The organism is Halomonas sp. TP35, assembly GCF_052375975.1.
In the GTDB taxonomy this organism is placed as follows: domain Bacteria; phylum Pseudomonadota; class Gammaproteobacteria; order Pseudomonadales; family Halomonadaceae; genus Vreelandella; species Vreelandella citrativorans.
The window spans coordinates 1-114,711 of sequence record NZ_JBQSUZ010000006.1 but is presented as its reverse complement, the minus strand read 5'-3'; the positions used below and the strand labels follow the sequence as shown (position 1 = coordinate 114,711).

Here is a 114,711-nt window from a genome sequence, read left to right as displayed (position 1 = left end):
CCCGTCAATTCACTCTAGACTAGCACGCTCGTCGGACAATTTAACGCTTTATAGCGGCATTACTCGATACGTCAGGCATAAAAAAACCGACCCAGCCGGGTCGGTTTTCATTCTGCTTTAAAGATGTAGCAACTAAAGATTTACTCTTCAGCAGCGGCTTCTTCAGCAACCGGACGGTCTACTAGCTCAACGTACGCCATAGGCGCGTTGTCGCCGGTGCGGAAACCGCACTTGAGAATACGGATGTAGCCACCCGGACGCTCGGCATAACGCGGACCCAGCTCATTGAACAGTTTGCCAACGGCTTCTTTGGAACGTGTGCGAGAGAACGCCAAACGACGGTTCGCAACGCTATCCTGCTTGGCTAAGGTGATCAGCGGCTCGATAACGCGACGCAGTTCCTTGGCCTTGGGCAGGGTTGTCTTGATGACTTCATGTTCGACCAGCGAGACAGACATGTTCTTGAACATGGCCTGACGATGCGAGCTGGTGCGATTCAGATGACGACCACTCTTACGATGACGCATGGTTGTAATTCCTTACCAAACTGGGACTCGAGTCGACACTCACGCGGAGGCCTTGTCGTCCTTCAGGCTAGCGGGCGGCCAATTTTCCAACCGCATGCCGAGGGACAAGCCGCGCGCCGCCAAAACGTCCTTGATTTCATTCAAGGATTTTTTACCGAGGTTCGGTGTCTTCAACAGCTCAACTTCTGTGCGCTGGATAAGATCACCGATATAGTAAATATTCTCGGCTTTTAGGCAGTTCGCGCTGCGAACGGTCAACTCAAGATCGTCTACGGGGCGCAATAGGATTGGATCAACGTGATCTTCTTCCTCTTCGACTTCCTGCTCTTTATCAGCTTCCAGGTCGACGAAGGCGGCCAGCTGCTCTTGCAGAATGGTCGCACTGCGACGGATAGCCTCTTCCGGATCCAAAGTACCGTCGGTTTCCAAATCGATAATCAGCTTATCGAGATCGGTGCGCTGCTCAACACGAGCGGCTTCAACCGAGTAGGAAACGCGGCGGACAGGGCTGAAGGTGGCATCCAGCTGCAGGCGGCCAATAGCACGGGTCTCTTCATCAGAGCCACGGGCGTCAGCCGGTTCGTAGCCACGACCCAGCGCTACCTTAAGCTGAATTTTCAGCTCGGCACCTTCATTGACGTGTGCAATGACGTGGTCCGGGTTGACGATTTCGACGCTATGATCAAGCGCAATGTCGCCAGCAGTGACGACGGCTGGGCCCTGCTTGTTCAGCGAGAGCACCGCCTCATCGCGGCTGTGCATCTTGATCGCAACATCTTTCAAGTTCAGGAGGATTTCGATGACATCTTCCTGCACCCCTTCGAGCGCACTGTACTCGTGCTCTACACCCGCAATTTCAGCCTCTACCACGGCAGCGCCGGGCATAGACGAAAGCAGAATGCGACGCAGTGCATTCCCCAGGGTGTGACCAAAACCACGCTCGAACGGTTCGAGAACGATCTTGGCATGATGTGCGCTGATTTCTTCGACCTTGATGTCGCGAGGACGAAGAAACTCTGTCACTGAACGCTGCATATGAACACCTTTCAGGCTGCCAAACGGATACTGAGTTCTTAAGAACCGTACTCAAGAGCATCTGGGCGGTTAGCTTTGCTATCCCGCCCAGGCTTCAAGAAGCAGATTAATTAACGCCGCTTACTTGGAGTACAGCTCGACGATCAGGTTTTCGTTGATGTCGGCAGTCAGGTCACCGCGTTCAGGCAGAGCCTTGAAAGTGCCTTCCATCTTCTTGGCGTCGATTTCAATCCAGAGGATATCGCCACGGTTGGCCGCAATGGTCAACGCGTTTTGAATACGTGCCTGGTTCTTCGCCTTTTCGCGAATAGCAACAACGTCACCCGGCTTCACTTGGTAGGAAGCAACGTTAACGGTGCGGCCGTTCACGGAAATCGCCTTGTGGCTAACGAGCTGACGCGCTTCAGAGCGAGTCGAGCCGAAACCCATACGGTAGACGACGTTATCCAGTCGGGACTCAAGCAACTGCAACAATACTTCACCGGTCGCACCTTTCAGGCGAGCAGCTTCTTTGTAGTAGTTACGGAACTGTTTTTCGAGTACGCCATACATGCGACGTACTTTTTGCTTCTCACGAAGCTGCAAGCCGTAGTCTGAAAGACGCTGACGACGCTGGCCGTGTACACCCGGGATTTGCTCGGATTTACACTTTTTCTCGAAGGGAGTCACGCCACTCTTCAAAAAGAGATCGGTGCCTTCACGACGAGACAGTTTGCACTTCGGTCCAATATAACGAGCCATGAATCTGTCTCCTTAAACGCGGCGTTTCTTAGGCGGACGGCAGCCATTATGGGGAATGGGCGTCGCGTCTACGATGCTTTGCACGCGGAAGCCTGCGGCATTGAGTGCGCGCACGGCGGATTCACGACCGGGACCTGGGCCTTTAACCAGTACGTCTACGTTTTTCACACCATACTCGGCTGCAGCAGTCGCTGCACGCTCGCTTGCTACTTGAGCAGCGAACGGGGTGCTCTTGCGAGAACCACGAAAACCCGAACCACCGGCAGTTGCCCAAGAAAGAGCATTGCCCTGGCGGTCTGTGATCGTCACGATCGTGTTGTTAAAAGAGGCATGGATATGCGCAACGGCGTCCACTACCTGCTTTTTAACCTTTTTACGGTTACTACGCGGGTTAGCCATGTTGATGTCTATTCCTGTCTTTACGCCAGAACGTGCGTGTTATTTGCGGATCGGCTTACGCGGGCCCTTACGGGTGCGCGCGTTAGTCTTAGTCCGCTGACCACGCAGCGGAAGACTACGACGATGACGCAGACCACGGTAGCAGCCTAAGTCCATGAGACGCTTAATGTTCAGCGTAACATCACGACGAAGGTCGCCTTCTACGGTGTACTTACCAACTTCAGAACGCAGGGTATCCAGCTCTTCGCCAGATAGTTCCTGGATCTTGGTAGTCAGCGCAATACCGGCAGCAGCACAGATATGCTGCGCGCGAGTACGGCCAATCCCGAAGATATAGGTCAGCGCGATCGCCGCATGCTTGTTGTCCGGGATATTGACGCCTGCAATACGGGCCATCAGCTTACTCCGAAATTTGAGCGGCTTGCTCGTTTATTCATCTACAAAAGGCGCAACAGCATACCCCTTTAAATGCCCTAAGGCAAGGGGTATGCCGAACACCCACTTAAAACAGCGTAGGAATTAACCCTGACGCTGCTTGTGCCGTGGTTCGATGCAGATGACGCGAACAGCGCCATTGCGACGAATGATCTTACAGTTACGGCACATTTTCTTTACGGAAGCTCGAACTTTCATCGTTCTTTCTCCAAAAACGGCTCGCGGCGCGCCAATCGTAAGGCGGCGCCTCAGCGCATGATGCCGCCGCTACCGTAGCCTTTCAGGTTGGACTTCTTCATCACCGAGTCATACTGATGCGACATGAGGTGTGACTGCACCTGAGCCATGAAGTCCATGATGACCACTACCACGATCAGGAGCGAGGTGCCGCCAAAAAAGAATGGCACATTCCAGGCAACGATCAGGAACTGGGGCATCAAGGAAACCGCAGTGATATACAGAGCACCGAACAAAGTCAGACGAGTCATGACTTTATCGATATAGCGAGCGGTCTGCTCGCCGGGGCGAATGCCCGGCAGGAACGCACCTGACTTTTTCAGATTGTCAGCTACATCCTTCGGATTGAAGACCAGCGCTGTGTAAAAGAAGCAGAAGAATACCACTGCCGCCGCGAAAAGCAAGATGTAAAGCGGTTGCCCAGGGGCTAATGCTTGTGATGCACGCTGCAACCACTCCATACCTTCACCTGCACCTACCCACTGACCAATAGAAGCCGGGAAGAGTAGAATACTGGACGCGAAGATCGCAGGAATAACACCCGCCATGTTCACTTTCAAAGGCAGGTAGCTGCTTTGGCCTGCATACATCTTGTTGCCAACCTGGCGACGTGGGTAGTTCACTTTCAAGCGGCGTTGGCCGCGCTCAATGAACACTACGAATGCCACGGTGGCAATACCTAGCACTGACAGCGCTAACAGCGGAAGGACATTCCAGGCCCCTTCGTTACGAGCAAGTTCAAACGCTTGCCCCACGGCACTGGGCAGCCCAGCGACGATACCAGCGAAGATCAGCAACGAAATACCGTTGCCAATGCCCTTCTCGGTAATCTGCTCACCTAGCCACATCATAAACACCGCGCCTGACACAAACGTAATCACGGCGGTGAAATAGAAGCTGAAGTCAGCGCTGTAAGCGATGCCTTGGCTAGCCAGACCGACCGACATGCCGGTAGCCTGGACAAGAGCCAGTATCACCGTGCCGTAGCGGGTGTACTGGCTAATCTTGCGGCGGCCGGACTCACCTTCCTTCTTGAGTTGTTCAAGATGGGGTGAGACCGCAGTCATCAGCTGCATGATAATCGACGCAGAAATATAAGGCATTATGCCCAAAGCGAGGACGCTCATGCGCTCCAGGGCGCCACCCGAGAACATGTTAAACATGCCCAGGATGGTGCCCTGTTGCTCCCTAAACAAGGCAGCAAGCTGGTCAGGATTGATACCGGGAACGGGAATGTGGGCACCGATACGGTACACCACGATGGCGAGGAGCACGAAGCGCAAACGCGCCCACAGTTCACTCAGACCGCTGCCCATCGCCGGCATATTTCCTGACTTGGCCATTTAGTCCTCTACCTTGCCGCCAGCAGCTTCGATCGCTTCACGGGCACCTTTGGTGACCTTGATACCACGAACGGTAACTGCCTTGTTCAGTTCGCCTGAAAGGATGATTTTCGCGTGTAGCGTTGCATCCTTCAGCACGTTGGCTTGCTTCAGCGTTTCCATAGTGACTTCGTCACCAGCAACCTTGGCAAGTTCAGCCAGGCGTACTTCTTCAGAGACCAATGATTTAGCAGACGTAAAACCGAATTTCGGCAAACGACGCTGCATGGGCATCTGACCGCCTTCGAAACCAGGCTTGACGCTGCCGCCACTGCGTGATTTCTGACCTTTGTGGCCACGGCCACCGGTCTTACCAAGACCGGAACCGATACCACGACCAACACGCTTTGCAGCGGGTTTGGAGCCCGGGGCCGGGCTTAAGGTATTAAGCTTCATGGATTACTCTCCCTCAACACGCACAAGGTAATTAACCTTGTGGATCATGCCGCGAACGGCAGGGGTGTCTTCCAGTTCAACCGAGTGACCGATGCGACGCAGGCCCAGGCCTTTCATAGTAGCCTTGTGCTTGGGCAAAACGCCGATGGTGCTGCGGATCTGGGTAACCTTGATCGTTGCTGCCATGGTGCCTTACCCCGTGATCGCGTCGACAGACAGACCGCGCTTGGCGGCGATGTCTTCCGGTGCTTGCATAGCAGAGAGACCTTTTACAGTCGCTCGTACCACGTTAACCGGGTTGGTGGAACCGTAGCACTTGGCCAGTACATCGTGGACGCCAGCAAGCTCTAATACAGAGCGCATAGCACCACCGGCGATGATACCGGTACCTTCGGAGGCTGGCTGCATGTAGACCTTGGAAGCACCGTGACGGGCTTTTACAGGGTACTGCAGCGTGCTGCCTGCAAGGTTAACCTTGACCATGTTGCGACGAGCCTGGTCCATTGCTTTCTGAATTGCGACCGGCACTTCACGCGCCTTGCCACGACCGAAACCAACACGACCTTTACCATCACCCACGACGGTCAGCGCGGTGAAGCCGAAAATACGACCACCCTTGACCACCTTGGCGACGCGGTTAACCTGCACTAACTTCTCTTGCAGATCACCGTTTTGCTGTTCGTTCTTCGCCATCGTAAAACCCTTTAGAATTCCAGGCCGCCTTCACGAGCGGCGTCGGCCAGAGCCTTCACGCGACCGTGATACTTAAAGCCAGCACGGTCGAAGGCCACCTGGGTGATGCCTGCTTCTTTAGCGCGTTCAGCAATCAGAGCACCGACCTTGGAGGCCGCATCTGAGTTACCGGTCGCACCCTCGCGCAGTGCTTTGTCCAGCGTTGAAGCGCTGGCCAACACTTTGCCACCATCCGGCGAGATAATCTGCGCGTAGATGTGACGCGGGGTACGGTTGACGCACAGGCGATACACGCCCAGCTCGCGGATCTTGGCGCGAGCACGGCGGGCACGACGGAGACGAGATTCTTTCTTCGCGTTCATAACCCTGCCTTACTTCTTCTTGGCTTCTTTGCGACGCACCTGCTCGTCGGCGTACCGAACACCCTTGCCTTTATACGGCTCAGGCGGACGGAAAGCGCGGATTTCTGCGGCGCACTGACCGAGCATCTGCTTATCCGCGCTTTTCAGCACGATCACGGTGTTTTTCGGCGTTTCCGCTGAGACACCTTTCGGCAGTTCGTAGTCGACCGGGTGCGAGAAGCCCAGTGAAAGATTGAGCGTCTGGCCCTTAGCTTGGGCACGATAACCGACGCCAACAATTTCGAGAGTTTTTGTGAAACCCTCGGATACGCCCGTTACCAGGTTCTGAACCAAGGCGCGGGTAGTACCGGCCATTGCCCAGCTCTTGGCAGATTCGCTCGGGGCGAAGGTCAGCTGGCCATCTTCTTGACCAATCACCACGTCCTGGTGAATGGGCAGTGACAGCGTGCCTTGGCCGCCTTTGGCGGTCAGCTGGCTAGCATCGATTTTGATCTCGACACCAGCAGGCACTTTAACCGGATATTTCGCTATGCGGGACATTCCAGCCTCCTAGAATACGGTGCAGATGACTTCGCCACCTACACCCGCCTGGCGTGCGGCACGATCGGTCATGACACCATTAGAGGTGGTGACAATCGCGATGCCCAGACCATCGGCAACCTTGGGCAGGTTGTCCTTGCCCTTGTACTGACGCAAAGACGGCTTGGAAACCCGCTGAATGTGCTCAATGACCGGCTTACCCTCAAAGTACTTGAGAGTTACGGTTAGTGCAGGCTTAACACCTTCAGCAACCGTAAAGTCGGTAATGTAGCCTTCTTCCTTTAGCACGCGGGCCACTTCCACTTTCAACTTGGAAGACGGCATGACTGCCGTCTCCTTGGTGGCCATCTGCGCATTGCGGATACGGGTAAACATATCCGCCAGAGTGTCTTGCATGCTCATTTAATGTGCGCTCCTGATGATTCTACGTGGCGTTACCAACTGGACTTTTTCAGACCAGGGACGTCGCCACGCATGGCGGCTTCACGCAGCTTGTTGCGGCCAAGGCCGAACTTGTTGTAAAAACCGTGCGGACGGCCCGTGATGCGGCAGCGGTTACGCTGGCGTACCGGGCTTGAGTCGCGCGGCAGTTGCTGCAGCTTCAGCGTCGCCTCGAAGCGCTCTTCCTCAGACGTATTCACGTTTGAGATGATTGCCTTGAGCTCAGTACGCTTGGCCGCATACTTCTCGACCAGCTGCGTACGCTTGAGCTCACGCTCTATCATACTTTTCTTAGCCATGATCCAACCCTTATTTCTTAAACGGGAAGTTCAGTGACGCTAGCAGCGCACGACCTTCCTCGTCGGTGTTGGCAGTAGTAGTGATAGTGACATCCAGCCCCCGAATGCGATCGATTTTATCATACTCGATCTCCGGGAAGATGATCTGCTCACGCACACCCATGGAGTAGTTGCCGCGACCGTCAAAAGACTTCGGGTTAAGACCACGGAAGTCACGCACGCGAGGAATCGCAATGTTAACCAGACGGTTCAAGAAGTCCCACATACGCTCACCGCGCAGTGTTACCTTGACACCAATCGGCCAACCTTCGCGCACCTTGAAGCCCGCGATGGACTTACGTGCTTTGGTCACCAGCGGCTTTTGACCGGACAATTTCTCCAGGTCACCGACGGCATTGTCGATCAGTTTTTTATCACTAACCGCTTCACCGATACCCATGTTCAGAGTCACTTTCGTGATCCGGGGTACCTGCATAACGTTGTTGTAGCTGAACTGCTCTTTGAGTTGAGCTACGACCTCGTTTTGATAACGTTCTTTCAAGTTCGCCATTTTGCTACCCGACTCGCGTTAGGCGTCGATCTGCGTCTGCGTCGACTTGTAGATACGTACCTTGGTACCGTCTTCCTTAACTTGGAAGCCGACGCGATCCGCCTTACCGGTCTCCGAATTGAAGATGGCTACGTTGGACGCGTGAATCGGAGCCTCACGCTCGACGATACCGCCCTGATTTCCCGCCATGGGATTCGGCTTGGTGTGACGTTTAATCATGTTCACACCAGATACCACGAAGCGGCTTTCTAATACCCGCTTAACGGTACCACGTTTGCCTTTATCCTTCCCGGCGATGACGATGACTTCATCGTCACGTTTGATCTTTTGCATATCCGCCTCGCTCCTTACAGCACTTCAGGCGCTAGGGAAATGATCTTCATGAACTTCTCATTACGAAGCTCACGAGTAACCGGCCCGAAGATGCGCGTGCCGATCGGCTGTTCGTTGGTGTTATTCAACAAAACCGCCGCATTTCCATCGAAACGGATCAGCGAACCGTCACTACGACGGACGCCACTACGGGTGCGAACGACTACCGCTTTTAAGACTTGGCCTTTTTTGACCTTGCCACGCGGAATAGCTTCTTTCACCGTTACCTTAATGACGTCACCAACGTGAGCGTAGCGACGGTGTGAACCGCCTAGCACCTTGATGCACTGCACCCGGCGCGCTCCGCTGTTGTCGGCGACATCCAGCATTGTCTGAGTCTGAATCATCGGTTTTCTCCAAACCTAATCTGACTGCACTGATCGGCAGGCTTTAGGTATTAACCCTTAGCCTGCTCAACCACCTCGACCAGCGTCCAGGCTTTCTTTTTGGAAAGCGGACGGCACTCCTGAATGGAAACCGTATCGCCTGCCTTAGCCTGGTTCGCCTCATCATGGGCGTGCAGCTTGGTGGAGCGCTTAACGTATTTTCCGTAGATCGGGTGACGTTCACGACGCTCGATCATAACGACGATGGATTTATCCATCTTGTCGCTCACCACCTTGCCGGTGAGCGTACGAGTTTTTTTCTCTTCGGCCATCTCAATCACCTGCCTTCTCGTTGAGCACAGTCTTAACGCGGGCGATATCCCGACGGACCTGCTTGAGCAGATGAGTCTGGCTCAGTTGGCCAGTGGCCTTCTGCATGCGCAGGTTAAACTGCTCGCGGAGTAGCTCGAGGAGCTGCTCTTTGAGCTCTCCTGCTGACTTTTCACGAATTTCCTGGGCTTTCATCACATCACCGTCCGTTTCGCAAAGGTGGTGGATAAGGGCATCTTCTGGGCGGCCAGTTCAAATGCTTCACGGGCCAGCTCTTCGGATACGCCTTCAATTTCGTACAGGACCCGACCCGGTTGGATCTGGGCTACCCAGTACTCAACAGAACCTTTACCTTTACCCATACGAACTTCGAGCGGCTTCTTGGAAATCGGCTTATCAGGGAAAACGCGGATCCAGATTTTACCGCCACGCTTAACGTGACGTGTGATCGCACGACGGCCGGCTTCGATCTGACGCGCAGTGATGCGGCCGCGACCAGTAGCTTTCAGACCGTACTCCCCGAAGCTGATCTTGCTTCCGCGATGCGCCAGGCCACGGTTGCGGCCTTTCATCATCTTGCGGAATTTCATACGCTTGGGCTGTAACATCGACTCGCTCTCCCCTTACCTGGAACCTTTCTTCTTGGGCGCGTTGCCGGCAGGCTGCTGTTGCTTAGCCTTGGCACGTACTTCCTCGATACCGCCGAGGATTTCGCCCTTGAAGATCCACACTTTAACGCCGATGACGCCATAGGTGGTGTGAGCTTCGTAAGTGGCGTAGTCGATGTCCGCACGCAGAGTGTGCAGCGGAACGCGACCTTCGCGGTACCATTCGGTACGTGCGATTTCGGCACCACCAAGACGACCTGACAGCTGAATCTTGATGCCGCCAGCGCCAAGACGCATTGCGTTCTGTACCGCGCGCTTCATGGCACGACGGAACATGACGCGACGCTCAAGCTGACCCGCTACGTTAGCAGCGACTAGCTTGGCATCCAGCTCTGGCTTGCGAACTTCTTCGATGTTCACATGAACCGGAACGCCCATCATTTCGGTAAGATCGCGACGCAGACGGTCGACATCTTCACCTTTTTTACCGATCACAATACCCGGACGGGCAGTGTGAATGGTGATGCGGGCGTTGTTAGCCGGACGCTCGATGTGAATGCGGCTTACGGAAGCGCTTTTAAGACGCTCTTCCAGGAAGCTGCGCACTTCGAGATCGTTATTGAGCTTATCGGCATAGGCGCCGCGCTCGGCATACCAGACAGAAGCATGGTCTTTGACGATGCCCAGTCGAATGCCTGTTGGATTGACTTTCTGACCCATCTGGTCGACTCCTACTTCTCGGCTACCTTGACGGTGATGTGGCAGGTGCGCTTCAAGATACGATCCGCACGCCCTTTGGCGCGCGGCTTGATACGCTTGAGCGTCATGCCCTCATCGACGCAGATGGTCGAGACACGCAGCTCATCGATATCCATGCCGTTATTTTCTTCCGCATTCGCGATGGCGGACTGAAGCACTTTCTTGACCAGCTTGGCAGCCTTCTTCGGTGAGAAGGTCAGCAGGTCAATAGCTTCGGCGACCGGTTTACCGCGCACCTGGTCAGCCACCAAACGGGCCTTCTGTGCGGATAAAGCAGCGCCACTCAGCTTAGCTGTGACTTCCATCTCTAAATCCTCTCTGGCTTACCGTTTGGCTTTCTTGTCCGCAGCATGCCCGCGATATGTGCGAGTAGCAGCGAATTCGCCAAGTTTATGACCCACCATTTCCTCGGAGACGTGCACCGGGACATGCTGGCGTCCGTTATGGACCGCAATAGTCAGACCTACCATGTTGGGCAGGATCATCGAACGACGCGACCAGGTCTTGATCGGTTTACGGTCGTTCTTCTCCACTGCAGCCTCTACCTTCTTCAAAAGATGAAGGTCAATGAAGGGACCTTTCTTTAGTGAACGTGGCACAGCCGTTACCTCTTAAGTTCTTGGCAATTTCGATTAACGCGTCTTGTTACGACGACGGATAATCAGCTTGTCGGTGCGCTTGTTCTTACGCGTCTTGTGACCCTTAGTCGGTATACCCCACGGGGATACCGGGTGACGACCACCACTGGTGCGGCCTTCACCACCACCATGCGGGTGATCTACCGGGTTCATCGCGACACCGCGAACAGTCGGACGCACGCCTCTCCAGCGCTTCGCACCGGCCTTGCCAAGTTGACGCAGGCTGTGCTCGGAGTTGCTCACTTCGCCCAGTGTTGCGCGGCACTCAGCCAGGATCTTACGCATTTCGCCAGAGCGAAGACGCAAGGTGGCGTAGTTACCTTCACGAGCAACCAGCTGAGCGCTAGTACCGGCACTGCGAGCAATCTGCGCGCCTTTACCCGGCTTCAGTTCGATACCGTGAACGGTAGAACCAAGCGGAATGTTGCGCAGCGGCAAGGCATTGCCTTTTTTGATGGGCGCGTTTACACCAGATTCCAGCACGTCACCCGCGCTGACACCTTTCGGTGCAATGATGTAACGACGCTCGCCATCTGCATATTTCAATAGTGCAATATGCGCGCTACGGTTCGGATCGTGCTCAAGACGCTCAACAGTGGCTGGAATGCCATCTTTGGTGCGCTTGAAGTCGATCAAACGATAGTGCTGACGGTGACCACCGCCCACGTGGCGGGTGGTGATGCGACCGTTATTATTACGGCCACCGGACTTGGACTGTTTTTCCAAAAGCGGTGCATAAGCACGGCCTTTGTACAGCTCCTCGCCAACGATCTTGACGACGTGGCGACGACCGGCGGATGTGGGTTTGGTCTTGACGATTGCCATTATCCGTACTCCTGCCCTTATTCGGCGCCAGAGAAGTCTTCGAGCGTTTCACCCGCAGCCAGGGTCACATACGCTTTGCGGTAACCCTTACGCAGACCAACGCCGTGTGCAGTACGCTTGGTTTTACCCTTAACGTTCAACACTTGAACGCTGCCGACCTGTTTGCCGAACAGTATTTCAACGGCTTTCTTGATCTCGGGCTTGGTAGCATCAGATGCCACCTTGAAAACGTACTGGTTGCGCTCTGCAGCCATCGCGGCCTTTTCGGTCACGTGCGGTCCAAGCAGAACCTTGAATACGCGTTCCTGGTTCATGCCAGCTTCTCCTCGAATTTACGCAGGGCGGAGACGGTGACCAGGACCTTATCAAAGGCAACCAGGCTCACCGGGTCAGCTGCCGCGACATCCACCACGTCAACGTGGGGAAGGTTGCGTGCGGCTAGATAGAGCGTTTCGTCCATTTCTTCAGTGACGATCAACACTTTCTCAAGGTTGAGCTCTTTCAGCTTGGCAGCTACCTGCTTGGTCTTGGGCGCATCCACGCTGAACTCTTCAATCGCGATCAGACGATCTTGACGTACTAGCTCAGAAAGGATGGAGCGCATCGCCGCGCGGTACATTTTGCGGTTAACCTTCTGGGTATAGTCTTGCGGACGTGCCGCGAAGGTTACGCCGCCACTGCGCCACAGCGGAGAACGGATGGTACCAGCACGTGCACGACCGGTACCTTTCTGACGCCACGGTTTTTTACCACCACCGCGAACATCGGAACGGCTCTTTTGAGCGCTAGTACCTTGACGGCCACCAGCCAAATAGGCGGTAACAACCTGGTGAACTAGCGCTTCGTTGAATTCTTTGCCAAAAGTGGCGTCGGCTACTTCAACGGTACCCGTGCCTGCAGCAAGATTCAGATTCATTGGTAATTATCCCCTTCAGCCAGCTTTCACGGCGCTGCGAACGATAACGTCGCTGCCGGGTGCTCCCGGTACGGCGCCCTTGATCAGCAGCAGGTTACGCTCGGCGTCAACACGGACGATCTCAAGGCTTTGTACGGTACAACGGGCATTACCCATTTGACCGGCCATTTTCTTGCCTTTAAATACGCGACCAGGTGTTTGACACATGCCGATAGAACCCGGCGCGCGGTGCGACAGGGAGTTACCGTGGCTGTTGTCTTGGGTACGGAAGTTCCAGCGCTTAACAGCACCCTGGAAGCCTTTACCCTTAGAGGTGCCGGTCACGTCGATCATTTGACCAGCTTCGAAGAGGGATACGGTGAGTTCGCCACCCACATCAGGAGCTTCCTCGCCTTCTGCAAGGCGGAATTCCATCAGTGAACGACCAGCCTCAACACCCGCCTTGGCAAACTGACCAGCCTGCGCTTTGGTGAGGTGTTTGGCTTTACGAGAACCTGTAGTGATCTGAATCGCTGCGTAGCCGTCAGACTCAATGGTCTTAACGCGCGTCACACGATTAGGATCAACTTCAATAACGGTCACGGGCACGGATGCGCCATCTTCGGTAAAGACACGGGTCATCCCGGCCTTTTTACCGACTAAACCGATAGTCATACTCAGTCTCCTATAGTGTACGGGGCTATCACCCGCTATGGCTGCCCTTTCCAGAGCATTCCACTAGCACATTGTGTGGCGCCTCACGGCGCGGCGGCTGCTGTTCATGCGATAAAAGTGATGAACGCTGGGCCGCAAGTGTCTAGTGTAATTAGTTGAGCTTGATTTGCACGTCTACGCCAGCGGCGAGATCAAGCTTCATCAACGCATCAACCGTCTTTTCAGTTGGCTCAACGATGTCGAGCACACGCTTGTGCGTACGAATCTCATACTGATCACGCGCATCCTTATTGACGTGCGGTGAAACCAGGATGGTATAACGCTCGCGGTTGGTCGGCAGCGGGATCGGCCCACGAACCTGAGCACCAGTACGCTTAGCGGTTTCAACAATCTCCGCTGTGGACTGATCGATCAGGCGATGGTCGAACGCTTTCAACCGAATGCGAATCTTTTGGTTCTGCATTTGCCCTAAACTCCAATGGATGTCGACGGCGCGAGCCGTCTACCCACGCATTCAAAGGATGCGCATTATAGGCACGCCAAAAGCCCATGTCAAACATTTGCTATTGGTGCGCAGAAAAGGGGGCTCGTGAGAGCCCCCTTCATCGTTCAAGTAAATAGCTTACTTAACGATTTTTGCCACAACGCCAGCACCAACGGTACGACCACCTTCGCGAATTGCGAAGCGCAGACCGTCGTCCATAGCGATCGGAGCGATCAGAGTAACAACCATTTGCACGTTGTCACCCGGCATTACCATCTCAACACCTTCCGGCAGTTCACAAGTACCCGTTACATCAGTGGTACGGAAGTAGAACTGAGGACGGTAGCCCTTGAAGAAAGGAGTGTGACGACCACCCTCTTCTTTGGACAGTACGTAAACTTCTGCTTCGAAGGTAGTGTGCGGGTGAATGGTGCCCGGCTTGGCCAGAACCTGACCACGCTCGACGTCATCACGCTTAGTACCACGCAGCAGGGCGCCAACGTTCTCACCTGCACGACCTTCGTCGAGCAGCTTACGGAACATTTCAACACCGGTAACGATGGTTTTAGTGGTGTCGCGAATACCTACGATTTCCACTTCTTCACCGGACTTAACGATACCGCGCTCTACACGACCAGTAACAACAGTACCACGGCCAGAGATAGAGAAGACGTCTTCGATCGGCATCAGGAACGGCTGATCAATAGCACGCTCCGGCTCAGGAATGTAAGCATCCAGAGCTTTGATCAGATTAGCAACGGCGGTAGTACCCATACCGTTCTCATCTTCACCGTTAAGAGCCATCAGCGCTGAACCAGTGATGATCGGCGTGTCATCGCCCGGGAAGTCGTACTCGTCGAGGAGCTCACGAACTTCCATCTCAACCAGCTCAAGCAGCTCTTCGTCATCGACCATGTCCGCTTTATTCAGGAACACAACGATGTACGGAACACCAACCTGGCGAGACAGCAGGATGTGCTCACGCGTCTGCGGCATCGGGCCGTCAGCAGCAGAACATACCAGGATCGCGCCGTCCATCTGCGCAGCACCGGTGATCATGTTCTTGACGTAGTCAGCGTGTCCTGGGCAGTCAACGTGCGCGTAGTGACGCTCTTCAGACTGATATTCCACGTGGGAAGTCGCGATAGTGATACCACGCTCGCGCTCTTCAGGAGCGTTATCGATAGTATCAAATTCACGCCAATCGCCGCCGAAAACCTCAGCAGACACGCGGGTCAGAGCCGCAGTCAGAGTCGTTTTACCGTGGTCGACGTGACCGATGGTGCCGACGTTGACGTGCGGTTTGGAACGTTCGAATTTTTCCTTAGCCACTGCTATAACCTCTTTACGTTAGCTAACGGTTAACCGTTTTGATTGATGACGGCTTCAACGACGCTGGAGGGCGCCTCGTCGTACTTCGAGAACTCCATAGAGTAGCTCGCACGGCCCTGGGTTTGTGAGCGCAGGTCGGTTGCGTAACCGAACATCTCACCCAGCGGCACCGTTGCACGAATGACTTTACCAGAAGAAGAGTCATCCATACCCTGCACCAGACCGCGACGACGGCTCAGGTCGCCCATGACGTCACCCATAAATTCTTCGGGAGTCACGATTTCGACCTTCATCACCGGCTCCAGCAGCACGGCCTTGGCCTTCCTGGCACCTTCCTTCACTGCCATAGAAGAAGCAATCTTGAACGCAGTCTCGTTAGAGTCTACGTCGTGGAAGGAGCCGTCGAACAGCGTCACTTTAACGTCGATCATCGGGTAACCCGCGATGACACCGTTTTTAAGCTGCTCGTAAGCGCCTTTCTCAACCGCGGGGACGTATTCCTTGGGAACCGTACCACCTACGATCTCAGAGTTGAACTTGAAGAAAATCTCATCTTCGCCTTCACCCTTGTCTTCAGCAGTCAGCGGCTCAATACGCAGCCAAACGTGGCCGTACTGACCACGACCACCGGACTGACGTACAAACTTACCTTCCTGCTCAATGCTGCCACGAATAGTTTCGCGGTACGCTACCTGCGGCTTACCGATGTTAGCTTCAACCTTGAACTCGCGACGCATACGGTCAACGAGGATATCCAGGTGCAGCTCGCCCATACCAGAGATGATGGTTTGGCCGGTTTCTTCGTCGGTTTTAACCTGGAAAGAAGGATCTTCCTGAGCCAGCTTGCCCAGTGCAATACCCATTTTCTCTTGGTCAGCCTTGGACTTCGGCTCAACGGCTACTGAGATAACCGGATCCGGGAACTCCATGCGCTCGAGAACAATCTTGTTATCGATATCGCACAGGGTGTCACCCGTGGTGACATCTTTCAGACCGATACACGCAGCGATATCGCCAGCGAGTACTTCCTTGATCTCTTCACGTGAATTGGCGTGCATCTGAACGATACGACCAACGCGCTCTTTCTTCTGCTTAACAGAGTTGTATACGCCGTCACCAGATTTCAGAATGCCCGAGTAGACGCGGATAAAGGTCAGCGTACCAACGAAGGGGTCGGTCGCGATCTTGAATGCCAACGCCGCAAACGGCGCGTTGTCATCGGCTTCACGCGTAGCGATGGTGCCGTCTTTATCGTCCAGCTCACCTTCGATCGCCTTAACTTCCGTTGGCGAAGGCATGTACTCGATAACACCGTCCAGCACCGCCTGAACACCCTTATTCTTAAAGGCAGAACCACAGGTAACCAGAACAATATCGTTGGCCAGCGTACGCGCGCGAAGACCAGCCTTGATCTCTTCGATCGTCAGCTCAACGCCTTCCAGGTACTTCTCCATTAGCTCGTCAGAGCCTTCGGCAGCCGCTTCAACCATCTGCTCGCGATATTTCTCGGCAGTCTCTTGCAGCTCAGCCGGAATATCCACGAGTTCGAAATTCATGCCCAGGCTAGCCTCATCCCACAGGATAGCCTTCATCTGAATCAGATCGATAACGCCCTTAAAGTCTTCTTCCGTACCCCAGTTAATCTGGATCGGCACAGCATTCGCACCCAAGCGCTCTTTCAACTGGTCAACAACCATGAAGAAATCAGCGCCGGTACGGTCCATCTTATTAACAAAGACCATACGTGGTACTTCGTACTTATCGGCCTGACGCCATACCGTTTCGGTCTGCGGCTGAACGCCGGAAGAACCACACAGTACGACAACCGCACCATCAAGAACGCGCAATGAACGCTCAACTTCGATGGTGAAGTCAACGTGCCCAGGCGTATCGATGATGTTGATACGGTGCTCATCAAACTGCTTGGCCATACCTTGCCAGAAGGTGGTGACAGCTGCAGAGGTGATCGTAATACCACGCTCCTGCTCCTGCTCCATCCAGTCAGTCGTTGAGGCACCCTCATGCGTTTCACCCAACTTGTGATTCAAGCCGGTATAGAACAGTACCCGCTCGGTCGTTGTGGTTTTACCCGCATCAACGTGCGCTACGATACCAATATTGCGATAACGATTAAGTGGTGTCTTTCGTGCCACGGTGAAACTCCCGTTAGTTGGCGATGCTCGTTAATTTAGCAGTGGCAAAAGTGAGCCTTACGCTACCGCCGCTATCACAGGATGATAACGGCGGGGTGTTGCAACAAAGCGACTCGACTTACCACTTTCAACGACGCCCTGCTGAAACAACGTGCATATATAAACGCGAACTCTACAAACACTGCGCTTACAAACGCCGTACTTAAAAACGCCATTCTTAGAAACGACGCTCTTAGAAACGATAGTGCGAGAAAGCCTTGTTGGCTTCGGCCATACGATGCACGTCTTCGCGCTTCTTAACAGCAGAACCTTTACCTTCTGCGGCATCCAGCATTTCGCCTGCCAGACGCTGAACCATCGTTTTCTCACCGCGACGACGCGCCGCGTCTACCAGCCAGCGCATAGCGAGCGCTTGGCGGCGAGACGGACGAACTTCAACCGGCACCTGATAGGTCGCACCACCAACGCGGCGCGACTTCACCTCGACCATCGGCTGGATGGTTTCCAGCGCTTTGTCGAAGATTTCCAGCGGCTCTTCACTACTACGCTCGGCAACCTTGTCCAACGCACCATAAACGATACGCTCAGCTATGGACTTCTTGCCGCTGACCATCAGGTGGTTCATGAACTTCGCCAGACGCTCACTTCCGAACTTGGGATCCGGCAGGATTTCGCGCTTAGCTACAACTCTTCTTCTAGGCATGATAAGCCCTCAATTAAGGATCCTTCAGGTAAACCCGGGACTCTCACTAGGTATTTTATACCCTGCATTGCCCGACCTTACTCTTATCAGACCGTCATATTCTATTGAACATTACGTTGCTTACGCTGCAAAACGCAGCGCGACGGTAAGCAGTCTTAAGACTTCGGACGCTTAGTACCGTACTTAGAACGACCCTGCTTACGGTTCTGTACGCCAGACGTATCAAGGGCGCCACGAACGGTGTGATAACGCACACCTGGCAAATCCTTTACACGGCCGCCGCGAATCAGAACAACAGAGTGCTCTTGCAGGTTGTGACCTTCACCACCAATGTAAGAAGAAACCTCGAAACCGTTGGTCAGGCGCACACGGCAAACCTTACGCAGGGCCGAGTTCGGCTTCTTAGGAGTAGTGGTGTATACGCGCGTACATACGCCGCGCTTTTGCGGACAAGCCTGAAGCGCGGGCACGTCACTTTTAGTAACGGGGCGCTTGCGCGGCTTACGCACTAGCTGATTAATCGTTGCCATGGTGTTTAGCTGACTCCAATGGTTGCCTAGCCTTCAACAAATACGGGCAGCGGATGCGGGCGCACCCACCCCACTGTTAAAGGCTGCGCATTCTAAAGGCTGACCCTAGTCGACGTCAAGTCTTGCCGGCGGTTTAACCGGCAAGATAGCGCTTCCAGGGTCAGATGCTCATTTTTCACTACTCGTTTTTTAGAGCTCGTCGTCAGAATCAAGTGCTGTCAACTGTGCTCCAAGCTCCTGCTCTACCTCAGTCGCTGAGGGATTGAACAGGCGCTCAACGTCTTCGCGTTTGCGGCGACGTTCAGCGTGGTGAGTCAGACCGGTACCTGCCGGAATCAGACGCCCAACTACCACGTTTTCTTTCAGACCGCGCAGATAATCGCGCTTGCCGGTAACGGCCGCTTCGGTCAGTACGCGGGTTGTCTCCTGGAAGGAGGCCGCGGAAATGAACGACTCGGTCGCAAGGCTGGCCTTGGTGATACCCAGCAACAAGCGCTGATACTTCGCCGGGAATTTACCTTCTTTTTCGAGACGAGCATTCTGCTCCAGCACGCGCACAAGCTCAGCCTGGTCGCCGGTGATGAAGTCAGAATCGCCTGAATCGGCAATTTCGACCTTACGCAGCATCTGACGCACAATGACTTCGATGTGCTTGTCGTTGATACCTACGCCCTGCAGACGGTAAACGTCTTGCACTTCGGCCGTAATGTACTTGGCAAGCTCCGCTACGCCGAGCAAACGCAGAATATCGTGCGGATTGCTCGGGCCATCGGAAATAACCTCTCCCTTCTCAACCGCTTCACCTTCGAAGACGGCGATTTGACGCCATTTCGGGATCAGCGCTTCAAACGGATCGCCAGATTCCGGAGTAATCGTCAGGCGACGCTTACCCTTGGTCTCTTTACCAAAGCTGATAACACCGCTGATTTCAGCCAGGATCGCCGACTCTTTCGGCTTACGCGCTTCGAACAGGTCGGCAACGCGTGGCAGACCACCGGTGATATCCTTGTTACCCGATGCTTCAACCGGAATACGGGCAACAACCTCACCCACACCGATAGTGGAACCATCATCTACAGAGATAATCGAATTGCCCGGCAGCAGATATTGCACTGGCGTGTTCGAGCCGGAAACCGATACGTACTCACCGGCTGCATCTTGCAGCATGACCATCGGACGCTTGTCGCGGCCAGCCATCGGGCGGGCGGCAGACTCAATGACTTCGATAGAGGAAAGGCCGGTCATCTCGTCGACGCTGCGGTGCATGGTGACACCTTCGTCGAGATCGATGAACTGCGCCTTACCCTCTACTTCAGCAATGATCGGGTGGGTGTGCGGATCCCACTTGGCGACCATCGCACCGGCGTCGACTACATCGCCGTCACGTACGGAAAGCTCAGCACCGTAGGGCAGCTTGTAGTACTCACGCTCACGACCGTGATCGTCAGCAACCGCCAGGGCGCTAGAACGCGAGACTACTACCAGTTTGCCGTCGGCACGCTCTACGTGCTTAATGTTGTGCAGACGAACCTTACCGCCGTGCTTGACCTGTACGCTATCGACGGCCGATGAACGCGATGCCGCGCCACCGATGTGGAACGTACGCATGGTCAGCTGGGTACCCGGCTCACCGATTGACTGAGCGGCGATAACACCGACAGATTCACCGATGTTGACCTGGTGACCGCGGGCAAGATCACGTCCATAACAGGACGAACATACGCCGTGCGGTGTGTCACAGGTAATGGTTGAGCGTACGATAATCTCATCCACACCCATGGTGTCGAGTTCAGCACACCACTTCTCGTCAAGCAGCGTGTTACGCGGGATCAGGACCTCTTCAGTACCCGGGTCAACCACATCCAGCGCAACCACACGACCCAATACGCGCTGTGATAGCGGTACGATGATGTCGCCACCCTCGATAATCGGGTGCAGGGTCAGACCGTTTTCAGTACCACAGTCAACCTCGGTGATCACCAGATCCTGGGCCACGTCCACCAGACGACGCGTCAAGTAACCGGAGTTAGCCGTTTTCAGAGCCGTATCCGCCAGACCTTTACGTGCACCGTGGGTCGAGATGAAGTACTGAAGTACGTTCAGGCCTTCACGGAAGTTGGCCACGATCGGCGTCTCGATGATCGAGCCATCCGGCTTGGCCATCAGGCCACGCATACCCGCCAACTGACGGATCTGAGCGGCACTACCCCGTGCACCGGAGTCGGCCATGATGAAGACGCTGTTGAACGATTCCTGCTCAACTTCGTTACCATCGCGGTCAATAACGGTCTCTTTGGAGATACCGGTCATCATCGCCTTGGCCACTTTATCGTTGGCCTTGGACCAGATATCGATAACCTTGTTGTACTTCTCGCCGGCGGTTACCAGGCCAGAAGAGAACTGGTCTTCGATCTCTTTAACTTCTGCTTCAGCTGCATCAACGATTTCGGTCTTGGCATCCGGGATAACGAAGTCGTTAACACCGATGGATGCACCCGACCAGGTTGCCAAGCGAAAACCGGTGTACATCAGTTGGTCAGCGAAGATGACCGTCGGCTTGAGGCCGGAGCGGCGATATACTTCGTTGATCAGGCCGGAAATCGCCTTCTTCTTCATCGGCTGGTCAATCAGCGCAAACGGCACGCCTTCCGGCAGAATGCGGAACAGCAGTGCACGGCCAACCGTGGTTTCGTACAGACGACGATGGAAGGACTTCTCGCCGGTCTCTTCTTCAATATCGATCTCGTCCAGGCGCACCTTGACGCGGGCATGCAGCGATACTGACTGGGTGCCGAACGCGCGCTCAACCTCATTGAGGTCAGAGAACACCATGCCTTCGCCCTTGGCGTTGATCTTCTCACGGGTCATGTAGTAAAGACCCAGAACAACGTCCTGCGACGGAACGATGATCGGCTCGCCGTTGGCGGGCGACAGCACGTTGTTGGTCGCCATCATCAGCGCACGGGCTTCGAGCTGGGCTTCCAGGGTCAGCGGTACGTGTACCGCCATCTGGTCACCGTCGAAGTCGGCGTTGTAGGCCGCACATACCAGCGGGTGCAGCTGGATAGCTTTACCTTCGATCAGCAGCGGCTCAAACGCCTGGATACCCAGACGGTGAAGCGTCGGTGCACGGTTAAGCAGTACCGGGTGTTCGCGGATAACATCAGCAAGGATGTCCCACACTTCTGGCAGCTCGCGCTCAACCATTTTCTTCGCCGCTTTAATCGTTGAGGCGAAGCCTAGCGACTGAAGCTTGGAGTAGATAAACGGCTTGAACAGCTCAAGCGCCATTTTCTTCGGCAGACCACACTGATGCAGGCGCAGGGTAGGACCCACGGTAATAACCGAACGGCCCGAGTAATCGACGCGCTTACCCAACAAGTTCTGACGGAAACGACCCTGCTTACCTTTGATCATGTCGGCGAGCGATTTCAGCGGGCGCTTGTTGGAGCCCGTGATCGCGCGGCCACGACGACCGTTATCCAACAATGCATCGACCGCTTCCTGAAGCATACGCTTCTCGTTGCGCACGATAATGTCCGGCGCATTAAGGTCGAGCAGACGCTTCAAGCGGTTGTTACGGTTGATCACACGACGGTAAAGGTCGTTGAGATCGGAGGTCGCGAAGCGGCCGCCGTCCAGCGGTACCAGCGGACGTAAATCCGGTGGCAGGACAGGCAGCACTTCCATGACCATCCACGCCGGCGCATTGCCGGAGTGGTAAAACGCTTCCAGCAGCTTCAAACGCTTGGAAAGCTTCTTGATCTTGGTTTCAGAGTTAGTCTGCGGAATCTCTTCACGCAGGGTGTTTATCTCTTCTTCAAGATCAATATCTTTGAGGAGTTCTTGCACCGCTTCGGCACCCATGCGGGCATCGAAGTCATCGCCGAACTCTTCAAGGGCTTCAAAGTACTGCTCATCGTTCATCAGCTGACCACGCTCAAGCGTGGTCATGCCTGGATCGATAACAACGAAGGACTCAAAGTACAGCACGCGCTCGATATCACGCAGTGTCATATCGAGGAACATGCCGATACGCGACGGCAATGATTTCAAAAACCAGATGTGAGCAACCGGCGAGGCCAGCTCAATGTGCCCCATACGCTCACGGCGCACGGCTGCCTTGGTGACTTCAACGCCACACTTTTCACAAATGATGCCGCGGTGCTTCATGCGCTTGTACTTACCGCACAAGCACTCGTAATCCTTTACCGGGCCAAAAATCTTGGCGCAGAACAGACCGTCCCGCTCCGGCTTAAAGGTACGGTAGTTAATGGTCTCAGGCTTCTTCACCTCGCCAAACGACCAGGAGCGAATCATGTCCGGCGACGCCAGAGTAATCTTGATCGCGTCAAACTCTTCGGACTGAGACTGCGATTTGAGTACTTTCACCAAATCTTTCATAGCACGGCTCCTAGCTCTCTAACTCAATATCGATGCCCAGCGAGCGGATTTCCTTCACGAGTACATTGAAGGATTCCGGCATGCCTGCCTGCATGGTGTGGTCGCCATCCACGATGTTTTTGTACATCTTGGTGCGGCCTTCGACGTCGTCCGATTTGACGGTGAGCATCTCTTGCAGGGTGTAGGCCGCGCCATAGGCTTCCAGCGCCCACACTTCCATCTCACCAAAGCGCTGACCACCGAACTGTGCTTTACCACCCAAGGGCTGCTGGGTAACCAGCGAGTAAGAGCCGGTAGAACGAGCGTGCATCTTGTCGTCTACCAAGTGGTTCAGCTTCAGCATGTACATGTAGCCGACGGTGACCGGGCGATCAAACGCATCACCGGTACGGCCATCGTGCAGCACCATCTGGCCAGACTCAGGAATGTCAGCAAGCTTCAGCAAGTGTTTGATTTCGTGCTCTTCGGCACCATCAAATACCGGCGTGGCCATGGGGACACCGCCTTTCAGGTTTTTCGCCAGCGCGATAACTTCGTCATCACTGAGCGAATCCAGATCTTCAAGGCGCGCACCCGGCGTGTTGTATACCTGGCCAAGGAAGTCACGGATCTCGGCAACCTGCTGGCCGCGCGCATCACGTAGCATAGCGTCGATTTTGACACCCAAACCACGCGCTGCCATTCCCAGGTGAGTTTCAAGAATCTGACCCACGTTCATACGCGACGGTACACCCAAGGGGTTAAGTACCACATCGACCGGCTCGCCCTTCTCATCGAACGGCATGTCTTCGATCGGCATAATCGCGGAGATAACACCCTTGTTACCGTGACGACCTGCCATCTTGTCGCCTGGCTGGATACGGCGCTTGACCGCCATGTAAACCTTGACGATTTTGAGCACGCCAGGCGCCAGGTCATCGCCCTGAGTCAGCTTGCGTTTCTTGTCTTCAAAACGCTCGTCCATCTCTTTACGACGGTTTTCCAACTGCTCGTCGGCCTGTGCCAGAAGCTCGTTGTAAGCCTCATCCTGCATGCGCAGCTTGAACCACTGCTGACGCGGCAGTTCGTCGAGGTAAGCCTCGTCCAGCACGTCGCCTTTCTTGAGGTTCGGACCGCCGTTAACGGCTTGGCCATCCAGCGTACGCTGCAGACGCTCAAACGTTGCGTCTTCAGCAATACGGTAGGTTTCCTGCAGGTCCTTACGCACTTCATCCAGCTGCATTTGCTCGATGGAGAGCGCACGTGAATCTTTTTCAACGCCGTCGCGAGTGAACACCTGAACGTCGATAACCGTACCTTTCATGCCCGTAGGAGCACGCAGGGAGGTATCTTTTACGTCAGACGCTTTCTCACCGAAGATCGCACGCAGCAGCTTCTCTTCTGGCGTCAGCTGGGTTTCACCCTTCGGCGTTACCTTACCGACCAGAATGTCGCCCGGGCCAACTTCAGCACCGATGTACACGACGCCCGCCTCGTCCAATTTACCCAGCGCGGACTCACCGACGTTGGGAATATCAGAGGTGATCTCTTCCGGCCCCAGCTTGGTGTCGCGAGACACACAGGTCAGTTCCTGAATGTGGATCGTGGTGAAACGGTCTTCTTGAACGACCCGCTCAGAGAGCAGAATGGAGTCCTCGAAGTTGTAGCCGTTCCAGGGCATGAACGCGATGCGCATATTCTGACCCAGTGCCAGGTCACCCATGTCAACAGACGGGCCGTCGGCGAGAATATCGCCACGTGCAACGCTGTCGCCAGGACGCACAATGGGGCGCTGGTTCATACAGGTGTTCTGGTTCGAGCGGGTGTACTTGGTCAGATTGTAGATATCAACGCCGGCTTCACCACCGATGATCTCATCTTCGCTAACCCGTACTACCACACGACGCGCATCTACCGAGTCGATAACGCCGCCACGACGCGCCACGGCACATACGCCGGAGTCACGCGCAACGAAACGCTCCATGCCGGTACCTACCAGCGGCTTGTCAGCACGCAGAGTAGGAACGGCCTGACGCTGCATGTTCGCACCCATCAAGGCGCGGTTAGCATCATCGTGCTCCAGGAACGGAATCAGGGCAGCCGCCACCGACACGACCTGGCGAGGAGAAACGTCCATCAGCGTCACTTGCTCAGGACGCATAAAGGTGGTTTCACCACGGTGACGCACCTGAACCAGGTCGTCAGAAAGCTTATTGGACTCATCTACCGCTGCAGAAGCCTGAGCGATGATGTAGTCGCCCTCTTCAATAGCAGAGAGGTGCACAATATCGTCAGTTACCTGACCCGCATTCACCTTACGGTACGGCGTTTCGAGGAAGCCGTAGCTGTTGGTGTGGCTGTAGGTGGCCAGCGAGTTGATCAGACCGATGTTCGGTCCTTCAGGTGTTTCGATCGGGCATAAACGGCCGTAGTGCGTGGCGTGTACGTCACGTACTTCAAAGCCAGCGCGCTCACGGGTCAAACCACCCGGGCCGAGTGCAGACACACGACGCTTGTGGGTAACTTCCGAAAGTGGGTTGTTCTGGTCCATGAACTGGGACAGCTGGCTTGAACCGAAGAACTCTTTCACCGCCGCTGCAACTGGCTTGGCGTTGATCAAGTCCTGGGGCATCAGGCCTTCGCTTTCCGCCATGGAAAGACGCTCTTTTACCGCACGCTCAACGCGTACCAGGCCGACACGGAACTGGTTCTCGGCCATTTCGCCCACACAGCGAATACGACGGTTACCCAGGTGATCGATATCATCAACGTCACCAAAGCCGTTACGGATATTGATCAGCTCGCGCAGCACATCGAGGATGTCCTTGCGATCCAGTACGCCGGAACCCGTGTCGGATTCACGACGCAGGCGACGGTTGAACTTCATGCGGCCAACGCCCGACAGGTCGTAGCGGTCCTCAGAGAAGAACAGGTTGTTAAACAACGTCTCGGCAGACTCTTTTGTGGGCGGCTCGCCGGGACGCATCATGCGATAAATTTCAACGAGCGCTTCAAGTGCTGAGCCAGTCGTATCCAACTTTAAGGTGTCGGAAATGAACGAGCCGCAGTCGAGGTCATTGGTGTAAAGCGTTTCAATGCGCTTGATGCTGCCTTGCGCCATGCGCTCAAGCACTTCAGGCGTAATTTCGGTGTTGCACGGGCAGATCAGCTCACCGGTTTTGGTGTCAATCTGATCCTTGGCCAGCGTTTTACCGAACAGGTATTCCATCGGCACTTCCAGACGCTCAAGGCCGGCTTTTTCAAGCTGACGAATGTGCTTCTGAGTAATCCGACGACCTTCTTCAACAATAATGTCGCCGTTGCCATCCTTGATATCAAAGGTGGCGGTCTCGCCGCGCAGACGCGAGGGCACCAGCTCCACGGAGAAGCCAGACTTCTCGATGTGGAAAACGCTGGTTTCGAAGAACTCACCGAGGATTTCTTCAGTACTCATGCCTAGCGCACGCATCAGCACCGAGGCCGGCAGTTTGCGGCGACGGTCAATACGTACAAACACGTTGTCTTTGGGGTCGAACTCGAAGTCCAACCAGGAACCACGGTAAGGAATTACGCGAGCAGAGTAGAGCAACTTACCAGAAGAGTGGCTCTTGCCCTTGTCGTGATCGAAGAACACACCGGGCGAGCGGTGGAGCTGGGAAACGATAACCCGCTCAGTACCATTGATAACAAAGGTACCGTTCTCAGTCATCAGGGGGATTTCCCCCATGTAGACTTCTTGCTCTTTAATATCCTTGATTGCCTTGTTCGAGGAATCGCGATCATAAATGATCAAGCGAACCTTGACGCGCAGCGGGGCGGAATAGGTCACGCCACGCAGCTGACACTCCTTAACATCGAACGCCGGCGTACCAAAGCGATAGCTAACGTACTCAAGTGCCGCGTTGCCCGAGAAACTCTCGATCGGGAAAACGGACTTGAACGCCGCATGCAGGCCAACTTCGTGACGCTCGTCAGGCGAACGATCTTGCTGGAGAAAGTCGTAATAGGAATCAAGCTGGATGGCCAGCAAGTAAGGCACATCCATCACTTGGGGCAGTTTGCCGAAATCCTTGCGGATGCGTTTTTTCTCAGTATATGAGTAAGCCATCTGTATTCCCCAGCTTGTTCACCATGGGTGACCGATGCGTGGTCATCGCTGCCCTGCGCGGGCGTGTCAGACGCAGACAGCAAGCTCCTAAACCGGTAGCTCGCCGTCGAAAATCTTGATCGATAACAGTATTACAACAACGGTATTACTGTGTTTCTGCTGCAACCTAAACGTTGCAACAGAAAAAGGCCGGCAGCGGGAAAACCCGCCGCCAGCCGTGGAAGCTTACGCAGCGCGTAAAGCCGTCAGCACAAGAATTACTTGAGCTCGACGCTTGCGCCCGCTTCTTCCAGCTTCGCTTTTGCTGCTTCTGCGTCGTCTTTGGACATGGCTTCTTTGATCGTTGCCGGAGCGCCGTCAACAGCGCCTTTAGCTTCTTTCAGGCCAAGACCAGTGATTTCGCGAACGGCTTTGATGACGTTAACTTTCTTGTCACCAGCAGCGGTCAGAACCAGGTCAAACTCGGTTTGCTCTTCTGCAGCAGCTTCGCCGCCAGCAGCCGGGCCAGCCATAACAGCTGCAGCAGCTGATACGCCGAATTTCTCTTCCATTGCTTCGATCAGCTCAACAACTTCCATTACGGACATGTCGGCTACAGCATTGATGATATCGTCTTTAGACAGTGCCATTTTTCATTCCTAACTTTGCGGGAGCCTCGGTCGGCCGAGGACTCAGGATTCATTGCTCGGTTCAGGCAACGTAATCGGCATAGCGTTCACGCCGCCTGCAAAAAGGTCTGCTTACGCAGCTTCTTCTTGCTTCTGATCGCGCAGAGCGGCCAGGGTACGAACCAGCTTGCCAGCGGAGGCTTCTTTCATTACCGACATCAACTTGGCAATTGCTTCGTTGTAAGTCGGTAGGGTTGCCAGACGGTCGATGTCAGCAGCCGGGATCAGTTCGCCTTCGTAGGCCAACGCCTTCACTTCGAAGTTCTGCTCAGTTTTAGCGAACTCTTTGAACAAACGAGCGGCAGCGCCCGGATGATCGGTAGAGAAAGCCAACAGAGTCGGACCAACAAAGCTCTCGTTCAGACACTCCCACTGAGTGCCCTCGAGGGCGCGGCGAGCCAGCGTGTTACGAACAACACGAAGCTCTACACCATTCTCACGTGCCTGCTTGCGCAGATCGGTCATTTTACCGACCGTTACACCGCGAGAATCGGCAACTACGACGGAGAGTGCGCCCTTGGCCGCTTCACTGACCTCGGCAACAATCGCTTTCTTGCCTTCAAGTGCTAGTGGCACAGTGATCACTCCTTCGTGCCGGAGCCTTTTTAAGGCGCCGGAGGTTACCATCTCTTCCAGGCCTACTCTAACCAGCACTGGAAGCCTTAGGGGATGGTGCTCACCAGAAAGCAATGTCGCTAAAAAGCTTCAACCAACTGGCGGCCACACCATCTGCGCAGGCGCTTTAGGCAATTAAGCCGCGTGAGATAAAAACATCCAGCGCGGCACCTGCGGTCTTTGACGGTGCTCCAGTAGGCTTACCTAACTAGAGGACCGCAAAGTTCTTGCTCGGTTCTTACTTAAACCTGTCGACGTCTGCTTATACAAACTCAGAGTGGTCGATAGTCAGACCTGGGCCCATGGTAGTGGACAGGGTGACTTTCTTAAAGTAAATACCTTTAGAGGAACTCGGCTTGAGCCTCTTAAGGTCAGCAACCAGCGCTTCCAGGTTGCCTTGAACAGACGCAGCATCAAACGTCACTTTACCCAGCGTCGTGTGGATAATACCGTTTTTGTCAGTACGGAAACGTACCTGACCGGCTTTGGCGTTCTTAACTGCGGTTGCAACGTCAGGCGTTACGGTGCCAACTTTCGGGTTCGGCATCAGGCCGCGCGGACCAAGAATCTGGCCCAGCTGACCAACAACACGCATAGCGTCCGGAGAAGCGATAACGACGTCAAAATCCATCACGCCTTTCTTCACTTGCTCAGCCAGCTCATCCATACCCACGATGTCAGCGCCTGCTTCTTTAGCAGCATCGGCGTTAGCACCTTGAGTGAAGACCGCTACGCGTACGTCTTTACCAGTACCGTTAGGCATGACGGTTGCGCCACGAACAACCTGGTCAGATTTACGCGGATCAACACCCAGGTTGATCGCGACATCAACAGACTCATTGAACTTAACAGTAGACAGCTCAGAAAGCAGTGCAACCGCTTCTTCCAGAGAGTACGCCTTGTTGGCATCTACTTTCTCGCGAATTACCTTCGCGCGCTTAGACAGTTTAGCCATGATCAGAGACCCTCCACGTTAAGGCCCATGCTACGAGCGCTGCCTGCAATAGTACGTACGGCGGCATCGAGATCAGAAGCCGTCAGATCCGGCTCTTTAGTCTTGGCGATCTCTTCAAGCTGCTCGCGAGTCACGGTGCCGACCTTCTTCTTGTTCGGCTCACCAGAACCCGACTTGATACCAGCGGCTTTTTTCAGCAGCACGGCAGCAGGCGGTGTTTTGGTAACGAACGTGAAGCTACGGTCAGAGTAGACAGTGATCACGACAGGCGTCGGCAGACCCGGCTCAATCTCTTGAGTCGCTGCGTTAAACGCCTTACAAAATTCCATGATGTTCACACCGTGCTGACCCAGTGCTGGGCCTACGGGCGGACTTGGATTGGCTTTACCTGCAGCTACCTGCAGTTTGATATAAGCCTGGACTTTCTTGGCCATGGTAAATACTCCAATTGGGTAATAGCGCCTTGCGGCTCCCCGGGACTAGCGAGACAGCCAACGGCTGCCTCTTACGAATTTACGACGTTTTCTTAACCTGCGCCCTACTCTTTCTCGACCTGAGAAAACTCAAGTTCGACAGGCGTGGCACGCCCAAAGATCAATACACTGACCTGCAAACGGCTCTTGTCGTAGTTGACTTCCTCAACCACACCGTTGAAGTCGGCGAAAGGACCATCGACAACACGCACCGACTGACCCGGCTCAAACATTGTCTTGGGCCGTGGCTTATCAGTTCCGTCTTTAACGCGACGCAAAATAGCGTCCGCTTCACGGGTCGTGATCGCAGCCGGTTTCTCTTTTGTTCCGCCAATGAAGCCCATTACACGCGGGGTTTCATTAACGAGATGCCATGTTTCGTCGGCCATTTCCATCTCGACCAGTACGTAGCCGGGATAGAATTTACGCTCACTCTTGCGGCGCTTACCGTCGCGCATCTCAACGACTTCTTCCGTCGGCACCAGAATCTCGCCAAAACGATCTTCCATACCGTGCATTTTTACGCGCTCAATCAGTGAGCGCATAACATGCTTCTCAAAACCGGAATAGGCGTGGACGACGTACCAACGTTTGGACATGAAAACTCCTAACCAATGACGCCGGACATTGCCCAGCCAAGAAGAGTGTCAATCAACCACAGCATCAACCCCACCACGAGAACCGCCACCAGAACAATCGCAGTGGTTTGAATAGTCTCGGGACGGGTCGGCCATACAACGCGCTGAATCTCTTTCTTGGCGCTTACGGCAAGCTCTGTTAAGTCGCGACCTTTAGTAGTGGTAAGTGCGATAAAACCTGCAAGCACACACAACACCACCACGCCCAATACGCGGTAGAGCAAGCCAATATTGGCGAAATAGGTATTACCAACGACAGCAACGACAAGCAGCGCTGTAACCACTGCCCACTTGAGCCCGTCATGGCGTGCCTGCTGCACCTCGTTACCGTGCTTTACAGAACCAGGCTTCATAAAACGAGACTCCTTGGGGTGCGGCTACAATAAAGGAATTCTGAAAAAAACATGCCAACCTGGGGAAGGTTGGCAGGCCAGGAGGGACTCGAACCCCCAACCTGCGGTTTTGGAGACCGCTGCTCTGCCAATTGAGCCACTGGCCTATCATCGCTGCATAGGCGCAGAAAAGCCTACACAACAGCGGGCGCCATGATAGCGGAGAAATAACCACCTGACAACCCCACTCTGCATCGAACACTCAAAACATGCAGCGCTCTACAAACAGAGACAAACTCAGAAACAAAAAAAGCGAGCTTCGCTCGCTGTTCTCGAAATATGGAGCTCATGGACGGAATTGAACCGTCGACCTCACCCTTACCAAGGGTGTGCTCTACCCCTGAGCTACATGAGCCAAATCACATCAACTGGAGCGGGCGGCGGGAATCGAACCCGCACCATCAGCTTGGAAGGCTGAGGTTCTACCGTTGAACTACGCCCGCGTAACTGCTGCATGGATTACAAGCCGCTGCACGCCGAACGATAGACAATGCCCTCTACCGGCTTTCATCCCACAACACCGACAAACGTCGCTGCTGCTTAAATCTGGTGGAGAGAGAAGGATTCGAACCTTCGAAGCTTTCGCGGCAGATTTACAGTCTGCTCCCTTTGGCCACTCGGGAATCTCTCCAGCGTTGGCGGCACATTATGCCAGCCTCCAAAACACTGTCAAGCTAGATATTTACTTAATTTATCGTAGCTTGCGATGCTAGCGCATCTGTTAGCTGCCTTGGAACGCGCTGCATTCTGTCAAAGCAGCATAGAGAATGCAAGCCCTGCGCGAATTTTTTCTAACGATACAGGCTCAGGCACACGCGGCGCACCGGCCATTTTTCCTGCTCGTTCAGTGAAGGTAAGCGGAAAACTGGCCTCAAGCCCCCCATACACCATATCAGGCCATACCGCGTGAGGCACCTGCACGCCTCGAGAAACCACGCGTGCATCGCCGCCTGTTAACAGCACGGGTAGCGCAATGCCCTGCTGATCGCACACTTCGCTATAAATACGGTTAATCGCGCTAACAGCCGCCATATAAATCCCGTGATTAACCGCATCGACGGTGCGACGCCCAGGCTCCAGCAAAGCGTCCGCCTCGCTTTCAGGATCAATCGCGACATTGCGGGTACCCAGCTTTAAGCTCTCTTTCATTAGCCGCAGTCCCGGGATAATAAAGCCCCCCAGGTGCATACCACCAGGCAGCACAAAATCAATAGTGATTGCACTACCACAGTCGACCGCACAGCAGCCTCCGGCCAGTTGGTACCCGGCAAGCGCTCCCATCCATCGGTCGACCCCCAACCGAGAGGGCTCCTCATAGCCGTTAACAACGCCCAACGCTTCAGGTGTTGAGTGCGCCACATAGACATGGCGCACCTTGTGGCGCAGCAGCGTCACCGTCTCCTCCAACACAGCGGCCCGGGCAACGCTTGAAATACGTACGGCCTCAACCACATCAAGGTCTGGAATATCCGCCCCTGGGCGCCACTCTTCGCGCGTCCAGACAGCACCGCGCGAGCGTATTTCACTACTTTCGGCATCCTTGAGCCGCCATTTCGACAAGGTATTACCGATATCCAAATCCAGAATCATAAGCGCCTGCGTACGCTGATCTCACCGCCTGCCAAGCGCCGCGAGTGACCGTTTTCAGTAACCCATAAGTTACCGCTGTTATCGACGTCGCCTGCGATCGCATCGCTGACGCGCTCCCCTTGAATGATGCGTACCGGCGCGCCTACATACGCATGGCGCGCATTCCACTCATCGCGCCATGCGGCAAAACCGACGTGCTCAAAATCTGCCAGCATGCTCAGAAGCCCCGCCACAACATCTGACGCCAACTGATTTCGCGTATGCCCGGCATGCACATCAAACAGCGCAGCTACCGGCTGGTCAATGGCGGCGCGCTGAGACTCGGTTAACGACAGGTTCATGCCCATGCCAATCACAACCTCGCAAGGCCCCGCCGCATCGCCCGTCACCTCAATCAATATGCCAGCCAGCTTGCTCAGCTCATCGCCTGCATCCACCATCAGAATATCATTGGGCCATTTTAGCTTAGGCGCAGCGCCCAGCTGCTCAAGCACCTGAGACACAACCACGCCTACCGCAAGGCTTAACCCTTCAAGCGAGGCTACCCCCGCGTCAAAGCGCCAGCCCAACGAGAGCATCAAACTTTGCCCCCACGGGGTTGTCCATACTCGCCCACGGCGACCACGACCGGCGGTTTGGAGTTCAACAAGGCACACTTCGCCATGCCCCGCACCCTGATTAAATCGCTGACGCAGATACTCGTTGCTTGAAGGCAACTGGTCTTCGACAAATAATCGCGTCAACAAATGGCGTGCCTGAGCGGGCAGGTGCTCAACAATCCTGGCGCCCTCCAATGGCTCAAGGCGGCGGGCTAGTCGATAACCTCTCCCCTTCACCGCCACCAATTCCACGCCCAAGGCCTCCAATTTTTTTAGCTGTTTCCATACAGCAGCCCGCGAAACGCCCAGCGTTTCGCCTAATTGTTCACCAGAGTGAACATTGCCATCGCTCAACAAACGCACCAGGTTACCGATGGTCATGTGCTTGCCCCAACTGGGAAAACGCCTATCTTAACGGATGCACGTAGGAGGCGAAAACTGCCGCGTTTGGGTTATTGACTTGGTGCTTTATTTGAGACAAGGCTGGTAGTCGACCATGCCGAGACCCTATAATGCCGCCCTATTTTCCCAGCAGGATCGCGTCGTGATCGAGAATCTTCGTAACATTGCCATCATCGCCCACGTTGACCACGGCAAAACTACCTTGGTAGACAAGCTGTTAAGTCAATCGGGCACACTAGACCGCAAGGCCGAAGGCCAAGAGCGGGTTATGGACTCCAATGACCAGGAGAAAGAGCGCGGCATTACGATCCTGGCCAAAAACACGGCCATTCAGTGGCAAGATGGCAATGGTACGGACTACCACATCAATATCGTTGACACCCCAGGGCACGCTGACTTCGGTGGTGAAGTAGAGCGCGTTATGTCCATGGTGGATTCAGTGCTACTGCTGGTTGACGCGGTTGATGGCCCAATGCCGCAAACCCGCTTTGTGACTCAAAAAGCGTTCTCTCAAGGCCTCCAGCCGATCGTCGTGGTGAACAAGATTGACCGCCCTGGCGCACGCCCTGATTGGGTTATCGACCAGATTTTCGATCTGTTTGACAACCTGGGGGCCACTGACGAGCAACTCGACTTCCCGATCATCTACTGCTCGGCGCTCAACGGTATTGCTGGCATGGACCCTGAAGCGCTTGCCGAGAACATGGACCCCATGTTCCAGGCGATTGTAGATATCGTTAAGCCGCCGCAAGTTGAAGTCGACGGTCCCTTCCAGATGCAGATTTCCGCACTGGATTACAACAGCTACGTGGGTGTTATCGGTCTTGGCCGCATCAAGCGCGGCAGTGTCAAGCCGGGCCAGCAGATCACCGTGATCACCAAGGAAGGCGCTACCCGCAAAGGTAAAGTCGGCCAGGTTATGACGCACATGGGGCTGGAGCGCGTACAAACGACCGAAGCGACCGCAGGTGACATCGTTTGTATCACCGGCATCGAAGATCTGGCGATTTCCGATACGCTGTGCGACAACAGTGCCATTGAAGCCCTGCCACCGCTTTCCGTTGATGAGCCGACCGTGTCCATGACCTTCCAGGTCAATGACTCGCCGTTCGCCGGTAAAGAAGGCAAGTACGTCACCAGCCGTAATATCAAGGATCGTCTTGATCAAGAGCTGATTCACAACGTGGCACTGCGCGTTGAACAGGGCGACACCCCTGAAAAATTCAAGGTTTCTGGTCGCGGCGAGCTTCACCTGTCGGTACTGATCGAAACCATGCGTCGTGAAGGCTTTGAGCTGGCCGTTGGCCGCCCCGAAGTTATCATCAAAGAGATCGACGGCGTTAAGCAGGAGCCCTACGAAGAAGTCATTATCGACTGTGAAGAGCAGCACCAAGGCTCAATCATGGAAGAACTTGGCTACCGTAAGGGTGAACTGACCAACATGAATCCGGATGGTAAAGGCCGTGTTCGTTTGGACTTCATCATTCCTGCACGTGGTTTGATCGGTTTCCGTGGTCAGTTCCTAACCCTGACGTCCGGCACCGGCATCCTGACCAGCCGCTTTGACCACTACGGCCCGCTGAAGCCCGATGCCTCTATTGAGCGTCGTAACGGCGTTCTGGTTTCCATGGTGGGCGGCAAGGCGCTGGCCTATGCCCTTTACGCGCTGCAAGAGCGCGGCAAGCTGATCATCGACCACGCCACCGAAGTCTACGAAGGCATGCTGATCGGTATTAACAACCGTGCCAACGACATGGTGGTTAACCCGACCAAGGGTAAAAAGCTCGATAACATGCGCTCCACCGGTAACGATGAAAACATCGTACTGACGCCGCCCATCAGGTTCACGCTTGAGCAGGCCATCGAGTTCCTGGATTCCGATGAGCTGGTGGAAGTAACGCCGAGCCACATCCGTCTGCGCAAGAAGCACCTGACCGAAAATGAGCGTAAGCGCGCTGGCAAGAAATAAGTCAGCAGAGCAAGCGCTCAACGCGCTCTAAAGCAAGACCGAAAGCCCGCCTCCGTGCGGGCTTTCTTGTATCTGGGGGCGCTCTTTTCAGGCGTTTGCGCCATCCATTGTCCCGCCGCTACTCTTTTTTAAAGCCCCGCCAAGTGCACCAGTAAACGCAGCCTAAACGCCTGGACGCTGGAAAGCGCACGCATTCTACCGCACAGTAGCTTGCAACTGGCGACGCCAGGGCTTTCTGCCAAACTACAATTCATACAGGCGTTTGGATACCAATCTTTGCCAATCACTTGCACAGGAACACTCTTTACATGAGTGGACACAACGTCTGGACGCACAAGGGTACTTTTCTACTGGCAGCGGTAGGCTCCGCCGTGGGCTTGGGCAATCTTTGGCGTTTCCCGTATTTAACCGGTGAAAACGGTGGCGGGGCGTTTATCCTGGTGTATGCCGTCACCATTTTGGCCGTCGGCATCCCTATCCTGATCGCAGAGACCATGCTGGGCCGCACCAGCCGTCAGAGCCCTATTATGGGCATGCGGCACTTAACCAAAACGCACAAAGCCTCGCGCGTCTGGGAGTTAATCGGCTGGCTGGGCGCGGCTTCGGCTTTTTTGATTTTAAGCTTTTACTCGGTCATCGCTGGCTGGGCACTGCACTACACCGGGCTCATGCTGACCGGCTCGCTTGTGGGTGCCGACGCGCAAACGATGGCGGCGAGTTTTGACGCACTGCTGGCGTCACCTTCCCTTATGACGCTGTACCACACGCTGTTCATTGCGGCGTCTGCACTAATTGTCAGCATGGGCGTTCATCGAGGAATTGAGACGGGCCTGCGCATTATGATGCCTGCGCTGTTCATTATTCTGACGGTAGTGCTTGCTTACAGCGTGATGAATGGCGATATACATGCGGCGGCGCGCTTTCTGTTGACCTTTAACATCGCTGACCTGAGCCTTGAGGGCTGGCTACAGGCCGTGGGGCAGTCCTTCTTTACGCTAAGCCTGGGGATGGGCGCTATTATGGCCTACGGCGCCTATATGCCCGGCGATGCCTCTCTTACGCGCACCGCCGTTGGCGTGGCCGTAGTGGATACGGCGATTGCCATGGTGGCAGGGCTGGCGATTTTCGCGCTGGTATTTGGGGCAGGGCTTGAAACCGGCCAGGGCCCAGGACTGATGTTTGTGACATTGCCACTTGCCTTCGCTGAAATGCCGCTGGGGGCGCTGATAGGCGGCATCTTCTTTATTTTAGTGCTGGGGGCTGCGATTAGTTCCTCCATCTCGCTTATCGAGCCCGTTGCCGCTTTTCTGGTCGAGCGATTCAACCTCACCCGGCCCCAAGCAGTCGTCATCGTGGTGGTGGCGGCTTGGGCAATGGGACTGCTCACCGTCGCAAGCTTTAACATCGGCGCAGAAGACAGCATTTTCTACCATCTATTTGGCCGCAGCGCCTTTGATGTTATCGAACTGTTGACCAATATCTTTATGCCGCTGGGTGGCCTGATGATTGCGCTATTCGCGGGCTGGGTGCTCACCCAAAGCGAAGTGATGAAAGAGCTGGATACTACCCATGCCTGGTTTATTAGCTGGCGGTTTCTAGTCCGTTTTGTTGCCCCTACCGCGGTGGCATTTGTCTTTTTACGCACTATTTCCCAGGTTGAGGGCTATATGATTCCTGCGCTTGGCGCACTGCTACTGGTCAGCCTCTTTGCGCTTAGCCAACGACGCCAAAAACCGCGCTGATCAGCGCCCTACAATAAGATAACAACACAGACGACCGAATGGTCGCCTACTACACGAGGGCACTATGCATCCTCTTATTGAAGTACAACAGGTGAACAAGGCGTTTGGTGGATTACAGGTGATTAACAACTGCTCCATTCGCGTCGAGAAAGGCTCAATCACCGGCATGATCGGCCCTAATGGGGCAGGTAAATCGACCCTGTTTAACCTGATCGCCGGCTCCCTGACGCCGGATAGCGGCCATGTGTTTCTCGACGGTGACGATATTACCGCGCTCAGCGCCAACCAACGCTTCCACAAGGGGCTTTTGCGCACCTTCCAGATTGCCCATGAATTTAGCCAAATGAGTGCGCTGGAAAATCTGATGATGGTGCCGCCTCATCAGGCGGGAGAAAGCTTATTCAACACGTGGTTTAAACCGGCACGGGTGCGCGAAGAGGAAGCGGCGGTCCAAAAACGTGCGCTTGAGGTCATCGAGTTTGTCGGCCTGCACCATGTACGCAATGAGCTGGCGGGCAACCTATCTGGCGGGCAAAAAAAGCTGTTGGAGCTTGGCCGCACCATGATGACGGATGCCAAGGTCGTGCTGCTTGATGAAATTGCCGCAGGCGTTAACCGTACCCTGCTGGGCGACTTGATCAGCAATATTGAGCGTTTGAATCGCGAGTTGGGTTACACCTTTTTAGTGATCGAACACGACATGGACATGATTGCCCGGCTATGCGACCCGGTGATTGTCTTGGCTCAGGGAAGCGTGATGGTCGAGGGGCATATTCAGGATATTCAAAATAACCCTGCGGTGATTGAAGCATATTTTGGCACCGACGCTGCCTGATCAAATGCTCCGTATAAACAACAACAAGCCGCTTAAAAGCGATGCAGCGAGACACTTTTATCATGTCATTAACAACATCAACGACGCCACTGCTTGAGGCACGCAATGTGCACGGTGGTTATGGCGCCATGAACATTCTTAATGGGGTGGACATGTCGCTTTATGCGCATGAAGTAGGCGTTATAGTCGGACCCAACGGCGCCGGCAAGTCGACCATGCTCAAAGCCATATTTGGACTGTTAAACGTTAATCAGGGCGACATTTTGCTTAACGGTGAGCCCATTCATAACCTGGCCTCCAATAAACTTGTTGAGCGCGGAATGGGCTTTGTTCCTCAGGAGAAAAACGTTTTCCCAAGCCTTACCGTTAAGGAAAACCTGGAGATGGGCGCCTATCTCAAGCCTCACAACGTCAAACGCATGCTGGAGCAGGTATACGCGTTTTTCCCGCCACTGGTAGAGAAACGCCACCAGCCAGCCGGAGAGCTATCGGGCGGCCAGCGTCAGATGGTCGCTATGGGCCGAGCCCTTATGGCAGAGCCGAGTCTGCTGCTACTCGATGAACCCACCGCTGGGCTTTCACCGCTCTATATGAACGAAATTTTCGACCGGGTTAAGCAGATCAACGCGGCGGGCGTAGGCATTTTAATGGTCGAGCAGAACGCCAGGCAGGCGCTTGCCATTGCCGACAAGGGCTTTGTCCTGGCAGCAGGCCAAAACCGCTTTACTGACACCGGGGCAGCCCTGTTTGCCGACCCAGACGTGGCCAAGAGCTTTTTGGGCGGCTAGCCCGAGGGACTACGATGAACGAACTGATCTTTTTTATTAATAACGTGGTGATCGCAGGTAGCGTTACCGGCTCGATTTACGCAATTGGCGCGATTGGCGTAACACTGATTTTTAGCATCATGCGCTTTGCCCACTTCGCGCATGCTGACATGATGACCTTTGGTGCCTTTATGGTGCTTTTGCTGACCACGCTATTTCCTGCCGCTGGCGCCAGCATGGGCATCCCTACCGCACTTTTGATGCTACCTGTTGCCATGCTGCTGACGGCGCTACTGGCGGTAGGTATCGATAAGGCATTTTACAAACCGCTACGCGCGCATGGCGTTAAACCCATCGTGTTGGTCATTGGCTCTCTTGGCGTCACGCTGATGCTCCAGGGGCTTATTCGCCTGTTTGCAGGCACCGGCGGCCAGAGTTTGTACGTGGATGATCGCAAGGAAATTTTCCGCATCGCTGTGCCGTTTGAAGGAGTGCGCGCGCCGATTGTGATCACCGAACCGCAAATTTACCTGTTTGTCATTACCCTGGTGGCCGTCGTTGCCCTGCATCTGTTTTTAAACCGCTCACGGCTGGGCAAAGCGATGCGCGCAATGTCGGATAACCCCGAGCTTGCCCAGGCCTCGGGTATCAATACCAATACGATTGTGGCCGTCACTTGGGTCATTGCAGGCAGCCTGGCGGCGATTGCCGGCACACTGCTTGCCCTGGATGTAACGTTCAAGCCCGATTTAAGCTTTTTCCTGCTGCTGCCTATCTTCGCTGCCGCCATTGTCGGCGGGGTCGGCCACCCCTACGGCGCGATTGCCGGCGGGTTTGTGGTCGGCTTTGCCGAAACCCTGGCCGTGTTTAACTGGAACGTGCTGCTGCGCCCCTTCCAGGACAGCTTCCCTGCATGGCTGGAACTTCCCTCTAACCTGGCGTTTGTGGGTACCGAGTACAAAATTGTGGTCCCGTTTTTCATTCTGGTGGCCATTCTGGTGTGGCGTCCTACCGGCCTCTTTAAAGGCAAGGTGATCTAATGAGCGATTCAACCAACACCCGCAACCCCGCTTATATACCTAAAGACGCGACACCTGAGCGGCGCTTTCCTGTCCGCGAAGTGGTGCTGTTTGGTACGCTCCTGGTCGCCATTTTGGCGGTTTATGGCTTAATGGGCGCCGCCTACAGTACGCGAATGCTGGTTGAGGCGGCCTGTTACGCCATTCTTGCCTTGGGCCTGACCATTCAGTGGGGCTATGCCGGGCAATTCAATGCCGGGGTGATGGGCTTTGTGGCGCTGGGCGGTTTCTGCGCCATGCTGTTTAGTGTTCCAGTCAACGATGCCTTTTGGGGCACCGAACTGCCAGGCGAGCTTGGCCGTGTGCTGCTCTATGGCCTGGCAGCCACACTGGTGGTGGTAGGCGCCACTCGGCTTGACCGGCTGGGCGTTCCCAAAAAGCTGCGTACCCTGATTGCTGTTGTGCTCGCGGTCGTGCTGTATCTGGTGGTGATTAGCCTACTGCGCGATGTGACCAGCCAAATTCAAGCGCAGGCCGGGTTTGTGGGCGGTTTTGGCCTGCCTGCCTGGACCGGCTGGATCGTAGGTGGCGCCTTGGCAGGCGGCGTAGGCTACCTGATTGGGCATGTCTGCTTAGGCCTGCGCAGCGACTACCTGGCGATTGCCACGCTGGGCATTGCGGAAATTATTAAAGCGTTTTTGAAAAACTCCGACTGGCTGACACGCGGCACCGCCACGGTATCACCGCTCCCCTGGCCAACGCCCGGGCCGGCAGAGCTTGGCTTTACGCTCTCAAGGGCGTTGTATCTGTCGATCACGGCCGTGGTGATTGCGGTGATTTTCTTTCTACTTCACCGGGCCTATCACGCGCCCTGGGGGCGCATGATTCGAGCGATACGCGATAACGAAGTCTCGGCGGCCGCCATGGGCAAGGACATCAACAAGCGCCGCCTGGAGATTTTTGTACTGGGATGCATTTTGATGGGTCTTGGTGGTGGCATACTGGGGACATTTAACAGCCTGTTTGACCCTCAAGGCTATCTGCCGCTTAACCACACATTTTTGGTGTTGGTGATGGTGATATTGGGCGGGCCGGGTAATAACCTGGGCACTATTTTCGGGGCCGTCGCGGTGTATATTATCTGGATTATGTCGGAGCCGCTGGCGCTCTTTTTGATGCAGTTGATCGTCAGCGCAGGTGAAAGCACGTTTGGCTGGGATGCACCGAACAATATGGATAGCCGCGCTCTGCAGGCACGGGTGTTGGTAATCGGCATGTTGATAACCCTGGTGCTGCGCTTTGCGCCTAAAGGGTTGCTGCCCGAAAAAATCACCCATCACGGTTGATGGCAAACTGTCCCAAGGACTGTCACAAGGGCTGCCCCAAGGACCTTCTTAAAAACCTGCCTAGGAAAAAGCCCCGGTGCAAAACACCGGGGCTTAAATGACGTATCGATCCTGATTAAACGGCCTCGCTAAAGCGCTTATAAATCTACCTGCCCTTTGCTGGTAAATTGGCCATCTTCAATCACCATTTCTACGACGACGCCAGGCACATCACCGTATTCATCAAAATCGTGGGCGCCCGAGGCACCTTCGTAATTGATCTCGGTGCCCGCTGCGATTAGCTCGACGGCCTTCTCCCACTCACCCGGTAGAATCACTTCGCCCGGCGCACTGGAAACGCTGCGCAGCGCATCGACCAGCCCTTCGCGCTCGGCGCTGCCGTTTTGCTCAATAGCCAGCGCCAGCAAGAAAGCGGCATCATACGCCTGAGCGGCAAACACCGCGCTGGGGTCAAAGCCTGCGGTTTCAGCGGCCTCGTTGAAAATAGGCGTACCGGGAAGGTCCGGGCTGCCTGGGCGCGTGGCTATCATGCCGTCCAGCACGTCTGCACCTATCGCCTCGACCAGGCTATCGCCGACCATGCCGTCAGCGCCCACATACTGGGTAAACATGCCACTTTCATACGCCTGGCGAAGCACGGTTTGCCCAGAAGTGTCGGCATAGGCCAGCACCACCAGCGTATCGGCGCCACCGGCAGAGAGCGAGCCCAATTCAGAACGGTAATCAGCGCGGTTATCTTCATGGGCAAGATTTTCGGCAATCTCGCCGCCACCGGCTTCAAACGCTACGCTGAACGCATCAGAAAGCCCGCGCCCGTAGTCGTTATTGACATAGGTCACCGCCACGTAGTCGATACCTTTATCAAGCAGCAGCTTGGCCAGGATCTCGCCCTGGAACGCGTCAGAAGGCACCGTACGGAAGACCAAATCGTTGTCATCCAGCTCGGAAACTGCAGGCGCCGTCGAGGCAGGTGAAATCATTACCACGCCACCCGGGATCGCCGCGTTATTGGCCGCCGCAATCGTCGCCCCGGTGCAAAGCGCCCCCACAATCGCGGTGACCTGCTCAGAGTTGACCATGCGGTCAGCCGCGTTCGAGGCCGCCGAGGCATCAGCGCAGGTGGTATCGCCCGAAGGCATTACCAGCGTTTGGCCATCCAGAATGCCGCCCTGTTCGTTAACCTGTTGGACGGCAAGCTTCGCCCCTTCAAAGATAGGCGGCGTAAGACTTTCTATTCCCCCGGTAAACCCGCCAAGGAAGCCAATTTTCACTTCTGCCTGGGCCATGCCCGTTATGGCAAGTGAAGAGGCCGCAACGGCAGTGGCTAATGCGCGCTTATTGATCATATTATTTGTCGCTCCCAGTGAGATAATCCGTCCTGCGCTAGCACGCAGAAACTCTCTTTAATCTGGAACCACAACGTTAAAAACACAAGCAACGCTTTCTAACGCTGCTTTGATGTTTATCGACTACGCGCTGTATCTATAACCAGCGTTACAGGCGTTAAAGTACCGCCATCTGTAAGAGCAGTACGCACAGCATTAGCCAACCCAGCCACCGCCTGTATCCTTTACTCATGGCGGCTATTACCAAGCCGCTGGTCTTGTTGTTTACGCTGTCGATTACGGCGGTACACGCGCACCAGCGCAATACTTAGTGCCGCTGCTAACATGAAGCCCAAGGTGAGCCCTTGCCAGGGCCGTGCCGCACTTTCCAATAGCGTCTCCAGCGTGATGATAACGATCAGGCCCAACGCCTGAGAACCAATAGCCAGCGCGCGCAGCACGTCAAAGGCGGGTTGTGACATAGTCAGACTCCGTAATTTTCAACTCACGTGGTATGGTCTCGTAGTGTACCTGCTTATCGGAAAGACCATGAATGCCATCGCCCTTGGGCCGCTATTGATTTCATTACCCAGGTTATACGCCATCGGCTGTGCGCTACTGGTGTTACTGTCGGCACGTTACTTACTGCGCCTACCACCGCCGCGTTTAAATCGCTGGTTCACCGGGCTAATCCTTGCCTGGTTAATCGGGGCGCGTATCGCGCACATTACGCTTCACCTGGAGAGCTATAGTGCCAATCCGCTTGATGCGCTTAAAGTCTGGCAACCGGGGTACCACGGCATCGGCGGATTATTGACCGGCTTGCTATGGACAGCCTGGACGCTTCGCAAGCGGCTTTCAGCGTTACTCGGGGGCACCGTCATTCTGCTCAGCGCCTCGGGCCTATGGCTTATGCTGGTATCCCTGTCGCCCTTGGGTAGCGCATCTGCCGTCAGCCAATTACCCGAGATCCGCCTGGAAAACGTAGACGGCGCCGAGGTGTACCTGCCCGACCTGGCAGACGGCAGCGACCGGGTAATTATTAACCTGTGGGCCACCTGGTGCCCACCCTGCCGACGCGAAATGCCATTACTCGAAGAGGCTGCCCAGCACGAAGGCGTGAGCGTCGCGGTAGTCAACCAGGGCGAAGATTTGTTGCCTATCGTGCGTTATTTGGACGCAGAAGGTTTGGATTTTACCCATGCACTGCGCGACCCAGGCCAAACGCTGATGGCCCTGTTTGAGGCGCCCGGGCTACCCACCACGGTGCTTTTTGATGGCCAAGGCAATACCTTAGACATTCACGTTGGCGAGCTTACCCGCGCCCATATTGAACGCTGGTTGGAAGATTGACGCCGATACACCTTAATCCCCCGGCGCCTTTGCGTTAGAATCCCCCGCCCTACCGCTGCTGATGGCGTGCCCTCGGCAGCGTATGACCCGTTTTTGTAGACTTCCCCGAGGCATCATGAGCGATTTTTCACCCGGCCAGCGCTGGATTAGCGACGGAGAAGCCGAGCTTGGGCTTGGCACCGTGCTTAACTGCGACTTCCGTAGCGTTACCATCTTGTTCAGTGCCAGCCAGGAAACCCGAACCTATAACACGCGCCAGGCGCCGTTGACCCGCGTGATGTTCGGCAGCGGCGATCGGGTGCTGTCGGCCGATGGCTGGCAGATGACCGTTGATGACAGCAAAGAGTCTCACGGCCTGATTACCTATATCGGTGAGGACAGCGAAGGCACGCTGCGCGAGCTCCCTGAAGCCAAGCTTGCCGACACCATGCAGTTTGATCAGGCGCGTGATCGCCTGTTGACAGGCCAGGTAGACCGCAACGACTGGTTTGATCTGCGCTTTCGGACGCTGCACCATCACCAGCGCATCGAGCAGCACAGCGCCCTGGGCTTTGCTGGGCCGCGCATCGATTTGATCCCGCACCAGCTGTATATCGCCGACGAAGTGGCTCGCCGTCATGCGCCGCGCGTGCTTCTGGCGGATGAAGTAGGTCTGGGAAAAACCATCGAAGCCGGGCTGATTCTGCACCGCCTGCTGCTGACCGGCCGCATTGAGCGGGCGCTTATATTGGTGCCTGACAGCCTGACCCACCAGTGGCTGGTGGAGCTCCTTCGCCGCTTCTCGCTGAATGTCAGCCTGCTTGATGAGCATCAAAGCCAGGCCCACGGCAGCGCTAACCCGTTTGAGAGCGCCCAACTGGTGCTGGCAAGCCAGGGCTGGCTGTTTGCCAATATTCATCGCCAGGACCAGGCACTGGCCAGCCGGTTTGATCTGCTGATTGTCGATGAAGCCCACCACCTGGACTGGAGCGCCGAGGGTAGCGGCCCAGGCTATCAATGTGTTGAGCAGCTCGCCGCAGAAATTCCCGGCCTACTGCTGCTTACAGCGACGCCTGAACAGATGGGCATTGAAAGTCACTTTGCCCGCCTGCGCTTGCTGGATGCCGAACGCTATCACGATCTACAGCGCTTCAAAGACGAAGAGCGCCACTACACCGCTGTAGCAAGCGCCATCGATGCCCTGGATGCGCTGCCTGCCACGCCGGACGCCCGTGCCCGGGTAGATACCGTCGCCGACGACCGCGACAGCCAGGCGCTGCTGGCAACGCTGTGCAACGCTGAAGCCAGCACAGAGCAGCAAGATGCGGCCCGCCATCAACTGCGCGACGCTTTGCTTGATCGCCACGGCACGGGGCGGGTGATGTTTCGCAATAGCCGCCGCCATGTCGGCGGCTTTCCCGAGCGTCGCCTGCACCTTTCCTCGCTTGAACTACCCTCCGCGTATCGCCGCGTGCTGCGCCGCCTGGAGCGTGATGACGACTACCTGGACGAGCTGCTGATTGAAACCGGCATGGATCACCCGGATGTATTGATCTACCCGGATGCCATGTACCGTGAACTCCGCAACGATCCGCTCAACGGTGAGGCCTGGTGGCATATCGACCCACGGGTTAACTGGCTGCTGGATAAACTCAGCGACGATAGCGAAACAGGCTTTGCCAACGACAAAGTATTGGTCATTGCCCACCACCGTGAAACCGCCGAAGGCTTGGCCGAAGGGCTACGCATATTGGGCGGCTATCAGGCGCCGGTCTTTCATGAAGGGCTATCGCTGGTTGAGCGTGACCGCGCCGCCGCCGCTTTTGCCGATGAAGAAGAGGGCGTGCAGGTACTCGTCTGCTCGGAGATTGGCTCAGAGGGGCGCAACTTCCAGTTCTGCCGCCACTTGGTCATGTTCGATATGCCCCAGCACCCTGACCAACTGGAGCAGCGCATTGGCCGTCTGGACCGTATCGGCCAGAAGCACGCCATTGAGCTACACGTGCCCAGCTTTATTGGCAGCCCCGGCGAGCGGCTGCTGCGCTGGTATAACGAAGGCATGGATGCGTTCAGTGCTCCCCATGGCATCGGCAGCGACCTCTACGAGGCCTTTGGCGACGCGCTTGCCGATGCGCTTCTCGACGATGAAACGCTGGATGAAATCATCGTTGAAACACGGGAAATGTTTACCGCCAAGCTGGCCGAACGTGATGCCGGGCGCAACCGCTTGCTGGAACTTAACGCCTGTAGGCCAGCACGCGCCCAAGAAGTGATTAGCGCTGTACGCGAGTTGGATGAAGATACCGCACTCCCACGTTATGTAGAGCGGGCGCTGGATGTATTTGGCGTGGACAGCCAGGAGATCGGCAAAGGGCTTCTTCACTTGCAGCCTAGCCAGCATATGCTGGACGGATTGCCTGGTCTGGTGAAAGGCGAAGAGGGCTTTACTGCGACCTATAGCCGTGCCCAAGCGCTTGCGCGGGATGATATTCAACGCCTTTCGTGGGAGCATCCGCTGCTGCGCGAAATGATGGAGCGCATTCTGGACGGCACCATGGGCAACACGGCCCTGGCACTGCTGCGTCACACGGCTATCCCTAGCGGGCGATTAATGGCGGAGCTTGTCTTCCGCACCCACTGCCCGGCGCCGAAGTCACTGCACCTTAACCGCTTCTTGCCGCCCACCGCCGTACGCGTTCTGCTGGATGAATCAGGTGCTAACCTGACCAGCAAAATCTCGTTCACGGGGCTTGGCAAAAACCTGCAAAAGGTCAATAAATCGCTAGCGCGGGATCTAATTAAAAGCCGCCACGACCAGTTACGTGAGCTGCTTATTCAGGGCGAAGGCGAGGCAGAACGTGAGCTGCCCAGCATTGTAGAGGCCGCTGAAACGCGCATGCGCGCCCAGCTGGATGCCGAGCTTGCCCGCCTAACAGCGCTAGCCGAGCATAACCCCTCGGTACGCGCTGAAGAGCTGGATGCCCTGAAGCAGGAGCGCCAGGCGCTGAGCGAGGCTATAGAAAATACTCGCCTGCGGCTGGACTCCGTTCGGGTCGTGATTACCGTTGACCCCAACGCCTAAGCGCTCAATCTCGCCTTAAGATCTCTGCCAGCGCCTTATCGAGTGTCGGGTACTGAAATTCAAACCCCGCCTCGATAAGGCGCGCCGGGCGCATGTCAGCCCCGGTTAGCAGCAGCCGAGACATTTCCCCCAAGCCTGCTTTTAAGACAAAGGCAGGCACGGGAAATATGGCCGGGCGGTTAAGCCGTTTGGCTAGCGTTTTGGAAAACTCGGCATTAGTGGCTGGGTGCGGCGCACTGCCGTTAAAGGCGCCATTAAGGTCCTCTTTTTCCAGCAGGAACACAATCGCATCCACCAGATCCTCGCGATGAATCCAGGGCATATACTGCTCGCCACTGCCAAAACGTCCACCTAGCCCTAGCTTAAACGGTGGCAGCATTTTCTGGAGTGCTCCACCTCCTGCATCCAGCACCAGCCCCGTTCGCAGAAGCGCCAAACGTACGCCGAGCGCTTCAACAGGCTTTGCGGCCGCCTCCCACTTAACGCATAGCCGGTGGGCAAATTCATCGTGCGCTGCGGTGTCTTCGGTAACGACACGCTTACCTTGATCACCGTAGTACCCCATGGCCGAGCCACTTACCATGACGTTGGGCACAGCCTGCCCATTGGCCTGAAGCTCTTCACATAGCGTAACGAGCTGGTGAGTCATATGGGTGCGTGACTGAATAAGCGTCTCTTTTTGCGCATCACTCCACCGTTTGGCAGCAATCGACTCACCGGCCAGGTTAACGATTGCCTCGGGCGGCGCCTCTAAAAAGTCAAGCACGCTGTCGCGAATATCGCACTCGCGAGGCAGCTGCTTACGCGCTTTCTGCGGGTCTCTTGATACCACTTGTACGGTATGTCCTTGGCCTTGCAACGTTTCACAAAGGCGTTTCCCGACAAAACCGCTGCCTCCGGTGACTAATATACGCATGGTGTTGCTCCTATTGTGACGCCGCGCAAATACGCGCTAGCCACGCGCTTGCTTCTTCATCAGGCATAGCAGGCCATTCCCAGCACGGCAAACATTCAGGCTGGTTTACTACTCACTAATGTAGCGTTAAGCACACTACCTATACACTAATCGCACTTAAACATTCTCAAGAATAGCTTTGGTAGTATCTATGTAGAAGTTGACAGCAATATAACCCTTGGTTATAGGAACATAATAAGTCAGCCAGCCCAGTAACATCACACACTTAGGCCCGACGTGACGTTTCACCAAGACCTCCTGTAAAGACAAAGGTTGTACCTGATAGCGACAAGTTGTACAAAGAGAGCTACGATAGCGCGTTATTTTTATGTTTATTCAAGCGACACAACATGGATTGTGAATCATTTTTGCCCCAGAGAATGCAAATAGCCTTTTGTATCCTGCGGCTTCAGACGACCAAGAGGCACAGGCGCCCATGAGTATCAAGGCGACCCACCCACCCGACACTCCGCTCTATCCGATCCGGGAAGTCTCCCGTTTAACGGGTGTGAATTCGGTCACCCTGCGCGCTTGGGAGCGTCGCTACGGTTTGATTCGCCCTAAACGTACTCCTAAAGGGCATCGCTTATACGCCCAGGATGATATCACCCGCATTGAACGTATTTTGCAGTGGCTCAACCGTGGCGTTCCCGTTAGCCAAGTCGTTGACCTGCTTGACCAGCCAGAAACGGTAGAAGCCCCCACGCCCAATGCTGGCGACTGGATTAGCCAGCGTCAGCAGCTGCAGTTGGCGATAGAAGCACTCGACTTACCCAGGCTTGAGGCGCTTTATTATCAGAGCCTGGCCCTGTACCCGCTAAGCACAGCAGTTAGCGAGCTCTGGCAGCCGGTCATCCTGGCACTGGAAGCCAAGTGGACGATTCAGCCAGACATTTTGGCACGGCGGACACTTGAAGCCTTTTTACGTAGTCAAGTGGGCACACGCCTTCATTACGCGAACCAGGCCACGCGTGGGCCTTTATTGCTGCTGACTGCCATGCCCGACGATCAAGGCCCTCTATGGGTATTAATGGTCGCCTTGATGGCCAGTGAACAGGGTTACCGTATACAGATGTTTGATCACACGCTGCCTCTTGAAGCATTGCCCCAAGCGGTGACACGGCTACATGCCTCAATGGTGCTGCTAACGAGCGGCCAGCGAGAAAGCGATAGTTATATTCATACGGCGCTACCCAATGCAGCCGAGGCGCTTAGCGTTCCACTGGGTATCTGCGGTGAAGTCGCTCGGCTGCGTGATAGCGAGCTGCGTGACAGCCCCGTGCATACGCTAGGTGACGAGCTCCCCCAAGCCATTGCACGACTGCGCCCATTGCTACGTGAGTCTGGCGTTTTATAGACCATTTAACACCTCGTGCCAGCGATGGACTTTAAATGTCGTTAGATGAATGGCCGCACGGAGATGGTTTTTGAGATGGGCTTTCACCGCGCCGGAGGCAACATGGACGTTCAATTAGTTTGGTTACGTAGCGATCTGCGCATTCATGACAACACAGCCTTGGCCGCTGCAGCGGCTAAAGGCCCGGTGATTGCCGTCTTTCTTCGCAGCGTGGCCCAGTGGCAATCCCACGATCATGGTGCTAACAAGATCGACTTTTGGGCGCGCGGTGTAGCGGCCATTAAAGATGCCCTTAACGGGCTTAACATTCCTCTCTTGCATCGCGACATCGACCACTATCGAGAGGCGCCCAAGGCGCTCCTCGACATTGCCCACGAGTACTCGGTTAAACAGCTGCACTTTAACTACCAATACCCGTTAAACGAACAACAGCGCGATAACGCGGTGTTGGGCGCCTTTAAAGAAGCCGGCATTACGGCTCATGGGTATCATGATAGCGTGGCGTTCGCACCCGGCACGCTGCTAACCGGAAAAGGCGACTATTACGGTGTTTTTACGCCTTTTTCCAAGGCGTGGCATAAGCAGATCCGTGCTGAACAGCTGGCTTTGCGCAATACGCCAGAACCTCAACAGCGTTTATCGATTAAAAGCGATACATTACCGGGCCTCCCTAGGCTCGATGACACACCGGTCGATCATCAAGAATGGCCTGCTGGAGCGGAGATAGCGGGTGACTACCTGGCACGGTTTTTACGTTTTCGTGGCCGCCACTACCGCCAGCAGCGCGACCTTCCAAGCGTACGCGGTACCAGCGAGCTTTCACCTTACCTCGCGCTGGGGATGATTTCGTACCGCCAGTGCATGCAAGCGGTGATGAGCGAGAACAGCGGACACTTGGCCGATGGCGATGCCGGGCTTACCACATGGGTCAACGAGCTTATCTGGCGTGAGTTTTATCAGCACGTTGCGGTAGGCTTTCCCGAGGTATGCCGCCATCAACCGTTCCAGGAGCATACCCTAAAGCTTGCCTGGCGCGATGATCGCGAAGGTTTTAACGCCTGGTGTGAAGGGCGCACAGGCTACCCGCTGGTGGATGCCGCGATGCGCCAGTTGGTCGCCACGGGATGGATGCATAACCGGCTACGCATGGTGGCAGCGATGTTCTTAAGTAAGCATTTGCTGATCGATTGGCGACGCGGCGAGGCGTTTTTTATGCGCCACCTGGTAGATGGTGAGTTTTGCGCTAATAACGGTGGCTGGCAATGGGCGGCGTCAACAGGCACCGACTCGGCGCCTTATTTTCGAATCTTTAACCCTACCACCCAATCCAAACGCTTTGACCCAGACGGGGAGTTTATTGCTCACTGGCTCCCTGAGCTTGGCAAATTGCCTGCCAAGGCGCGTCATGCGCCGCCGCACGATATGCTTACCCAGCTGGATTACCCTGAGCCCATCGTTGATCATAAGGCAGCCCGTCAGCGGGCGTTAGATGCCTTTAAAGCCCTTTCCAAATAGCTAGACGGCTAGACCGCTGCCGCTGCAAGGAGAGGCGGTGCCCAGCGCTGTTCCAGCTCAGCGGCAGGCAACGGCCTGGCGAAATAGAAGCCTTGTACGATAGTGCAGCCCGCATTCACCAGAAACAGGCACTGCTCTAAGGTTTCGACCCCTTCGGCGACGACTTCAAGCCCCATACCTGCGGCCATCGCGAGAACCGCTTTGACGATAGCGGCGTCCGCTTTGCTATTGGGCAGTTCGCGGATAAACGCACGATCCAGCTTGATTTTATCGACCGGCAGCCGCTTAAGATAACCAAGCGACGAGTAGCCGGTTCCGAAGTCATCGATGGCAATGGCGTAGCCCTGATCACTTAGAGCTTTTAATCGGGGCCCCATATCGCCTGCACGTTCATCCAGCAGCACCGATTCGGTTAGCTCCAAACCAATCTGTGAAGGCTTCAGTTGGTAGCGCTTTAAGCACGTGTTTAACTGCGTTTCCAAATCGCCCTGGAAAAGCTGCAGCGCGGAAATATTGATCCAGATGATCAATTTTGGCATGTCGCTGTGTTGCCAATGGGCCTGCTGGGCGCAAGCCTTTTCAATTACCCAGCTTCCCAGTTCTGCCATTAACCCATGGCGTTCGGCCAATGGGATAAAGTCGCCCGGTGAAATCATGCCATCCAAGGGATGCCGCCAGCGTAATAGCGCTTCCATACCCAACAACTCACCGGTGCCGGGGTGGTGCTGGGTTTGATAATGTAGCTCAAGTTGATCGCCAGATATCAGCGCGGCACGCAGGTCGCTGACCAGAGCAAGCTGCGGATTATCCTGCTTATCCAGCGCCGGCCGGAAACGCAGGCTATGGTTACGGCCTAATCGTTTGGCGCTATAAAGCGCCGACTCCAAACGCTGAAAAAGTACCCCCGAATCACGCCCATCTTCTGGAGCACGACAGCTTCCAATGGTAATGCCCAAACGCAGCAGGTGATCACTCACTTCAAAAGGCCGACACATATGCTCACGCAGTGATGCAATCCATGGGTCGTGATCATCAAACGTGGTGGTACGGATAACCATGAATTCATCGCCACCCAAACGCCCGACCACGCTACCCGCGACGTAGCCTGCAAGCCGCTGGGCAAAACGCGCCAGCAGGCGGTCGCCTTGCTCGACACCCAGGCTGTCGTTAACCGACTTCAAACCATCGATATCAATCAAGGCAATATCCAGACTCTCGCCTGCGCGTAAATGGCGCAAGCGAGATGTCATTAAGTCGTGAAGACGGCGACGGTTGGGCAAGCCCGTTAGCGGGTCTTCGTATCCGATACGCCGCAAATCATGTTCGCGGGCTTTTTGCACCGAGATATCGGTGAACAGGCTAATAAAGTGACTAATATTGCCCTGCTTATCGGTAATCGCGCGTACTTTTAACCATTCAGGATACTCATCACCGTGCTTGCGGCGATTCCACATTTCCCCCTCCCAGCACCCTGTCGCTTTTAGAGTACTCCAGAAGTTTTGATAAAACGCTTTATCGTGACGAGGAGCCGCCAGTGTTTCCAGCTTGCGGCCAACTATTTCCTGGCTGTTGTAGCCGGTAATTTCTGTAAAGGCTGGATTAACGGCCATGACCCGGTTATCGGCATCACAGACCGCTATTGCATCGCTTGCCAGGTTAATCGCACTTTGGGACAGTCGATAACGCTGGCGCTGCTGGCGCACCTGGCGCCATACATCCCACAACCCAAAAATAACCAGGCTCACAGCTACCATGCGTAACATCGCATCGGTCAACCAGATACAAGCTGGCAGCGCCGCTAATGCTACCCAAACCAACGGTCGATTAAGAGAAATTGGTAGCCACATGGCGATTCGCTATATCCTGTCACTGGAAACTAACACTAATTAAATAAATATAATTTTCTAGCAGCATACCCATTATGCCCCTGGGCCAAATGCTTGAATAACGCATATAACGTTAATAAGCCGTTTATCCAAGCCAACTCACTGATGCCGATGGGACGTAAAAGCTTACCTTAAAACCTCTATTACTTAATAAAAAAACGTTCGATGTACGTGATAAGTAGTGACTTACGTGCATTCGTCTGTTTCGGGAAGTAGACTAGCTAGGCCTTGCGGGCCGTGTCTCGACACTGCACTTCCGTGCTATGCTCCGGTGCTACGACTCGGCTATAGGTGCCGCACGCGGCCAACAATCATTTTGAAACTCGGAACGATTCAGTGACCAAGCAACATTCCTTTGATCGCGAAGAACTGCTGGCCTGCTCACGCGGCGAGCTATTTGGACCTGGTAATGCGCAGCTGCCAGCTCCCAACATGCTAATGCTCGACCGTATCGCACACATTCATGAAGAAGGCGGTGAGTACGGCAAAGGCGAGCTGATCGCCGAGCTGGATATCTCTCCTGACCTGTGGTTTTTTGACTGCCACTTTCCAGGTGATCCGGTGATGCCCGGCTGCCTGGGCCTGGATGCCATGTGGCAGTTAGTGGGTTTCTACCTGGGTTGGCTGGGTCACCCGGGGCGTGGGCGCGCGCTTGGCTGTGGCGAGGTAAAATTCAGTGGCCAGATCATGCCAAATGCGAAAAAAGTAACTTACCGTATTAATATAAAGCGTATTATTACCCGTCGACTTATTTTGGGCATTGCTGATGGCACCGTTTCGGTCGACGGACGCGATATATATCAGGCTAATGATTTACGCGTTGGCCTATTCACCTCTACTGCGAATTTCTAACAGGAGGCTCCCATGCGACGAGTGGTAGTCACCGGCCTTGGCATTGTGTCGTGCTTAGGCAACGACCAGCAACAGGTCCTGGACTCGCTCCAAAACGGGCGCAGCGGTATTCGTTTCAAGGATGAGTACGCTGAGCGTGGCTTTCGTAGCCATGTCGCGGGCAGTGTCGATATCGATCTTGACACCCTTATCGATCGTAAACTGCGCCGCTTTATGGGCGATGCTGCGGCGTATGCCTATGTGTCCATGGCCCAGGCCATTGAAGACTCAGGGCTTTCCGAAGAACAGGTCTCCAACGAGCGTACCGGCCTTATTGCAGGCTCTGGCGGCGCCTCTAGCGCTAATCAGGTCGAAGCTGCTGACGCCATGCGCGAGAAAGGCTTGCGCCGCGTTGGCCCTTATCGCGTTACCCGCACAATGGGCAGCACGGTCTCAGCCTGTTTAGCTACTCCGTTTAAAATAAAAGGCGTGAACTACTCAATCTCATCTGCCTGTGCCACCTCGGCACACTGTATCGGCAGCGCGATGGAGCAGATTCAGCTCGGTAAGCAAGACGTGGTTTTTGCCGGCGGCGGTGAAGAGGAGCACTGGACCCTCTCGTGCCTGTTTGATGCCATGGGAGCGCTCTCTACCCATTACAATGATACGCCTGAAAAAGCCTCACGCCCCTACGATCAGGCACGCGACGGCTTTGTTATCGCTGGCGGCGGCGGCATGCTGGTATTAGAAGAGCTGGAGCATGCCAAGGCCCGCGGCGCTAAAATATATGGTGAGTTGGTAGGCTATGGCGCCACCTCTGACGGCCATGACATGGTCGCTCCTTCCGGCGAAGGCGCGGTACGCTGCATGCATCAGGCAATGGCCACGGTCAGTGGGGATATTGACTATATCAACACTCACGGCACCTCAACGCCTGTTGGCGATGTAGCTGAGCTAAAAGCGGTACGTACCGTGTTTGGTAACTCCACGCCTGCGATGAGCTCAACCAAGTCGCTTACGGGCCACTCACTGGGCGCTACCGGTGTTCAGGAAGCCATCTATTCACTGCTGATGATGCAACACAACTTTGTTGCCGCCTCTGCCAATGTTGAACACCTCGACGAGCAGGCAGACGGCTTTGATATTGTGACAACACGGCGTGACGGTGTGGCGCTTGAACGCATCCTGTCGAATAGCTTTGGTTTTGGCGGCACTAACGCCTGCCTGGTATTTCAGCGCTATAACGGCTGAGTCGTTGTAGTAGTAATAAAAACGGCGCCTTATCAAGGCGCCGTTTTTGCTGTTAGCGTTTGCCGTTATTCATTGCGAGCTATCCGCCCTGTATCGGCTCAGGATCTTTGGCTAGTCGACGGGCGCGGCACCTCTGAAATCTCCTGCAACTGCGCCTCTATCCAGGCTTCAACGTCGGCCAGCACCTCATCGGGTGTACGCCCCTCGGTCTCAATTGGCGGGCCAATGCGTACCCGCAGCACCCCAGGCTGCTTCACCCAGTGGCGCCCTGGCCAGCGTTCGCCTGCATTATGTGCGATCGGTAGCACCGGCACGCCTGCGCGGCAAGCCACCACGCTGCCGCTCTTGTTATAGCGCTTACGCACACCGGGGTCGACTCGCGTTCCTTCCGGGAAAATCAGCACTGAAAGACCCGTTCCTAGCCGCTCCACACCTTGAGTTAGCACCTGTTTCAAGGCACGCGCGGGTTTGGAGCGGTCCAGGCTAATCGGTTTTAGCAGACGCAGCCCCCAGCCAAAAATCGGGATATGCAGAAGCTCTTGCTTAAGCACCGTGCATACCGGCGGTTTCATGACTTGAAGAAAAACCGTTTCCCACTCGCACTGATGGTTCGCCTGAATCACACAAGGCCCATCCGGAATACGCTCGCGCCCCTGAATATCGTAGCGAACCCCACAGGCTAGTTGAAACCAGGCCACTAAAAAGTGGTTATACAGGTTCAACAGCCGGTATCGGCCTGCCAACGGTAAAAAAGGGGCGATGGGTAGAAACAGCACGCCAATAATCAGCATGGCAAGAAAGTACCCGGCATAAAACACCAGGCTACGAACCACATTGGTCAAACGGACTCTCCTGTACTAGCGTCTTGCTGGCCATCACGCGTTAAACACCAAGCATCCAGCATACGCCCCACCTCTAACCGCCACGGCTTTTGATGCACACCAAAGACATCCAATACCCGGCGACAATTTAAAACACGCCGCAGTTTTGCATCGTGATGATGATTAAGGGCCGTGACTTCGCCAAGCTCAATTTGCTCACCGCGGCCTTCCAGATGCGTTGCCAACTGAGTACGCACCATGGAGCTAAACGTAAACACACTGACAGGTTCAGTGCCTGCCAAATGATAGGCCCCCCACGCGTTGGCGCCACACGCCTGCTGCTGAAGCATACCTACCAGTGCCATAGCGACCGCATCGACTGACGTTGGGCAGCACACGATATCTTCTGCGGCCCGCACACTTTGCCCTGTCACCAGGCTATCCAGCATTTCATTCAACCAGGCGTGGCTACCTTCAAGCGCAAACAAGGGGCCCAGACGAATGATCAGATGGCGATGGTGCGCTGCCCGAATACGGTCACCAGTGGCAACCAGGCGCCGCAAACACTCATCACGCGGAGTAGGTACTACGTGCTCGTCGATAGGCTCATCAAAGCCATCCTCATAGAGCTGGTCTGAAACACACCACACCAGCGGCACCGACTGCGCAAGACATGCCTCCAGGCAGCGGTCAACCGCATCGGCATGTGCGCCTACCTCGGCGGGTGTCATGTTCAGCGGCTGCGCCAGCGGTGGAATAACCACCGCATCCGGGGCAATCTCGTGTAACTGCGCCGCCGTTATGGTGGTGTCCTGCTCAATCACCAGCTCCATATCCGCACGACGGCTTACTTCCCGGGCCAGTGCCAAACTTAAGCAGTGTCCGGAATTCAGTATTAGCAGTTTCAAGACAGACCCCTTCTATCAACGAACATAGCGTAATGGGCTTGATCGGCCGCTTTAGAACGGGATTTCGTCGTCGAAATCGTCAAAGCTGCCCGGATCAGGCGCGCCATAGTTGCTGTTCTGTTGGCCTTGCTGAGGGGCAGCATTTCCCTGGTGGGCGGGCGGCTGGCCCTGCTGCGGCGCAGGTTGGGGGCGAGGAGCCGGCTGGCCGCCCTGCTGGGGGTTGCCCTGTCCCAGGTTGCCCGGGTTGTTATGGCCACTCCCTTGGCCACCAAAGTTATTGCCCTGTGGAGCACCGCCTTGCTGGGGGTATCCCCCTTGAGGCGCCGCGCCTTGAGCCATACCGCCCTGGTTGCCAGCGTAATTATTCTGCGGTGCGCTGCCGCCTTGGAAGTCGCCAGTACGCCCATCCAGCATCTGCATATCGTTGGCAACGATTTCAGTGCTGTAACGGTCCTGGCCGTTTTGATCCTGCCATTTACGGGTTTGCAAGCGCCCTTCGATATAGACCTTGGAGCCTTTTTTCAGATACTGCTGGGCAATTTCAGCCGTTTTATTAAACAGCACGATCCGGTGCCACTCCGTACGCTCTTGGCGCTGGCCGCTTTGGCGGTCCATCCACGTATCAGAGGTGGCCAGATTCAAGTTGGCCACTGCCGTACCGCTGGGCGTAAAGCGCATCTCAGGGTCTTGCCCGAGGTTACCGATCAGAATCACTTTGTTGATACCGCGAGCCATAAGGCGCTCCTTCCATTGTGTTACGTATAGATAAACATCGACGCGATCATGCCTACATTGCCGGTGTCACTGATTATTGCCTGCGGCTGGCAGCCAGCCGCACTAGGATTTGGGGGGAATCAGCCTGGCCAGTGCCGCCCTATCAAGCTGCTGACGATTCACTTTTAAATAGACCAGATGTTCTTCGGGCACCACCATGACATCTTCGACGCCCACAACATCTGCCAGCCGTTCCATCAATACATCCAGCGTATCTGGCGGCGCATCATTTAAGTCCACCACCTCGCTGGAGAGCGGCGGTGGTGAGGGCATTTTCCACATCGCAAGCCACCATAGCAGAGCCAGTGCCGCACAGCCGATAAAAACGGCATCAAGGCCCCACACATTCGCCAATAGTCCCCCCAGCGTACCGCCCAGAAAAGCCCCTAAAAACTGGCTTGTAGAGTACACGCCCATGGCGGTGCCTTTAGCGCCAGCGGGAGCAAGCTTACTGAGCATTGATGGCAGCGTCGCCTCCAGCAGATTAAAACCGGTAAAGAAAATAAATAGCCCAACAAACAGCCAGTGGCCATGGGAGAACGGCGACCCAAGCCCGCCCAGGCTTACCGTAATGGCGCCAATAGCCAACAGGCATACGACTTTAATCTGCTGCTTTTTCTCGGCCACTATCATGAGCGGCACCATGGCGACAAATGAAAGCCCCATAATGCCCAAATACGCCAAACCGTGGCGCGCCAGCGGTATGCCGGCTTCCTGCAACCGAAAGGGCACCGCGACAAAAATAGCCATCAGCACCAGATGTAGTGTAAAAATCGACAGATCCAGACGCCACAGATCAGGGCGCGTGATCACACTTTTAACCTGCTGACGATCCATCCCCACATCACGGTGGCGCAGCCGCCGAGGAGCGGGCGGCACCCAGCGCCACAGAACGACTAGCCCTAAAAGCGTTAGCAGCGCCGTAAACCAGAACACGCCGGAAAGCCCCGCCCAAGAAGCAAGCCAAGGCCCCACGACCATGGCAATTCCAAACGAGATGCCAATCGACAGCCCAATGGTTGCCATTGCCGCCGTACGAACCTGTTCGCGCGTTTGGTCGGCAAGCAGTGCCATGATGGCCGCCGCCACCGCGCCGCCGCCCTGCAAGGCTCGCCCAATAATAACCCCACCGATGGAGTCGGCCATCGCGGCCACCACACTGCCTATGGCGAAAACAAGCAGCCCAAAGGCGATAACCCGTTTACGCCCAATGCGGTCTGACAGCAAACCAAAGGGGATTTGCAGTACAGCTTGGGTAAGCCCGTAAACACCTAATGCAAAGCCCACCAGCAAGGGTGTCGACCCTTCAAGCGCATCGGCATAGAGTGCCAGTACCGGCAACACCATGAAAAGCCCCAACATACGAGACGCATAAAGCCCAGCCAAGCCGCTGATTGCACGACGCTCAGAGGCCATTAGCAGTGCAGAAACCTTGCGCATAATGCCCTTGTGTATGGTGGATAAGGTAATTTTCTCGGATAACCCCCCATTCTAGCGGTTTGCAACCACGCTGGAAACGCCGTCCTGCGTTAACGGATAACAAAGCGCTTTTGCCGAGAGGGGGGTGGCAAACGTATAATTACTTTTTTGCCGCGCGAGTCGAGGTGTTGATGGACAGCATTCTGGTCAGGGGTGCACGCACCCACAACCTCAAGCAGATCGATGTGGAACTGCCCCGCGACAAGCTGATTGTGATTACCGGCCTATCAGGTTCGGGAAAATCGTCGCTAGCGTTCGATACGCTTTATGCCGAAGGGCAGCGGCGCTATGTGGAGTCGCTCTCTACCTATGCGCGCCAGTTCCTGTCGATAATGGAAAAGCCTGATGTGGATCACATCGAGGGGCTTTCGCCTGCAATCTCCATTGAGCAGAAATCCACCTCTCACAACCCGCGCTCAACCGTGGGCACCATCACCGAAATTTACGACTACCTGCGCTTGCTGTTTGCCCGCGCGGGCACCCCACGCTGCCCGGAGCACGGCGAAGAGCTTGAAGCCCAAACCATTTCGCAGATGGTCGACCAGGTAATGAATCTGGCCGAGGGTACCAAGCTGATGCTGTTGGCGCCTGTGGTAAAAGGCCGCAAGGGAGAACACTTACAGCTGCTTGCCGAGCTACGTGCCCAAGGGTTTGTGCGTGCGTTAATCGACGGCCAAGTGCTGGAACTTGACGATATAGCACCGCTGGATAAACGTAAAAAACACGATATCAGCGTCGTGGTTGATCGTTTTAAAGTGCGCGACGATATCGCCCAACGCCTGGCAGAATCTTTTGAGACGGCCATCAATCTCGCCGATGGCACCGCCATGATTCATTTTATGGACGGCGAGCAGGAAGACATGACGTTCTCATCACGCTTTGCCTGCCCGGTCTGCGGCTATTCCTTGTCAGAACTTGAACCTCGCATGTTCTCGTTCAATAACCCCGCAGGTGCCTGTCCGACCTGTGATGGTTTAGGCATACAGCAGTATTTCGACCCTGAAAAGCTGATTAGCCATCCTGAGCTCTCGTTAGCAGAAGGCGTGATTAAAGGCTGGGATCGGCGCAATATTTATTATTTCACTCAGTTACAAGCGCTCGCCAAGCACTATCAGTTTGAGCTGGAAACGCCCTGGAAAGATTTGGCGCGTCACGAACGTGACATCATTCTTAGCGGCAGCGGTGATGAACAGATTCCCTTTGCCTATGTAGGCGACCGAGGGCGCAAGGTCACTCGCGAGCATGCCTTTGAGGGTGTTCTGCCCAATATGCAGCGCCGTTATCGGGAAACCGAGTCCAACATGGTGCGCGAAGACCTGGCCAAGTACATTGCCATGCAGCCCTGCGCCACGTGTAACGGTACGCGCCTGCGCAAAGAGTCGCGTCATGTGTTTGTGGATGACCGAAATATCGCCGACGTCGTGCGCACACCGATTGGCGAGGCGCAGCGCTACTTTGCAACGCTTAGCCTGCCTGGCCGCAAAGGCGAAATTGCCGACAAGATTGTTAACGAGATCCAGGTCCGCCTGGAGTTTCTGGTTAACGTGGGGCTTGATTACCTGAATCTTGAGCGTAGCGCCGACACCCTTTCCGGCGGCGAAGCCCAGCGGATTCGCTTGGCAAGCCAGATTGGCGCGGGGTTGGTGGGCGTCATGTACATTCTTGATGAACCCTCAATAGGCTTACACCAGCGCGACAACGACCGGCTATTGAAAACCCTGGAGCGCCTGCGCGACTTGGGCAATACCGTGATTGTGGTAGAGCATGACGAAGATGCCATTCGCGCCGCTGACCATGTACTGGACATTGGCCCAGGCGCCGGTGTGCACGGTGGAGAGATTGTCGCCCAAGGCACGCCTCAGGACGTTATGGACAACCCCAACTCGCTGACCGGCCAGTACCTGACGGGGACCCGCGAGATCAGCGTGCCGCCCTACCGCATTCCCGGCAATCCCGAAAAACAGCTGGTGCTACGCGGTGCCACTGGCAATAACCTGCAGGATGTAACGCTCAGCCTGCCACTGGGGCTGTTCATTGCAATTACCGGCGTGTCAGGGTCGGGTAAATCCACACTGATCAACGGCACGCTAATGCCGATTGCCGCGCGGGAGCTTAATCGCGCAACAACGTTGACGGCGGCGCCTTACGAGAAAATCGAAGGGCTCGACCAGCTTGATAAAGTGATCGATATTGATCAAAGCCCAATTGGCCGCACACCACGCTCCAACCCCGCCACCTATACCGGCATTTTCACACCTATCCGTGAGCTGTTTGCCGGCACCCAGGAAGCTCGCTCGCGTGGCTACAAGCCAGGCCGCTTTAGCTTCAACGTTAAGGGTGGCCGCTGTGAGGCGTGCCAGGGCGAAGGCATGATCAAGGTCGAGATGCACTTTTTGCCGGATATCTACGTCCCCTGCGACGTTTGTAAAGGCAAGCGCTATAACCGCGAGACGCTGGATATCCACTACAAGGGTAAAACGATCCACGAAGTGTTGGAGATGACGGTTGAGGATGCGCTTGAGTTCTTTAGCCCGGTACCGGCGATCGCGCGCCGCCTGCAAACGTTACTGGATGTAGGGCTTTCCTACATCCGCTTGGGCCAGAGCGCCACCACTCTTTCAGGTGGCGAGGCGCAGCGGGTCAAGCTTGCCCGTGAGCTTGCCAAACGTGACACCGGCAAGACGCTGTACATCCTGGATGAACCTACGACCGGGCTTCACTTTGAAGATATTCGTCAGCTATTGACCGTATTGCATCGTTTGCGCGACCACGGCAATACCATCGTGGTCATCGAGCACAACCTGGATGTGATCAAGACGGCTGACTGGATTGTCGACCTGGGCCCCGAAGGCGGTTCCGGCGGCGGGCAAATCATCGCCGAAGGCACGCCTGAACAGATCGTCAAGCAACACGCCTCACATACCGGACGCTTTCTCTCTCCGCTACTTGAACGCGGCAACCGCGCCGCTTCGTAATCTGGCGTTTCAGGGTGGGCATTCGCCCACCCTGGGCTTGCTTTTATGCCATAATTTAGCCGACTCGCCCCCTGTATCAAGGTCATCGGGCAGTGCAGTAAGCGATTAATTGCTTATCGTCATTCGCCAAATAACTTGATATTTGTTAGGCAATACTCATGGAGTTCAAGCTGTGAGCGAAGATCAAAGCTGCATTCTTCACCACTTCAGCCACTACTGCTCATTAAGCACGGCAGAGAAAGCCCTGTTAGTCTCCCTGGAAGAGAGCCCTACTGATATCAAAGCGGGTTCACTTCTGTGGGAACTCGGTGATCCGGCTGGCGAATTTTGTACCTTGAAAAGTGGCTGGGCCTATTCCTATCGCCACCTTGAAAACGGTGATCGACAGATTCTGGAAATTTATTTGCCTGGCGATATTATTGGCCTGCGTGAATTCGCGTTTTCGCAACGTCTGGAAAGTGTTCGCATGATTACAGATGGCGTAATATGCCATTTTCCTCACAAACGCCTGCTTGAAGTATTTCGTCAGTCAGTGCCACTAACCTCGGTGGTATTTGCGATCACCAGCCGTCACCAGGCACTGCTCACCGAGCGATTAGTAACGCTTGCCCGACGCAGCGCTCGGCAAAAAACAGCGCACTTCCTGTACGAAATGTATTTGAGACTGCGCCAGACCAATAGCCATACCGACGGGCAGTTTCGACTTCCCCTCTCTCAAGAGCAGCTTGCTGACATTCTGGGCTTAAGCCCTGTGCATGTTAGCCGCACCTTTAGCTTGCTGAGCGAAGAAGGTCTGGTATTTCGTGATCGTCACAACGTTACGATTCCTGATCTTCAAGCACTGGCGGCAGTCGGCGAGTTTGATGACTGTTATCTTAATGACGACGTTAGGCCATTATTCGAACTTTCTGCCTAGAGACCACTACCACGGCGGTAGTGATTTATAGAAAGCACCCGGCGCCTTTGCTGCGGGCAAACCCGTCATAAACGCTGGGCTTTTCTGACCCAACCTTGATGTGCTGACATGACACCCTATTCAACAGCCTTGGCAAGCGCCACCCTTCTACTTATTGCACCGTTAACACAGGCGGCGAACTTTAATATGGAGGACATACAGTCGCACGGCCAGTGGCAATCAATGACATTAACGCTGGGTAACGAGCACCACTTTCGCGCCGTTGAAACCCATAGCTATTCCGACGCGACACTCAGCCTGAATGCCACCCAAAACGTGTGTGATTTACCGTGGCTTGAAGTGCGTGTCACGCTGGAGGAGCAGCAAGGCGAAAGTAAAACCGTCAATCTGGTGCCGACCCGACTGCGTATCGATGAGCAGCCCGCGGTAGATACCATGGCAGAGTTCATCACCGAGCGAGGCGATAACGGCTTTTACGTACACTTTTATCTTGCTGATATGCAGACGCTAATGCGCCAGATGGAGCAAGGTGAGCAACTTTTCCTGGGGTTTGATCGAGGCGAACAGCCCCCCTGGTACATGACGTTTCAGCTTGAAGGCGCCCATCAAGCGATTGAGCGCATGCAAACGCTATGTGAAACCGCGTCGCCCTGAAAGCCGCTGGATTAAACGCTTCCCCAGCAGTTGGGTAAGCGTTACCGATTGGCGTGAGAGTCCCATCAGCGCGGCCAGGTTTAGACACAAACCCAGCCTTTAGTAATCCATTCACTCTTCTGGCTGTTGTCGTAACAACAGTTCAACGCGCCGGTTAGCAGCTCGCCCTTCAGGCGTTGCGTTGCTTTCCATAGGCTGAGTATCCGCATAACCAACGGCCCGCATGCGAGAAATAGCGATGCCCTGACCTTCCAGATGGCGCATAACGGCAATCGCACGTCCGGCGGAAAGCTCCCAGTTGGAAGGAAACCGAGTAGTCGCAATAGGAAGATTGTCAGTGTGTCCTTCAACGGAAACCTGACCATCAAAGGCCGCTAACACATTAATAAGGCTTTCTATCACATCCTGGCCTAGAGAGGTGAGCACTGCCTCACCACTGGGAAATAAAAGGCTATCATCAATGCGTAGCGTTACGCCCTCCTGGCCCTGCGATACGCTGACGCCAGGAATATCCAATGCCGCCATTTGGGGCTGTAACCCGCTATGACGTGGGTGAATGCCGGTGGCAAGCGTTGCCAAGGGCAGTGAGCTAATCACGCTGGCCATGGACGCCTTCTCGCCCTTAAGTGCTTCATTACCACCGGGGGGAGCCAAGGCTAGCAACAAGACAAACAGCGTAATCAGTAGGGTGAGCACGTCCAGGTAACTGGTCAGCCAGCTCTCATCGCTTTCACCCTGCCCGGCGGGAAGCTCCAGCGCATGGCGCGTATTGCTATCCAGCATCGTCTTAGCCCTTTGCAGTCGCGCTTGGTGTATCAGGCCGGGGCTTTATAGTGGCATCGCGAATCTCATCGTTATAGTTGGCGATAAATGAATTGAGCGTTTCCTCAATAAAAGAGGGCAGGCGGCGCTTGGTGATCAATGAAATACCTTCCAGCACCATGTTCATGGTAATCAGGCGCTCTTCAGTACGTCGTTCTAGCTTAACCGCGATGGGTTTAAACACCAGGTTCGCCAGCAAGATACCGTAGAAGGTGGTGAGCAGCGCCACCGCCATACGGGGGCCAATGACATCCAGGTCACCAGCATCCATGACTTCCAGCATATTAACCAATCCCACCAGCGTGCCAATCATGCCAAACGCTGGCGCGTAGGTCGCCATGGTGCGAAAAATCTGGGCTTCTGCGTGCTCGCGAGCCTTGAGCCGGGCAATCCGCCAACGCAGCATGTCGAAGATCTCATCTTCTTTGGTATTGGCAATGACTAACTGAATACCGGTACGTAAAAACGGATTGCGCGTATGCTCCAACTCGTTTTCGACTGCACGCACATCGCCTTTAAACCATAGCCGGGACATGGCGACCAGCTCGTTGATATCGTCGCGTATATAGGTGTTTTCACGCCGAAAGACAAGCCCTACCAGGCGTACAACGCGTAACACCTCTTTTAGCGGATAGCTTATAAAAGTAGCGGCCAGGGTACCGGTTATAACAATCGCCAGGCCCGGCAGATTGATAAAACTTTCGGGGGACTCCGCAGTAAAGAACAGCACGCTTACTAGCAGCAGCATACTGGCGAATATACCTATCAACGTGGACGGATTCATCAACGGCTCCTCGCCGGTTATTGTGAGTTAACGTATCGGTTGTTTAGGCTGAATCATGCAACCGGGCACGCAGACGGCTAATGGCTTGGCTATGCAGCTGAGACACGCGCGACTCCGTCACGCCCAGCACGGCGCCCACTTCTTTTAAATTCAGCTCTTCCTGGTAATAAAGTGCCATGAGCAGTTTCTCCCGCTCTGGCAACGCCTCAATGGCAGCAATCAATGTTTGTCGCTGCTGCTCATCCAGCAGCTTTTCAAACGGCAAGTTGCTCACATCAAAACTTACCGGCTCACCACCATCGGCAACCAACTCTTCAAACGGCAATAGCTGGCCACTATTGGTGTCGTTAAGCAGCTGTTGGTAATCACCCAGCGGCATCTCAAGCGCCAAGGCAATTTCACTCTCTTCCGGTGAGCGTCCGAGCTGCTGCTCTAGCCGCCGGACCGCGTCGTCCACAGCGCGCGCAGCGCGGCGCACGCTGCGTGGCAACCAATCCCGCGTACGCAGTTCATCGACCATCGCCCCACGGATACGCTGGCTGGCAAACGTCGCAAAGCTGGCACCATGAGCGGCATCAAAACGGCCCAGTGCTTCTAAAAGCCCTACCGTGCCCGCCTGAATAAGATCATCAAGTTCAATGCTTGCAGGCAACCTGACCTGCAGTGTTAAGGCGTGACGTCTTACCAGTGGCATGTATTGTGTGAATAGCTCGCCTTGCTTGATTCTGCCTTGTGCTGTGTACATCTTTTTGCCTCGCGGCTATACAACTTTTACTGATAGTTCACAATGACTTGCAGACCCTGAACGCGAACTGGCCGCTGTCCAGGCAGTAACTTAAAACGAAACTGCAAAGGAGCACTTACCTGCCTTCCCGCCAGCTCGGTGACCGTTCCGCGCCCTCCCGAGAGAGCCACACACTGCTCCGGGTGGCATAGCCATGCGTTGATAGCGCTGCCCGGCGGCGTCTCAAGCTGCCAGTGTATCCGATCAATCACCCGATTGTGCACCTGTACAGAATCGGGTGGCGTCATTGACTGGCTACGGGTTTCTCGATCACTCATGGCCACCATCACACCAGGCACCGAGGTACTCCAGCTGCCCGCCGCCTGAGCGCTACTGATGAGCCCTATCAACCCGCAAACACCCATCATCTTGAATAGCTTGCTTAACATGTCGAATATTTCCTTATCAGCGCGCCAACACCAGAAGATCGGTGGCCAAATAGTGGCTAGCGGCTTCACGCAGGTTTTCCAACAAGCCTTGGCGCGACAAAGAGGGCTCGTGCAGTGCCAGCAATCGGCGAGGCCCGCCATTGTCACGCGCCTGGCGAAGTAGCCGGTACATCTCAGCAAATGCGTCAGCATCGCTGTTAATCCAGAGCGCCCAACGCGCATGCTTTGTGCTTAGCTGAGCAAGGTCAGGCGCATTAACGCTAACAGCCTGTATATCCCAATCGTCAGGTGATCCTGCCCAGTGACGGCCCAGCGCAGACCATTGAGCCAGCCGGTGTTGAACCTGTTTGACAGACTGCGCGCCCTGCCCGGGCAAACCAATAATATACAAGGGCTTTTTAGGTAGCGAAGGGGCTTTCGCGACCGGCTGCTCGTCAATCGTAGTGATGGGCGAAACAGCACTTGGCGCGGGCGCAGGTGTTTCGCTCACCACCTCAGTATCACTTGCCAACGGCGCATCAAGCTGGCTGGGTGCCTGCTTCTGACGCTGACTGTCGGCCCATTGGCGCAAGCCCGCCGCCTGATCCTGGCTCATACACTCACCTCTCGGCTAACGCTGCCCAATTGGCGAATGGCGTCGCGCGCCATAAAGGCGTACATCAACGCATCCAGCATGGCCGTATCGCGGCGTTTTCGGCGCGCGCCCAATAGGCTGAGTAGATCGCTGCGCAGACTGGACGCTTCATCATCACCCGCGTTATCCAAATGCCCTACCACTGACGCGACGCCGCTGGCTAACAGTAGACGTACTTCTGGATCCGCCCCGCTATCGGCATCTTTAAACTGCTGCAACGCGCGTTTGGTGAGCGCTGCCAGACCCTCACTTTGCAGTTGAATGACCAGCTGGAAAAGTACATCGGCGCCTAAATGAGCCGGCGTCAACCAGTAGCGCCGGGCAACGACCTTGGCACTTTCGGGGTCACGAACCTCCCCATACCACGCAAGCAGTACACTGCCCGCCTCATTTTGCACTTCGGCATAGGCGGTCCATAACTGCATGGACTGGCCACGAAACCGCACACTGACATGATGGCTGAGCGTGCTTTCTTCAAATAGTCCACGTAGCGCATAACGCTCGCCATGAAAGTATACGCGCTGTGCGGATGTCACAAGGCTGACCCAAGTCAGCTGTTGCTCATTCAGCCACTGCACGGTTTCTGCCGGAGGCAACACGGGCAATAGATGCGCCGTGGCGCCCGCCGTTTCCGTTCGTGTCTCAAGCCTGGCCTGCCAACCCGCAGGTTGGCGATGTTGAAGCATGGGAACAGCATGCCAAGCGCCCCATTCGTCCATGCTGATATCCGGCATCGACCAATCACAGCCACGCTCGTTACGGCGTGCCGCCCACACCACACCGGGGGCGGGTAACGCGTGCGGCAACAGACGAGTAAGCTGCGCGCTCTGTAGCTCGCTCGGCAAAGCGCCAACATCCCACATGGCTTCCAGCGTGGTGAAGCCTGCCAATCGCTGGCGCAGCCGCGTCAGTAGTAGGGACAGCCTCCGCCCTTGACCAAGCACATCTCGCGACCAGCGAGGCATGCTAACCGGTGCCGTGAAGCCAGGCTGCGGCGCTGCCTTCGCCTGGCTTTCCAACGCCTGGTTGATCAGCGCATCCGGCAGCGCCACGCTCATATCTTCGGGCACTTGCTGCCCATGAGAGCTAAACAGCACGCGCATACCGTGGCGTATAACAATATCCAGCACGGGGGCCAGTCGGCCGGCTTCATCCTGCTTGGTAATAATACAGTCATCAAGCTCAGCGCCTGCCGCCCGCGCGGCCTGACGATAACGCAGCACGACTTCTTCCAGAGTTTCTGGCTGGCTAGCCGCGTTCAACAGCAGTACCAGCCTTACTGTGGAACTTCCGCCCTGCAAATGAGCAATTTGATCAATAACACGCTGGTCACGCTGGCTCATCCCAACCGTATCAATCATGACCCACTGCTTGCCATGAAGGCGGCCCAACAGATCATCGACCGGTTGCTCGGCATCAAGGGCGTACATGGGGGTATCCAACAGGCGTGCGTAAATCCTGAGCTGCTCATGGGCGCCGATACGAAAGCTATCCGTGGTGACCAGCGCGACAGGGCGTGTGCCATGTCGCATTACAAAGCGCGCCGCAAGCTTTGCGGTGGTGGTGGTTTTGCCAATTCCGGTAGGACCGACCAAGGCGACGATGCCCGTTTGGTCGAAAAAACTGGCCTCGTCATTTAACACATGAAGCCTGCTTGTCAGCTGCTGGCGCAACCAATCAAGCGGTTGCTCACTTTCAGGGCCAAGCGCTTTCAATGATGCTGGCAGACCCGCGAGTACTTCATCGCCAAGCTCGGCGCTAAAGCCAACTCGCGTCAACAACTGAGAAAGCCGCGCGCGCGTATCGGAGGCTTGTTGCACCGACTCGGCGGGCCGAGGCGCCTGCTGGCTAGTTACCTGTTGGTTAGTTAAAAGCGCGCGCATATCTTGCATTTCACGCAGTAGGCGCTCACTCATGGCCTGGAGAGGGTCCGTCGATGTAACGGGCTCTACCTTACTTGCGGTTACCTCTAACGCGGCTTCGACAGGCTCGACGGCCTCATCGGCCATCGCCATGATTTCAACGCCGTCATCGGTACGGCGGTTCGCCAAAATTAGCGCATCATCTCCCAGCGTTTCACGCACCTGGCGCATGACATCACGACTGTTTGCTCCCGTAAAACGCCTAACGCTCATGTCTTACCTTTTGTTTGTACACATAGCTGACACGTTCGCTGCTTGCGGTCATGGTTAGCGGCCACCCACTGTCGTGGTCACACGCAACGTGCGGTCATCCGGAATTTCTGCTTGTGACATGACCACAAGATGGCGCAAACGACGGCGCAAAAAGCGTGATAGCACGCCACGTAGCGAGTGCTGAACCACCAATACCGGCGCTTCCCCGCTACTTTCATGCTGCGCCAGAGCCTGCTGTGCCTGATCCATCAAGGTTTCAGCCAAGCCTGGTTCCATCGCACCATTCCCGTTCATCGCCTGTATCAGTACCTGCTCCAGCTGGGCATCCAGCCCCATCACATTGAGGGTTTCCTGTCCGGCAAACCACTGCTGCGTAATGGCCCGGCCTAATGCAATACGCACCAGCGCGGTAAGCTCATTAGGATCTTTTTGCTGACCGGCATACTCTGCCAGAGTGTCCAGAATCGTGCGCATGTCACGAATAGACACATCCTCTTCCAGCAGATTTTGCAAAATACGCTGCAGTATGGTCAGAGAAATTGCCTTGGGCACCACTTCTTCTACCAGTGATTTCTGCTCTTCGCCCAGCTTGTCGAGCAGCTTCTGGACCTCCTGGCGGCCCAGCATTTCGGGTGAATGTCGATGTAGCAAATGATTCAGGTGCGTCGCAATAACGGTACTGGCATCGACCACGGTATAGCCATACACCTGGGCGTGCTCACGTTGATTGGTGTCGATCCAAACCGCAGGTAGACCAAAGGCAGGGTCCTGGGTGGCAGTCCCTTGCAGCTCCCCGGAGACCTGCCCCGGGTCAATGGCGAGCCACTTGCCTGTCTGCGCTTCGGCGCGACCGATTTCAGCGCCTTTCATGGAAAGCACATAGGTATTAGGCGGCAGTTCCAGGTTGTCGCGGATATGCACCACCGGAGGCAGGAAACCGACCTCCTGAGCAAACTTTTTACGCACGCTTTTAATACGCCCCAGAAGCTCGCCTTTTTGGCGGGCATCGACCAGTGGGATTAAACGATGGCCCACTTCAAGCCCAAGGGTATCGACCAGTTGGACATCTTCCCAGCTGGCCTCAGGGGTTTCCTGGGTAATGGGTGCTTCTGTAGCGATCTCCTCTTTCACTTGGACTTTCTGATTGTGACGCATCAAGAGCCAAGCCAAACCACCCAGCAGTGCGGTAAAAAACAGAAAGACAAAGTTCGGCATGCCCGGCACCAGGCCCAGCAGCCCCATAACCGCGGCCGCCAGAATCATCACCTGAGGGTTCACGAACAGCTGGCTGATCATTTGCTGACCAACATCCTGCTCGGTATTAACGCGCGATACCGTCACACCGGCCGCGGTGGAAATGACCAGTGCAGGAATCTGAGCGACCAGGCCGTCGCCAATCGTTAGCAGCGTATAAGTACGGCCCGCATCGGCGAAGCTCATATCGTGCTGCATCATACCAATCAACAGGCCACCGATAATATTCACCACCATGATAACCAGGCCCGCCATGGCATCACCGCGTACAAACTTACTGGCACCGTCCATCGAGCCATAAAAGTCGGCTTCCTGGGCGACTTCTGAACGACGCTTTTTGGCTTCTTCTTCACCAATCAAGCCAGCATTTAAATCGGCATCAATGGCCATCTGTTTGCCAGGCATTGCATCCAGCGTAAAACGTGCGCCGACTTCGGCAATTCGCCCGGCGCCCTTGGTAATGACCATAAAATTGATAATGACCAATATCAAGAAGACCACTAAGCCAACGGCAAAATTACCCCCTACCAGAAAGGTACCAAACGCTTCGATGACCTTACCGGCCGATGCGCCGCCCGCGTAGCCATCCATCAATACTACCCGCGTTGAGGCGACGTTAAGCGAAAGACGCAGTAGCGTGGTAAATAGCAAAACAGCAGGAAACGCAGCAAAATCCAAAGGCTTTTCGGCAAACATGCTGACCAACAACACCATGATGGCCAAGGCGATGTTAAAGGTGAACAGCATATCCAGCGCAAAGGGCGGCAAGGGCAGGATCATCATGCCCAAAATCATTAAAATCAGCACCGGCCCGGCAAGCAGCTTCATGCGTACCTCGCCCATCCAGCCACGCTGAGAGACCAGTTGGTTTAAACCTTTCATGGCGGTGCCTCATTGCCACTGGCCTGACGGCCAGGGGTTTGCATTTCCGGGGGTACCGGCAGATTATCGAGAGTTGGGGGCACCTCGCCTCCTTGTTGTCCAACATGCTTTAAGCGGTAAGCCCACGCCATCACTTCTGCCACCGCTGTATAAAGCTCGGCAGGCACTTCGGCCTCTAGATCCACATGATGATAAAGGGCGCGCGCCAGCGGTGCAGCCTCCAAGCGAGGAATGCCTGCTTCTGCGCCCAGCTCGCGTATTTTTGCCGCAACGGCATCCGCCCCTTTGGCCACCAGGCGCGGCGCTCCCATGCTGCCCTCTTGATACATCAAGGCCACGGCATAATGCGTCGGGTTGGTAATAATAACGTCTGCCTCTGGCACCTTGCTCATCATTCTACCCCGAGCCATCGTCTGCTGCTGTTGACGAATGCGCCCTTTAACATGGGGGTCACCTTCTGACTCTTTATGCTCGCGCTTCACCTCTTCTTTACTCATGCGCAGCTTCTTGGCGTTACTCCACAGCTGAAAAGGCACATCGATAAGAATGACGACCACCAGCGACAGCACGACCAGACCGGCCGCCTGGGCCGCCATATTAAGCGCACTGACCAGTGCTTGCTGCACGGGCTGATCCATTAGCGCTAAAAACTTACCCAGGTTGATATACAAAAACGTCCCGGCCACGCTACCGACCAGCACCGACTTGGCAATCGCTTTCGCCAGCTCAATCAGCGCTTGGGTCGAAAAGATGCGCTTAACCCCTGCGATAGGGTTTAGCTTGGAGAGCTTGGGCTGCATGGACTTTGCGGATATCAGCCATCCCCCCAGTAGGGCTGGGGCCGTTAACGCAATGACGGCCAGCAGTAAAAATAGCGGCATCATGGTGAACAGCGTCCGCTGCCCCAGATTTAGCGCATTGACCAGCATGGGCATCTCTTCCATGGCCTGACGCCGGTCAAACATGAAAGCCTGCTCCATGACCATCCCCAACTGATCATAAAAAATCTGCCCCATGCCCCATAACCCACCAACACCGCCCAGCAGTAGCAAAAACGTGGTTAGCTCACGCGACCGAGGCACCTGCCCCTCTTCACGCGCTTTACTCCTACGCCTGGGCGTGGCCTCTTCGGTCTTTTCCTGATCGCTATCGTTATCTGCCATGCTACATCCGGCTTAGCGTGCGTGGCGCACCATAAAGTCAGCCGCCCCAAGGGACGGCTGAACAAAACGCTTATATTGCCAGATGCGGCTTTTTACAATGCTCTAATAACGCGGCATTAAAAGCCCAATTCGTCCAATAAGTCGTCCACCTGATCCTGACCCGTGACGATATCGGGCGCATTCTCCTTGATTTGCGGACCGTTCAACAAATCCTCTTTACGTCGCGCACTGTCGTTTTTCCACTGATCTTCGGCCTTGCGCTGCATCGATTCGCGTACCTGAGCACCCGGTACGTTGTCGATCAGCACCTGAACAAGCTGATGTTCGATCTCGCGGATCACGTCCATCATTTTCTTGATCACCTGACCGGTCAGATCCTGGAAGTCCTGAGCCATCATGATTTCAAGAAGCTCTTTACTGGTCGCCGCCGTCATCGTAGGTACATCGCTTAAGTAGCTGCGCGTATCCTTAACGAGCGCCTTGGCATCTTCCAGATCTTTGGGCGCTTCAAACCACTCAGCCCACTGCTTATCAAGCCCTTCGGCACGCTCAGAGAGTTCATCCTGAAGTGGCTGAGCACGATCAATAGCATTCAGTGCGCGGTCGGCTGCCTGCTCGGTCATCGTGGCAACATAGTGCAGCCGATCTCGCGCATCAGGAATGGCTTCAGCCGCTTTTTCGATCTCTTTATCCAATCCCAGCTCGCGCATATTATCGCGTAGCATCCGAGTAAGCTTGCCGATGCGATGAATTAGCTCTTCAGCGCCTTCCTCGGATAGCGGGCTAGAGTCGATCTGCTCATTCTGACTCATGGTATTATCTCCTCGCTCACCAGGCCCTTCGGCCCAGCCGCTTTATTTACCCATTTTTTCGAAGATTTTATTAAGCTTCTCTTCAAGGGTAGCCGCGGTAAATGGCTTAACGACGTAGCCGTTAGCACCCGCTTGAGCGGCCGCGATAATATTTTCTTTCTTGGCTTCTGCCGTTACCATCAATACCGGCAAATGCTTCAAGCCGTCATCCTGACGAATTTCCTTGAGCATTTCCAAACCGTCCAGGTTAGGCATATTCCAGTCAGAGACAACAAATTCAAAATTACCTGCACGCAGCTTATTAAGCGCGTCCTGGCCATCTTCTGCTTCATCGACATTGGTAAAACCCAGCTCTTTAAGCAGGCTACGTACAATCCGGCGCATGGTAGGAAAGTCGTCGACTACCAAAAAGCTCATGTTCTTGTCGGCCATTGTTCATCCTCTTATCAATTCACGTCTTGATGACGAGTTATATAGTCAGGGTTAAAAAGCTTCCCACTCTGCGTGGTCGCTGTGGTTTGGCGTTGATCGTGGCGCAGTGGCCGCCGGTAAACTTTTTTCCGCAGCACGAGGCGGCGTAGAATTCGTTTGCTTAGGCAATGAAGTACGCGGAGGCAATGAAGTGCGCTGAGGCGTCTGAGATCCTAGCAACTTAAATACGGCAACCGCCTGCTCTAACTGGTTGGCCTGCTCTTCCAATGAGGCGGCAGCCGAGGAAGCTTCCTGGACAAGGGCAGCGTTTTGCTGGGTGACCTGATCCATCTGCCCAACCGCATGGCTCACCTGCTCAATGCCATCGCTTTGCTCCTGTGAAGCAGCCGATATCTCATCCATGATGTCAGTAACACGGCGCACAGCAGTGACAACGTCAGACATGGTAGAACCCGCTTGCTCCACAAGCGTTGAGCCTTGCTTAATCTGGCTCACCGAGGCATCAATCAGCGTTCTGATTTCCTTGGCAGCATCGGCACTACGACTAGCAAGATTGCGCACTTCACCCGCCACCACCGCAAAGCCACGACCCTGTTCACCGGCGCGTGCAGCCTCCACCGAGGCATTCAGTGCGAGGATATTGGTTTGAAACGCAATGGAGTCAATAACACTGGTGATATCGGCCACTTTTTGCGAACTTGTCGATATACCATGCATCGTTTGAACCACTTGGCTGACCACTTGGCCACCGTGCTCAGCGGTTGTCGAGGCATCTGCCGCCAGCGTGCTGGCCTGACGAGAATTATCTGCGTTCTGCTTCACGGTGGCCGTCATCTCTTCCATGCTGGCTGCGGTTTCCTCAATGGCCGCCGCTTGCTGCTCCGTACGTGAGGAAAGGTCGGCATTGCCGCTAGCGATTTCCCGCGTGCCATAGTGGATTTCAGAACTGCCCTCTCGGACCCGAGCAACAATCCCCGTCAGGTTTTGCTGCATGGTGGCCATCGCCGAAAACAGGCGACCAATCTCGTTATTGCCCGCTTCAGGTAGCGGTTGGGTAAGATCCGCTTCAGCAATTTTATTTAACCGTTTAACCGCATCGTTTAAGGGCGTCGTCACGGTGCGGCGTAAGCCAATATAAATGGCAAGCGTAACCAGCAACGCTATACCCAATGCAAGGGCGCTAACCAGTTTAAACAAGCTGCCTTGGGCGTGCGCCTCTTGGCCAATACCATCAACCCGCTGAAAGCCATACTCAACAAACGCCGTCGTGCTAGCTGCAAGGCTAATTAGCGGTTCACTTAACGCATCGCGAAGGTCGTTATAGGTATTCATGTCCATCTGTGCAAAGCTTTCGTGCTGCTGTTTTACCAATGTCATAACGGCACGAAAGTTTTCGATTAACTCGCTTCCTAACACTTCCCCCTGCGGCGTACGCGGGGTCGCCACAAAGTTCTCAAAACGCATCTCGGAAAGCTCAATACGGTCGGCGGCAATCGCCAACTGCTCGTTGGTTCGGCCCATATGGCCGACCATTAAGTAATTTGAGGCAACCTCCATGGCCAGCATGGCCTGGTTGAGTAGCGAATCGGCCCGATTAATCTCATTCAACTGATCGCTACTAATAAGACCGTAAGTCGCCAGGTTTTCCTGTGATCGTTCCTCTGATAGAAAACTGATGCTCGCCAGCATGATAATCAGCATGGCAAAACACATTAATGCCGCCACAACGGCCGCATGGATACTCAGGTTACGCAGTAAACGTGTCATTCGATCATCCCCTTCGCCAAGCATTTTTATAGTAAAAAGTTTTATACCCGCTGAGAGCGACCGGAGGCAGCTACCATTGCCATCAACCGGGCGGGAATATCATCGAGTGCAGCAACTTCTACAGCGCCACCCATGGCTATCGCTTCACGCGGCATGCCAAAGACCACACACGTCGCCTCGTTTTGGGCAACAGTAGGCGCGCCTGCCTGACGCATTTCCAAAAGCCCCGCAGCCCCATCTTTGCCCATGCCGGTCAGAATCACCCCGATGGCGTTACGCCCAGCCTGTTCAGCGGCGGAGTGAAACAGCACATCGACGGATGGCCGATGCCGGTTGACCGGTGGCCCGCTGTCCAGACGTGCCACATAGTTTGCTCCGCTGCGTACGAGCTTTAAGTGTTGGTCGCCTGGGGCAATGTAGGCGTGGCCCGGCAGCACACGTTCACCATCGGTCGCCTCTTTGACGGTTATTCGACACAACCGATCCAGGCGCTCGGCAAACGAGCGCGTAAACCCTCCCGGCATATGCTGGGTGATCAAAATGGCAGGGGAGTTGGCAGGCAACGGCTCTAATACCGCACGGATGGCTTCCGTGCCGCCCGTGGATGCGCCGATGATAATCAGCTTTTCGCTTGAGACTAACGGCGCTTTTAACTGTGCAGGCGGTGGAGCATTTTTATGGCGCGCCTGACGCGGCCGTGAACGTGCGGCCGCACGCAGCTTTTCGGCGATTTCATTGGCGTACTCCATCATGCCATGCCGAATACCCAGGCTTGGTTTGGCCACAAAGTCCAGCGCGCCAAGCTCAAGTGCACGCAGCGTGATTTCCGAACCGCTTTGCGTGAGCGATGACACCATCAAGACCGGCATGGGCCGCAGGCGCATCAGGCGTTCCAGAAAATCGAGCCCATCCATGCGCGGCATTTCAACGTCAAGCGTGAGCACATCAGGGTTGTGTTGCTTAATTAAATCCCTGGCAACCAGTGGATCAGGCGCCACGGCAACCACTTCCATGTCCGGCTGAGAGTTGATAATTTCGGTTAACAAATCACGAATCAGCGCCGAGTCATCGACACACAATACTTTGATCTTGGCAGCGCTCAATGCACGCCTCCTTTGCAGTTAATGCCGGGTATGCTGCCTTGTTTGCACGGATAACCACGCATTAGGCGTATAAAAAATACGAAAATGGTTCCATTAAGCCCGCGTGTATACCGTCTGGCCCCGCAGCTTGAACGCATCACTAATATACGAAAAGTTTTCAGAGTGGCCGGCAAACAGCAGGCCATCCGGCTTCATAAGGGGCGCAAACCGCTTAAGAATCTTTGCCTGCGTCTCTTTATCGAAATAGATCATGATATTTCGACAAAAAATGGCATCAAACGGGCCTTTAACCGGCCACTGTGTCGACAGCAGATTAAGTGGCATAAACTCAACCAGCTCGGAAACTTCCGGGCGCACACGAGCGAGCCCCTGTTGCTGCCCGGTACCCTTCTGAAAAAAGCGTTTCACACGGGCTTCATCTAACTTGCGCACCTGCTCTTGTGGATAAATACCGGCGCGCGCGCGGCTTAGGGCATCGGTATCTATATCGGTGGCAACGATTTTCGCCTGCGCCGCTTTGGGCCCCAGGGTTTCCAAAAGCGTCATGGCCAGTGAATAGGGCTCTTCGCCCGTTGAAGCGGCCGAACACCAAATAGTGACTGGGCTCTGTTTATGGCGAAGATGCTCTGCCAACAGGGGAAAATGGTGCGCCTCACGAAAAAAAGCGGTCAGATTAGTGGTCAGCGCATTGGTAAATGCCTCCCACTCTTTTGCATCAGGCTGACGCTCCAGGCGCAATAAGTAATCGGTAAAACGTGTCAAACCATGGTGTCGTAGACGCTTGGCCAACCGACTATAAACCATCTCACGTTTATGCTCGGCCAACACAATGCCCGCACGCTGGTAAATAAGTTCTCGTATTCGTGAGAAATCCGTATCAGTGAGCACCAGATCTCGCTCAATCTGATGACTAGACGCCCACTGACTGGCGTCGACACCTGGTTCGCGTTGCTCGCTCAAAATTCTTCCCATTCCTCTACAGGTGTCGCTTGTCGCTGCACAGCAGGCGCGGCCACTTTGTTGCGCACTGCGGGGCTAGCAAGCGTTGTTGCTTGTTTAGCGGGTAACGTGTTCGCCAAGGAAAGAGGGCGCTCCTGGCTCTTCTGGTTAAGCCGCACTGCCTCAACCGATAACGCCAGCAGGCTTGCCTGTTGCTCTAGCGCGGCAGCCGCACGGGCGGTTTCCTGGACTCGAACAGCATTTTGCTGCGTTGCTTGATCCATTTCGGCGACCGCCTGGTTTACCTCCGCAATACCGCTGCTTTGCTCTTCAGACGCTGCCGAAATTTCGTGCATGATATTGGTGATACTGCGCGCCGCATCAGCGACCTCGTTGATCGCGGTTTCTGCTTTTTCAACCAGCCCAGCGCCCGCATTGACTTCCTTGTTAGAGCCGTCAATCAACCCTCGAATTTCCTGGGCAGCGCCGGCGCTTCGTCCGGCTAAATTACGCACTTCTTCGGCAACCACGGCAAAGCCACGCCCATGTTCGCCGGCGCGCGCCGCTTCCACCGAGGCATTCAGCGCCAGGATATTGGTTTGGAAAGCTATCGAGTCGATGGTGTTGATGATATCGGCCATCTTTTGAGAGCTTTGGGTAATGCGTTGCATATTGTCTACCAACTGCGTCATTAGCTCGCCCGTTTGAGAAACCCGAGTAGAGTTATTATCGGCGAGTCGGCGGGCTTCTTGAGCGTTGTCGCTATTCTGGCGTACGGTAGCCGTCATCTCCTCCATGCTGGAGGCCGTTTGCTGTAGCGAAGCAGCCTGTTGCTCGGTACGTGAAGAGAGTGCTTCATTACCTGTTGCAATATCTTGTGCGGCAGGCGTTACGATATCTATCCCGCCTTTTACGTCGCCAATAATGCTGCTTAAGCTTTTACGCATGGCATTAAGCCCATCAAGTAGCTGGCCCACTTCATCGTGCTGACGCTTGGGCGCGGAAGCCGCCAGGTTACCGCCCGCGATTTGCAGCGTAAAACGTGATGCGCCCTTTAGGGGACGTATAATTGCGCGGAAGGTTAACCAACCAATCACTATCAGCAGCGCCAACCCAACTCCCAACACCACCGCTTGCGTTGCGATAATAGTGTTCTGCGCTTGCTGGGCATCAGCCGCCATTTGTTCAGCCGCTTGCTGTTTTTGCCCAATGAGCTGACTCACACTTTCAGAAAGCGCCCGCCCCTCATCAGACATGACGCTGATGACGGCATCCAGCCCGGTAAACGCCTGATAGGTCTCTTCGGCTTGCAGCACGCGAGCCGCCTGACCCATTCCCTCCTCTAGAAAGGCCTGAAGTTGATCGCTAAACGCACTGGCGAGCGGCGTATTATTGATCGCACGGGTGTAATAGCCTTGCCATACGGTGGCTACTTCTTCAGCACGCTGCTCAATGGTTTCACCTATTTCAAAACGCTGATTAATCAACTCCATACGCTCTGGTTCAATCATTCCCTGGCGCGTATTGGCGATCATTTGGTCAATTTGTTGCAGCCTGACGACGTCGCGCAAACCATCGCTATTAAGCCTCTCAAGCCGCTCACTTGACGCGTTAAGACCGTAAAGACCCAAGCCCCCGCTAATCAACAGCAACGCCGCAGCGACCACAATCATGCCAACCAGTTTGGCGCGGATGGTATTCAACTGAATCCTTTTCAGCCACTGGCCGACACCACGCTGTCGCAGACGCCCTTTATCCAGGTAGAAATGCTTGTTACGTCCTTCCCGTATCTCAGCATAAGCCTGTTCAGCATGCTTTATGGCCTCACGTGAGGCTTGAACGCGCACCGAGGCGTAACCCACCACCTGCTCATTTTCAATGATTGGCGTTACGCTGGCGTCCACCCAGTAGTGATCACCATTTTTACAGCGATTTTTAACCAACCCACGCCAGGTATCCCCGTTCTGTACGGTTTTCCACAAATTATCAAACGCGGCAGGCGGCATATCCGGATGGCGAACCAGATTATGCGGAGCACCTATCAACTCGTCATGCGTGTAGCCACTTATCTCAATAAATGTCGGGTTCGTGTACGTAATACGACCTTTTAAATCCGTCCGTGTGACCAGAAAATCGTCTTCTTTTAGCTCGACTTCACGCTGCGAAATGGGTTGGTTATTGCGCATTTAGGGGCCTTATTGTTCAGTTCTTAAACTATCGTTGTTTATAGCGTTTGCTATTAAAATGCTTCCCAGGCTTCTGTTTCCACCTTTCTTGAAGCAGTGCCGATAGAAAGAGGCTTGGAAGTGACGGACTCGACAGGCCCCGCCGTGGATGAGGCGGATACAGGCGTTGGGTTATGAGCAACCTGAAAACGCTCAACGGTATTTCTTAACCGCGCCGCTTCATCTTCAAGCTCATTGGCGTTATGAGCGGCATGCTGAACAAGCTGGGCATTTTGCTGAACCACTTGGTCCATTTGTGCAACCGCTTGATTAACCTGAGCAATACCGTTGCTCTGCTCTTCGGAGGCTGCAGCAATTTCATCCATGATATCGTTGACCCGCTGCACTGCATCAACCAGCGCTTGCATGGTCTCACCTGCCTGATTGACCCGCTGCGTGCCGGTCTCTACTTTACCCAACGAGGTATCAATGAGCGTACGAATCTCCTTCGCCGCGTTAGCGCTGCGACTGGCCAGGCTACGCACTTCCTGAGCGACCACAGCAAACCCCTTGCCATGCTCACCCGCACGGGCAGCCTCTACCGATGCGTTAAGCGCCAGGATATTGGTTTGAAACGCAATATTATCAATCAACGTGATGATATCGGCCACTTGATGAGAGCTGGCATTGATATCCTGCATGGTTTCAACAATGCCGCTCACTTCTTCACCGCTTCGCCTCGCTGTTAACGTAGCATTTTGCGCAAGCTGGCTAGCCTGACGTGCGTTATCGGCATTGTGGCCCACCGTTGAGGCAAGCTGTTCCATACTGGAGGCGGTCTCTTCAAGCGAAGAGGCCTGCTGTTCAGTACGCGAGGAGAGGTCGTTATTACCGCTGGCAATCTGTTGAGAGCGCGCATAAATGGACGACCCACTGCCACGCACAACGCTCACTGTTTCTGATAAAGAAGCCTGCATATGCGCCATCGCAACGTATAGCCGACCTATTTCATTATTGCCCGGTGCCGAGATCTGCTGGCTTAAATCGCCCTGAGCCATGCGTTCGAAATAGCCAACCAAACGATCCAGTGGCTTAAGTACATTGACCGTCACGCCCCAAATCACCACCACGACGGTCGTCACTGTGATCACCACAATGGCGATAAGCGCCCAGCGAATGCGGCCGGTAAAGTCCGAGAATTCAGCCTGTTGAACGCTGCCATCACTGGCGGCCTGCATGATGGCTGCCCCATGCTGAAGAGCATAAAAACCGATGCCACAGGCCACAATCACCAGTAACGAAAAGGAAGCAAGTACCAGCCCCCAGCTGAGCCGCACGGTCATGTTTCCCAACATCTGCCGCATTAGCTGTGTCACAATGTTTTCTCCAAACACAACGTCACTCGCAGGCGCATTCCTTGGCGCTAGAGGGGCCGTTCAACTCGGGTAGACACGTTCCGTGTGGCCTTTTTAGTTGCAAAATAGCGGCAGTAGCCTTAACGATTGCTGGTGCTGTCCACCAATGCCATCTCTTCGCTGGTAAGCAGCTTATCGATATCGACCAGTACCAGCATGCGGTCATCCAGGCTACCAAGACCGCTCAGGAAATCAGAAGACAGGGTGACACCAAATTCAGGCGCCGGTTTAATTTGCTCAGGGGTTAACGTCATGACGTCAGAAACGCCATCGACCACTATACCCACGACGCGATCGGCGACGTTAACCACAATCACCACGGTCTGGCCACCGTACTCCACGTTTTCAAGATGGAATTTGATACGCAGATCCACAATCGGCACAATCACGCCGCGCAGATTGGTAACTCCTTTAATAAAGTCAGGCGCATTGGCAATACGCGTTACATTTTCGTAACCGCGAATCTCCTGCACCTTCAAAATATCAATGGCGTACTCTTCTTCGCCTAATGAAAATACTAAAAACTCACGGTTTTCCGCTTCATCAGCGGCGAGAACCGCCTCATTATTTACCTGACTCATGACGGCTCAGCCTCCTTATAAAAAGAGATAGGTTGATTATTAATCACTTTGCTCGCTTCTTTCTTGACCCTGCTCAAGCGATGCAGTCCTGTGATATCCAAAATTAGCGCTACGCTGCCATCCCCCAGGATGGTTGCCGCCGAAATCCCCGGCACCTTGCGGTAATTGTCTTCAAGGTTTTTCACCACTACCTGCTGCTGCCCAACCAGTTCATCAACCAGCATGGCATAACGACGTCCTTCGCCCTGCACGATGACCGCGATACTCTGGGTAGGATCCGTAATGGCGTTTTCCACATCCAGAACTTCATGAATCGCAATCACAGGCAGATATTCGTCGCGTACCTTTAAGACAACGTCGTCTCCGGCCATCGCGTACATCTCGCCTTGGGTTGGCTGTAACGATTCAAGCACAGTAGAAAGCGGCAGAATAAACGTCTCTCCACCGACCTTGATCGACATGCCATCCAGTATCGCAAGCGTTAACGGCAGCACGATCCGCGTGTTGGTGCCTTCGCCTTTTTTGGACTGGATCTCAACACGACCGCCCATTCCCTGAATATTACGTTTAACCACATCCATGCCCACACCACGTCCGGAGACGTCGGTCACGGCCTCAGCGGTTGAAAAGCCTGGCGCAAAAATAAGCTGGTAAACGTCTTCGTCGCTCATGGTGTCAGAGACGCTAAGCCCATTTTCACGTGCCTTGGCTAGCAGTCGCTCACGATCCATTCCGGCGCCATCATCGCGCACCTCAATCAGGATATTACCGCCCTGATGGCGAGCAGAAAGTACAAGCTTGCCAATACGGGGCTTGCCAAGCGCTTCGCGCTTATCCGGCATTTCAATGCCGTGATCAAGGCTATTACGCACCAAGTGAGTTAAGGGATCGGTAATCCGCTCAACCAGGCTCTTATCAAGCTCCGTGGACTTACCCTCGGTCACAAGCTCTATCTCTTTACCCAGCTTGCCCGCGGTATCGCGTACAACACGCGGAAAACGGCTAAACACGAATTCCATGGGAATCATGCGGATCGACATGACCGCTTCTTGCAAGTCTCGGGCATTACGCTGCAAAAGGCTCATGCCATTTTGAAGCGAGCTGTTGCCCACCGACTGATCGTCCAAATCGCTAACCGTTTGATCAAGCATCGATTGGGTAATAATGAGTTCGCCCACCAGATTGATAATCTGGTCGACTTTATCTACCGAAACGCGAATAGAAGAGGACTCGGCGGTCGCTTTTTTCGACTTAGCGCTGCTAGCGGGTGCTTTTTTGGCCTCTGCAGGTGGGCGCTCAGCTTCTGGTGTAGGCGGCGTCGATGTTGGGGCTACAGGAGCAGGCGGCGGCGTGCTTTTAGCCTCCTCTTGAGCAACTGCCGGGGCACCACTCGCTACACGAATCTCAATCTGCTCTGGTTCAATGATGAAACACATGACGGCTTCAATATCGTCAGCGCTGACATCGCCACTCAGTATGACTTCGTAACATTTCTCATCGCCAGACTGCGACTGAACATCGCCAAGCTGCTCAAGCTCTTCAACCAGCAACGTACGCTCTTTTTCAACCACATTAAGCAGGGCGACAATCAGTTGGTTTTGACCGGCTGAGGCTTTCGCTGGTTCTTCAGCCTGGACGACCGGTGCCGCTGCCTCCACCGGCGCATCCAATGTTTGACCAATTTCTTCCAAGGCTATCTGCTGTAATATCTGGCAAATTCTTTCGTACGCCTCTTGATTGGGCGCTTCCTCGTTGCGATAGGCATCGAGTTGCTCATGCATGATGTCTTTAGCCTCTAAAAAGGTATCCACGAGATCGGCACGCAGTACAAGCTCCCCTTTACGTGCATGATCCAGCAGATTTTCGAGTATATGCGTTGTCTTTTGTAGCACGCTAAAGCCGAAGGTACCTGCTCCACCTTTGATCGAGTGCGCCGCGCGGAAAATAGCGTTTAGCTGCTCAATGTCGGGATTATCGACATTAAGCTCCAGCAAGTGCTGCTCCATATCAGCAAGCAACTCTTCAGCCTCTTCAAAAAAGGTGTCAAAAAAATCCGCTATATCCATGCACCACTCCACTCCAACGTCATATTTTTGTCACAAGCCAACGCTAATCCGACGCATTTGTCGGCAGGGGCTCTTGCGTTAAGTCTTCGACCAGGTCATCCGCAGAAGCAGGCAGCGTGGCATCGGAACTCATCGTTCCCGGGTTACGAATCGCCTCTGCGATTTCGGGTAGCAGGACGACAAGTTCAATACGGCGATTAACCGGATCCCGAGGATCCGTATCGGGTAACACGACACGGTTAGCAAAGCCTGATACGCGCAGCAGTTGATCAGGATCAAGCCCTCCGGTTACCAGCTCGCGGCGTGAGGCATTGGCACGATCATTAGAGAGTTCCCAGTTGCTATAGCCCCGATATCCTCCGGCATAAGGCACATTATCGGTATGTCCACTAATACTAAGATCGTTAGGCAGTTCGTTAAGTAACGGCGCAATCGTACGCAGCAAATTGCGCATATACGGTGCTACCTGATCACTGCCCAGCTCAAACATTGGCCGCTGCTCGGTATCCAGCAGTTGGATACGAAGCCCTTCACGGGTTAAATCAAAGCGCATTTGCCTACGTAGCTGACGCAGCTCGGGGTCTGCCTCAATTGCGCGTTCGATGCGTTCCTGAAGATCGGTGAAGAAGCGTCGCTCCTGCGGGCTGGGCCGACTATGCTGCAGCATATCCATCCGGGCTCGCTCACCATCGCTATGGGCAGGGTCTGGTCCGCCGCCAGGAATGACTCTAGTGCTGCCCGCTTGGTCACTTCCCGTCACCGCCGTTATGAGAGGAGTACTAAAATAATCAGCCACGCCTCGGCGCGTTTCTTCACTGGACGCACTGAGGATCCACATCACTAAAAAAAGCGCCATCAGGGCGGTCATAAAGTCCGCAAACGCAATTTTCCAGGCGCCTCCATGATGCGCGTGCACCACTTTTTTGCGCCGAATAACAATTGGGCGCTTATCGCTCCCTTTACTCATGCATTACCGGCCTTCTTTGAATCGCGTACGTAGTCTTCCAGTTCCGTGAAACTCGGTCGTTCGCTAGAATGCAGCGCCTTACGCCCAAACTCGACGGCTAACTGAGGCGCATAACCATGCAGGCTCGCAAGCAATGTTACGCGGATACACTGAAGCATTTTTTCAGCCTCTTTTGCCTGGCGTGCAGCGTAGCTGGAGACAGGGCTAATGAAGCCGTACCCCAGGAGGATGCCTAAAAATGTACCCACCAGTGCAAGTGCAATCATTTCCCCCATTTGCGCAGGACTGGCATCTGCAAAGGTTAATGCCTTAATAACGCCCATAACGGCGGCGACGATGCCAAACGCAGGCATGGCATCGCCTACTTTGGCAATCGCATCCACCGGGATGTGTGCTTCTTGCTCAAACGCCTCTATTTCATGAAGCATTAACTCGTCGATTTCCATCGGCTCCATACCGCCACTTACCATCAAGCGCAAGTAGTCCGTGAGAAAGTCCATAATATGCGGGTCAGCAAGAACGGTGGGATGCTCTTGGAAAAGCGGACTCTCCGTAGGATTGTCGATATCGCGTTCAATACCCAACATCCCTTCACGACGAATTTTTGACAACAATTTGTACTGGAGCGCCATCAACTCCATATAGAGCGCTTTATTATATTTCTTGGTGCGCTTGAGCTTGGGCAATATTTTAAACGTGGCCTTAATGGCCTTACCGTTGTTCGACGCAATAAACGCGCCAATCCCTGCTCCACCTATCATCAACAGCTCTGTGGGCTGATAAAGCGGCCCAAGGCTGCCTCCTGCCAAGACATAGCCGCCAAACACAGACAGCAGTACGACCAAATAACCTATGGGAATCAGCACAAACGGTGTCCTTGCGATATCAGTTGATATATCCAGGGAACAAAACCTTCCCTCTCTATTCTGAGTTAGTGGGTAGGATTATTCCTCGTAAAGCCTTGCCGTATACTACCAGGACAGTTACGGCCTTTAATTGAAAAGAACCGCCGCCTTTTACCGCTATCTATACGTTAAAGGCACATTTGATAATTCTTTTGCCCTTCACGGATGCCGTGGCTATCTTCCTTGGCTATCTTCCTTGGCCTGCTGCAACTTACGGGTTTTACCTGCCCGCGATGGCGGCTGACAAATACCACAGATATAGTCGTGGGACGGGCTATGAGCATGAGCCACAAACTGCCCACCACAGCGGGTACAACGGCTAAACTCAAGCAGGTCGCTTTCAAAAAAGCGCACTAATGTCCAAGCACGCGTCAAACCCAATACAGGCTCGGCGCCCTCCAACATCATCTGCTCGTTGTAAAGTCGATAGGCTTTTACAAACGCTTCGATCCTCTCGCAGCAGGTGTCTCGCAGCAGGCTGGCGTAGATATTGTAAAAAAGCGATGAATGAACATTGGGCAGCCAGGTAATAAACCAATCGGTCGAAAACGGCAGCATGCCCTTGGGCGGCGACATTCCACAGACTTCTTTATAAAGCTTGATCAGTCGCGTACGGCTTAATTCGGTTTCCGTTTCCAGCACCTGCAAGCGTGCGCCTAGCTCAATCAGATCAATTGCCAGCTGCACTTGGTGCATTTCATCCACCAGGCTTTTCTGGGTCACCCCTTATCTCCTGATAATGACTCAAATGTATCGCCAGCTAACAGTAGCGAAGCGTGTAGACCAGCGAGCCCCTGATCACGCGGATTCTCAGTGATCTGACGTAGCCGCTGAGCACTCGACTGACTGAATCGACATATCAGCTGGTTAGTACGCGCCAATTTCGTCAATTGGCGAGCACTCAGCGAAGACAGCAGTTCAGCAACTTCATTATCTATTTTTAAACGAAATAGCGCTGTTTCGCGGTCTTCACTTAACAGGCGCTGCGCGAGAAGCAAATAGGCTAAATTAATTTCTTCAATTTCATCGAGATAGTTGGTGTGACTCATAGTGTTCCATCAAATGACACAGGCGCTATCTTGTAACCGTTATGCGGACGCCTTGATGACTTTTCTGCCCCTTCGCCATGGTTGCACACTATCTATATATTGGCTACTTGGCTCAATCATGGCGTTTTAGGCCCTCGTCTGACAGCTCAAATACCCACACCAGCAGCTCTGCTACTACTTGATAGAGGCGCGGAGGTATCTCTGCGTCTAAATCCAGCTGCATTAAAAGTGCTACGATCTCAGGTGCATCATGCACATAAATGCCTTGCCGGTGGGCTTCCGCCATAATGCGCTCGGCAAGCTCGCCGTATCCCTTTGCGACAACACGTGGTGCGCGTTCGTTTTCCTGGTAAGCAAGCGCAACCGCCTGGCGATGACGCTCATTCGGCATGGGCATCACTACTCTCCAGCGGCATATACCGCGCACGCACCTGCACTTTGTCCAAATCCAGCGCATTCAAACGCTGCTCTAAAGCAGGGATACCTTGCTCAAGGTACTGATGCGTGGCTTTATCGGCCGTTGTTAAATCAATACTTAACACCGCTCGATAAAACCACAATGAGACGCTAAATGCTCCTAAATTAGGCACATCCAACTGCATCTCTGAGCGCCACCCATCCTCCTCCTTATTATCACCCTCACCGTCTCCATTTTTTTCTTGGGCAGGCAGATGGATCACGAGCGCCATAAAAATGCCTGCCCAAACGTCACCCTCCCAACGAACCACAGGCATGACCAGCATGTCTAACTGCTGACGTACGATACTTTGCAAACTTTCATGGACGACTTCACGGTGCCCACGACTGCCGATAGCTTCCATGCCGCGCTCATAGGCCATGGCATCGCGCGTCAACCTGCCATTATCCTCCACACCTGGCGGCGCACTTGGCGTAAAAGCAGCCGCATTCGGCATTGGGGCTGCACGCGTGGCGGCAGTCTGATCGTTGGATACATACTGCAAAGCGCTGCCGGGCACTATTGCTTTGGTTAAAGGCGACTCGGAAAAAGACGCCTTTAATAAAAACGGCACATTAGGCGATAACGGCGCATGGAGCTGCAGCGGTGCACCTGGCTGCAGTGATGCACCAGGCGGTAGCGCAACGCCAGAGGGCAGCGCGAGTGGGCGAGGACCGGGCTGCATTTGCGGCTCTCGTAGCAGTTGCTGGCGTGCCATATCGCCTTGAAACCAACGCTTTAAATGGGACTCATAAAACAGCCCGCTATCGCGTATGCTGGACTCCAAACGTTCCGCCACCACCGTCGCCGCTGGCGCCTCTTGCACAGCCAATAAGGGCACGGGTGGCCGAATGACGGCAGGTGGCGCAGGGAAGCGCAGTAACACATCCGCAATACTGCGCGCCGCTGGACTAAAATGGGTCTGTGTTGACCCCAGCGGCGTACCCTGCGTATCACCTCGCGCCAGCAGCCTGTCACCGTTAAGTGAACCCGGGGCGCGCTTTAAATCATTCAGCAATGCCGGTTCAATACGCCCATCAAGGCGTGAATCGCCCTGCAGAGCGCGCGGCCCCTCACCAGGAGGAATCGGCTTAACAGGTTCGCTCAACGCATGCTTTAACGACACTTCACCCTGCCGACCCAGCACTTGATGCATAAGCGTATCAATCAGCGGTGTGATACCACTCACTTGGTCGCTTCTCCATCGTCAGAACCCAATGCACTAAAAGAAGCGCCCTGCTGGGGTGCGTAGGCACGATGAAGATCTCGCTGACGCTGAGAAACGCCAATTAGCTTGCCTAACTCATCTCGTCTTGCCATCAAGCGGCGCCGAATTTCCACATCATATTCTAAAATGCGCTCAAGCAATTCAGCCTTACGCTGCCTGGCGGGATCATCCAGCACCACCAAGCTATCGAGCTTGCGCACTTCCTCGACCAGCAAGACATAATGGGTGCGCTGCTCAATCAGTTCTGCCCACTGCTCGGCGCTGGCCAGCTCATGCATTTGAGTAACATGAACCAGCAGCCCCTCATACGCATCTAACAGTACGTGCGGTGCGTGATCGTGGGCATTTATGGAAGCTGCCATGAGGGCCTCATACGCTTTGCTGTTGTCCAATTTCACGCCATGCAGAGGCAATATTTTCAAGCAGTTGTTCTGCTTGATTTAAGCTTTCCTCGTCATTTCGCAAATTGGCGGTGAGTAATAAGCGAGCGATGTAGTCATAAAGTGACGCCAATCGCTCAGCAATATCGCCACCTTTTTCTTGATCAAGGGCGGCACCAAGGCCGTTATTGATAATATCCAACGCTTTGGATATTGCTTTGCCTTTCTCACTCGTGTTGCCACTTTGCATGTGAATACGCGCAGCACGAATAGATGTTTGCGCCCCCTCAAACAACAAGACAATAAGCCTATGCGGATCAGCTGACATCACGCCACTTTCGACACCAACGCGCGCATAAGCGTTAGCACCTCTTCCGTAGGCAGCACTGCCGCGAGAGTATGTCACTAGTTTGAACTCCTAATTTATAGCGGTTACTGGTCAGACAACACGGTAACCGCCGCCCACCTTTTCTCATTTAATACGAGCACACCATGCTCATCTATAAAATGATATCGGCGCAATGGCGCCAGACTTTAATGGCGCAGCCAACTTTCTTTGCAACAAAAAAGAATACCTGACCAACCCATTATAAAGTTTATGGCGTATCAGCCGATGATAGTAAGGAGGCTCAGCTATAGAGGCAGGGTTGATGCTTTATCCAAACAGACTTATCCATGGATTGTTACTACTGAATCGCTACTACTTAGCCCTTATCTTTACGAGGAACGGCTGTCATGACATCACCGCTAACGGATACCATAACAACACTATCAGCCACACCATCACCCCGCCTAACGCCGCAACAACGCTTGGACAGCACGCTTGCTCAGCTGCCAACGGCAGACAGTAGTGGCTCTCAAACTGACTCAGGAACTACCGCCGTAACAAAAGGCGAGCTGATTGAACCCATCCAGCGTATTAACGCGGCGATGCAAGCGCATGGAATAGAGTTCGATGTTAGCGATGAGTCATCACGTATTGTTACACGCGTTATTGACCGGGAGTCTGGGGACGTCATTCGCCAAATCCCTTCAGAAGAAGTACTGGCCATTGCTGAGCGTCTGGAAGAAATGCAAGGACGCCTTATTTCACTAGAGGTATAAAGACTCGGCAAAGCTTTCTTCAAACAAGCGCCAGCTAACGCAACACTTACTTATTTCTGGCACCTTGTTTGAAGGAAGCTTCAAGCCACTACACTTGCATATTCATTACGTCGCGATACGCAGTCACCAAACGGTTACGCACCTGAAGCCCCATCTGGAAGGCAACGCTCGCTTTTTGCATATCCACCATAACGTCGTTTAGCTCAACGCTCGGCTCTCCTGCCTGAAACGCCATGGCTTTTGCATCAGCCGCTTTTTGAAGACGATTAATACGCTGAATAGAAGCCTGTAGCTCGCTACCAAAACCGCCCTGCCCTACTGCCGTCGAGACATGCTCACCTTTTAACGGTTGCGCTGCCGCTTGCGTCGCGAGCCCTTGCATTTGTTGAAGCGCTGCTTGTATTGCCGGCGTACTCATACATAAGCCTCATCAGCTTTAAATAAAGTAATGGGCAAAGCCTAACACTGCTGGCACTGCGCTCATACGTACAATTGCGCACTAAAAGCCAAGCTTTTCGTTCATTTATGCTCGACACACCTCGGGATAATGGCGCCCATCACAATTCCGCCTTTTCTTCCAGGCGGATAACCGCGATTGACGGATATAGCCTATGCCTTCTTTGGTGATGCGCCTGGGCCGGCATCTGTTTTGCTTACCCCTTTGGAGGGATGCATGAGTGAAACCGGTGCAACGGCAGGCCGTCAAAATAGCACGACACAAAGCACTCCCCGTAATGGTCCAACAGACAGCGATGTAAAAAGCAGTCCTATGGTTGAGCGCCTGTTAAAACAGTTACGTGGTAACCCGCTGGTAGTGCTGCTGATTGCAGGAGCAGCCTCTATTGCTCTCGTCGCCGTACTATTCATGTGGGCAAGCAGCCCCGAGTACCGCGTTTTATACAGCAATCTTACCGAGGCGGATGGTGGCCAAATTATTGCAGAGCTTGATAGCCGCTCCGTGCCCTATCAGTTTAGCCAAGGCGGCCAGGCACTACTGGTACCAAGTGATCAGATATATACACTAAGGTTGCAGCTTGCCGAGCAAGGGCTGCCTCGTGGCGGCAACCTCGGCCTTGAGTTAATGGATACCCAAGCGTTTGGTATTAGCCAGTTTGCTGAACAGGTTAATTACCAGCGTGGCCTGGAGGGTGAGCTTGCCCGCTCAATTGAGTCACTAGGGCCTGTTGAGCGGGCTCGCGTTCACCTTTCGCTGGCCAAGCCATCCGTGTTTATTCGTGACCGCGAACCAGCCAAAGCCTCCGTCATATTGACGCTGCTACCCGGCCGAGTGCTCGGCGAGGGGCAGGTAAGCGCCATTATCCATATGGTATCCAGCAGTGTTCCCGAGCTTGCCGCAGAGGATGTCACGGTTGTTGATCAAAATGGTCGCCTTCTGTCTGCCAATACCTCGAAAGGTAATGATCTTGACGGCTCCCAGCTTGAGTATATCGCGGAAGTAGAGCGCTCTTATCAGCAGCGCATCGAGCATATTCTTACGCCTATCCTGGGCCAAGCCAATGTGCGCGCGCAGGTCGCCGCACAAATCGACTTTTCAAGCCGAGAGCAAACCTCTGAGCGCTATGGCCCGAACCAGCCGCCCAATGAAGCGGCCGTACGTAGTCGCCAGTTGAGCCTCTCCTTTGACGGTGACGACCCGTTGGCAAGCGGCATTCCTGGGGCACTAAGCAATACGCCGCCCGGCACGGCCCCCTCTCCCATTAATCAACAAGAAGGTGAGGAAGGCGACGGGGAAGAAGCCGATGACGTGCCGCCTGAAGCATTGCGTAGTCTGCGTCAGGAAGATGTGGTCAATTATGAAGTCGACCGTAGCATTGAACATGTACAGCATCGACTGGGGCAAATTCAGCGGCTTTCTGCGGCCGTCGTAGTTAATTACCGCGACACCGTTAATGCCGAAGGTGAGCTTGAGCGCATCGCATTAACGGACATTGAAGTTGCCCAAATCGAGCGTTTGGTACGCCAGGCAATGGGCTTCTCTGAAGTGCGAGGGGATCAAATTGAAGTGGTGAATTCACCCTTTGCCGATACCCGCGAGGATGCGGCTGAAACCGATTGGTGGAAAGATCCAGGCACACTCGCGATTGCCAGCACTCTGGGGCGCTACCTGCTTGTCGCGCTTGCTGCCTTGTTGCTTTATCTACTTATTTTACGCCCCTTGATCAAGCGTTATACGCAGACACCCGCTGTAGCACCAGCCCTGCCAGGCCAAACGCTTGCGACCAGCGTGGGTGGCGGAGTGGAAGACGAGGCTGAGGATGAAGCGCTTGATGAGGAAGGTAACACCTACAGCAACAAGCCCAAGCGAAACCGCAAAACGTCGCTATACGAACACAATCTTAATGACCTGCGTGACATGGCACAGGATGACCCACGCATGATCGCCATGATTATTCGCAGCTGGATGAATGCCAATGAGTAGCGAACTAGCCGACATGAGCGGCGCTCGCAAAAGCGCCATTCTTCTGCTCGCTCTTGATGAAGACAGCGCGGCAGAGGTGTTCAAGTACCTAAGTGCCAGCGAAGTACAAGATATCAGTATGGAAATGGCGCGCCTGAATCAAGTATCCCATGAGGATATGAAGGCCGTACTTGAAGCGTTCCATAAAGAGACCGAAGAGTTTGTCGCGCTCAATCTTAATTCCAGCGAGCATATCCGTTCTGTGCTCACCAAGGCATTGGGTAGCGAACGCGCTACCAGCCTGATTGAAGATATCATGGAAACAACCGGCGGCAACTCGGGTATTGATGCGCTCAACCTGATGGAAGCCTCCATGGTTGCAGAGCTGATCCGGGATGAGCATCCGCAGATTATCGCGACGATTCTGGTTCATCTTGACCGCCATCAAGCGGCAGATATCCTTGAGCACTTTGAAGAAAAACTGCGTAACGATGTCGTCTTGCGTATCGCCACGTTTAGCGGTGTTCAGCCCGCCGCACTGCAGGAACTCACCGAAGTGCTCACCAGCATGCTGGATGGTCAGAACCTTAAGCGCAGCAAGATGGGCGGCGTGAGAACCGCGGCCGAAATCCTCAACCTGATGAACTCTTCCCAGGAAGAGACAGCAATCGAAACCGTTCGCGCGCACAACGAAGACCTTGCCCAAAAGATTATCGACGAAATGTTCTTGTTCGAAAATCTACTCGACCTGGACAACCGCGCTATTCAAATGGTGCTTCAGGAAGTCGAAACCAATTCGCTGGTGGTGGCGCTCAAAGGTGCACAGGATGCATTGGTCGACAAGTTCTTGCGCAACATGTCCCAGCGCGCCTCAGAGCTCGTTCGCGAAGACATGGAAGCACGCGGGCCAATTCGTGTCTCACAAGTTGAAACGGAGCAAAAAGCCATTCTACAAGTGGTGCGCCGCTTAGCAGATTCAGGTGAGATCGTACTGGCCGGAGGAGATGACGAATATGTCTAATTCGTCGTCTCCTGAGTTTGACCGCCATCGCAGCTGGCAACGCTGGCAAATGGAGGAGCTTGCCCCGCTACATCAAGAAAGCAACCACGCGCCTGCGGCGCCGTCTGCACACCAGCGCAAAGTGCTGGCTGCACAAAAAGCGGCCGAACAGGCACATCAGCGCGAACAGCAGGAGCGTGAGGAACGTTATGAACGTCTTCGCCAGGAGGCTGAAAAGGCGGGCTACCAGGCCGGGTTACAACAGGGTCATGAAGAAGGGTTAGCAAAAGGTCTGGAAGAGGGCCGCACCCAGGCAAAAGAAGAGCTTCAAGAACAGATTCATCAAGCGGTTACGCCTTTGCATGCGCTAGCTAAACAGTTTACAGATGCCCTAGAGCGTATTGATGAAACTATCGCCCATGATCTTGTGGCGCTGTCATTGGCGACAGGCAAGCAGTTGGCTGGCGAAGCCCTGCAAGAAACACCCGAACAAATTCTGAATATTGTGCGTGAGCTTCTACATACGGAGCCACCGCTGGTTGGGCAGCAGCGTCTGTGGCTAAATCCTGAAGACCATACCCTGGTAGAAACTCATCTAGGTAATGAGCTTAGCGCCGCCAACTGGAAATTACAGCCTGACGACCAGTTGGCGCGAGGTGGTTGTCGAGTCACCAGCGCTCAGGGTGAATTAGATGCCACTTTTGAAAGCCGCTGGCAGGCGATCCAGTCCCAGGCCCGTAAGCGTCATTCACCCAATACTACGTCTTCATAGGCGGACCTCGCATGTCTGACTCAACATGTCCTCATCAACACCGCTGGCATAAAGCAATACGCCGCACCACGCAGCGGATAAGCCACTTACCGCGCCAGCGCAGTAGCGGTCGCGTAACACGCGCGACCGGCATGGTGATTGAAGTCGTTGGGCTGCGCGTAGCCGTGGGCAGTGCCTGCCGTATAGAGCTTCCTGGCCCTGATGGGCGCCTTACGGATAGCGATAAACATGCAGAAGCCGAAGTGGTCGGCTTTGCGGGCGACAAACTCTTCCTTATGCCGCTGGAAGAAATTTCCGGGCTGATGCCTGGCGCCAGAGTCTCCCCACTTGGCGATGGAAGCGGGCACAGCGCGCGCCGCTTCCCCATCGGAGATGAATTATTGGGCCGCGTTTTAGACGGAAACGGCAATCCTTTGGATGATCGTGAAAGCGTTGAGGACGTAACCCATGCAACGCTTAGCTCGGCGCCACTGAATCCGCTATCCCGTGCGCCGATTGAAGATCAGATTGATGTTGGCATTCGTGCCATCAACGCGCTTTTAAGTGTCGGCAGAGGCCAGCGAATGGGCCTGTTTGCAGGCTCCGGTGTCGGTAAATCGGTGCTACTGGGCATGATGGCTCGCTACACCCAAGCCGATGTTATCGTGGTGGGCTTAATTGGTGAACGTGGTCGAGAAGTACAAGACTTTATTGATCACATTCTAGGGCCGGAGGGCCGACGTCGTTCTGTAGTCGTCGCTGCGCCAGCCGACACCTCGCCGCTGCAGCGCCTCCAAGGGGCCGCTTATGCGACACGGCTGGCCGAAGGGTTTCGCGATGCTGGGCGCAATGTGTTGCTGATTATGGATTCGTTAACTCGTTATGCCATGGCCCAGCGTGAAATTGCCCTCGCCATTGGTGAACCACCGGCGACCAAAGGGTATCCACCTTCCGTATTCGCCAAGCTACCAAGCCTTGTTGAACGGGCAGGCAATGCTGAGCGCGGAGGCGGATCCATTACCGCATTTTATACCGTGCTTACCGAAGGTGATGATCAGCAGGACCCGATTGCCGACTCTGCTCGGGCAATTCTAGATGGCCATATTGTGCTATCTCGCAGCCTTGCCGAAGCGGGCCACTACCCGGCTATTGATATTGAAGCCTCCATTAGCCGTGCGATGACGGCAATTGCCACACCGGAACAACTACAGGAAGCCCGCGCTTTTAAGCAAATGTTTTCTCGCTATCAGCGTAATCGTGATTTGATTAGCGTCGGTGCTTATAGCCCAGGCCACGACGCAAGGCTTGACGAAGCGGTGAATCTTTTTCCCGCGCTTGAACGCTTTCTTCAACAAAACATTAGCGAGTGTGCAACGCTTGAGGATTCACGCCAGGCACTGCATACCGTAGTGGGAGGTCGAACATGAGCCATTCACAGCTAGAAATGTTAACGGGTTTAGCCAAGGATGCTCGCGACCAGGCAGGCCAACTGCTTGCACATGAGCGACAAACCGAGCAGCAGACGGCCGCTCAGTTGCAATCACTTAGTCAGTATCGCACGGAGTATGCCGAGCGTTTGCAAAAGGCCATGCGCGAAGGTATTGACCCCGCTACCATGTACAACTATCAGCAGTTTCTGGCCTCACTTGACGCTGCGTTAAGTCGTGCTCGCCAAGCATTGATCGCTCAACAGCAGCGCGTTCAGCAGAGTCAGCAGCACTGGCAACAAGAGCAGCGCAAGCTCTCTTCCTACGATACACTGACCACCCGTCGGCTATCAGAAGAGCACCGTCGTCTTGAACGCCATGAGCAAAAAACCAATGATGACTTGGTGACCAGCCGCTTGGCTCGCCAGCACAATGAAAAACCGCATTAGTGGCACTGAGGAACGATAAATGAACATACAGCTATTGCTATCAGGAGCACAGAATCAGGGTTCCGCCTCAATGGCCAGGTCGCCTCTCTCTGCGTCTGTAGATACGCCGAACCTTTTTCGCCAGGCGTTATCACAAGCAGCTAATTTGCCATCAACTAATGCGCCATTAAGTGCTAACGAAGCAGCCAGCCAGTCTCAAGAACAGCTTGCCTCATTACAGGCCAGGTTATCGGGCGATTCGTTAGCGCCACATCAGGCGGTTGACCCGTCCAACAGCGAGCCATTAACGTTTCTTGATGAAATTGCAGCCCGCATGAGCCTGCTTGCTTCCTTCGCAGAACCAACCGAGCCGGCTGAAGCGCTTCAAGGGGTAGCGTCTGAGTTTGAGACACTGCTCCAACGGCTTGACCTGAGCCAAGAACAGACCGCTGAATTGCTCAGTGCACTCGGCATACGCCCCCAACCTGGTATGGCGTTAGAGCACTCAGACAACGCCATTGAATTACTCTCGCATCTTAGCGAAGAAGAAGCTGGTCAGCTTGTTAGCGCGTTAAGCGTAATGCTTGCCTCTACGATGCAAAGTAGTGCCGGGACATCGGCCGCTCATAAAGGGCCTCTTGGCCAAGCCGCTTTATCGCCCCCTCTGCTGGGCCAACCGTTGAACAGTGGCGCCTATCGTCATGATGCATCAAGCACTCTTTCTACAACAAACGCTCTTCCGACAATGTTGGACGCCGCTAACGGCCAACCAACTGTTGTCAGCAGCCAGGATGTTTTTACAAAAATTGGCCCATTGACGTCTTCAGCGCCGCTGGCAACGCCAGACGAACTTGAGCCGTTTTTACGTGGTGGCCAACCAGCCGCTGCAGGATTCCCGAACTCAGCCTCCGCCGGCAATGCCCCTGCCGCAGCGTCCTTGTTGATGCCATCTTCATACGCTTCGCTGGGAACACCAGTCAGCAGTCCGGCTTGGCCTTCACAGCTTGGCCAGCAGTTGGTTCAGTTCGCTCAGCGCGGAGGCGAGCAGCAGATTAAAATGCAACTACATCCTGCTGAGCTTGGGCCACTGTCAATTACCTTGAAAGTCAGTGAGCAAGGGACACAAGCGCACTTCTTATCGTCACACATGCAGGTTCGCCAGGTGGTTGAACAAGCGATTCCTCAGCTCCGTGAAGCACTCGCAGAGCAGGGCATTTCGCTAGGTGAAACCTCCGTTGGCGAACAGCATAATCCCAATGAACAGGCCTTTGCTGAAAAAGGCAATAACGCCGGTGCGCAGATGGGCAGTAGCGCAACGGACAGTGATCAAGACACGCTAACGCCCGTTGCGGAGAATGTTTCACGCCCGCTTGATGGTCGGGTTGATCTTTACGCTTAAATATTCATTGTACGAGTAGCGACTCACGCGCCCCGGGTGCGCAAAACCAAAAGATAGGCTCGCCAAGCGAGCCTGTTCATTTCATCACCGCCCGCCATATTAGGCATAATGCGTAATCAGTGGTGTGTGGCGATTATGGGAACGGAACGACTAATGGCTGAAAAAAGCGGCGGATCCAAAAAACTGCTCTGGATAATGATTGTTCTGGTGCTCCTTTCCTCAGCAGGGGCGGCAGCAGCTATTTATATGGTGCTTGACCAGCGTAATGAGAAGAGTGCTGATGGCGAATCACAGCTACCAGCAGAGCGTGAAACGCCTGTGTTTACGCGAATTGATCCTTTTACGGTCAACCTTGCAGATGATCGCTATGGTTCTCGCCTCTTGTATACAGGTATTACGCTGCGCGTTGGCAATGAAGAGAGCAAAGCAATTATCGAAGAGCATATGCCTCAGGTGCGTAGCCGTCTGCTGATTTTACTCTCAGGCAAGCAAGCCAGTGAACTTACCTCCATAGAAGGTAAGGAGCAGCTAGCACAAGCGATTATCAGTCGCCTGGGCGTGCCCCTGACAGAAAATCAGCCGCCGCTTGATCTGCGCGAAGTGCTGTTTACTGAATTTATTGTGCAATAACCCGGGCACTGGAGCCGTTCATGTCGCAGGACGATCTACTGTCCCAGGAAGAAATTGATGCCTTACTAAAAGGCGTCAGTGGTGATGAAGAACCATCGCCCTCCTCTTCGCAGTCAACTAACGAGACGCGCATTCGCCCTTATGACCCTTCAACACAACATAGGGTCATCCGTGAACGCTTACACGCATTCGACTTTATTAATGAGCGATTTGCCCGTTATTTCCGAAACGGCTTGTTTAACTTGATTCGGCGTAGCGCTGACATCACGGTGGAATCCGTCCGTTATCAAAGCTTTAGCGAGTTTTCACGTAACGTGCCAGTACCTACCAACTTAAACCTGGTAGCTATGAAGCCACTACGTGGCTCGGCATTGGTGGTTTTCCCACCTAACCTTGTTTTTATGGTGGTAGACAATCTGTTTGGTGGCGATGGCCGTTTTGTTACCAAATCAGACGGTCGTGAATTTACCAATACAGAACAGCGTATTATTTACCGCCTTCTGAACCTGGCAATTGATGCCTACCAGGAAGCATGGAAGGTCGTGTATCCGGTCGATGTTAATTTTATGCGCTCTGAAGTCCAGGCCAAGTTTGCCAACATCACCAATTCGCCGAACGAAATTGTCGTCAACACCAAGTTCAATATTGAAGTGGGCAATCTCTCAAGTAATTTCCAGATTTGCATGCCCTACGCCATGATTGAGCCTCTGCGGGACCTGCTCACCAATCCTATTAACGACAGTAATCATGACCATGACGGCACCTGGTCCCGGCGCATGGCCAGCGAGATACGCCAATCAGAAGTAGAACTGGTGGCAGAGTTCGCTCAAATACCTAGCCGTATTGCACAGGTAATGGGGCTAAAGAAAGGCGATGTATTGCCGCTGGACATTCCCGATACGATTACCGCTCGTGTTGATGGAGTCCCGGTCATGGAGTGCGAGTATGGTAGCCAACGCCAGCAGCATGCGCTGCGCGTTCTCCATATGATCGACCATGCCGCTATGAATAACGTATCGTCACTGGACTTTATTAAAGGTTCGAAGCGACAGCAAGCCAAGGAATCCAAAGCATGACTGATCCTAATAAACCCGATCAAAATGTCTCCGATGACGATTGGGCGGACGCCATGTCTGAGCAAGAAGAGACGCCAAACGCTACCGATACGGCCAGCGAGGAAGATCCTTGGGCAGCAGCAATGGCTGAACAAGAGGCCGCCGAGGAAGAGGCCCCGCCCCCTGAAGATGCAGCGCCAGACACTTCAGCCGCGAAATCCGCCAGCGATGAAATATTTAGGCCTCTAAGTCCCGCTGACGAAAGCAAGCAGTCGCGCGACCTTGAAATGGTCATGGATATCCCGGTAAAACTGACCGTAGAACTTGGCCGGACGAAGCTTACGATCAAGCAGCTGCTTGAGCTTGCCCAAGGGTCGGTGATTGAGCTCGAAGGGTTGGCAGGCGAGCCGATGGATATCCTCATTAACGGCTACTTGATCGCGCAGGGTGAAGTCGTTGTTATCGAAGACAAGTACGGTATTCGTATTACCGAAATCATCACACCCTCTGAGCGCATTCACAAGCTTAACCGATGAGTGCTGACACCTCTCCATTGCAAGATGGAACTATCGATGCGCTAGGCAGCAGCGGCGATGCGTTTATCGGCATGGCCATGTTCGGTAAAACCGCCGCTGCCTTGGCATTGGTTATAGCCATGATTCTACTCTGCACAGCACTCTTAAAGCGCTGGCAGAACGCTCGCCCGCAACAGGGGGCCCACCTACGCGTCATTACGAGCACGGCGGTCGGCAACCGCGAGCGCGTAGTCGTCGTCGAAATTGAAGACACCTGGCTGGTTCTTGGAGTAGGTAATGGCCGAGTCACCAAGCTGCATGAGCGCCCGGCACCTGACGACCGACCTGCTCCTTCCCCTCGTTCTGATTCGCCGCCTTTTGCACAACGGCTTTCTCAGGCGCTGGCAAACCGTCGGCGTAAAGGCTCCGATACCGACCCACATCAAACACCATGAGGCATAGGATGCACTCCGTTAGGTCCTACTGGCAGCTTTGGCTGCTGTTTGGCGTTGCTGTCGCACTTTGTATGTTGACTAACCCCGTGCATGCACAGCAATTGCCAGGCGTTATCTCTCAACCGCTTGAGGATGGCGGTCAGCAGTGGTCGCTATCGCTTCAAACACTTCTGTTTTTAAGCTCGCTGGCATTCCTGCCAGCGATGCTACTGATGATGACCAGCTTTACACGGATCATTATTGTGCTGAGCCTGCTGCGAACCGCGATGGGTACGCAGGCAACGCCACCCAATCAGGTGCTGCTAGGTATCGCGCTGTTCCTAACCTTTTTTATCATGTCACCCGTTCTTTCTCAGGTGTATGACACCGCCTGGCAGCCTCTATCGAACGAGACGATTAATTTTGAAGAGTTTTTGCTGCGTGCCCAGCTACCGTTTCGTGAGTTTATGCTTGCCCAAACGCGGGAACCTGATTTAGCACTATTCGTCCGCTTGGCAGACGTAGGACCTTTGCAAGGTCCTGAAGAGCTCCCCATGCGCGTGTTATTGCCTGCCTTTGTCACCAGCGAGCTTAAAACTGCCTTTCAAATCGGTTTTACTATTTTCATTCCCTTTTTGATTATCGACCTGGTGGTCGCCAGCACGTTAATGGCATTGGGAATGATGATGGTGCCGCCCGTGACGATTTCATTACCGTTCAAATTAATGCTTTTTATACTGGTTGACGGTTGGCAGTTAATCATTGGCTCACTCGCCCAAAGCTTTTACGTTACCTAGGTGCCGCGCCAGCGGCAAGGAGCAAGCATGACCCCTGAGGTGGTAATGAGCATGGCGTATCAAGGCATGCGCGTCACGCTATTTCTGGCAGGCCCCATACTGCTGGCGGCGCTTTTTACCGGTTTACTTGTTAGCCTTTTTCAAGCGGCCACGCAAATTAACGAAATGACGCTCACCTTTATCCCTAAAATCCTGGCGGTATTTGCCGTTCTGGTTTTGGCGGGCCCGTGGTTGATTAGCTTGATTACGGATTTTACGACACGACTGTTTACCAACATTCCCAACATGGTGATGTAGTGCCATGGTGGAAATCACCTTTGCTCAGCTGCAAGGCTGGTTGATAGCCTTTTTATGGCCCTTTGCGCGCATTACAGCGTTTATGGCCGTTTCCCCGCTGTGGGGACATTCCAGTATCCCTAACCAGGCAAAAGTCGGAATCGCCGCGCTAGTGACCATTGTGATTGCACCTATTCTCCCTGCCATGCCGAATGTCGCCATTATGTCCTGGGCAGGCATAGGGATCATGATAGAGCAAATAGTGATCGGGCTAGCCATAGGGCTGGTAATGCATATTGTATTTGCGGTTGTTCAGGCGGCCGGTGAGTATATTGGCTTACAAATGGGGCTCGCGTTTGCCACGTTCTTTGATGCTTCTAGCGGCACCAATATTATGGTGCTATCACGCATTTTATATATGATCACATTGCTAATGTTTTTAGCGTTTAACGGCCACCTAATGGTGCTTGAAACGCTGGTCATGAGTTTTGAGACACTGCCCATCGGGATAAGCGGCTTGAACCCGGGGGCCTTCGATCTTCTGGCCCGCTACGCAGGCACTATCTTCGCCGCGGGCATGCTGCTAGCACTACCCGTTGTGGGCGCGTTACTGATTATCAACCTATGTCTCGGTATTCTTAATCGCTCCGCCCCTCAGCTTACCGTGTTCAATATTGGCTTCCCCACCTCACTCACCGTCGGGCTAACGCTCTTGATGGTCTTAATGACGCGTATTGACCGTTTTCTACAGGCCCTCTTTAGCCAAGGGCTGGGAATGATGCAAAACCTGATAGAAGCCATGGCTCCTTTAAACTAACAGCGCCTATAAACTAAAAAGCCCTGTTACGGTAAATAACCGTGACAGGGCTAATATCATGCTCTTACCTGTTTTTACATATAGTTAAACAGTGACAAGCCCTTAACATCCACAAACGTCTTCTGCGCGGCCTGCATGCCCACCTGGCGCAGGCTATACTCAGAAATAGCCTCCACATAATCCAGATCTACTAGATCCGACAGCGTTTGCGTATAGTTCATCATGCGGTTACTGCCCACCGCATCAATAACGTCCAACTCATTAAGACGTGCGCCTGCAGAGGCACGCACGGTCAACACGTTATCCAATGCGTTATCCAGTTCGCGCATCGAGCTATTTAAGGTGTTACGCATAGCCGCTTTTTCGGTATCCGTTTGTGCGGGATTTTCAAGCACGCCAATCGCCGCTTCCAGGGTCTTAAAGAGATCTGCAGGCTGTTCTGGAGTGCCTGGGCGGGCCATGGAAATTTCGTCGCCGTCTGCCGGTTCCCCGGTAAGGGTAATGCTGATGCCGCCAAACGATAGCTGTTGCCCATCGCCAACATATTCGCCGGTTTCAATCTCGCCGTCAGTCCCCGTTACCGTGTAAGCAATATCACCGCTATCATCATCGACGTTGAACTCGACGGTGAATGCCTGCCCATAATCATCATTGGTGACATCTTTAATGTTAGGGCCCGAAAAAGTCACACTGCCATCATTTCCCGGCGCTGCTTTCGCCACGTAGCTAGCACTACTTGGCACACTCTGGAAAATGGTTTTACCATTTTCAGTCACCGGCATTAATCGGGAGGAATCAACTTGCTGCTGGCGACTATTCGCATCACCATTATATTCAACGCTGCCTTCTGCATTTTTAGCAAACGGAGGCGCATTGTCCTTGTAACCGCCAAATAGATAACGGCCATTACCATCGGTCGCATTTGCCTGACCGATGAGCGTTTCGTAAACGCCTTTTAATTCACTGGCAACCGACTCACGGTCCACATCGCTAAGCGTATCGCTAGAGGCTTGGATGAGCAGCTCTTTTGCGCGGATTACCGCATCGCTCACGCTATTGAGGATACTCTCTGTTTGTGCTACTGAGTTGCGAGCCGAGACACGCGAATCAGCGTATTGCTCAGTAATAGAGATTGACTGATCAACGCCCACCGCACGTGAGGCCGCCTGCGGGTCATCCGAGGGGTTGACTACCCTACGACCACTGGCGAGTTGCTGACTCACCTTTAAGAAATCACTTTGCTGGCGATTCATGGAGGCCGTGCTTTGCTCAAACATCGTTACGCTGCTAATACGCATAGCCTAGACTCCTGGATTAACCGCGCAGGTTCAAGATAGTGTCCATAATCGAGCCAGCCGTATCAATAACACGTGCGTTGGCCATATAGTACTGCTGGTAGCGAATCAGATTGGCAGCCTCTTCGTCCAGGTTTACACCAGACTCAGACTGCTGCACCGCACGCAGCTGATCGGTTAGTCCTTGACGCGCATCCAGGTTGACTTGAGTAATATTGGCACGGTTACCCACATCACTCACAATGGAGGCGTAGGCAGAACTAACGGAGGCTGAGCCTCCTACCACAGCTTCACTCTGCAACTTTTGCAAAGCCAATGCGTTACGGTTATCACCCGAGGCCGCGATAATGTTTTGAGCAACCGTTAACGTCGCCGTTTCACCATCGGCAGGACGTGAGGAAAGTGTAAAGCTCATCCCATCAATTTCAACCGCTTGGCCTTCCTCTAATTCACTGCTATCCACATCAAACGGCTGACCATCAACGCGGACCGTTGCCCCCGCTGGCTCTACCTTTAGCGCACCCTCTGAATCCAGCGTTAACGTATACTCTTTATGGTTAGAGAACGCCCCTGGCGACATCTTCAGATCATCAACGGCTAAATCACCCGAGTGTTTAAATGAAGTAAGAGAACTGCCTTCTTCACCGTCTAAGCCTGCATCACCTGCGGCTATTTTATCCCCGTCCGTAATCGCCACCTTCATATCCTGGCCGGCGCGACGAACAGGCTGAATTTCGAACTTATCGCCATTCTGTGGCGTACTCTCAAAGGCAACATTAACGCCACCAAAGGACAGTACTCCGCCATCCAATGTGAAGTCCACCTCGTCACCACTGTCATTACGTGTCACGCTAAACGCGTCATTGCGATAACTGATGGTGTAGTCTGTAGCGCGTAGCTCATCAATATTATCCGTATCGAATTCAACGGATGCTATTTCAGAGGCATTGCCTTTATAGCTGTATCCTAGCGGCTTACTTAGTTCAAAGAAGTCCCCACCCAATTCGCCATCCAGGTCCACACCCTTTTTATGCTGATCGTTAAAAGCAACCGAGAGCGAAACAGCCAGCTGACCAATCTGGTTCTGCGTTTTATCCAACGTCTCGGAACGAAACGCCATTAGTCCGCCCAGCGTACCGCCTTTTATCGTTGACTCATTTAACTTTACAACGTTACCACTACCATCGCGATAGCCAACTATGGTGCGTTGTGGGTCGTTGTCAGCCTGTACAGCCTCGAGTTTAAAGGAGTCTGTACCCGTCACGAGCGGCTGGCCGTTGGGAAGGCTAATGTTATAGGTTTTACCGTCCTGAATATTCAGGCGCAGATCCATTCGCTCGTTAAGCTTAGAAACCAGATGATCGCGCTGGTTAAGCAGGCTATTAGGCGCATCCCCCGTACGCGCACGCGCCAGAGAAATTTCTTTATTCAGCCCCGCAATCTGCTCAAGCGAGTTATTAATTTGGGTAACTTCATCCTTGATTTGGCTATTAATATTGCTCTGCATATCCTGCAGATAGCCATCAAAGGATCGAAACTGAGCACTTAATGTGCTTGCTGTTCCAAGCACCCCTTGACGAGCTGCCGGGTCAGACGGCGAGCTTGCCAGGTCTTCAAGCGAAGAAAAGAAGCCCTGCATCAGCGGCGCCAAACCAGCGGCTCGGTCGGCCAGCAGGTTATCGATTTGCGAGACCTGATTGTTATAGGTCTCAAGCGCACTCGATTGTGTCTTCGCGCTATTAAGCTGATTAGCGACGTAGGTATTAAACTGTCGCTCAATGGCATCCACTTTCACACCACCGCCTACATTGCCCTCACCCAGCTGAGTGAGTTCACGGTTGTAGCCCGGCGTGTAAACATTGCTGATGTTATTACTGGTGGTGTTTAAGGCATTCTGGGCAGCATTAAGGCCGCTTAAGCCAACAGAAAACATGCTCATGGTTGATATCCTTAGGCCGATACCTAATATATCGGCAGCACCCTAAAAAACTTAAGCCCTACCTAGCGCGAATCCGCCAGGTAGGTGCTCTCTGTTGTTAGCGACCCCATGGTATTCATAACGGCTATCAGCTTTTGGGCGTAGCGCGGGTCTGTGGCATAGCCGCCTCGCTGCAACGCATGCGCGGCCTGCTCGGCACTGGACGCCTGCACCACCGCTGCGTAACGCGAATTTTTGCCGATCAGGTTGGCATAATCGGTAAGCGAATGCTCAAACGAATCATAGACACGGAACGTATCAACCACCTGTGTGCGGCGCCCGTTAATATATTCATGCGTCACAATATCGGTGGTTTTACCCTGCCAATGGCTACCCGCTTTAATCCCGAACAGGTTATGGCTGTTGCCTCCCTGACGGGTGGCTATTTCATGCTGCCCCCAGCCAGTTTCCAGGGCTGCCTGTGCTAATATCAACTCGGCGGGAACACCGCTTGCTTTACTGGCAGCTTGAGCGGGAACCGCCAATTTATCGATAAAGCGCTGCACATGCTCTGGCGCGTTGTTATTAGCGCCAGACATGCCAAGTGATGCCTGCTCACCAACGTCAGCACGCTTGCGTATCGCATCCAGCTCTGACAGAAAGCGACCGCTTCCCGGAGAGTTAGAAGGGTGCTCTCCTTGCGGCTGTATGGCGCCATCCAGCACACGTGGAGTGCCACGTGGAATACCGGCAATGAGCGCTTGTAGTTCTTGGTCGGCCACATTTTCTTCGCCCACCACACCTTGGCGCTGAAGCTGCTCGACCAGTACATCTGCCAGGCCTATTCCTTTGGATGCAATGACCTGCGACCACTGCTGGTCCAGCATCTGCTGATAGGTATCAGTCGTCGTGCTACTCATCAGATCTGAAGAGGGAATAGCGTCACGCATGCTCTTCATCATCATATGCACAAAGAGCGCTTCAAACTGTTGGGCGGCTGAGTCTACTCCCGCTTCCGGGTCGACGCGCGCCGTATGCTGCAATCGCTGAAAACCCTGAACGTCTAACGCAAACTGGCCGGTCATATCATTAGAGACGCTCATTAAATCACCTCCAGCTCGGCACGCAGCGACCCAGACGCTTTTAACGCCTCAAGAATCGTCATCAAATCCTGAGGTGTCGCCCCCAAGGCATTCAGCGCATTAACCACGTCCGTAAGCTGAGCACCCTCTACGATTTGTAGATACGCTTCCTGCTGCTCAATATCGATGTCCGTATCCGGTACCACAACGGTTTGGCCCTGACTAAACGGGCCTGGCTGGCTCACACCCAGGTTTCTATCGATGGTGATTGATAAGCTCCCGTGGGCGACTGCCGCTTGGCGTAACGTCACAGCACTGTTCATTACCACGGAACCAGTACGCGAATTTAATACCACTCTGGCCGGCGCTTCGGTGGGTGTTACCTGAACGTTCTCTACGCGTGCCATAAAGTTGACCCGCGCGTTAGCATCGACAGGGCCATCCAGCGCAATGACACGCCCATTACGGGCATAGGCCACCGATTGGCCAAATTCGTTATTAATCGCGGCCACCATACGCTGCACAGTACCGAAGTCCACTTCATTTAATTGCAGCTCAAGCATCCCGCCGTTGCCGCCCAGATTAAGTGCTACTTCACGCTCAACCAGGGCGCCGCCGGGGATACGACCCGCTGCCTGCTGGTTAATCTGTACGCTGCTACCGCCTGCCTGGGCGCCCGCACCGCCTACCAGCATATTGCCTTGAGCAATCGCGTAGATATCGCCATCCGCACCTTTTAACGGTGTCATCAATAGCGTCCCCCCGCGTAGGCTACGCGCGTTGGCAATAGATGAAACCACAATATCCACACGCTGACCTGGACGCGCAAAAGGCGGTAAATCTGCGGTCACCATTACCGCCGCTACGTTACGTAGCTGCATATTGGTGCCTGGTGGAATAGTCACGCCGAGCTGAGACAGCATGTTGGAGAGGCTTTGGCTGGTAAAGGGGGCCTGGGTTGTTTGGTCACCCGTGTTATCCAGCCCGACCACCAAGCCATAGCCCACCAATTGGTTATCGCGCACGCCTGCAAAACTGGCTAGCTCAATCACGCGCTCGGCATAAACGGGTAAAGCAAGTAGGCACATAAGTAGCAGTGCACCCAGTTGCGCCAGCCGCATTTTAATTAATCGAAAACCGTTTAGCTGCATGACGATCACTCTAGGCCACTAAGTTGTTTAGCCATTCCAGGTACCATTAGAAGGGCGAAATATTCAAGAAAAAGCGCTGCAGCCACCCCATGTGCTGAGCTTCATTAATATAGCCATCCCCCACATACTCTATCCGCGCATCCGCTACCTGCGTGGAAGGCACCGTATTCTGGGTGGTAATCGTACGTGGATTCACGACACCTGAAAAACGTATGAACTCGGTCCCTTGGTTAATAGCGATCTGCTTTTCGCCCCTAACACGCAAGTTACCGTTATTCATGACTTCTAAAACCGAGACGGTAATGGTACCAGTAAACGAGTTGTTCGCTTGCGCGCCGCCACCGCCGTTAAAATCGCTGGCCCCGGCAATATCGAAACCATATTCAGCCAGGGTGTCGAGTACATCAGGCAACTGGGCAAGATCCAGCGATGCGCTGCCGTTACGCGACGCATTTGTACGCGCATTTTTGCTGGCGCTTACCTGCTCATCCAACACGATGGTGAGAATGTCCCCCATTGCTCTTGGTCGACGGTCTTCAAAAAGCGGCTGATAGCCTTGCCGGGCTTGGTAAATTGAGCCATTGGGAATAGGCGGTGGGCGATCCACAATTTCAATCTGCTCTTGTTCACCCACTACTGAGGCGCGGGGTATCTGGGCACAGCCGGCCGCCAGTAAGGTAAAAAACAGCAAAGCAATAATGCTTAGCTGACGGCTAACATGGTAAAAATCCCGCATGGTTCAATAAACCTCAACGCGCTCTTTATAGCTGGCTCAAACGTGCCAACATTTCATCGCTGGTAGATACGGCTTTGCTGTTAATCTCATACGCGCGCTGGGTTTGGATCATGCTAACCATCTCTTCCACAACGTTCACGTTCGAGGTCTCGACGTAGCCTTGGAACAAGCGCCCGGCACCGTTAATACCCGGTATATTTTCATTGGGAGCACCGGAGGCACCGGTTTCCAAGTAAAGGTTTCCACCTATGCTTTCTAAACCAGCGGGATTAATAAACGATGTCAGCGTGACTTGGCCAATATCGTTGTCTATCGCAACGCCTGGCTGACGAACACTTACCGTACCATCTTCAGCGATAGTCACAGCCAAGGCATTTTCCGGCACAAAAATAGCTGGCTCCAGCGGGTAGCCGTTCGCCGTCACCATCTGACCATTTTCGTTGAGCTGGAAGCTTCCATCCCGGGTATAGCCACTCGTACCATCAGGCAACAACACTTGGAAAAAACCTTCACCGTTGATGGCAAGGTCACGTGAGTTTTCGGTTTGCTCCAGGCCACCTTGAGTATGTAAACGCTCGGTTGCCACGGCGCGAACGCCGGTACCGACCTGCATACCTGAAGGCAGTCGGTCCTGGATATTGTTCTGTGCACCTGGCTGGCGCATATTCTGGTACAACAAATCTTCAAACACAGGGCGCGAACGCTTAAAGCCATTGGTGCTAACGTTGGCCAGGTTATTGGATATAACATCCAATTTCGTTTGCTGAGACTCAAGCCCGGTTTTAGCAGTCCACAAAGAAGTAATCATGAGTGTTCGTGTTCCCTTGTTAGGCGGCTGCTATCAGCCCTGAATAGAGAGCATGCTGTTGGCCCGCTGAGCATTCTCATCAACGGTGCTGAGCACTTTCATTTGCATATCGTAACGCCGAGCGACATCAATCATCGCGACCATGGCATCCACAGCGCTGACATTACTGCCTTCAAGCGCACCGCTGACCAAACGGGCATCCTCGTTTCCTGGTAGTATGCCAGGTTCTCCCGCGTCATTGAGCGGAGCACGAAATAAGCCATCATCACCGCGCGTCAGTAACTGATCGTTTGGAGTTACCAATTTGATCCGACCAACATCAACGAGCGCTTCCGGGCCCTCGCCTTCAGGAATAGCGCTAATCGTGCCATCGGCGCCGATGGATACCTGCGCCCCTTGAGGCACCGCAATAGGACCACCATCGCCCATCACAGGGCGGCCTACGTTGAGCAGAACACCATCGCTATCCAACTGCAGGTCGCCACGGCGTGTGTAGGTTTCCGTACCGTCATCGGCTAACACCGCCACCCAGGCATCACCCTGCATCGCGATATCCAGCGCACGTCCGGTAAACTCAACCGGCCCTTGTGAAAAATCACTCCCCGGCGTGGTGGTCATGACTGACGTACGCGTCGCCAAGAACGCTTCGCCTTGAACGGGCACCGAGCGCGCGGCCTGAAGCTGCGCACGAAAGCCGGTGGTGGTCACGTTCGCCAAGTTGTTGCTGACCACCGACTGCTGATCCATGGCGTTTTTAGCACCGCTCATGGCGGTATATAGCATCCGATCCAAGTGATTTACTCCTTACACGAAAAGCCCATTATTAAAGGTTAATAATGGTTTGCAGGAGCTCATCCTGGGTGCTGATGGTTTGTGAGTTGGCTTGATAGGCGCGCTGAGCGACAATCATACTCACCAGTTCCTGGGCCATATCAACGTTGGAGGTTTCAGTGGCGCCAGCTTGTATTAAGCCTCGCATTCCTGTCCCTGGAGCGCCCACCAGTTCCTGACCAGAGGAGGCTGTGGCCGTCCAAAGGTTATCGCCGCCTGGCTTCAACCCTTCTGGATTACGAAAACTCGCCATAGCTACTTGGCCCGCAGCAAGCGATTGCTCATTAGAGTAATTGCGCATAATGGTGCCATCATCCTGGATAGTAATGCCGACCAAGGCACCGGACGTGTAGCCATCCTGCGTTACATCAGTTGCAGTAGAGTCATTACCGAATTGCGTAGTGCCGCCAAGATCATAATTAAAGGCAAGTGGCGAGGCAGCACCGCTATTGATATTTAGAGAGATTTGAGTTTGGCTGTCCTGGCGCGGCAAATTATTAAATTCTGCTGCTAATGCTGTCTGAGCAGTTTCTAATTCCGTCCTGCTAGCTTCGTAATCCGTGACGCCACCAGGAATATCTGTAGCTAAGTCAGCTAACTGACCATTGAATAGAGCATTGTCAAAATCTGGATTATTAGTAGTGTCAACGGCGTCACTTGCAGCGGTAAGCGCCGTTAAACTATCAGGTAAATCAGTGATCACAGGGCTTCCACTAGCTATGGCTGACTCTGCGGCGGCCAAGTCTGATTCAACATCCTCGATAGCATCTTGCAACGCGATTATATCGGACTCAGTATCGTCTACATCACCAGAAGAGATAAGCCCAGAAAGATAGGCTTTTGCTTCATCTAACTGACTTCGAACGCTTGTGAGCTGTGTATTGAGAGCTGTTTGATTTTCATCAAAAGCAGCTTGGGTGCTACTCAGGTTAGCTTGAGCCGCCAAGTACTGGTCCGTAACCTCTCGCACTGATGTAAGCACACCATTTTGATTAAACTCTACGAGAAAATTGTTCTCTTCGTTATATTCATTACCGGAAACTACTTTAGCTTCCCAGACATTCTGATTACTACCGTCTGGGCTTCCAACTTTTTCGTAATAAACGTTGATATTAAATGGGTTGCCTAATGAATCGTAGACCGTAAAGTTAGTTGTGAAGTGGTAGTCAATCTCGTTTTCGCCAACTGTAATTGTATTAAGCCCTTCTCCTACTTGTTCACGAGAGTCCAGGTTAAGAACGTTTTCAACAGCGGTTGTTGATTTTGCTGGCAACGCGTCCGAATCCACCGTTAGCCCAACAGCCTGGCCACCCGCCTGCACGTTACCATTAGCATCAGCTGCATAGCCCATGATTTGCGCACCCTGAGCGTTTACCAAGCGGCCATCGGCTGTCATCGTAAGCTGACCGTTACGCGAGTAGCCTACTTCTCCGTTAGGCTGCTGAAAGCGGAAGAATCCTTCCCCTGAAATGGCCAAGTCCATATTACGTGATGAAGACTCAACATTGCCTTGGGTAAAATCTTGCAATACGGCAGATGTGCGTACACCAAGCCCTATGCGTGATTCAGCAAATACGTCGGCAAATTGTACATTTGAACTTTTAAAACCGACTGTCTGCGAGTTAGCAATGTTGTTACCGATCGCGCCTAATTTCTCACGCTGAGCGTTCAGACCACTAAGTGCTTGTGAAAAGCTCATGATGTTCCCCTGAAAAAGATATTGTTTAGCGAATAATCAAAGAATTTGTTTAATTTGATCAAGAGCCACTTGGCCATAAACAGCTCCCAAATCCAGGCGAACATCACTGCCACCAGCTCCTGGCGATACCCCTTGTACCAGCGCATAGTTAAGCGCTCGTGACTCAAGAAGTTCACCGTCTGCATTCATCGCCTTGAAGTTAACGCGGTAGGCACCTTCCGGCACTGCCACGCCATCGTTGGTTAAGCCACCCCAGCTAAAGGATTCGACACCTGCAGCAACAGCACCGAGATCCTTGGTATAAACTACCTCGCCTGCTTTGCTGACTACGGTTACCTCAACATTTTCAGCAGCGCTATCCAGCTCAATACCAAATGGTGTCGCGTAAGAGCCACTTTCTTCGTCAACACTGACCATCACGTTATTGCCAGGCACCAATACAGCCTTATCAATCAATCCTGCGGCCTGTAACGCCTGATTGGCATCCATTTGGCTGGTAATACCTTCAAGTGTGCTATTCAGCTCTTCAATGCCACTTACCGTGTTGATTTGCGCCAGCTGCGAGGTCATTTCCGCGTTTTCCATTGGATTCAGCGGATCCTGGTTCTGTAACTGGGTGACCAGCAGGGTCATAAAGCTATTGCGAAGCTCGTCTGACTGGCGAGCCGATAGACCGTTAGAGCCACCGCTGTTAATACTATTAACAACACTCGTATCGATACTACTCATGATTACCCCTCACCCAGTGACAGCGTCTGCATCATCATCTGTTTTGTGGTATTGAATACCTCTACGTTCGCCTGATAAGAGCGGGACGCGGAAATCATATTCACCATTTCATGCACAGGCTCTACATTGGGCTTGGCCACATAGCCCTCTTCATCAGCTGCGGGATGATTGGGCATGTATTCCAGACGCAGCGGTGAGTCGTCTTCCACAATGTCGGAGACTCTCACGCCACCAATACCAAAACGGGTGTTTTGTGCCTGCGCTTCAAACATCACGTGTTTCGCGCGGTATGTTTCACCATCAGGCCCGGCAATACTATCGGCGTTGGCCATATTGCTGGCGGTGACGTTCATTCGCTGGGATTGAGCACTCATGGCAGAGCCAGCAACATCAAACGCTGAAAACATCGACATCATTTATCTCCTACGCAGTTTGCTGGCCTACTCAGGCTGCATTGCGTTTTTTAGACCCTGGATACGGCGATTCATGATCGTAAGCGCCGCTTGGTAACGCACGGCATTATCAGCAAACTGAGTACGCTCGCGATCCATCTCAACCGTATTGCCGTCCAGACTCGGCTGGGAAGGAATTCGGTACAGTAACGCCGCATTACCGGCGCCTTGCCAAGCAGGCCCGGCACCGGCCAAATGCTGTCCAGACGTCCGAGCGAGCGTTAACCCCCCTTGGCTGCCCTGTTGTGAAACGCCACCGTCAACGGCTTTTTTAAGCTCGTTGGCAAAATCAATGTCCCGCGCCTTATAATTTGGCGTGTCGGCATTCGCAATATTAGCGGCCAGCACTTCATGACGCGATTGACGCAAGCCTAATGCCTGCTGGTGGTAGTTAAAGGCAGATTCTAGTTGATCAAGCATGCCGCGCCCTCGCTCGCCGGGAGGCAAAAAAATTAAATTTATCGATGGTGAAGAATACGCTTACGGCTGTCAGCCCAAAGCATGGAACAGCTAGCGTTTACACCAGCATTTCGTCTGTTTCATCTACTTCTTTTTCGCTACACTTACTGACTAAATCTCGTTATCCCCCGCCTGCTGAGCTGCCCCGCCATGTCACATCCGCTGCACATAAAACGTTGCTTCTCAGCAGTGTTCACGCGCTATTTTTCACTGGTGGTCTGTTTGGCGTGTTTCTCAAGCGCACAGGCAGACGATGCGCTCATGCAGCAAGTGCATCAGTTCTTGTATCAACAAACGCAGCCTCTAGGAGAGGAGGTGGTCATCGACGTGCGCCCCCCTTCTCCTCACTTACCGCCCTGCGTTCAGCCGGAACCTTTTTTGCCCAATGCGGGTCAATCACCTTTAGGGCGTGTTTCGGTAGGCGTTCGCTGCGGTGAAACACATCAGCAAGTGCGCTATTTACAGGCCCAAATTGATGTTATTGGCAACTACTGGGTGGCGCAGCACGATATTAATCGTGGCACACTGATTACCCCTGATATGCTCGTTGAGCAAAGTGGCAATTTGGGGAAGCTGTCGTCGCAAGCCCTAACCAATGAAGAAGAAATTGTTGGCAAGGTTGCTCAGCGGCAGATTCGAAGTGGCAGTACCTTTTTAACGCACTTCTTACAAACGCCTTCAGTTGTTGAGCGCGGTCAGCGGGTTATGGTCATCGCTCAAGGCAATGCTTTTCGCGTTTCACGCGAGGGAGAAGTGCTGGAAAGCGGAGGGGTAGGAGACCAGGTTCGCGTGCGCTTTGATACCCGTGAAATAGTAACGGCACGAATTAATGAACAAGGCATTTTAGTGGTGGATTTTTAGATCTGGTCTAAAGTTTTAACCACCAGGGCCGATAGTTGTTATCACTGACGCCGAATACACAGACGTTGACCATAAGGCATACAACGTGAACATTGATAACCTCAATTCATTGTTACGCTCGAACCAAGCGCAGCAACGTGATGAAACACAAAAGATGGGCGGGCCCAAGGCGGCTGAAGTCGCCGGTCAAACGCGTGAATCTACTCAGCTTAGCCATTCTCATTTCGATGATACGCAGGATATCGATATGGTAAAAGTTCAAGAGATTCGCGATGCCATTCGTGAGGGCCGCCTCGAAATGCGGGCTGACCGTATTGCAGATGGCTTGATTGCCAATCTTTCAGAGTTATAAGGTAGCGTATTATGAGTCTTGCCCGCTTGCTTTCCGACCAGCAGCAGCGTATTGATGAGCTAGTGGCGCTATTATCAAACGAGCAAACACTCTTAACGCAGGGTGACATTGACGGAAAAGCGCTTGCCGATACAGCAGAAGGTAAACAAGCGCTGCTGGCCGATATAGAGCGCATTGAAACGCTACGCCGCAATATTCAAAAGCGACTTGGCTATGAAGACAACGCCAACGGGGCACGTTTGGCTGCTCGTGATGCTGGCTGTCAAACGGCTTGGGAAACGCTACTCGAAAAGAGCGAACGTGTTGCGCGTATGAATGAACTAACCGGCCAAATGCTGTCGGTACGCATGAAGCACAATCAGGAAATGCTGGACTATATACGCCGAATTGCGGAAAAAACACTCTATAAACCTGATGGGCGTAATAGCGCGCAGTCAGGAAGGATCAACGCATCCGCTTAGTTATTCCCTTTAGACAAGTATCCCTTCTACAACTTCAATAAAGCCTACCTTTTTATTACTGGCTCAGTTGTCCGAACGTTATACCGCTCTGATTGCCAGGACCAACGGCAGCACCGGTCATGCCGTAGTGAATGGGCTTTTAGCCTCAATGCACCACGCATGTTAGCTGCGTAATTTTCCCCATCCTGGATGTAACAACTGAAGAAGGCCACCTTGCTTTACAGAAGCAGCTAAAGGGATAGCCTGTCTACTTCTTTTTCAATGCCATTGACTTACTGCATGGCGATACTCTCTGTCCCTACCGCCTGAAAAACGTCTGGATCAATTAATGATGGGTAGCCTGCAGACCTCATGCACGTAAATGCTTTCACACCTGCCGATACTGGCAGCTTTTGGGATTGGGAAAGAAAATCTATTGAATGGTAATTGGTCCTACTTTTCTTACACGCATAAAAAATCCCCCGAGGGCTGAGCCCCGGGGGA

120 protein-coding genes and 4 tRNA genes are annotated in these 114,711 nt (G+C 54.2%); 33 read left to right on the top strand and 91 right to left on the bottom strand.

What is annotated here, in order from left to right; genetic code table 11:
• Nucleotides 1–140: 140 nt before the first annotated feature.
• The 46 genes from rplQ to ACT3RU_RS09310 form a co-directional block, all read right to left on the bottom strand.
• Nucleotides 141–527, bottom strand: coding sequence for a 50S ribosomal protein L17 (gene rplQ / locus ACT3RU_RS09535; RefSeq protein WP_018917717.1), 387 nt, complete (start codon nt 525–527; stop codon nt 141–143).
• A 39-nt stretch (nt 528–566) separates the two neighbouring features.
• Nucleotides 567–1,562, bottom strand: coding sequence for a DNA-directed RNA polymerase subunit alpha (locus tag ACT3RU_RS09530; protein WP_016915790.1), 996 nt, complete (start codon nt 1,560–1,562; stop codon nt 567–569).
• Between the two features lie 120 nt (nt 1,563–1,682).
• Nucleotides 1,683–2,303, bottom strand: a complete 621-nt coding sequence (gene rpsD, locus ACT3RU_RS09525) for a 30S ribosomal protein S4 (protein ID WP_087108925.1) — start codon at nt 2,301–2,303, stop codon at nt 1,683–1,685.
• Between the two features lie 12 nt (nt 2,304–2,315).
• Nucleotides 2,316–2,702: a 30S ribosomal protein S11 gene (rpsK, locus tag ACT3RU_RS09520; protein WP_009099028.1), complete on the bottom strand. Its 387-nt coding sequence runs from the start codon at nt 2,700–2,702 to the stop codon at nt 2,316–2,318.
• 39 nt (nt 2,703–2,741) lie between these two features.
• Nucleotides 2,742–3,098: a 30S ribosomal protein S13 gene (gene rpsM, locus ACT3RU_RS09515; protein ID WP_192527315.1), complete on the bottom strand. Its 357-nt coding sequence runs from the start codon at nt 3,096–3,098 to the stop codon at nt 2,742–2,744.
• 123 nt (nt 3,099–3,221) lie between these two features.
• A complete protein-coding gene (gene rpmJ, locus ACT3RU_RS09510) occupies nt 3,222–3,335 on the bottom strand; it encodes a 50S ribosomal protein L36 (protein ID WP_009099023.1) in 114 nt (37 codons plus the stop codon).
• A 50-nt stretch (nt 3,336–3,385) separates the two neighbouring features.
• Nucleotides 3,386–4,717: a preprotein translocase subunit SecY gene (secY, locus tag ACT3RU_RS09505; RefSeq protein ID WP_087108929.1), complete on the bottom strand. Its 1,332-nt coding sequence runs from the start codon at nt 4,715–4,717 to the stop codon at nt 3,386–3,388.
• The gene (gene rplO / locus ACT3RU_RS09500; protein ID WP_087108931.1) at nt 4,718–5,152 is read right to left on the bottom strand and encodes a 50S ribosomal protein L15; all 435 of its coding nucleotides are present in this window, start codon (nt 5,150–5,152) and stop codon (nt 4,718–4,720) included.
• Nucleotides 5,153–5,155: 3 nt separating this feature from the next.
• Nucleotides 5,156–5,338 carry a 50S ribosomal protein L30 gene (rpmD, locus tag ACT3RU_RS09495; RefSeq protein WP_087108933.1) on the bottom strand — a complete coding sequence of 61 codons (183 nt, stop codon included), beginning with the start codon at nt 5,336–5,338 and terminating at the stop codon, nt 5,156–5,158.
• 6 nt (nt 5,339–5,344) lie between these two features.
• Nucleotides 5,345–5,845, bottom strand: coding sequence for a 30S ribosomal protein S5 (gene rpsE / locus ACT3RU_RS09490; protein ID WP_192527314.1), 501 nt, complete (start codon nt 5,843–5,845; stop codon nt 5,345–5,347).
• 11 nt (nt 5,846–5,856) lie between these two features.
• Complete coding sequence (rplR, locus tag ACT3RU_RS09485) at nt 5,857–6,207, bottom strand: 50S ribosomal protein L18 (RefSeq protein ID WP_008959159.1); 351 nt, start codon at nt 6,205–6,207, stop codon at nt 5,857–5,859.
• A gap of 9 nt (nt 6,208–6,216) precedes the next feature.
• Entirely contained in the window at nt 6,217–6,747 is a 531-nt protein-coding gene (gene rplF, locus ACT3RU_RS09480) for a 50S ribosomal protein L6 (protein ID WP_087108937.1), read from the bottom strand.
• Between the two features lie 9 nt (nt 6,748–6,756).
• The gene (rpsH, locus tag ACT3RU_RS09475; RefSeq protein ID WP_087108939.1) at nt 6,757–7,149 is read right to left on the bottom strand and encodes a 30S ribosomal protein S8; all 393 of its coding nucleotides are present in this window, start codon (nt 7,147–7,149) and stop codon (nt 6,757–6,759) included.
• 32 nt (nt 7,150–7,181) lie between these two features.
• A complete protein-coding gene (gene rpsN / locus ACT3RU_RS09470) occupies nt 7,182–7,487 on the bottom strand; it encodes a 30S ribosomal protein S14 (protein WP_018917727.1) in 306 nt (101 codons plus the stop codon).
• A gap of 10 nt (nt 7,488–7,497) precedes the next feature.
• Entirely contained in the window at nt 7,498–8,037 is a 540-nt protein-coding gene (gene rplE / locus ACT3RU_RS09465) for a 50S ribosomal protein L5 (RefSeq protein WP_087108941.1), read from the bottom strand.
• 18 nt (nt 8,038–8,055) lie between these two features.
• Nucleotides 8,056–8,370 carry a 50S ribosomal protein L24 gene (gene rplX, locus ACT3RU_RS09460; protein ID WP_018917729.1) on the bottom strand — a complete coding sequence of 105 codons (315 nt, stop codon included), beginning with the start codon at nt 8,368–8,370 and terminating at the stop codon, nt 8,056–8,058.
• Between the two features lie 14 nt (nt 8,371–8,384).
• Complete coding sequence (gene rplN / locus ACT3RU_RS09455; protein ID WP_087108944.1) at nt 8,385–8,756, bottom strand: 50S ribosomal protein L14; 372 nt, start codon at nt 8,754–8,756, stop codon at nt 8,385–8,387.
• 50 nt (nt 8,757–8,806) lie between these two features.
• The gene (rpsQ, locus tag ACT3RU_RS09450; protein WP_009723897.1) at nt 8,807–9,067 is read right to left on the bottom strand and encodes a 30S ribosomal protein S17; all 261 of its coding nucleotides are present in this window, start codon (nt 9,065–9,067) and stop codon (nt 8,807–8,809) included.
• 1 nt (nt 9,068) lies between these two features.
• A complete protein-coding gene (rpmC, locus tag ACT3RU_RS09445) occupies nt 9,069–9,260 on the bottom strand; it encodes a 50S ribosomal protein L29 (RefSeq protein ID WP_027337514.1) in 192 nt (63 codons plus the stop codon).
• Entirely contained in the window at nt 9,260–9,673 is a 414-nt protein-coding gene (gene rplP, locus ACT3RU_RS09440) for a 50S ribosomal protein L16 (RefSeq protein ID WP_007112000.1), read from the bottom strand. The genes rpmC and rplP overlap by 1 nt, the downstream gene beginning before the upstream one ends.
• 15 nt (nt 9,674–9,688) lie before the next feature.
• Entirely contained in the window at nt 9,689–10,393 is a 705-nt protein-coding gene (rpsC, locus tag ACT3RU_RS09435; RefSeq protein WP_087108946.1) for a 30S ribosomal protein S3, read from the bottom strand.
• Nucleotides 10,394–10,404: 11 nt separating this feature from the next.
• A complete protein-coding gene (gene rplV / locus ACT3RU_RS09430) occupies nt 10,405–10,737 on the bottom strand; it encodes a 50S ribosomal protein L22 (RefSeq protein ID WP_009723900.1) in 333 nt (110 codons plus the stop codon).
• 18 nt (nt 10,738–10,755) lie between these two features.
• Entirely contained in the window at nt 10,756–11,031 is a 276-nt protein-coding gene (gene rpsS / locus ACT3RU_RS09425) for a 30S ribosomal protein S19 (RefSeq protein WP_009098993.1), read from the bottom strand.
• A gap of 33 nt (nt 11,032–11,064) precedes the next feature.
• The gene (rplB, locus tag ACT3RU_RS09420) at nt 11,065–11,895 is read right to left on the bottom strand and encodes a 50S ribosomal protein L2 (protein WP_087108948.1); all 831 of its coding nucleotides are present in this window, start codon (nt 11,893–11,895) and stop codon (nt 11,065–11,067) included.
• Nucleotides 11,896–11,912: 17 nt separating this feature from the next.
• Complete coding sequence (rplW, locus tag ACT3RU_RS09415) at nt 11,913–12,209, bottom strand: 50S ribosomal protein L23 (RefSeq protein WP_087108950.1); 297 nt, start codon at nt 12,207–12,209, stop codon at nt 11,913–11,915.
• Complete coding sequence (gene rplD / locus ACT3RU_RS09410) at nt 12,206–12,811, bottom strand: 50S ribosomal protein L4 (protein ID WP_087108952.1); 606 nt, start codon at nt 12,809–12,811, stop codon at nt 12,206–12,208. Before rplD ends, rplW begins: the two co-directional genes overlap by 4 nt.
• 15 nt (nt 12,812–12,826) lie before the next feature.
• Nucleotides 12,827–13,465 (bottom strand): 50S ribosomal protein L3, encoded by a 639-nt coding sequence (gene rplC, locus ACT3RU_RS09405; protein ID WP_192527313.1) that lies wholly within the window; start codon nt 13,463–13,465, stop codon nt 12,827–12,829.
• A gap of 151 nt (nt 13,466–13,616) precedes the next feature.
• Nucleotides 13,617–13,928: a 30S ribosomal protein S10 gene (rpsJ, locus tag ACT3RU_RS09400; protein WP_087108956.1), complete on the bottom strand. Its 312-nt coding sequence runs from the start codon at nt 13,926–13,928 to the stop codon at nt 13,617–13,619.
• A gap of 159 nt (nt 13,929–14,087) precedes the next feature.
• Nucleotides 14,088–15,281 carry an elongation factor Tu gene (gene tuf, locus ACT3RU_RS09395; protein ID WP_087108958.1) on the bottom strand — a complete coding sequence of 398 codons (1,194 nt, stop codon included), beginning with the start codon at nt 15,279–15,281 and terminating at the stop codon, nt 14,088–14,090.
• A 29-nt stretch (nt 15,282–15,310) separates the two neighbouring features.
• Nucleotides 15,311–17,434 (bottom strand): elongation factor G, encoded by a 2,124-nt coding sequence (gene fusA, locus ACT3RU_RS09390; RefSeq protein ID WP_087108960.1) that lies wholly within the window; start codon nt 17,432–17,434, stop codon nt 15,311–15,313.
• 232 nt (nt 17,435–17,666) lie between these two features.
• A complete protein-coding gene (gene rpsG / locus ACT3RU_RS09385) occupies nt 17,667–18,137 on the bottom strand; it encodes a 30S ribosomal protein S7 (protein ID WP_018917738.1) in 471 nt (156 codons plus the stop codon).
• A gap of 155 nt (nt 18,138–18,292) precedes the next feature.
• Nucleotides 18,293–18,667, bottom strand: coding sequence for a 30S ribosomal protein S12 (rpsL, locus tag ACT3RU_RS09380; RefSeq protein ID WP_009098973.1), 375 nt, complete (start codon nt 18,665–18,667; stop codon nt 18,293–18,295).
• Between the two features lie 189 nt (nt 18,668–18,856).
• Nucleotides 18,857–23,071: a DNA-directed RNA polymerase subunit beta' gene (gene rpoC, locus ACT3RU_RS09375; RefSeq protein ID WP_483392661.1), complete on the bottom strand. Its 4,215-nt coding sequence runs from the start codon at nt 23,069–23,071 to the stop codon at nt 18,857–18,859.
• A 10-nt stretch (nt 23,072–23,081) separates the two neighbouring features.
• Complete coding sequence (gene rpoB / locus ACT3RU_RS09370) at nt 23,082–27,158, bottom strand: DNA-directed RNA polymerase subunit beta (protein WP_172117719.1); 4,077 nt, start codon at nt 27,156–27,158, stop codon at nt 23,082–23,084.
• A gap of 257 nt (nt 27,159–27,415) precedes the next feature.
• A complete protein-coding gene (rplL, locus tag ACT3RU_RS09365; RefSeq protein WP_087108966.1) occupies nt 27,416–27,787 on the bottom strand; it encodes a 50S ribosomal protein L7/L12 in 372 nt (123 codons plus the stop codon).
• 111 nt (nt 27,788–27,898) lie between these two features.
• Nucleotides 27,899–28,402, bottom strand: a complete 504-nt coding sequence (gene rplJ, locus ACT3RU_RS09360; protein WP_018917742.1) for a 50S ribosomal protein L10 — start codon at nt 28,400–28,402, stop codon at nt 27,899–27,901.
• Nucleotides 28,403–28,703: 301 nt separating this feature from the next.
• Complete coding sequence (gene rplA, locus ACT3RU_RS09355; protein ID WP_087108968.1) at nt 28,704–29,396, bottom strand: 50S ribosomal protein L1; 693 nt, start codon at nt 29,394–29,396, stop codon at nt 28,704–28,706.
• 2 nt (nt 29,397–29,398) lie between these two features.
• The gene (rplK, locus tag ACT3RU_RS09350; RefSeq protein WP_018917744.1) at nt 29,399–29,830 is read right to left on the bottom strand and encodes a 50S ribosomal protein L11; all 432 of its coding nucleotides are present in this window, start codon (nt 29,828–29,830) and stop codon (nt 29,399–29,401) included.
• 104 nt (nt 29,831–29,934) lie between these two features.
• The gene (gene nusG / locus ACT3RU_RS09345; protein WP_087108970.1) at nt 29,935–30,468 is read right to left on the bottom strand and encodes a transcription termination/antitermination protein NusG; all 534 of its coding nucleotides are present in this window, start codon (nt 30,466–30,468) and stop codon (nt 29,935–29,937) included.
• A gap of 8 nt (nt 30,469–30,476) precedes the next feature.
• Nucleotides 30,477–30,860 carry a preprotein translocase subunit SecE gene (secE, locus tag ACT3RU_RS09340; RefSeq protein ID WP_192527311.1) on the bottom strand — a complete coding sequence of 128 codons (384 nt, stop codon included), beginning with the start codon at nt 30,858–30,860 and terminating at the stop codon, nt 30,477–30,479.
• Between the two features lie 70 nt (nt 30,861–30,930).
• Nucleotides 30,931–31,006 (bottom strand) — tRNA-Trp (locus ACT3RU_RS09335).
• A gap of 173 nt (nt 31,007–31,179) precedes the next feature.
• Nucleotides 31,180–31,254 (bottom strand) — tRNA-Thr (locus ACT3RU_RS09330).
• A 14-nt stretch (nt 31,255–31,268) separates the two neighbouring features.
• Nucleotides 31,269–31,342: transfer RNA gene (locus ACT3RU_RS09325), tRNA-Gly, on the bottom strand.
• A 104-nt stretch (nt 31,343–31,446) separates the two neighbouring features.
• Nucleotides 31,447–31,530: transfer RNA gene (locus ACT3RU_RS09320), tRNA-Tyr, on the bottom strand.
• Nucleotides 31,531–31,649: 119 nt separating this feature from the next.
• Entirely contained in the window at nt 31,650–32,489 is an 840-nt protein-coding gene (locus tag ACT3RU_RS09315; protein ID WP_172117724.1) for a type III pantothenate kinase, read from the bottom strand.
• Nucleotides 32,486–33,469: a biotin--[acetyl-CoA-carboxylase] ligase gene (locus ACT3RU_RS09310; protein ID WP_483392660.1), complete on the bottom strand. Its 984-nt coding sequence runs from the start codon at nt 33,467–33,469 to the stop codon at nt 32,486–32,488. The genes ACT3RU_RS09315 and ACT3RU_RS09310 overlap by 4 nt, the downstream gene beginning before the upstream one ends.
• A gap of 115 nt (nt 33,470–33,584) precedes the next feature.
• Between ACT3RU_RS09310 and typA the strand changes: the two genes are divergently transcribed.
• From typA to ACT3RU_RS09280, 6 genes are all read left to right on the top strand, one after another.
• Entirely contained in the window at nt 33,585–35,459 is a 1,875-nt protein-coding gene (gene typA, locus ACT3RU_RS09305) for a translational GTPase TypA (RefSeq protein ID WP_225733776.1), read from the top strand.
• Between the two features lie 308 nt (nt 35,460–35,767).
• Nucleotides 35,768–37,201 carry a sodium-dependent transporter gene (locus ACT3RU_RS09300; protein WP_192527308.1) on the top strand — a complete coding sequence of 478 codons (1,434 nt, stop codon included), beginning with the start codon at nt 35,768–35,770 and terminating at the stop codon, nt 37,199–37,201.
• A 64-nt stretch (nt 37,202–37,265) separates the two neighbouring features.
• Nucleotides 37,266–38,036: an ABC transporter ATP-binding protein gene (locus ACT3RU_RS09295; protein WP_087108984.1), complete on the top strand. Its 771-nt coding sequence runs from the start codon at nt 37,266–37,268 to the stop codon at nt 38,034–38,036.
• Nucleotides 38,037–38,098: 62 nt separating this feature from the next.
• Complete coding sequence (locus ACT3RU_RS09290; protein ID WP_192527307.1) at nt 38,099–38,824, top strand: ABC transporter ATP-binding protein; 726 nt, start codon at nt 38,099–38,101, stop codon at nt 38,822–38,824.
• Nucleotides 38,825–38,838: 14 nt separating this feature from the next.
• The gene (locus ACT3RU_RS09285) at nt 38,839–39,843 is read left to right on the top strand and encodes a branched-chain amino acid ABC transporter permease (RefSeq protein ID WP_087108988.1); all 1,005 of its coding nucleotides are present in this window, start codon (nt 38,839–38,841) and stop codon (nt 39,841–39,843) included.
• The gene (locus tag ACT3RU_RS09280) at nt 39,843–41,168 is read left to right on the top strand and encodes a branched-chain amino acid ABC transporter permease (protein ID WP_192527306.1); all 1,326 of its coding nucleotides are present in this window, start codon (nt 39,843–39,845) and stop codon (nt 41,166–41,168) included. The genes ACT3RU_RS09285 and ACT3RU_RS09280 overlap by 1 nt, the downstream gene beginning before the upstream one ends.
• Nucleotides 41,169–41,305: 137 nt before the next feature.
• Here the strand turns inward: ACT3RU_RS09280 and ACT3RU_RS09275 are convergent, their stop codons facing one another.
• Together ACT3RU_RS09275 and ACT3RU_RS09270 are read right to left on the bottom strand one after the other, a co-directional pair.
• Nucleotides 41,306–42,514 (bottom strand): ABC transporter substrate-binding protein, encoded by a 1,209-nt coding sequence (locus ACT3RU_RS09275; protein WP_192527305.1) that lies wholly within the window; start codon nt 42,512–42,514, stop codon nt 41,306–41,308.
• A gap of 224 nt (nt 42,515–42,738) precedes the next feature.
• Entirely contained in the window at nt 42,739–42,975 is a 237-nt protein-coding gene (locus ACT3RU_RS09270) for a hypothetical protein (RefSeq protein WP_172117733.1), read from the bottom strand.
• A 67-nt stretch (nt 42,976–43,042) separates the two neighbouring features.
• On the opposite strand from ACT3RU_RS09270, the gene ACT3RU_RS09265 reads away from it, so the two are divergent.
• Nucleotides 43,043–43,846 carry a TlpA family protein disulfide reductase gene (locus ACT3RU_RS09265; protein WP_483392659.1) on the top strand — a complete coding sequence of 268 codons (804 nt, stop codon included), beginning with the start codon at nt 43,043–43,045 and terminating at the stop codon, nt 43,844–43,846.
• A gap of 115 nt (nt 43,847–43,961) precedes the next feature.
• Entirely contained in the window at nt 43,962–46,907 is a 2,946-nt protein-coding gene (gene rapA, locus ACT3RU_RS09260; RefSeq protein WP_192527303.1) for an RNA polymerase-associated protein RapA, read from the top strand.
• A gap of 4 nt (nt 46,908–46,911) precedes the next feature.
• Here the strand turns inward: rapA and ACT3RU_RS09255 are convergent, their stop codons facing one another.
• On the bottom strand, nt 46,912–47,823 hold the full coding sequence (locus ACT3RU_RS09255) for a TIGR01777 family oxidoreductase (RefSeq protein WP_192527302.1): 912 nt from the start codon (nt 47,821–47,823) through the stop codon (nt 46,912–46,914).
• Between the two features lie 475 nt (nt 47,824–48,298).
• Here ACT3RU_RS09255 and ACT3RU_RS09250 point away from each other — a divergent pair, with 475 nt between their 5' ends.
• Complete coding sequence (locus tag ACT3RU_RS09250; protein WP_192527301.1) at nt 48,299–49,219, top strand: MerR family transcriptional regulator; 921 nt, start codon at nt 48,299–48,301, stop codon at nt 49,217–49,219.
• A 102-nt stretch (nt 49,220–49,321) separates the two neighbouring features.
• Nucleotides 49,322–50,734: a deoxyribodipyrimidine photo-lyase gene (phrB, locus tag ACT3RU_RS09245; RefSeq protein WP_192527300.1), complete on the top strand. Its 1,413-nt coding sequence runs from the start codon at nt 49,322–49,324 to the stop codon at nt 50,732–50,734.
• Nucleotides 50,735–50,742: 8 nt separating this feature from the next.
• Here the strand turns inward: phrB and ACT3RU_RS09240 are convergent, their stop codons facing one another.
• Nucleotides 50,743–52,488, bottom strand: a complete 1,746-nt coding sequence (locus tag ACT3RU_RS09240; protein WP_225733775.1) for a putative bifunctional diguanylate cyclase/phosphodiesterase — start codon at nt 52,486–52,488, stop codon at nt 50,743–50,745.
• Between ACT3RU_RS09240 and ACT3RU_RS09235 the strand changes: the two genes are divergently transcribed.
• The 3 genes from ACT3RU_RS09235 (at nt 52,487) to fabB (ending at nt 54,702) form a co-directional block, all read left to right on the top strand.
• Nucleotides 52,487–52,624, top strand: coding sequence for a hypothetical protein (locus tag ACT3RU_RS09235; RefSeq protein ID WP_225733774.1), 138 nt, complete (start codon nt 52,487–52,489; stop codon nt 52,622–52,624). The two genes, ACT3RU_RS09240 and ACT3RU_RS09235, sit on opposite strands and share 2 nt — an antisense overlap.
• A gap of 332 nt (nt 52,625–52,956) precedes the next feature.
• Nucleotides 52,957–53,472 carry a 3-hydroxyacyl-[acyl-carrier-protein] dehydratase FabA gene (fabA, locus tag ACT3RU_RS09230; RefSeq protein ID WP_087109007.1) on the top strand — a complete coding sequence of 172 codons (516 nt, stop codon included), beginning with the start codon at nt 52,957–52,959 and terminating at the stop codon, nt 53,470–53,472.
• Between the two features lie 12 nt (nt 53,473–53,484).
• Nucleotides 53,485–54,702 carry a beta-ketoacyl-ACP synthase I gene (gene fabB / locus ACT3RU_RS09225; protein WP_192527298.1) on the top strand — a complete coding sequence of 406 codons (1,218 nt, stop codon included), beginning with the start codon at nt 53,485–53,487 and terminating at the stop codon, nt 54,700–54,702.
• A 98-nt stretch (nt 54,703–54,800) separates the two neighbouring features.
• Here the strand turns inward: fabB and ACT3RU_RS09220 are convergent, their stop codons facing one another.
• The 4 genes from ACT3RU_RS09220 to ACT3RU_RS09205 all read right to left on the bottom strand — a co-directional run bounded on the left by ACT3RU_RS09220 (nt 54,801) and on the right by ACT3RU_RS09205 (nt 58,645).
• Nucleotides 54,801–55,544: a lysophospholipid acyltransferase family protein gene (locus tag ACT3RU_RS09220; RefSeq protein ID WP_087109011.1), complete on the bottom strand. Its 744-nt coding sequence runs from the start codon at nt 55,542–55,544 to the stop codon at nt 54,801–54,803.
• Nucleotides 55,541–56,431, bottom strand: coding sequence for a sugar nucleotide-binding protein (locus ACT3RU_RS09215; RefSeq protein ID WP_192527297.1), 891 nt, complete (start codon nt 56,429–56,431; stop codon nt 55,541–55,543). Before ACT3RU_RS09215 ends, ACT3RU_RS09220 begins: the two co-directional genes overlap by 4 nt.
• A 51-nt stretch (nt 56,432–56,482) precedes the next feature.
• Nucleotides 56,483–57,166, bottom strand: coding sequence for a single-stranded DNA-binding protein (locus ACT3RU_RS09210; RefSeq protein ID WP_192527296.1), 684 nt, complete (start codon nt 57,164–57,166; stop codon nt 56,483–56,485).
• Between the two features lie 102 nt (nt 57,167–57,268).
• The gene (locus ACT3RU_RS09205; RefSeq protein WP_192527295.1) at nt 57,269–58,645 is read right to left on the bottom strand and encodes an MFS transporter; all 1,377 of its coding nucleotides are present in this window, start codon (nt 58,643–58,645) and stop codon (nt 57,269–57,271) included.
• A 170-nt stretch (nt 58,646–58,815) separates the two neighbouring features.
• Here ACT3RU_RS09205 and uvrA point away from each other — a divergent pair, with 170 nt between their 5' ends.
• The 3 genes from uvrA (at nt 58,816) to ACT3RU_RS09190 (ending at nt 63,229) form a co-directional block, all read left to right on the top strand.
• Nucleotides 58,816–61,659 (top strand): excinuclease ABC subunit UvrA, encoded by a 2,844-nt coding sequence (gene uvrA / locus ACT3RU_RS09200; protein ID WP_087109019.1) that lies wholly within the window; start codon nt 58,816–58,818, stop codon nt 61,657–61,659.
• A 172-nt stretch (nt 61,660–61,831) separates the two neighbouring features.
• Nucleotides 61,832–62,575, top strand: coding sequence for a Crp/Fnr family transcriptional regulator (locus ACT3RU_RS09195; RefSeq protein WP_192527294.1), 744 nt, complete (start codon nt 61,832–61,834; stop codon nt 62,573–62,575).
• Nucleotides 62,576–62,683: 108 nt separating this feature from the next.
• Nucleotides 62,684–63,229: a hypothetical protein gene (locus ACT3RU_RS09190; RefSeq protein WP_172117748.1), complete on the top strand. Its 546-nt coding sequence runs from the start codon at nt 62,684–62,686 to the stop codon at nt 63,227–63,229.
• A 111-nt stretch (nt 63,230–63,340) separates the two neighbouring features.
• Here ACT3RU_RS09190 and ACT3RU_RS09185 read toward each other — a convergent pair whose 3' ends face one another.
• The 25 genes from ACT3RU_RS09185 to fliS form a co-directional block, all read right to left on the bottom strand.
• Nucleotides 63,341–64,012: an OmpA/MotB family protein gene (locus tag ACT3RU_RS09185; RefSeq protein WP_192527293.1), complete on the bottom strand. Its 672-nt coding sequence runs from the start codon at nt 64,010–64,012 to the stop codon at nt 63,341–63,343.
• 4 nt (nt 64,013–64,016) lie between these two features.
• Nucleotides 64,017–64,835, bottom strand: a complete 819-nt coding sequence (locus ACT3RU_RS09180; RefSeq protein WP_172117751.1) for a motility protein A — start codon at nt 64,833–64,835, stop codon at nt 64,017–64,019.
• A gap of 43 nt (nt 64,836–64,878) precedes the next feature.
• A complete protein-coding gene (locus ACT3RU_RS09175; protein WP_192527292.1) occupies nt 64,879–65,580 on the bottom strand; it encodes an RNA polymerase sigma factor FliA in 702 nt (233 codons plus the stop codon).
• A gap of 26 nt (nt 65,581–65,606) precedes the next feature.
• Nucleotides 65,607–66,008 (bottom strand): flagellar protein FlhE, encoded by a 402-nt coding sequence (locus ACT3RU_RS09170; RefSeq protein WP_192527291.1) that lies wholly within the window; start codon nt 66,006–66,008, stop codon nt 65,607–65,609.
• Between the two features lie 16 nt (nt 66,009–66,024).
• Entirely contained in the window at nt 66,025–66,603 is a 579-nt protein-coding gene (locus ACT3RU_RS09165) for a hypothetical protein (protein ID WP_192527290.1), read from the bottom strand.
• Nucleotides 66,600–68,777, bottom strand: coding sequence for a flagellar biosynthesis GTPase FlhF (gene flhF, locus ACT3RU_RS09160; RefSeq protein ID WP_192527289.1), 2,178 nt, complete (start codon nt 68,775–68,777; stop codon nt 66,600–66,602). Before flhF ends, ACT3RU_RS09165 begins: the two co-directional genes overlap by 4 nt.
• A 54-nt stretch (nt 68,778–68,831) precedes the next feature.
• A complete protein-coding gene (gene flhA / locus ACT3RU_RS09155; protein ID WP_192527288.1) occupies nt 68,832–70,913 on the bottom strand; it encodes a flagellar biosynthesis protein FlhA in 2,082 nt (693 codons plus the stop codon).
• Nucleotides 70,910–72,076 carry a flagellar biosynthesis protein FlhB gene (flhB, locus tag ACT3RU_RS09150; RefSeq protein ID WP_192527287.1) on the bottom strand — a complete coding sequence of 389 codons (1,167 nt, stop codon included), beginning with the start codon at nt 72,074–72,076 and terminating at the stop codon, nt 70,910–70,912. Before flhB ends, flhA begins: the two co-directional genes overlap by 4 nt.
• A gap of 116 nt (nt 72,077–72,192) precedes the next feature.
• Nucleotides 72,193–72,888, bottom strand: a complete 696-nt coding sequence (gene cheZ / locus ACT3RU_RS09145; protein ID WP_192527286.1) for a protein phosphatase CheZ — start codon at nt 72,886–72,888, stop codon at nt 72,193–72,195.
• Nucleotides 72,889–72,930: 42 nt separating this feature from the next.
• Nucleotides 72,931–73,320 carry a chemotaxis response regulator CheY gene (gene cheY, locus ACT3RU_RS09140; RefSeq protein WP_192527285.1) on the bottom strand — a complete coding sequence of 130 codons (390 nt, stop codon included), beginning with the start codon at nt 73,318–73,320 and terminating at the stop codon, nt 72,931–72,933.
• Between the two features lie 51 nt (nt 73,321–73,371).
• On the bottom strand, nt 73,372–75,087 hold the full coding sequence (locus tag ACT3RU_RS09135) for a methyl-accepting chemotaxis protein (protein WP_192527284.1): 1,716 nt from the start codon (nt 75,085–75,087) through the stop codon (nt 73,372–73,374).
• A 41-nt stretch (nt 75,088–75,128) separates the two neighbouring features.
• Nucleotides 75,129–76,190 carry a protein-glutamate methylesterase/protein-glutamine glutaminase gene (locus ACT3RU_RS09130; protein WP_087109046.1) on the bottom strand — a complete coding sequence of 354 codons (1,062 nt, stop codon included), beginning with the start codon at nt 76,188–76,190 and terminating at the stop codon, nt 75,129–75,131.
• 93 nt (nt 76,191–76,283) lie between these two features.
• Entirely contained in the window at nt 76,284–77,150 is an 867-nt protein-coding gene (locus ACT3RU_RS09125; protein ID WP_192527283.1) for a CheR family methyltransferase, read from the bottom strand.
• Complete coding sequence (locus ACT3RU_RS09120) at nt 77,147–79,315, bottom strand: methyl-accepting chemotaxis protein (RefSeq protein ID WP_192527282.1); 2,169 nt, start codon at nt 79,313–79,315, stop codon at nt 77,147–77,149. Before ACT3RU_RS09120 ends, ACT3RU_RS09125 begins: the two co-directional genes overlap by 4 nt.
• Nucleotides 79,316–79,368: 53 nt before the next feature.
• Nucleotides 79,369–80,658, bottom strand: a complete 1,290-nt coding sequence (locus tag ACT3RU_RS09115) for a methyl-accepting chemotaxis protein (RefSeq protein ID WP_176372208.1) — start codon at nt 80,656–80,658, stop codon at nt 79,369–79,371.
• A 131-nt stretch (nt 80,659–80,789) separates the two neighbouring features.
• Complete coding sequence (gene cheW / locus ACT3RU_RS09110; protein WP_192527281.1) at nt 80,790–81,290, bottom strand: chemotaxis protein CheW; 501 nt, start codon at nt 81,288–81,290, stop codon at nt 80,790–80,792.
• On the bottom strand, nt 81,287–83,356 hold the full coding sequence (gene cheA, locus ACT3RU_RS09105) for a chemotaxis protein CheA (RefSeq protein WP_192527280.1): 2,070 nt from the start codon (nt 83,354–83,356) through the stop codon (nt 81,287–81,289). Before cheA ends, cheW begins: the two co-directional genes overlap by 4 nt.
• Before the next feature lie 43 nt (nt 83,357–83,399).
• Nucleotides 83,400–84,323 carry a flagellar motor protein MotB gene (motB, locus tag ACT3RU_RS09100; protein ID WP_192527279.1) on the bottom strand — a complete coding sequence of 308 codons (924 nt, stop codon included), beginning with the start codon at nt 84,321–84,323 and terminating at the stop codon, nt 83,400–83,402.
• Nucleotides 84,320–85,189, bottom strand: coding sequence for a flagellar motor stator protein MotA (gene motA / locus ACT3RU_RS09095; RefSeq protein WP_192527278.1), 870 nt, complete (start codon nt 85,187–85,189; stop codon nt 84,320–84,322). The genes motB and motA overlap by 4 nt, the downstream gene beginning before the upstream one ends.
• Nucleotides 85,190–85,402: 213 nt before the next feature.
• Nucleotides 85,403–85,951, bottom strand: coding sequence for a flagellar transcriptional regulator FlhC (gene flhC, locus ACT3RU_RS09090; RefSeq protein ID WP_192527277.1), 549 nt, complete (start codon nt 85,949–85,951; stop codon nt 85,403–85,405).
• Nucleotides 85,948–86,277: a flagellar transcriptional regulator FlhD gene (flhD, locus tag ACT3RU_RS09085; protein WP_192527276.1), complete on the bottom strand. Its 330-nt coding sequence runs from the start codon at nt 86,275–86,277 to the stop codon at nt 85,948–85,950. The genes flhC and flhD overlap by 4 nt, the downstream gene beginning before the upstream one ends.
• 112 nt (nt 86,278–86,389) lie before the next feature.
• On the bottom strand, nt 86,390–86,674 hold the full coding sequence (locus ACT3RU_RS09080; protein WP_192527275.1) for an EscU/YscU/HrcU family type III secretion system export apparatus switch protein: 285 nt from the start codon (nt 86,672–86,674) through the stop codon (nt 86,390–86,392).
• Nucleotides 86,658–87,923, bottom strand: a complete 1,266-nt coding sequence (locus tag ACT3RU_RS09075; RefSeq protein WP_192527274.1) for a flagellar hook-length control protein FliK — start codon at nt 87,921–87,923, stop codon at nt 86,658–86,660. Before ACT3RU_RS09075 ends, ACT3RU_RS09080 begins: the two co-directional genes overlap by 17 nt.
• A complete protein-coding gene (gene fliT / locus ACT3RU_RS09070; protein ID WP_192527273.1) occupies nt 87,920–88,324 on the bottom strand; it encodes a flagellar protein FliT in 405 nt (134 codons plus the stop codon). Before fliT ends, ACT3RU_RS09075 begins: the two co-directional genes overlap by 4 nt.
• A gap of 7 nt (nt 88,325–88,331) precedes the next feature.
• On the bottom strand, nt 88,332–88,748 hold the full coding sequence (gene fliS, locus ACT3RU_RS09065; protein WP_087109068.1) for a flagellar export chaperone FliS: 417 nt from the start codon (nt 88,746–88,748) through the stop codon (nt 88,332–88,334).
• Between the two features lie 329 nt (nt 88,749–89,077).
• Between fliS and ACT3RU_RS09060 the strand changes: the two genes are divergently transcribed.
• Entirely contained in the window at nt 89,078–89,446 is a 369-nt protein-coding gene (locus ACT3RU_RS09060; RefSeq protein WP_192527272.1) for a flagellar protein FlaG, read from the top strand.
• 88 nt (nt 89,447–89,534) lie between these two features.
• Here ACT3RU_RS09060 and fliE read toward each other — a convergent pair whose 3' ends face one another.
• Nucleotides 89,535–89,864 (bottom strand): flagellar hook-basal body complex protein FliE, encoded by a 330-nt coding sequence (fliE, locus tag ACT3RU_RS09055; protein WP_192527271.1) that lies wholly within the window; start codon nt 89,862–89,864, stop codon nt 89,535–89,537.
• A 255-nt stretch (nt 89,865–90,119) separates the two neighbouring features.
• Here fliE and fliF point away from each other — a divergent pair, with 255 nt between their 5' ends.
• From fliF to fliR, 13 genes are all read left to right on the top strand, one after another.
• Complete coding sequence (fliF, locus tag ACT3RU_RS09050) at nt 90,120–91,886, top strand: flagellar basal-body MS-ring/collar protein FliF (RefSeq protein ID WP_192527270.1); 1,767 nt, start codon at nt 90,120–90,122, stop codon at nt 91,884–91,886.
• Nucleotides 91,879–92,886 carry a flagellar motor switch protein FliG gene (gene fliG / locus ACT3RU_RS09045; protein WP_192527269.1) on the top strand — a complete coding sequence of 336 codons (1,008 nt, stop codon included), beginning with the start codon at nt 91,879–91,881 and terminating at the stop codon, nt 92,884–92,886. Before fliF ends, fliG begins: the two co-directional genes overlap by 8 nt.
• Nucleotides 92,879–93,637: a flagellar assembly protein FliH gene (gene fliH, locus ACT3RU_RS09040; RefSeq protein WP_192527268.1), complete on the top strand. Its 759-nt coding sequence runs from the start codon at nt 92,879–92,881 to the stop codon at nt 93,635–93,637. The genes fliG and fliH overlap by 8 nt, the downstream gene beginning before the upstream one ends.
• A gap of 11 nt (nt 93,638–93,648) precedes the next feature.
• Nucleotides 93,649–95,043: a flagellar protein export ATPase FliI gene (gene fliI / locus ACT3RU_RS09035; RefSeq protein ID WP_192527267.1), complete on the top strand. Its 1,395-nt coding sequence runs from the start codon at nt 93,649–93,651 to the stop codon at nt 95,041–95,043.
• Nucleotides 95,040–95,492, top strand: a complete 453-nt coding sequence (gene fliJ, locus ACT3RU_RS09030; protein ID WP_192527266.1) for a flagellar export protein FliJ — start codon at nt 95,040–95,042, stop codon at nt 95,490–95,492. Before fliI ends, fliJ begins: the two co-directional genes overlap by 4 nt.
• Nucleotides 95,493–95,511: 19 nt before the next feature.
• The gene (locus ACT3RU_RS09025; RefSeq protein WP_192527265.1) at nt 95,512–96,870 is read left to right on the top strand and encodes a flagellar hook-length control protein FliK; all 1,359 of its coding nucleotides are present in this window, start codon (nt 95,512–95,514) and stop codon (nt 96,868–96,870) included.
• 153 nt (nt 96,871–97,023) lie between these two features.
• Nucleotides 97,024–97,500, top strand: a complete 477-nt coding sequence (gene fliL, locus ACT3RU_RS09020; protein ID WP_192527264.1) for a flagellar basal body-associated protein FliL — start codon at nt 97,024–97,026, stop codon at nt 97,498–97,500.
• A 20-nt stretch (nt 97,501–97,520) separates the two neighbouring features.
• A complete protein-coding gene (gene fliM, locus ACT3RU_RS09015) occupies nt 97,521–98,576 on the top strand; it encodes a flagellar motor switch protein FliM (RefSeq protein ID WP_192527263.1) in 1,056 nt (351 codons plus the stop codon).
• Nucleotides 98,573–99,091, top strand: a complete 519-nt coding sequence (gene fliN / locus ACT3RU_RS09010) for a flagellar motor switch protein FliN (protein WP_192527262.1) — start codon at nt 98,573–98,575, stop codon at nt 99,089–99,091. The genes fliM and fliN overlap by 4 nt, the downstream gene beginning before the upstream one ends.
• Entirely contained in the window at nt 99,088–99,525 is a 438-nt protein-coding gene (gene fliO / locus ACT3RU_RS09005) for a flagellar biosynthetic protein FliO (protein ID WP_192527261.1), read from the top strand. The genes fliN and fliO overlap by 4 nt, the downstream gene beginning before the upstream one ends.
• 71 nt (nt 99,526–99,596) lie before the next feature.
• Nucleotides 99,597–100,301: a flagellar type III secretion system pore protein FliP gene (fliP, locus tag ACT3RU_RS09000; RefSeq protein WP_318779691.1), complete on the top strand. Its 705-nt coding sequence runs from the start codon at nt 99,597–99,599 to the stop codon at nt 100,299–100,301.
• Between the two features lie 27 nt (nt 100,302–100,328).
• Nucleotides 100,329–100,598, top strand: a complete 270-nt coding sequence (fliQ, locus tag ACT3RU_RS08995) for a flagellar biosynthesis protein FliQ (protein WP_087109097.1) — start codon at nt 100,329–100,331, stop codon at nt 100,596–100,598.
• Nucleotides 100,599–100,602: 4 nt separating this feature from the next.
• Nucleotides 100,603–101,394, top strand: coding sequence for a flagellar biosynthetic protein FliR (fliR, locus tag ACT3RU_RS08990; RefSeq protein ID WP_192527259.1), 792 nt, complete (start codon nt 100,603–100,605; stop codon nt 101,392–101,394).
• Between the two features lie 74 nt (nt 101,395–101,468).
• Here fliR and flgL read toward each other — a convergent pair whose 3' ends face one another.
• The 11 genes from flgL to flgB form a co-directional block, all read right to left on the bottom strand.
• On the bottom strand, nt 101,469–102,692 hold the full coding sequence (gene flgL / locus ACT3RU_RS08985) for a flagellar hook-associated protein FlgL (RefSeq protein ID WP_192527258.1): 1,224 nt from the start codon (nt 102,690–102,692) through the stop codon (nt 101,469–101,471).
• Between the two features lie 16 nt (nt 102,693–102,708).
• Nucleotides 102,709–104,628 carry a flagellar hook-associated protein FlgK gene (gene flgK, locus ACT3RU_RS08980; protein WP_192527257.1) on the bottom strand — a complete coding sequence of 640 codons (1,920 nt, stop codon included), beginning with the start codon at nt 104,626–104,628 and terminating at the stop codon, nt 102,709–102,711.
• A 62-nt stretch (nt 104,629–104,690) separates the two neighbouring features.
• Nucleotides 104,691–105,710 (bottom strand): flagellar assembly peptidoglycan hydrolase FlgJ, encoded by a 1,020-nt coding sequence (flgJ, locus tag ACT3RU_RS08975; RefSeq protein WP_192527256.1) that lies wholly within the window; start codon nt 105,708–105,710, stop codon nt 104,691–104,693.
• Nucleotides 105,710–106,840 carry a flagellar basal body P-ring protein FlgI gene (locus ACT3RU_RS08970; protein ID WP_192527255.1) on the bottom strand — a complete coding sequence of 377 codons (1,131 nt, stop codon included), beginning with the start codon at nt 106,838–106,840 and terminating at the stop codon, nt 105,710–105,712. The genes flgJ and ACT3RU_RS08970 overlap by 1 nt, the downstream gene beginning before the upstream one ends.
• A gap of 46 nt (nt 106,841–106,886) precedes the next feature.
• Complete coding sequence (locus ACT3RU_RS08965; RefSeq protein ID WP_192527254.1) at nt 106,887–107,576, bottom strand: flagellar basal body L-ring protein FlgH; 690 nt, start codon at nt 107,574–107,576, stop codon at nt 106,887–106,889.
• A gap of 25 nt (nt 107,577–107,601) precedes the next feature.
• Complete coding sequence (gene flgG / locus ACT3RU_RS08960) at nt 107,602–108,384, bottom strand: flagellar basal-body rod protein FlgG (protein ID WP_192527253.1); 783 nt, start codon at nt 108,382–108,384, stop codon at nt 107,602–107,604.
• 33 nt (nt 108,385–108,417) lie between these two features.
• Nucleotides 108,418–109,176, bottom strand: coding sequence for a flagellar basal body rod protein FlgF (locus tag ACT3RU_RS08955; RefSeq protein WP_192527252.1), 759 nt, complete (start codon nt 109,174–109,176; stop codon nt 108,418–108,420).
• 31 nt (nt 109,177–109,207) lie between these two features.
• A complete protein-coding gene (locus ACT3RU_RS08950) occupies nt 109,208–110,914 on the bottom strand; it encodes a flagellar hook protein FlgE (protein WP_192527251.1) in 1,707 nt (568 codons plus the stop codon).
• 36 nt (nt 110,915–110,950) lie between these two features.
• A complete protein-coding gene (locus tag ACT3RU_RS08945) occupies nt 110,951–111,643 on the bottom strand; it encodes a flagellar hook assembly protein FlgD (protein ID WP_192527250.1) in 693 nt (230 codons plus the stop codon).
• Between the two features lie 2 nt (nt 111,644–111,645).
• Nucleotides 111,646–112,056: a flagellar basal body rod protein FlgC gene (gene flgC / locus ACT3RU_RS08940; protein WP_087109119.1), complete on the bottom strand. Its 411-nt coding sequence runs from the start codon at nt 112,054–112,056 to the stop codon at nt 111,646–111,648.
• 27 nt (nt 112,057–112,083) lie between these two features.
• Complete coding sequence (gene flgB, locus ACT3RU_RS08935; protein ID WP_087109121.1) at nt 112,084–112,515, bottom strand: flagellar basal body rod protein FlgB; 432 nt, start codon at nt 112,513–112,515, stop codon at nt 112,084–112,086.
• A gap of 252 nt (nt 112,516–112,767) precedes the next feature.
• Between flgB and flgA the strand changes: the two genes are divergently transcribed.
• The 3 genes from flgA (at nt 112,768) to ACT3RU_RS08920 (ending at nt 114,228) form a co-directional block, all read left to right on the top strand.
• Entirely contained in the window at nt 112,768–113,415 is a 648-nt protein-coding gene (gene flgA / locus ACT3RU_RS08930) for a flagellar basal body P-ring formation chaperone FlgA (protein WP_412767834.1), read from the top strand.
• Nucleotides 113,416–113,500: 85 nt separating this feature from the next.
• Nucleotides 113,501–113,767, top strand: a complete 267-nt coding sequence (gene flgM / locus ACT3RU_RS08925) for a flagellar biosynthesis anti-sigma factor FlgM (RefSeq protein ID WP_192527248.1) — start codon at nt 113,501–113,503, stop codon at nt 113,765–113,767.
• Nucleotides 113,768–113,778: 11 nt separating this feature from the next.
• Complete coding sequence (locus ACT3RU_RS08920) at nt 113,779–114,228, top strand: flagella synthesis protein FlgN (RefSeq protein ID WP_192527247.1); 450 nt, start codon at nt 113,779–113,781, stop codon at nt 114,226–114,228.
• The last annotated feature ends 483 nt before the right edge of the window (nt 114,229–114,711 follow it).

Bases quoted from the DNA above. Each gene is read 5' to 3' on its own strand.
- ACT3RU_RS09295 (WP_087108984.1), top strand. From the start codon at position 37,266: ATGCATCCTCTTATTGAAGTACAACAGGTGAACAAGGCGTTTGGTGGA.
- ACT3RU_RS09315 (WP_172117724.1), bottom strand. From the start codon at position 32,489: ATGATTCTGGATTTGGATATCGGTAATACCTTGTCGAAATGGCGGCTC.
- rpoB (WP_172117719.1), bottom strand. From the start codon at position 27,158: ATGGCTTACTCATATACTGAGAAAAAACGCATCCGCAAGGATTTCGGC.
- fabB (WP_192527298.1), top strand. From the start codon at position 53,485: ATGCGACGAGTGGTAGTCACCGGCCTTGGCATTGTGTCGTGCTTAGGC.
- ACT3RU_RS08945 (WP_192527250.1), bottom strand. From the start codon at position 111,643: ATGAGTAGTATCGATACGAGTGTTGTTAATAGTATTAACAGCGGTGGC.
- rplE (WP_087108941.1), bottom strand. From the start codon at position 8,037: ATGGCGAACTTGAAAGAACGTTATCAAAACGAGGTCGTAGCTCAACTC.
- ACT3RU_RS09310 (WP_483392660.1), bottom strand. From the start codon at position 33,469: ATGACCATCGGTAACCTGGTGCGTTTGTTGAGCGATGGCAATGTTCAC.
- rpsN (WP_018917727.1), bottom strand. From the start codon at position 7,487: ATGGCTAAGAAAAGTATGATAGAGCGTGAGCTCAAGCGTACGCAGCTG.
- typA (WP_225733776.1), top strand. From the start codon at position 33,585: ATGCCGAGACCCTATAATGCCGCCCTATTTTCCCAGCAGGATCGCGTC.
- ACT3RU_RS09250 (WP_192527301.1), top strand. From the start codon at position 48,299: ATGAGTATCAAGGCGACCCACCCACCCGACACTCCGCTCTATCCGATC.
- motB (WP_192527279.1), bottom strand. From the start codon at position 84,323: ATGAGTAAAGGGAGCGATAAGCGCCCAATTGTTATTCGGCGCAAAAAA.
- rpsK (WP_009099028.1), bottom strand. From the start codon at position 2,702: ATGGCTAACCCGCGTAGTAACCGTAAAAAGGTTAAAAAGCAGGTAGTG.
- nusG (WP_087108970.1), bottom strand. From the start codon at position 30,468: ATGTCCAAACGTTGGTACGTCGTCCACGCCTATTCCGGTTTTGAGAAG.
- ACT3RU_RS09210 (WP_192527296.1), bottom strand. From the start codon at position 57,166: ATGGCTCGCGGTATCAACAAAGTGATTCTGATCGGTAACCTCGGGCAA.
- rpmC (WP_027337514.1), bottom strand. From the start codon at position 9,260: ATGAAAGCCCAGGAAATTCGTGAAAAGTCAGCAGGAGAGCTCAAAGAG.
- ACT3RU_RS08920 (WP_192527247.1), top strand. From the start codon at position 113,779: ATGAGTCTTGCCCGCTTGCTTTCCGACCAGCAGCAGCGTATTGATGAG.
- fliO (WP_192527261.1), top strand. From the start codon at position 99,088: ATGAGTGCTGACACCTCTCCATTGCAAGATGGAACTATCGATGCGCTA.
- flhF (WP_192527289.1), bottom strand. From the start codon at position 68,777: ATGAGCGTTAGGCGTTTTACGGGAGCAAACAGTCGTGATGTCATGCGC.
- cheA (WP_192527280.1), bottom strand. From the start codon at position 83,356: ATGGATATAGCGGATTTTTTTGACACCTTTTTTGAAGAGGCTGAAGAG.
- fliN (WP_192527262.1), top strand. From the start codon at position 98,573: ATGACTGATCCTAATAAACCCGATCAAAATGTCTCCGATGACGATTGG.
- fliI (WP_192527267.1), top strand. From the start codon at position 93,649: ATGTCTGACTCAACATGTCCTCATCAACACCGCTGGCATAAAGCAATA.
- rpsG (WP_018917738.1), bottom strand. From the start codon at position 18,137: ATGCCTAGAAGAAGAGTTGTAGCTAAGCGCGAAATCCTGCCGGATCCC.
- rplC (WP_192527313.1), bottom strand. From the start codon at position 13,465: ATGACTATCGGTTTAGTCGGTAAAAAGGCCGGGATGACCCGTGTCTTT.
- ACT3RU_RS09290 (WP_192527307.1), top strand. From the start codon at position 38,099: ATGTCATTAACAACATCAACGACGCCACTGCTTGAGGCACGCAATGTG.
- rplK (WP_018917744.1), bottom strand. From the start codon at position 29,830: ATGGCCAAGAAAGTCCAGGCTTATATCAAACTGCAGGTAGCTGCAGGT.
- flhA (WP_192527288.1), bottom strand. From the start codon at position 70,913: ATGAAAGGTTTAAACCAACTGGTCTCTCAGCGTGGCTGGATGGGCGAG.
- rapA (WP_192527303.1), top strand. From the start codon at position 43,962: ATGAGCGATTTTTCACCCGGCCAGCGCTGGATTAGCGACGGAGAAGCC.
- ACT3RU_RS09240 (WP_225733775.1), bottom strand. From the start codon at position 52,488: ATGGTAGCTGTGAGCCTGGTTATTTTTGGGTTGTGGGATGTATGGCGC.
- rpmD (WP_087108933.1), bottom strand. From the start codon at position 5,338: ATGGCAGCAACGATCAAGGTTACCCAGATCCGCAGCACCATCGGCGTT.
- rpsC (WP_087108946.1), bottom strand. From the start codon at position 10,393: ATGGGTCAGAAAGTCAATCCAACAGGCATTCGACTGGGCATCGTCAAA.
- fliT (WP_192527273.1), bottom strand. From the start codon at position 88,324: ATGGCAGCTTCCATAAATGCCCACGATCACGCACCGCACGTACTGTTA.
- rplP (WP_007112000.1), bottom strand. From the start codon at position 9,673: ATGTTACAGCCCAAGCGTATGAAATTCCGCAAGATGATGAAAGGCCGC.
- ACT3RU_RS09280 (WP_192527306.1), top strand. From the start codon at position 39,843: ATGAGCGATTCAACCAACACCCGCAACCCCGCTTATATACCTAAAGAC.
- ACT3RU_RS09080 (WP_192527275.1), bottom strand. From the start codon at position 86,674: ATGCCCATGCCGAATGAGCGTCATCGCCAGGCGGTTGCGCTTGCTTAC.
- ACT3RU_RS09120 (WP_192527282.1), bottom strand. From the start codon at position 79,315: ATGCGCAATAACCAACCCATTTCGCAGCGTGAAGTCGAGCTAAAAGAA.
- rpsJ (WP_087108956.1), bottom strand. From the start codon at position 13,928: ATGCAGAACCAAAAGATTCGCATTCGGTTGAAAGCGTTCGACCATCGC.
- rplA (WP_087108968.1), bottom strand. From the start codon at position 29,396: ATGGCTAAACTGTCTAAGCGCGCGAAGGTAATTCGCGAGAAAGTAGAT.
- ACT3RU_RS09175 (WP_192527292.1), bottom strand. From the start codon at position 65,580: ATGTACACAGCACAAGGCAGAATCAAGCAAGGCGAGCTATTCACACAA.
- ACT3RU_RS09025 (WP_192527265.1), top strand. From the start codon at position 95,512: ATGAACATACAGCTATTGCTATCAGGAGCACAGAATCAGGGTTCCGCC.
- flgJ (WP_192527256.1), bottom strand. From the start codon at position 105,710: ATGAGCGTCTCTAATGATATGACCGGCCAGTTTGCGTTAGACGTTCAG.
- rpsH (WP_087108939.1), bottom strand. From the start codon at position 7,149: ATGAGCATGCAAGACACTCTGGCGGATATGTTTACCCGTATCCGCAAT.
- ACT3RU_RS08965 (WP_192527254.1), bottom strand. From the start codon at position 107,576: ATGCGGGATTTTTACCATGTTAGCCGTCAGCTAAGCATTATTGCTTTG.
- rplF (WP_087108937.1), bottom strand. From the start codon at position 6,747: ATGTCCCGCATAGCGAAATATCCGGTTAAAGTGCCTGCTGGTGTCGAG.
- rplB (WP_087108948.1), bottom strand. From the start codon at position 11,895: ATGGCAATCGTCAAGACCAAACCCACATCCGCCGGTCGTCGCCACGTC.
- flgC (WP_087109119.1), bottom strand. From the start codon at position 112,056: ATGTCGATGTTTTCAGCGTTTGATGTTGCTGGCTCTGCCATGAGTGCT.
- fliL (WP_192527264.1), top strand. From the start codon at position 97,024: ATGGCTGAAAAAAGCGGCGGATCCAAAAAACTGCTCTGGATAATGATT.
- fliG (WP_192527269.1), top strand. From the start codon at position 91,879: ATGAGTAGCGAACTAGCCGACATGAGCGGCGCTCGCAAAAGCGCCATT.
- fliE (WP_192527271.1), bottom strand. From the start codon at position 89,864: ATGAGTACGCCGGCAATACAAGCAGCGCTTCAACAAATGCAAGGGCTC.
- rplL (WP_087108966.1), bottom strand. From the start codon at position 27,787: ATGGCACTGTCTAAAGACGATATCATCAATGCTGTAGCCGACATGTCC.
- ACT3RU_RS09235 (WP_225733774.1), top strand. From the start codon at position 52,487: ATGCGTAACATCGCATCGGTCAACCAGATACAAGCTGGCAGCGCCGCT.
- cheZ (WP_192527286.1), bottom strand. From the start codon at position 72,888: ATGAGTCAGAATGAGCAGATCGACTCTAGCCCGCTATCCGAGGAAGGC.
- ACT3RU_RS09205 (WP_192527295.1), bottom strand. From the start codon at position 58,645: ATGCGCAAGGTTTCTGCACTGCTAATGGCCTCTGAGCGTCGTGCAATC.
- fliQ (WP_087109097.1), top strand. From the start codon at position 100,329: ATGACCCCTGAGGTGGTAATGAGCATGGCGTATCAAGGCATGCGCGTC.
- uvrA (WP_087109019.1), top strand. From the start codon at position 58,816: ATGGACAGCATTCTGGTCAGGGGTGCACGCACCCACAACCTCAAGCAG.
- phrB (WP_192527300.1), top strand. From the start codon at position 49,322: ATGGACGTTCAATTAGTTTGGTTACGTAGCGATCTGCGCATTCATGAC.
- fliJ (WP_192527266.1), top strand. From the start codon at position 95,040: ATGAGCCATTCACAGCTAGAAATGTTAACGGGTTTAGCCAAGGATGCT.
- ACT3RU_RS09180 (WP_172117751.1), bottom strand. From the start codon at position 64,835: ATGAATCCGTCCACGTTGATAGGTATATTCGCCAGTATGCTGCTGCTA.
- flgB (WP_087109121.1), bottom strand. From the start codon at position 112,515: ATGCTTGATCAACTAGAATCTGCCTTTAACTACCACCAGCAGGCATTA.
- fliF (WP_192527270.1), top strand. From the start codon at position 90,120: ATGAGTGAAACCGGTGCAACGGCAGGCCGTCAAAATAGCACGACACAA.
- ACT3RU_RS09530 (WP_016915790.1), bottom strand. From the start codon at position 1,562: ATGCAGCGTTCAGTGACAGAGTTTCTTCGTCCTCGCGACATCAAGGTC.
- ACT3RU_RS09285 (WP_087108988.1), top strand. From the start codon at position 38,839: ATGAACGAACTGATCTTTTTTATTAATAACGTGGTGATCGCAGGTAGC.
- rpsL (WP_009098973.1), bottom strand. From the start codon at position 18,667: ATGGCAACGATTAATCAGCTAGTGCGTAAGCCGCGCAAGCGCCCCGTT.
- rplO (WP_087108931.1), bottom strand. From the start codon at position 5,152: ATGAAGCTTAATACCTTAAGCCCGGCCCCGGGCTCCAAACCCGCTGCA.
- fliR (WP_192527259.1), top strand. From the start codon at position 100,603: ATGGTGGAAATCACCTTTGCTCAGCTGCAAGGCTGGTTGATAGCCTTT.
- flgL (WP_192527258.1), bottom strand. From the start codon at position 102,692: ATGCGTATTAGCAGCGTAACGATGTTTGAGCAAAGCACGGCCTCCATG.
- ACT3RU_RS09115 (WP_176372208.1), bottom strand. From the start codon at position 80,658: ATGCGGCAGATGTTGGGAAACATGACCGTGCGGCTCAGCTGGGGGCTG.
- rpsD (WP_087108925.1), bottom strand. From the start codon at position 2,303: ATGGCTCGTTATATTGGACCGAAGTGCAAACTGTCTCGTCGTGAAGGC.
- fliH (WP_192527268.1), top strand. From the start codon at position 92,879: ATGTCTAATTCGTCGTCTCCTGAGTTTGACCGCCATCGCAGCTGGCAA.
- cheW (WP_192527281.1), bottom strand. From the start codon at position 81,290: ATGAGTCAGGTAAATAATGAGGCGGTTCTCGCCGCTGATGAAGCGGAA.
- rplN (WP_087108944.1), bottom strand. From the start codon at position 8,756: ATGATTCAGACTCAGACAATGCTGGATGTCGCCGACAACAGCGGAGCG.
- fliM (WP_192527263.1), top strand. From the start codon at position 97,521: ATGTCGCAGGACGATCTACTGTCCCAGGAAGAAATTGATGCCTTACTA.
- flgK (WP_192527257.1), bottom strand. From the start codon at position 104,628: ATGAGCATGTTTTCTGTTGGCTTAAGCGGCCTTAATGCTGCCCAGAAT.
- ACT3RU_RS08970 (WP_192527255.1), bottom strand. From the start codon at position 106,840: ATGCAGCTAAACGGTTTTCGATTAATTAAAATGCGGCTGGCGCAACTG.
- rpsM (WP_192527315.1), bottom strand. From the start codon at position 3,098: ATGGCCCGTATTGCAGGCGTCAATATCCCGGACAACAAGCATGCGGCG.
- ACT3RU_RS08950 (WP_192527251.1), bottom strand. From the start codon at position 110,914: ATGAGCTTTTCACAAGCACTTAGTGGTCTGAACGCTCAGCGTGAGAAA.
- rpoC (WP_483392661.1), bottom strand. From the start codon at position 23,071: ATGAAAGATTTGGTGAAAGTACTCAAATCGCAGTCTCAGTCCGAAGAG.
- rpsE (WP_192527314.1), bottom strand. From the start codon at position 5,845: ATGGCGAAGAACGAACAGCAAAACGGTGATCTGCAAGAGAAGTTAGTG.
- rplR (WP_008959159.1), bottom strand. From the start codon at position 6,207: ATGAACGCGAAGAAAGAATCTCGTCTCCGTCGTGCCCGCCGTGCTCGC.
- flhB (WP_192527287.1), bottom strand. From the start codon at position 72,076: ATGGCAGATAACGATAGCGATCAGGAAAAGACCGAAGAGGCCACGCCC.
- rpsQ (WP_009723897.1), bottom strand. From the start codon at position 9,067: ATGGCCGAAGAGAAAAAAACTCGTACGCTCACCGGCAAGGTGGTGAGC.
- rplX (WP_018917729.1), bottom strand. From the start codon at position 8,370: ATGCAAAAGATCAAACGTGACGATGAAGTCATCGTCATCGCCGGGAAG.
- rplW (WP_087108950.1), bottom strand. From the start codon at position 12,209: ATGAACCAGGAACGCGTATTCAAGGTTCTGCTTGGACCGCACGTGACC.
- ACT3RU_RS09300 (WP_192527308.1), top strand. From the start codon at position 35,768: ATGAGTGGACACAACGTCTGGACGCACAAGGGTACTTTTCTACTGGCA.
- ACT3RU_RS09270 (WP_172117733.1), bottom strand. From the start codon at position 42,975: ATGTCACAACCCGCCTTTGACGTGCTGCGCGCGCTGGCTATTGGTTCT.
- secE (WP_192527311.1), bottom strand. From the start codon at position 30,860: ATGAAGCCTGGTTCTGTAAAGCACGGTAACGAGGTGCAGCAGGCACGC.
- ACT3RU_RS09170 (WP_192527291.1), bottom strand. From the start codon at position 66,008: ATGTTAAGCAAGCTATTCAAGATGATGGGTGTTTGCGGGTTGATAGGG.
- ACT3RU_RS09265 (WP_483392659.1), top strand. From the start codon at position 43,043: ATGAATGCCATCGCCCTTGGGCCGCTATTGATTTCATTACCCAGGTTA.
- ACT3RU_RS09060 (WP_192527272.1), top strand. From the start codon at position 89,078: ATGACATCACCGCTAACGGATACCATAACAACACTATCAGCCACACCA.
- ACT3RU_RS09165 (WP_192527290.1), bottom strand. From the start codon at position 66,603: ATGAGCCAGGATCAGGCGGCGGGCTTGCGCCAATGGGCCGACAGTCAG.
- ACT3RU_RS09275 (WP_192527305.1), bottom strand. From the start codon at position 42,514: ATGATCAATAAGCGCGCATTAGCCACTGCCGTTGCGGCCTCTTCACTT.
- rplD (WP_087108952.1), bottom strand. From the start codon at position 12,811: ATGAATCTGAATCTTGCTGCAGGCACGGGTACCGTTGAAGTAGCCGAC.
- rplV (WP_009723900.1), bottom strand. From the start codon at position 10,737: ATGGAAGTCACAGCTAAGCTGAGTGGCGCTGCTTTATCCGCACAGAAG.
- fliP (WP_318779691.1), top strand. From the start codon at position 99,597: ATGTTGACTAACCCCGTGCATGCACAGCAATTGCCAGGCGTTATCTCT.
- ACT3RU_RS09135 (WP_192527284.1), bottom strand. From the start codon at position 75,087: ATGACACGTTTACTGCGTAACCTGAGTATCCATGCGGCCGTTGTGGCG.
- rpmJ (WP_009099023.1), bottom strand. From the start codon at position 3,335: ATGAAAGTTCGAGCTTCCGTAAAGAAAATGTGCCGTAACTGTAAGATC.
- flhD (WP_192527276.1), bottom strand. From the start codon at position 86,277: ATGAGTCACACCAACTATCTCGATGAAATTGAAGAAATTAATTTAGCC.
- flgG (WP_192527253.1), bottom strand. From the start codon at position 108,384: ATGATTACTTCTTTGTGGACTGCTAAAACCGGGCTTGAGTCTCAGCAA.
- secY (WP_087108929.1), bottom strand. From the start codon at position 4,717: ATGGCCAAGTCAGGAAATATGCCGGCGATGGGCAGCGGTCTGAGTGAA.
- cheY (WP_192527285.1), bottom strand. From the start codon at position 73,320: ATGGCCGACAAGAACATGAGCTTTTTGGTAGTCGACGACTTTCCTACC.
- ACT3RU_RS09185 (WP_192527293.1), bottom strand. From the start codon at position 64,012: ATGCTGGATAGCAATACGCGCCATGCGCTGGAGCTTCCCGCCGGGCAG.
- rplQ (WP_018917717.1), bottom strand. From the start codon at position 527: ATGCGTCATCGTAAGAGTGGTCGTCATCTGAATCGCACCAGCTCGCAT.
- ACT3RU_RS09255 (WP_192527302.1), bottom strand. From the start codon at position 47,823: ATGCGTATATTAGTCACCGGAGGCAGCGGTTTTGTCGGGAAACGCCTT.
- ACT3RU_RS09190 (WP_172117748.1), top strand. From the start codon at position 62,684: ATGACACCCTATTCAACAGCCTTGGCAAGCGCCACCCTTCTACTTATT.